Here is a 109,525-nt window from a genome sequence, read left to right on the forward strand (position 1 = left end):
AACCATCGCCGGTCCTCCGGCGGACAAGAAAACTGTCACCCATGCTATCGGTCCATTCTGTTACCTATCTATCCGGTTCGGACACCGGGCACTTCTCCCCGTATAGTGACGGGGAGAAGGACGCTGTCGCCTACTGATTTCGCCAATTGCCAGCGTTGCCAAGAGCGCCGATGTTGCGGCCATCTCCCTTCTCCCCGTCGCTATACGGGGAGAAGGTGCCGGCAGGCGGATGAGGAGCAACGCCAGCCTCTGAAATGATTGCCTTGTTGCCTAAGCCCTTGCGCCCTGTGCAGCGCGGCATACCTATAGAGGATACTGCCCACGCATATCTGCCAGGATGAAAGCATGCCGATCGATCCCGTTTCCCCGCTCTTGCGCTCCGTCGTTGGCGTGCGCGCCATGGTTCCTGACGATGCCTTCACGGCCAATGCCTTGGGCACGCGCCGGGAAGGCAGCGGCGTCGTCATCCGCGGCGACGGGCTGGTGCTCACCATCGGCTATCTCATCACCGAGGCCGAGGAGGTCTGGCTGACCGACCAGGACGGCCGCGTCGTGCCGGCGCATGCGCTGGCCTATGACCAGGAGACAGGCTTCGGCCTAGTGCAGGCGCTGGCGCCGCTCGGCCTGCCGGCGGTGGCGCTGGGTGACGCCTCGAAGGCCAAGATCGGCGACCCCGTGGTGTTTGCCGACGGCACCGGCCGCTCGGTCAAGGCACACATCGTCACCAAGCAGGAATTCGCCGGCTATTGGGAATATCTGCTCGACGAGGCGATCTTCATTGCCCCGGCGCATCCGTCCTGGGGCGGCGCGGCGCTCATCGGCCAGGATGGCAGCCTGCTCGGCATCGGTTCGCTGCTTTTGCAGATGAGCCGCAACGGCGAGGTCGCCGACATCAACATGGTCGTGCCGATCAACCTTCTGACCCCGATCCTCGACGATCTGCTGACGCGCGGCCAGGTGGCGAAGCCGCCGCGCCCATGGCTCGGCGCCTTCTCGGCCGAGTCGAACGGTGCGGTCGTGGTGATGAGCGTCGCCGAAGGCGGCCCCGCCGCCAAGGCCGGCCTGCGCCAGGGCGACATCATCTCCGACGTGCGCGATGGCGAGGTCGACGGTCTCGCCGATTTCTACCGCAAGCTATGGCAGAATCCGGCGGGTTCGGAGATTCCTCTCAGGGTCGTGCGTGACGGTCGTGAGACTTGGCTGCGAGTGAAATCCGCCGACCGAAACAGCTTTTTGAAGAAACCGCATCTGCAGTGAAGCCAATCTCCCCCCAAGTGGGGGAGATGCCCGGCAGGGCAGAGGGGGGGCGCGAAGGATCGCGACCTCTCGATCTATTTTCTGACAAGAATCGCGGGATAAACGTGGCTGACACTGGCCGGTGCGTTGGCGGGACAGCGGCCCCCCTGCCGGCCATCTCCCCCACGAGGGGGGAGATTGGCTGCCCCCTCAATCCCCGCATACCCTAAAAGGCGTCCCCGTGTCCCACTCCGCGAAGGGCACGACCTGGCCTTCGACAGACACGATACTGTTCACCTTGCTGTCATCATCCTGCGTCTGCATACTTTTGCCCTTGCCGGTCAGCACGTCGTAGTCGCAGCTGCTGTAGACGACAACGGACTGGTATTTGTAATGGTCATAGGCAACGCCGGCGACGACGAAGGCCTCGTTGCGCCAGGCGATGGTCAGCGTCATGTCGGTCCGCTCGCCGGGGCCGATCAGCCCCGGCAGATAGATCTTGATCGAGCCGTTGGGCAGCAAGGTCAACTCCGGTTCGATGCCGGAGCCCTCATAATGCGGCTGGTCGTAGTCGTTCCATTCGCCGTAGACCTGCTCATGCACGACGCCGGCGGGTTTCAGAAAATTGTACTTTTTGTCCCTCAGGAAGAAATGCATGTCCATGGTATCGTCTTCGGGCTCGGTCTCGACGATCATCGCCAGATCGGCGGCGCCGTCCCCATTGAAGTCGCCGGTCAGCGCGGTGATGATCTTCTGGGTTTCGATGGGTTCGGCGAGCGCCGAGGCCGGCAGCAGAAGGATGAGGCCGAGTAACATCGATCGCATGGCATTTCCCCCGAATTGCAGTCTGCCTTGCCCGGCTCGACCAGCCGGGAAACTGCCATGAGCGCCGGCTTGGGCGCAAGCCGGCTCGCAATAGGCTAGGGGGTATCGACGCCGCTGACGGAAACTGGCATCGACAGCCGATACAGCCGGCCCGGCAACAACGAGGTGATGATGGCGCCGTTCAAGGTCGATCCCGACAAGGTTCATGAATTCCCCGATCCCGACAGTTTTTACGCCTGGCTGCGCGAAAATCATGCCGGCGAGAGCGAGGTCTGGATCAAGGTCCACAAGGTCGGCTCGGGCCTCGCCTCGATCACGCCGAAGCAGGCCATCGACGTGGCGCTGTGCTTCGGCTGGATCGACGCCATACGCAAGCCGCTCGACGACAAGAGCTTTCTGCAGCGCTACACGCCGCGCGGCAAGAAGAGCATCTGGAGCAAGATCAACATCGACAATGTCGCCCGCCTGGTCGAGGAGGGCCGCATGACCGAACACGGGCTGAAACAGGTCGAGGCGGCCAAGGCCGACGGCCGCTGGGACCGCGCCTATGCCTCAGGCAAGGACATGAAGATCCCTGACGATCTGCAGGCCGCCATCGACGCCGAGCCGAAGGCGAAGGAGATGCTGGCAAAGCTTTCCGCCCAGAACCGGTTCGCGCTGGCGTTTCGAACGCACAACATGAAGACGGAGGCGGGGCGCAGGAAGAAGATCGAGGCTTTTGTCGAGATGCTGAAGCGCGGCGAGACGATCTATCCGCAGAAGCGGTGAGGCGACGGCAAGCGGCTGCCATGGCGCGCGCAGCTAAAAACCCGCGTGTGAGGTTCTGGCCTCCCTTTCTCGGACATAACCTATTGTTTTTACGGTATTTTCCACTCGGCGTGTGGATGATAGCTGCGATAGTGGAAAAACATAGCAACATATTGTTAATTAAGAGTTTTCCACTATGTTAACTTGATCCTGGCTTAAGAGTGGAAAACGATGCTGAGAGAGTTGACCGGCGAGCAGCGGCGCCAACTCATAGATACGCAACAGGTCTACGAGGCCTGGCAGCGTGCTGATGACCAGCGCCAAAGGCGCTTTGCAGGCAGCATGCGCTGGGTTGAGCGCAGCGGTGCTGAATACCTGCTGCGGAAGGTCCGGCAGGTCGAGAATTCACTCGGGCCGAAAAGCAGCCAGACGGAGAAGGCGTTCGCTGCGTTTTCCGAGGGCAGGGTGCAGAACAAGGATCTGCTGGCAGGTCTGGCCGATCGCCTGAACGGCCTGGCGAAAGTCAATGTGGCAATGGGGTTGGGCAGGGTACCGGCCATCGCCGCACGGATATTGCGGCGGTGCGCCGAAACAGACCTGCTGGGCAAGCAGTTGCTGGTCGTCGGCACGAATGCGCTGTTCGCTTACGAGGCTCTGGCGGGCGTCCAGATCACCAGCGGTCTCACGGCAACCGGCGACATCGACCTGCTCTTCGATTCCCGACGTCGCATCAGCTTCGTGACCGGCGAGAGGGTAAGCCAGTCCGGCCTGATAGGCGTGTTGCGTAAAGTGGACAGGTCCTTCAAGCCGCTCCAGCCCCGGGCCTTCAGGGCAGCGAACCGTGATGGCTATCTGGTCGACCTGATCCGTCCGCAGGCAAGACATGTCCTCAAGAACAACGCCACTACCTCGATTACACAGCTTGCCGACGACCTCGACAGCGCACCCATGGAGGGGCTGCAATGGCTCATCAACGCCCCGAAGGTGGAGGCTGTGGCGATCGATGAGCGTGGCTATCCCGTAAGCATACCGACGGTCGACCCTCGAATGTTCGCTCTGCACAAGGCTTGGCTGGCCACGCGGCCTGATCGGTCTGCGGTCAAGGCAGTGAGAGATCGTGAACAGGCGGAAGCGGCTGCACGCATTGCCACGGGCTATCTTGCGCTTCCGCTGGACAGCGAGCATCTCAAAGGGCTTCCGGGGGCACTGCTGGACGCTGCCGCCGCAACGCTCTCTCTGCCTGGCCCGAGCGGCTTTTCCGAAGACTCTCCAATTGAGCCCGACTGGTAGCGGCCGCGCTAGCACGCCATGCTACGAAAATAGCATTCTCGCCTCGCGAAATGTGATGCTACGGTTCCCGGCGCACCCAGGGCGGAGGGGTTGCCAAGAGGAGAAGTGGCGGGCGCTGGCCCGGATTTCAGCGAGAACCGGACGGAGCTGTTGAACCATTGCAAGGCCGCCGCGTTTTCCAGCGTCGGCCACAAGGGAGGAACCACCTGTGAAAGCATCCTATCTCGTCTCAGCCGCGCTGCTTGCGGCGACTGCGATGCCGGCGGCGGCCGGCGAAATTTCCGACGGCAAGGTCAAGATCGGCATCCTCAACGACCAGTCGGGCGTCTATGCCGATTTCGGCGGCAAATGGTCGGTCGAGGCCGCCAGGATGGCGGTCGAGGATTTTGGCGGCAAGGTGCAGGGCGCGCCAATCGAGATCGTCAACGCCGATCACCAGAACAAGCCCGACATTGCCTCCAACATTGCGCGCCAGTGGTACGACACCGAGCAGGTCGACGCGATCATGGAACTGACGACATCCTCGGTGGCGCTCGCCGTCCAGGGGTTGTCCAAGGAAAAGAAGAAGATCGACATCGTTACCGGAGCGGCATCGGCCGACCTGACCGGCAAGCAATGCTCGCCCTACGGTTTCCACTGGGCTTACGATACCCACTCGCAGGCGGTCGGCACCGGCGGCGCGCTTGTGCAGCAGGGCGGCGACAGCTGGTATTTCATCACCGTCGACTATGCCTTCGGCTATTCGCTGAAGGAGCAGACCTCAAAGGTTGTTGAGGCAAGCGGCGGCAAAGTGCTGGGCGAGGTGCGTTACCCCTTGGGATCGACGGATTATTCCTCCTTCCTGCTGCAGGCGCAGTCCTCCGGCGCCAAGGTTATCGGCCTTGCCAATGCCGGCCTCGACACCTCCAATACCATCAAGCAGGCGGCCGAGTTCGGCATCGTCGCCGGCGGCCAGCGGCTGGCAGCACTTCTGTTCACGCTTGCCGAGGTGCACGGCCTCGGACTGCAGGCGGCGCAGGGCGTGGTGCTCACCGAAGGGTTTTACTGGGACCGCGACGACAAGAGCCGCGACTTCGCCGGGCGCTTCTTCAAGCGCACCAACCGCATGCCCAACATGATCCAGGCCGGCACCTATTCGGCGGTGCTGCAATATCTCAAGGCCATCGACAAGGCCGGCACCGACGAGACCGAGGCGGTCGCCAAGCAACTCCATGAAATGCCCGTCGACGACATCATCAACGCCAACGGCAAGGTACAGGCCGACGGCTCGATGGTGCACGACATGTATCTCTACCAGGTCAAGAAGCCCGAGGAGAGCAAGAAGGACTGGGATTACTACACCTACCTTGCGACCATTCCGGGCGACAAGGCCTTCATCAAGGCTGAAGACAGCGGCTGCCCGCTCGTCACCAAGTGACGCTGGCGCAAGCCGTGGCCGTCCAGCCGGACGGTGCCGAAATCAAGCCGCGGGTGGTGCTCTCCGCCCGCGGCCTGCGGCGCGACTTTGCCGGTTTCGTCGCCGTCAACAATGTCGACCTCGACGTCCATCACGGCCAGATCCATGCGCTGATCGGGCCGAACGGCGCCGGCAAGACGACGATCTTCAACCTCTTGACCAAGTTCCTGCAGCCGAGCAGCGGCAGGATCGAACTGTTGGGCAACGACATCACCCGCACCGCGCCGGCCAGGGTGGCGCGCATGGGTCTCGTCCGCTCGTTCCAGATATCGGCGATCTTTCCGCATCTGAGCGTGCTCGACAATGTCCGCGTCGCCTTGCAGCGGCCGAGCGGGCTCGGCTTCCAGTTCTGGCGCTCGCTGGCCGCGCTTGACCAACTGACTCCACGGGCGCGCGAACTGCTTGCCGTCGTCGGTCTCGACGATGTCGCGCATCGTCCGGCCGGCGATCTCTCCTATGGCAGGAAGCGCGTGCTCGAGATCGCCACCACGCTGGCGCTCGACCCGAAAGTGCTGCTGCTTGACGAGCCGATGGCCGGCATGGGGCACGAGGATGTCGGCGTCATTTCCGGCATCATCCGCTCGCTGGCAACGGACCGCGCCGTGCTGATGGTCGAGCACAATCTCACCGTCGTCGCCGACCTTTGCGACTGGATCACCGTCATGCAGCGCGGCCAGGTGCTCGCCGCCGGCGATTACGCAACGGTGAGCAAGGACGAGCGCGTCAGGATCGCTTACATGGGGACCGAGCAGGGGGACCGAGCATGAGTGAGCCGATGCTTGCCGTGCGCGATCTCCACGCCTGGTATGGCGAGGGCCATGCGCTGCATGGCGTCAACCTCGACGTCTTTCGCGGTGAGACGGTAACGCTGCTCGGCCGCAACGGTGTCGGCAAGACCACAACGCTGCGCGCAATCATGGGGCTGGTCCGAAAGCGCAGCGGCAGCGTCGCGTTCGACGGCAGCGACCTGATGCGCTTGCCGCTGCACCGCGTCGCTCATAAGGGCCTGGGCTTCGTGCCGGAGGAACGCGGCATCTTCGCCACGCTGACGGTCGACGAGAACCTGATCCTGCCGCCGGTGGTGGCCAAGGGCGGCATGAGCGTCGAGGAGATTTTCGACCTCTTCCCCAACCTCAAGGAGCGCCGCAACAGCCCCGGCACCAAACTCTCCGGCGGCGAACAGCAGATGCTGGCCATCGCCCGCATCCTGCGGACGGGCGTGCAGATGCTGCTGCTCGACGAGCCGACCGAGGGCCTGGCGCCGGTCATCGTCCAGCGCATCGGCGAACTGCTGGCCACCTTGAAGAAGCGCGGCATGACCATCCTGCTCGTCGAGCAGAATTTCCGCTTCGCCGCCCGCATCGCCGACCGCTTCTACCTGATGGAGCACGGCAAGGTGGTGGAGGGTTTTGCCGTAAGCGAGCTTGCCGCTCACACGCAACAGCTGCACGAGGTGTTGGGGGTATGATGACGACAGCCCACGGCAGTACCCCCACCCCGCTGCTGCGCAGCGACCCTCCCCACAAGGTGGAGGGCCACCGCCCTACCTCCCCCTTGTGGGGAGGTCGGACCGAAGGTCCGGGTGGGGGTACGTGCCGCACAGACGCATCCCGCTTGCAACACCCTCGGTGACGCCATGACCATGATCTTCGGCATCCCCGTCCAGGCCTTGCTCGGCCAGATGCTGGTCGGGCTGATCAACGGCTCCTTCTACGCCATGCTGAGCCTCGGCCTGGCCGTCATCTTCGGCCTGCTGCGGATCATCAATTTCGCCCATGGCGCACTCTATATGCTCGGCGCCTTCATCGGTTACCTGCTGCTCGTCCATCTCGGCATCGGCTACTGGCCGGCGCTGCTCCTGGTTCCGCTCATCGTCGGCGTCTTCGGCATGGCGGTCGAGCGCGTGGCGCTGTCGCGGCTCTATCGCCTGGATCCGCTCTACGGGCTGCTGTTCACCTTCGGCCTGGCGCTGGTCATCGAAGGCGTGTTCCGTTTCTACTACGGCGTGTCGGGCAACCCTTATGCCGTTCCGGCGCAGCTTGCCGGCGGCACCAATCTCGGCTTCATGTTCCTGCCCAACTATCGCGGCTGGGTGGTGGTGGCCTCGCTCATTATCTGCATCGGCACCTGGCTCCTGATCGAAAAGACCAGGCTCGGCTCCTATCTGCGCGCCGCGACCGAGAATCCGGAGCTGGTGCAGGCCTTCGGCGTCAACGTGCCGCTGCTGCTGACGCTCACCTATGGGCTCGGCGCGGCGCTCGCCGGCCTTGCCGGTATTCTCGCCGCGCCCGTCTACCAGGTCAGTCCGCTGATGGGCTCCGATATCATCATCGTCGTCTTTGCCGTCGTCGTGGTCGGCGGCATGGGTTCGATTCTCGGGGCCATCGTCACCGGCTACATGCTCGGCCTCGCCGAGGGCCTGACCAAGGTGTTCTATCCCGAGGCGTCGAACCTCGTCGTCTTCGTTATCATGGCGGTCGTGCTGCTCCTGCGCCCCGCCGGCCTGTTCGGAAGGGACGCCTGAGATGAGCGAGGCAGCCCTTCACGACCAGCGCACCGCCGCCTCCGTGCGGCTGGAGCGGGTGTTGATAGCTTTGGCCATAGTGGCGCTCATCGCCGCGCCCTTCTTCGTCTATCCGATCTTCCTGATGAAGATGCTGTGCTTCGCGCTGTTTGCCTGCGCCTTCAACCTGCTGCTCGGCTACACCGGGCTGCTGTCGTTCGGCCACGCCACCTTCTACGGCGCCGCCGCCTATTTCTGCGCCTACGCCGTCAAGGCATGGGGCTGGCCGCCCGAGGCCGGCATCCTGCTCGGCACCGCCGGCGCGGCCGTGCTCGGCCTGGTCATGGGCTTCCTCGCCATCCGCCGGCAAGGCATCTATTTCTCGATGATCACGCTGGCGCTGGCGCAGATGTTTTATTTCTTCTGCGTCCAGGCGCCGTTCACCGAAGGCGAGGACGGCATACAGGGCGTGCCGCGCGGGCATCTGTTCGGCATCGTCGATCTCAACGTCACGCTCAACATGTATTTCGTCGTGCTTGCCGTCTTCCTCATCGGCGTCTTCGCCGTCTGGCGCATCGTCAACTCGCCCTTCGGCATGATCCTGCGTTCGATCCGCGAGAACGAGAACCGCGCCATCTCGCTGGGCTATTCGGTCGGCCGCTACAAGCTCGCCGCCTTCGTCATGTCGGCAGCCCTTGCCGGGCTTGCCGGCGCGACCAAGGCGATCGTCTTCCAGTTCGCGACGCTGACCGACGTCACCTGGCAGATGTCGGGCGAGGTGATCCTGATGACGCTGCTCGGCGGCATCGGCACCATGGTCGGTCCTGTCGTCGGCGCCGGCCTCGTCGTCGGCCTGGAAAACACCCTCGCCACCTCAGGCTTCCCGGTGACCATCGCCACCGGCCTGATCTTCATGATCTGCGTGCTGGTCTTTCGCCGCGGCATCGTCGGCGAGATTTACGCGCGCTGGCTGGCGCCGGCCAACGGCGAGGCGGGCCGCGATCAATAGGTGATGGTCACCACCACCGTGTCGGTGTAGACGCCGGCCGAGGGCGTCGTCTGCGGCGGCACGCGGCCATAGACGGTGAGCGCCTGGGCCGTACCGGTTCCGGTGCCGGCCACCGTGCTTCCCGGCGTTCCGGCGTCACCCCAGGGCTGCGAGCGCGCCAGATCCTTGTAGAGGCCGTAGGTGACCCTCTCGGCGCCCTTCGACATTTTGCGGGTGGTCGGCGTGCCCCCTGTCGTGCCGCCATTGAGGGAAACCGTGTACGCGGTAGACGGGGTGCAGGTGACCGTAACCTGGCCGGCGGCATCGACATTGGCGTCGAGCACCCCCTTGGGGCCGAAATCGATGTTCTGGGTGGCGACCAGGCAGTTTGCCGCGACCGTGGCGTTGATGGTGAAGGTCGGACTGGTGCCCAAGTTGCCCGCGCCGGTGTCGCAGCTGCTGCTCAACAGGGTTGTCCGGGAGCGGAACTCGAGTTGCCCGCCCGAAAATGTCGACAGATAGGTGCCCGGCGGGACGGTCGCCTGGCCGCCGGGAACCCGCCCATAGAGCGTCAGGGTGTCGGTTGAGTTGCCGAAGAGATTGGGGCTCAGCAGCAGCGGTGGCGGGCGCGAGGCATAGGCCCAGTTATGGGTGCCCCAGACAACGCTCATTGCGGGGTCCGAATAGAGTTGATAGTTGAGGCTGTTGACGCCGCTCGCCATCTGCCGGGCCGCCGCCGAGGTTGCACCGCCGGTGCCGGCGGCAATATGCGGACACACCAGGACCGGCAGCAGCAATGGCAAACTGCCGCTGCAAGTCGCGGTGAAGGTGGCTGTCGATGTCGCCGCGGTGCCCGACAGCGTGTCGATGAGGCCGAAATTCAAACTGGTGACGGTGTAACTGCAGCTTTGCGCGCGGGCGAGCGACGGCAGCAGCATAAGGACAATGATGAACGTTGCGCGCAGCACCTGGCGTCGGATGTTCATTGGCACACCACGTCCCCGATCACCACCTGCCGGCCACGCATCGCCTCGAAGGGAAACTCTGCCCGGCATGAACCGCCGTCCGCGCGCTCGACCTGCACGGAATTCTGCTTGCCGAGGCCCTTGATATAGGCCTGCCCGTCATAGCCGACGACAAAGTCTTCAGTGCCGCCATCGACGCGTCCCGACAGTCCGGCCTCGAGCGGCGTTCCGCTCGAGTCGACCAGCGTCACCAGCGCGGCCTGTGCCGCCTCGGACACGCCGAACTTCAGCACGACGCCGTTGCGGTCGGCTGGGACGACGGTCTCCTTGGTGGCCGGGACATCCGCGTCCACCGGCAGGTTTTTCGGGTCGATCGACACCGTGTTCAGCTCATAGGAGTTGAGCCCGGTGACCAGGATTCGGCCTTTGCTGTCGGTCCTGCCTACCGGCCGGTTCTGATGCAACACCTCGACATCAGGCGTGCCGACATCGACGACGGCAAAGGCATCGTCGATGCGGTTGGTGGCGAACACCCCGCCGCCTGCGACCGCAATGGCGCCGTCCATCTGGCCGGTCACGCGAAAGTCCTTGTCGAATTGCTGGGCGCCGGCCTCGAAACGCGCAAACGGCGCGCGGTAGCTGACCGCTGCCGAACGATTGGGGACCTCGCCCTCCGAGGTGCGCAGCCGCCAGCCGATGCTGCCGTCCTCGGCCCGCTCCGATTTGGCGAGGTCGGCCACGATATTGAGGCCGTCAGGCCCATGCTCGACACCCGTCGACGCCATGACGTCGTCATTGAACGGGATCGAAATCCCCGCAAAGATGCCATAACTGTCGCCGTCGTCGAGATCGGCGAAGGCCGTGGCATAGAGCGTGCTGCGCTTGAAGATCGCCTGACTATAGGAGAGGCCGACGATCTGGCTGGTCTCGCCTTCGGCATCCTTGAGGTGGGTATAGGAGAAGTTGAGGCTGGAGAAATCGATCGGCATCGGCACGCTGAGCGTCACCTGGTCGACCGCCCGCGGCACACCGGCGCTGAAACGGGTGAAATCATCGGGATCGAGTATGACCGGCTGTGCCGTCACCGAAGCGATGTCATCATAGCCGCCAAACGCCCGCTGCATGCGGGCATTGACCGCCCAGCCATCATAACCGAACTCGGCCCTGGCATCGACCAGCGAGCCGGTGCGCCCGTCATGATGGCTGCCGGCGACTGCCAGCGAAGCCGCGCCATATGCCCCGAGCGGGAAGGCAGCACCTATGCCGCCATTGATCAGATCGGCGCCGCCCTCGGCATGGGCTTCCAATGTCAGCCGGTCGGTCACGCCGTAACGCGCGCTGGCGACCCCCATGACGCGGCCGTCATAATCGTCGGAGGAGATGCCGAAATTGCGCCGCGCCATCCCTGCCTCGACGGAAAAGTCGAGCAGTCCCTGGCGCAGCAGCATGCTGGAGGCATAGAACGGCAAGGTGGCCGTGGTCTCGCGGCCCAGGCTGTCGCGCAGCACCACCTGCGCCTGTCCTGCGCCCGTGAACACCGGCAGATTGGTGACCTGGAACGGCCCGGGCTGGATGTCGCCGGAATAGGTGCGCACGTTCTGCGTATAGACCTCGAGCGTCGACGGCACAGCCGCCGTGCCGCCGAAGGAGGGCAGGGGCAGCGTCACCAGGTCCGATCGCAGGTGGAAGTTGCGTTGCGCCTGGATGCCGCCGAGATAGACCGGACGCGTCCACGACAATCCACCGGAGATGAAGTCGCCGGCCCGATAGGTCATCAGCCGGTCGGGGTCGGAATAGCTCCATGTCGTGTTGAGCCGCGTGAAGCCGCCCAGCCTGCCGTCGGAATAGCCGGCGATGAAGGATTGGCTGAGCGTTCCATAGGGGCTGAACACGCGCGCATCGAAGCCGCCGGAAACGCCCTGGAACAGCTCGACGTCCTTGTCGAACAATGTGTTGGAGCTGGCAAACAGCGAATAGTTGAGAACCGCGCCCAAGCCCGATTGCGGCGCCGGCCGGTCCTGCAAGCGCAAGCCGAGATCCACCATGCGCGCCTCGCGGCTGTCATTGGCGGCGGTGACGTAGAGGCGCTGGGCTACCTCATCGATCCGAAACGAAACGTCGGCCAACTGGTCGAGCCTGACCAGGCCGCCGGCGTCGGCTATGTCCTCCGGCGGTTTCAGGCCGACCTCCTTCAGCTCTTGGGGCGCCGCCGCCAGCCCACCATCCGGCATCTCGATAAAATTGCCGACCAGCTTGGTCGAAACGTCGTTGATGAACACCTCGAGATAGAGGCTGCGGCCCGCTGGCAAAACGGAAGCCGGCTGTTCGAGGTTCGTCACGGCCGGAAATTCCTGCGAACGCACCGCCAAGCAAGGTGTGAAAGTCGCAACCGCGACGATGACAGCGACGCTACTTGCCCTTGACGGCAACGTTGGCATCGAAGGGTCCAAGATCGCTCTGTGCCTTCAAAAGCACGGAGCCCGCTGACAGTGATTTGCCGCTGCCGATCGGCCACTGCATGGTCGCGCCGCCCAGGACATAACCGACGAGCCCGTTTCGGTTGCCGAGCTTTTTGCCGTTCTGGGTCAGGGATAGGTTGGACAAGCGGAGACGACTTTCACCGGTATTGCTGGCTGTCAGCACAAGACTGCCGCCCTTGCGCGAAACACTCCAGGCGACTGCCGGCGCGGCCGCATCGGCGTCGCGGAAAAACACCGGCACGGAGTAGCGCAGCGCGAGCGCGACCGTACCGGCCTTCTTGCGCGACGGGTCGGGTAACTCGTCGACGATGACGCGGTAGCTTTCCTCGGCCCGCACCGGCGCCTTGCTGACGCGCACGACGCGAACCACGTATTGGGCATTGGGTCCGAGTTTGGTCGATGGCGGGCTGGCGACGACGTCCGTAGTCGGCGTCAGCGTCTCGATCCCGCCAGACTGGCTCCAGGCGAAGACGCGTATCTGCACATTGATCGGCCGCTTGGGGTCATCGTTGCTGAGGTTGAGAACCGCCGAGGCGTCGGGCGAGATCAGCTCGAGACCTGTCGGCGCCACCCTGAGCGAAGCGGCTTGTGAGAGACCGGCGCACAGCAACAGAACAGCCGTGGCTCCGATGCATGAAAGCATGGATCGCATGATCGTCCTCGTGTTGGTATCGATTGTCAGTACGTTATGGTGATCGCAACGGTGTCGGTGTAGAGGCCCGCCGCCGGTGTCGTCTGCGGTGGAACACGCCCGTAGACCGTCAGCGGCTGAATGGCGCCGTTGCCGGTTCCGCCGACCGTGTCGGTGGGGATCGTGGTGCCCCAAAGCTGCGTCCGGGTGCTTTCCCTGTAGATGGTGTAGTCGATCGTCGCCGACGCCGGCCCGGTCATCTTGCGAACAGCAACCGTTGCGCCCGCGCCCGCGCCGGCGCTCAGACCAACATTGTAGGACTTGCCGGTCGTGCATTGCACGTTGATGGTGCTGGTCTGGTCGACATTCGCATCAATGACACCGTGCGAGCCGAAATCGAGATCGCTCGCCGTCTGCACCTTGCATTCGTCGGTAATCGTGATGCGGACATTCATGCTGCCCGTCGCGGTCGCGGCGATCGCGGGCAGGATGGGAAGCAGCGACGCTCCCGCCAGCAGCGCATATTTCAGCAATCTCATGCGTGTTTCCTCCGTCGGGCAGACCGTTCCTCGCAACACAGTCTTGACCCGGATTTCACTCCTACAGCTCCTCCGTTGCATGCTTCGCAAGACATCAACGATACAGTAATGTCAGAAGCGAACTGTGCAATGATTATTACAACTTAGATTCGGATTACGACAGCGAATAACTTCGGCATGTATCGGATAATTTTGGTTAATATTTGGTTAATAGAGATGAAATGGACATTTTTCCGAAGTGAAAGTTCGTCTGTCGAAAATTTATTTTGCTTCTCGTGCCGAAAAGGCGAAGATATCTGGCAAATCATCTTGATTTTGTAGAGTCTCACCTGTCGTCCTTTATTATCGATATTTCGCGCGTGCACCGGCGCCAAGCAGCCATCGCCATAGCCGCGCCGGTAGCTGTTCGCGCCTGTCCAAGCCTTGCGGTCGTGCTGACAGGGCCGCATTCGCCAAAACCGTGTTCCGCCCGGCCCAAGCATGGCCGTCCCGGCTGAGATAAATCCACCGCCGTCGGATCGCGGCGAAACACATGCGAATCGTTCTTGCCACGCTGGCCCGGATTTCCTTCGGCGGCGCATCGGCCGGACGGGAGATGCGCCTGTTGTCCCTTGGAGCCATGATCCACGGCCGGCAGCCGCGCGGACCGGCTGCCAGACGTCAGAAAAGGAAGAACGATGAAGAAGACCTATGAAAAGCCACAGCTCGAAAAGCGCCAGAAGCTGTCGCGTGTGACCGCTGTCGCCGGCCCATCAGTGACCAGTGAGAGCTGACGCCGTCGACCGGCATCGAACCACCAGCGGACAAGGAGAGCAGTCATGGATCAGCATGCGAACCCGTCACCCGGCTTCAGGCGCAATCCGGGCAAGGTGATCACCGTCGAGCCCTTCAACGGGCGTGTCGTCGTGTTTGCAAACGGCACCATCATCGCTTCCTCGGCAAAAGCCAAAATGGTGACCGAGCCGCCCCATCCCTTCTCCTTCTACATCCCGTTCGAGGACATCGACTTCCGCAAGCTTAGGAAGACGGAGCGGTCGACGCTGTGCCCCTACAAGGGTGACGCCAGCTACTGGAACGTGCTGCCGGCGGGCGAAACCGGCAACGACGCGATGTGGGCCTATGAGCAGCCCTTCGACGAGATGGCCGAGATTCGCGCCCACGGCGCCTTCTATCCCGACCGGGTCACCATCGACGCCACGCCGCGCTAGCGCGTCATGCCTGTCGCCCAAAAGTGCCCAGCGTTTTTGGAGCCGACGACAGGCATGAACAGAGGAATTTTTTCAGATCAGCCAAAGCTGTCCTCACCCGGGGGCGCAGCGGTTTTGCGGCACGGCATGCCGAAACGAAGACAAAATGTCATGGACGAAAAGCAGAGAGCCATTCTCGACGAAATCCCGCGCCTGCGCCGCTATGCGCGCTCGCTGCTGCGCGACCGCGATTCCGCCGACGATCTCGTCCAGGACTGCCTGGAGCGGGCGCTGCTGCGGCTGGACAACTGGCAGACGGGAGAGAGCCCGCGAAAATGGCTGTTCACGATCATGCATCATCTGTTCATTGACCAGATGCGCAAGGTGAACCGGCGTGGCGAGGCCTCGATGCTGCCGCTGGAGGCCGGCGAGGTGCAGGCCTCTCCCGCCGACCAGCTGGAGAACGTCGCCGCGCGCGAGATCATCGACGCGCTGCAGGCGATCAGCCCGGACCGCCGTGCCGCGCTGACCATGGTCGCCATCGAGGGCTTCTCCTATGCCGAGGCCGCCGAGATGCTCGGCGTTCCGGCCGGCACGCTGATGTCGCGCATCGCGCGCGGCCGTGAGGAACTGCGCGGCCTGCTCGAGGACAATGCGCGCCGCCGCGCGATAAGGATCGTCGAGCCAAGGCCGGGCAGGGCGGTTCCAATCAGGGCGCCAATGGCATGACGAGCCCCAATCGCATGATGACGCCTTACGGCATGGTCCGGCACGATTGCAGGCCTTGTCCGCACTGTGGGCGCGGCGCACCCGGTAACGGTTTCTTCTCTGCTTGCGTGCATAGTGGCGGCGACGGAGTGAGCGAAATCAGGGCATGGCTGAAGAGAAAATACGCAACGGCGAATTCTGGGCGCTTGCGCTCGAACGCGCTCATCTCGGCGTATGGGACTGGGATATTTTGAGCGGCGACTGTTTCTATTCGCCGACCTGGTCGCACATGCTGGGTTATGAGGATGGCGAGCTTGCCAACAGCGACGACCTCTGGCTGAAGCTGACGCATCCCGACGACCGCCAGCGGGCGCTGGCCAGCGGCGAGCGGCACATTTCCGGCCTGACCGCCTCGATCGAGACCGAGCTGCGCCTCAAGCACAAGGACGGCCACTGGATCTGGGTGCTGGACCGCGGCGGCATTGTCGAGCGTGACGAGACGGGCAAGCCGGTCAGGCTGATGGGCGTGCAGACCGACATCAGCCGGCAGAAAGAGGCGGAAGCCGAACTGGAGCGGGTCAATGTGCGCTTTCGCCTGGCGCTGGCGGCCAGCGGCACCGGCATCTGGCATCACGACATCGACGCCAACAAGAGCTATTGGGACGCCCGCACCAGGGAGATATTCGGTCTGGTCGCCGACACCGACGAGGTGGCCGCCGACCTCTGGCATTCCTATCTGCACCCCGACGACAAGGATGCCGCAGAGCGCGCCCATCTGGCGCCGCTTTCGACCGACGGCGTCGTCGCCGCGCAATACCGCATCGTCAGGCGCGACGGCGAAATCCGCCATGTCGAATCGCTGGTGCGCTTCATCGCGGCGCCTGAGACAGCGGGCCAGATTCTCGGCACCGTGCGCGATATCACCGAGGACAAGAAACGCGAGCGGGAACTCGCCTACGCCGCTCACCACGATGCGCTGACGGGCCTCTTGAACCGTGCCGCCTTCGACCGGCTGCTGGCCGTGCACATCGCCACCGAGCGGGCTTTGCCGCTGGCGGTGTTTTACGTCGATCTCGACTACTTCAAGGCGCTCAACGACTTCGCCGGCCACGCCGCCGGCGACCTGGCGCTGAAGGGTGTGGCCGCCGGTATTCTGGGCTGCCTGCCGGCATCGGCGCGTGCCGCGCGCCTCGGTGGCGACGAGTTCGCGCTGCTGGTGCCCAATTGCCAATCGGCCAAGGCCGAGGCGCTGGCCGGCGCGATTCTTGCGGCGGTCCGTGACGCCGACCTCGGACTGCCGGCGACCTCGCGAAAACTCGCGGCCAGCATCGGCATCGCCTTCGTCGAGGACACCACCACCACGGTTGCCGATGCGTTGGCCTGCGCCGACGACGCCTGCTATGCGGCCAAGGCGGCCGGGCGCAATCGCTTCGCGGTGTTTTCGGCCGATGCGGCGTCGGGCTCCGGCGGCCTCAACGCTGCGCGTGTCGCCGCCGACACGGTCGACGCCATGGATGAAGGGCGGCTGAAACTGTTCGGCCAGGAAATCCATCTGCTCGGCCAGCCCTGGCAGGAGAGCCGCCATGTCGAGGTGCTGGCGCGGCTTGCCGGGCGCAATGGCAAGCTGATCCCGCCCAACGAATTCATTCCGGTCGCCGAGCGCTTCGGCATTGCCTCGCGGCTGGACCGCTGGATCATCAGGACAGCGCTTTCGCAGCATGGCGAGGCGATGCGCTCAGGCGCCATCATGCTCGGCTTCAACCTGTCGGCGCAGACGCTGAGCGATCCGCTGCTGTGGGATTTCGTCGACGCCGTCATCGCCGAGACCGGGGCGCCGCATTCCGGCATCGGCTTCGAGATCACCGAGACCGCGGCCGTCACCAATTTCGACGCCGCCGAGCAGTTCGTGCGTAAGGCGCGCGAGCGGCAATGCCGCGTCAGCCTCGACGATTTCGGCGCCGGCATGAGCTCGTTCGAATATTTGCGGCGCTTTCCGGTCGATCAGATCAAGATCGACGGCTCGTTCATCGAGAATATCGCGGAAAGCAGTTTCGACCGCGAGATCGTCTCGGCCATAGCGGGCATCGCCAAAAGTCTCGGCTGCGCGGTGGTGGCCGAAAAGATCGAACAGCAGGAAGCGCTCGACATTTTGCGCGGCATGGGCGTGGCCTATGGCCAGGGTTTTCTGCTTCACCGGCCGGAGCCGCTCGAGGCGATCGTCGCGCGGGCCGGCGAACAGTCACCGGCCAGCGGACAGTCGCCGGAAAAGCGCTTCGGCTGAGACTTCTCATCGCCTCGGGCTCGCGCGACTTGTCCGGCTAACCGGCGTCGGCCTTTTCCTGCTTTCGCTGCGCCGCCTCCTTCTTGCGGCGCAACACCTCATCTGTACCGACAAGGTCCTTCGAGGCGCCGGAAATGGCGGTCGAGACGACGGCGGGCGGATCGCTGGCCGGAAAACTGTCTTCGAGCCCTGATTGCAACTGCTCCTCGAGCGTCTGCGGGTTCTCGGAGCGGCCTTCGGCGCGGCGCTCGCCAACGGCTTCGACATCGCTCTTGGTGTCGGGGTGAGCGCGGGCTTCCGATATCGTCGACACCACCAGCTCGATGGCGAACTCTTTCATCGCCTCGGCTTGCGGCCCATCGACATCGGAGTCTTCGATCAGGCGGATGAGCGACTTTTCCAGGGCGCCCAGTTCCTTGACGCCCTGACACCGCGCCAGACGCTTGGTGAGCCAACCGATCAGCGCCGGGGCAAAGGTCGAATAGGCAAGCCTGCGTGTGTCGTCGACCTGCTCGGGATGAAGCTTTTGCAAGGACATAGATGCCTCCAGTCAATCAGCCGGGCAGCTTCTGCCGCTGGCCCCTCCTTAGGAAACAGAGGGGAGGGCAAGAGGTTCCATACAGTCCTCGACAGGGTCGACGAGTTCAACTCCACAGCGACGCCATGGTCAGCGACGCTTCGAATATCTGCTCCCTGTTCTCGTTCAGCATCTTGACGGTGATCCGCCGGTGGTCGCCCTCCGGTATCTCGTCGCGCGCCACATCGTGCAATATGCGCAGCGCTTCGGCTCCCGCGCGCTCCCGGCTGGGAAAAAGCTGCCCCTCTTCGTCAATCTGGGTCTCGGCGTTGTACAAGTCGAAGTAGAACCGTTCCATATGTGCAAGTCCCTGCTGGAGAACGCTAAAGCGCGTCGCGGTTGAAAGGGCGCAGGCGACGCGCTTCAGGTCTGTGTTTTTATGCATGTCGTTGTCTCAAAATCGGGGCCATTTTTGAGCGACATGGACTAAATCCCAACCCGCACCCATGGTTCCATGCGACTGTGTCCTGAGCAGATTTCCTGCCAGGAGCCGTCGCCGTGCCGGCCGATTGCAACCGCACCCGATCTCCGGCGTTTGGCTAGGCCACGAATGTCCACGAAATCTCGAACTGGATCCTCGATGCTAGAACCGCTTTATCTCAACCTTGGCCAGCATGACGCTTTGTCCGAGCAGGAAAAGGGGCTGCTGGCAGCCGCCATGACCATCGAGATGGATTTTGCCACCGGTCAGGACATCGTTTCCGAGGGATCGAGGCCAGGTTACAGCACGCTCATCATCGAGGGTCTGGCGGCGCGCTACAAGGTGCTGGAGGATGGCGGCCGCCAGTTCACCTCGTTGCAGGTGCCCGGCGATTTTGTCGATTTGCACGCCTTCCTGCTCAAGACAATGGACCATGGCATTATAGCTTTGTCGCCATGCCGGGTGATCGCCGCCGACCACAGTCGGCTAAGGACGATCACCGAACAGGCGCCTCATCTCAGCCGCTTGCTGTGGCTGGACACGCTCGTCGATGGCGCCATCCATCGGGAATGGATCGTGGCCATGGGCCGGCGGTCCAAGACGTCGCACCTGGCGCATCTGGTGTGCGAGCTGTTCGTCCGGCTCCAGGTGGTCAAGCAGACCAACGGCATGAGTTTCCGGCTTCCCCTGTCGCAGGCGGAACTGGCCGATGTGCTTGGGCTTTCGGTGGTCCACATGAACCGGGTCATCGGCGCGCTGCGCAAGATCGGTGTGATCGGCTGGGCGAATTACATGGTGACCATTCTGGACTGGCAGCAGCTGGTGGAAATCGCCGAGTTCGACCCGACTTATCTCAGCATGAATCGCGAGCCGAGATAGGCCATCCGGCGTTCGCCATGACATCGCCGGCAATCCGTCAGCCGGTCTTTCAACGATGCCCATCCAGCGACGCCAATTCGTCGAGCATGGCAAGGGCGGCACTTGGCTTGGCCGGCTTCAGCAAGCCCTGTTGGGCGGCGGCATTCTGGAAAGCGGCAAAGGCGATGTCCGGGCGGCAAATGCCGTTCAACGCGTCGTCCACCAGCCTGTCGGCCGCCTTGTAGGCCGCCGTCTGCTTGTTCTTCCATGTTCCGCCTAGCGCCCTCCTGGCGTCGGCGATCGACGACACCGTCATCGCGCTGCCGTCCACGAATCTGATCGTCAGGGGCAGAAAACGGCTCATGCGCTCACCATCCAAACCATTCGCGCCTCGCCCGGATCGATCTCATCACTTGCCTCCTTGAAAACGGGATCGCCATAAACGAGGAAATCACAAACTGGTTGCAGCCCGGCGAGCTACATGTTGCTTGCCGGCCAGATCGGCCGATGCGGACGATAAGGCGGCCGCGGCGCCGGCTTCAACGGGATGTCGGCGAGCGAGTTGCGGATCGGCCTGAACAGTATCGGCGAAGACGCGGCGCGGCGGTGCAATACCGCGGCCGACAGTTTGGCAATCAGATTTCGAACGTCCATGGGACACCTCGAGCGCGTTGAGAGTCCCCCCATCGCGATCACCTACCACCTCACGCCCAGCATCCGCATTTAACTTTGATATAGGCCGGACGAATACGCGCCGCGCGCAATGTCTGCCGCCGAGATTCTGCCGATCCTCGGCGGCGGCTGTTGAGGGCGGCGCCAGGCTGGCCGTCACGCATCCCAGCAGCGGCGTCGCAGACGCTGCTGCAACCGGATGAATTTTCGTGCATTCTTGTGCATGGCCACAATGCTTCGAACCGACACGCCGGCAAAATGCTGCTCCTATTGCGGTTCGCGAGAGCATGACTACGAGGATTGTCCGAAGCGCAAAGCAGACGCCGAGCGGCCTTGGGAAGACCCGGCAAAGCTCGGCGCCGAAGCCCAGGCGACGGCCGAAGCCTAGCTGGGCTCGAACAGCTCGATCACGTTGCCGGACGGGTCTTCACAAAGAATCTGTCGCCCGCCCGGACCTTCGACGATCTGGTTGCGGAACCGCACGCCGGCCTCGCGCATCTCAGTCACGATTGACGGCAATTGCTCGACTTCGAGCACGAACCGGTTCCATCCGCCCGGCTCGGGTGTCCGGCCGTCCGGCATCGGCCTGGCTGCCGACGCCATGGGGCCGGCGAGCCAGAGCGAGAGGTCGCCGCGCGTCAGGATGGCCATCGCCGGACCGAATTGCTGCTTCAGCGCGAAGCCCAGATGGCTCGTATAAAACGCGATGGACAGATCGACATCGCGGACCAGATATCGGACGGACACCATTCGCAGGCTCCCTCACAAACGCCCTCCCGAGAGATAGCTGGCGGGACAAGTCGGGGCAAGCCCGCGCGCACGCTTCGGGCGCCTACGGTGCGATTGCGTGGTCGGCCTGTCTCTCTCTCACGAAGGCCGTCAGCAACTCCATTCCCGCCGGCCAGTCGCCCAGCCCGCTATTGCTGTTGATGTGACCAAGCGGCCCGGCGATGTGCAGTTCGCTGCCCCATTGTGTGGCTTTCTCACGGGCATAGCCGTTCGGATCATAGGGATCGTCGGTGCTGGCCACGATCAGCGAGGGGAAGCGAAGCGGCCCGCGCGGCGTATCGGCGAAGGGAATTCCGTAAGAGGGATAGACCGGCGAGGCCGGGTCGGGAACCGCAACCAGAAACGCCCCGCCGATCCGACGGCTCGACACCGCCTGCCAATGCGCGACCAGCAGGCAGCTGAGACTGTGGGCGACGAGCACCGGCGGGGTCATTGCGTGTGACACCGCGACGTCCAGCGCCGCCACCCAGTCGTCGAAATCCGGCAGCTCCCAGCTTGCCGGGCTGAAGCGGCGCATCGCCGGGTCGGCCTGCTGCCAGCGTGTCTGCCAGTGGGTCTCGCCCGATCCGCCGCTGCCCGGCAGAATGATGAAGTCGGTCATAGAAAATCCTGTTTCTTCGCCGCAGATGATGCCCCAATCCTAGGGCTTCTCCTTGTTCGCGGAATGAGAGATCATCGGAAAGCGACGAAGAATTCCGATGGATTGAAGGTGTTCATGGCAAACGGCGATTACCGGCCACGGCTCGACCCCACCGACATGGCAATCATCGAGATCATGCAGGAGGATGGCCGCATCGGCATTTCCGAACTCGGCCGCCGCGTCGGCCTGTCCCAGCCCGCGACGTCGGAGCGGGTGAAGCGGCTGGAGGAGCGCGGCATCATCGCCGGCTACCGGGCCGCGATCGATCCCACCGCCCTCGGTCTCGGCACCATGGCCATGATCCGCCTGCGCACCACGCATGAGCACATCCAGACCTGCCTGAAGAAATTCGCGGCCATGCCGGAAGTGGTCGAGGTGCTGCGGGTGACCGGCGAGGATTGTTTTCTGGTCAAGGTCGTCGTCCCGTCGCCGCCCGACCTCGAAAGCATCGTCGACGCCATCGGCCGCTACGGCGCGGTGACGACCAATGTGGTGCTTCGGGCCGAGCCGCCGAAGCGGCTGGGGCGGGAGCTGATGGCGAAGCTCTGAGCGGCCACTCGCGGCAAGAGGATTGCAAGCGCCTCCTTTGCGAGGTTCGGCTTTGCCGCGAAAGAATTTCGCGGGCTGGTGTAGGATCGGCGGCGTGGCGCCCGTCCTTGGGGCGAAACCCGTTGCAACCCTTGGAGGACATCATGGAAGCCGTTCAATCGCCATGGCAGACCGCGGCCATTCTCATCGCCCGCCTGACCCTGGCCGCCCTGTTCGCGATGGGCGCCGGCCTCAAGTTCATGGATATGGGCTTGACCGCCGGCTACATCGCCGCCGCCGGCTTTCCGTTCCCGCTGTTTCTGGCCTGGTGCGCCGCGATCCTCGAAACGCTGCTGGTGATCGCCTTGCTGACCGGAGCATTCTTCACGCCGGCTGCCCTGGTCGCCGCCGTCTATGTGGTCTTCCTCGGCTTTGCCTTCCACGGTCCGTCGCACTGGACCGGCAACCAGGCCGAGGTCGGCGCCTTCATATCCCATTTCCCGTTCGCCGCCGGCTTGTTGTTCGCCGCCGTGCATGGACCGGGCAGCGTGCTGGCCTCGAAACTCGGCCGAGGGTGAGGCCCCGCGTCGGCAGACCGCCTCACATCTGGTCGTTGTAGGGTTCCTTCATCTGGCCGACCATGCGGGCCAGTTTCGAGAAGGACGGCATGTCCGCCTCCGGCTGGCATTGATTGGCCAGTTCCAGCAGTCGGATCGGAAAGTTGACGGCGTCGCGGTTGGACTCCGACATGCCGTCGGACCGCTCCTCGCCGGTTTCGATGGCCTCGGCCTTGCGCAGCGCAATGTCGATATCCTCCACCGTGAGCAGGCCCTTGCGCACCAGCACCTGATTGATCGAGGCGACGGCCATCAGCAGGCCTTCGAGTTGCAGATTGGCGACGTTCATGGCTGTTGCTCCCATTTGGCTCAGGCTCAACGCATGAGCCGCTGTTACGATCCGGACGGGGATACAAGCGATAGGCGTCCGTCGATGGCCTGCGCTACTCTTCTATCCAGCGGCGGCCATATTCGGCCCACAGCGCCTTGACCTCCCGGCTGCCGAGGCGCGGGGCGGCGCCGTCGCCATAGGCGATCAAAACGCCGCTGATGTCGTAATGGGGGTGGGCGTCGATGACGAAGCGGATCGCCTCGCCGAGCGGCCTTCTGCCGATGACCGGATCGGCCTGGCCTTGGCCGACGCTGCGAACGCCCGAAACAGTGGCTGGCGCTTGCCGCATCCTGAACACGGATGCCATGGCTGGTTTGTCCATCCCGCTCTCCCCCGAGTTGGAGTTCCATAAGAGCCAGCTAATGACCAGTCGGTCGATGCCTGTAGAAGGCTGCGTCTTGTGATCCGCCGCAAGTGCCGGCGATATGCTGCAGCCGGTTGAAGGACTGTTCAGGCCAGCGGATCCGCCGCCGGCGGCCTGGCGGGAAGGCCGAGCCTTGTCCGCTCGCCGTCGGCAAACTCCTCGGCCGCTTCCTGGGCCATGAACAGATGCTGGGTCACCGTGCCATTCTCGGCAACCAGCACCGCCCATTGGCGGCGGTCGACACGTTCCACGCGAACGTCATTGGGCTCTCCGGCCACCACGATCGTCCTCCAGCAGGCGTACGGCACGGAGGGGGCGTGCCTTTACGCCTTGGTCTTGCTCTTGGCCGGCGCCTTGGCGACCGGGGCCTCGGGTGTTCTGATGCCGAGCCCGAACTCCTTTGCCAACTCCGATCGTTTGGCGGCGTAGCTGGGCGCCGTCATCGGATAGTCGCCGGGCAGGTCCCATTTGGCGCGATAGGCTTCCGGCGTCATGCCATGGGCGGAGCCGAGATGACGCCGCAGCGACCTGAACTTCTTGCCATCCTCGAGGCAGTAAATGAAATTCGGCGTTACCGAGCGCTTGCGGTTGACCGCGGGCTCAGGCGCAGGTTGCGGCGGAGCAACGGGATTGTCCACGGCCGCGAGCGCTGCATTGACGCTCTCGATCAACGCCGGCAGGCTATCCGGAGGCACTGAATTGTTGCGCACGAATGCCGCGACGATGTCGGCGGTCAGATTTATATTTCGGATTTTGTCCTCAGACATGGCTTCTTTTGCCCCCTTGATGCCAAAGGGCAAATTATCAGACAACATCCGCCGACGGCATGGCACTTTAGAACATATGCATATGACTTGACGCCGGATGTGGTAGCGCTAGCATCGCCGAGTCTCCGATCGATGTCGATGTAGGAATTCTTTCCTGACATATCTTGACCGGTGAGGGCAGCTATGCTATGATTTGTTCATGGTGCTGATTTGCGCCAGCAACCCGCCGCCGAGGCGGGTTTTTGTTTCATGCCGGCTTGGAAACAATAACGGCCAGTGAGGCGAGTTTTCCCTCGCTCAGGCTGCTTATGTAGTTTTTTCGCCGATGCACGAACTCGGCGCCGAGGACGATCTCATTGGCCTGCTGCTGGGCGGGCGACGGAACCATGCTGGAATTTGCCCGTTTCAACGCCAGCTCGACGTGATCGCCGGTTTCGTCGATGACGTCGTCGACCTGGAATCCGGCTGAAGCAAACAGAGCCTTCAGGGTTTCGCGGTCGACGAGATGGCTGGCCACAGCCGACACCGCCCAAGGCAAGGGATAGTGAGGCTCGCCGTCCGCCAGCACCGCCTCGGTCCAGACAAGCCTGGCCTTCGGCTTCAGTACGCGCCACGCTTGCCCGATGACCGCCGCCTTGTCGGCGATATTCATGCCGACATAGAAGCAGATTGCCGCGTCGAATGTGTCGTCTGCAAAAGGCAGCCTTGTCGCATCGGCCTCATAGAAACGCACTTTGTCGCCGAGGCCGCAGAGCTCGGTCAATCGGCGGGATGCCTCGACGAACGCCTGCGTCAGGTCGACGCCGTCGACGCTGCACCCATAGGTCTCGGCAAGGAACCGGGCCGGGCCGCCAATGCCGCTGCCGATGTCCAGAACCCGATCGCCAGCGGAGGGCGCAAGACGCGCGGCATGCTCCTGCGTGGCGATCAGCTCGCGGCCATGAAGCTGATCGAACGGATAGAGTTGTTTGGCTGCGAGGCTGCCGGCCCTGGCGTCCGGCACAGCCGACAGGATGCGCTCGACAATGCCGCCGCTGCCATAGTGACTGGTCACATCGCTCATTGTGCGCTCTCCGACGAGGCCCAGCATCCCATCGAAGCGGCCCTCGCGCAATGCTGGCGGCGGAGGACGAGGCTTTGACCAGAGTAGGAATTATTTCCTAATTATATACTTGACGTACCAGCGACCGATTCGATAAAGCAGCCGGGACAGGCCGGCACTGACAACGAGGTAGAGATCACGCCCCAGATGATTGAGGCTGGCGCATCTCGATTTTGTGAACTTCAAGGAGCTTCAACAAGTCACGTGGTGGCGGAGGTATATCGGGCAATGGTGAAGGCAGGGGCACAAAAACAGCGTCCATAAGATCTTCCCCAAAGGTGCACACGCGTTGCATTTCCGAGATCGTCATTTCCCAAAATTCGGTGTCATCAGGAATGTATCGATAGCTCAAGTGGGGGATGGCCTTATACGAGGAGATAAGGATTCCATCCTCCTCCTCGATGTACCTGGAGTGAGCGATTAGGTTTCGATTTCCAAGGCAGATGTCATACTGGGATTGGAAGGCGAGAAGGGCGGAAGTGACCTTGGTAGTAAACGCCAATTCAGCAACAGCGCCCCGAAACAGGTCTCCTCTCTGTCTGTTACCCATCGGGTCAACTACCCTGCTGCCCAAGCGAGAACTGGCGCCGGTCGCTAAACCGAAGCCGAGCATTTCCAGCAAAATACCCACGTGGATATCTTCGATATCGTTCCAAGCGATAACGACCACGCCGACCGCGTGGACTAGCTCACGCGGCAGCGGCTTAGTTTTAACCAGATAGTCTGGTATCGTGCGCGGACCGGGCCAAGAGTAATTTTCCATGCGAGAAACCCCCAAAGACAAAGACCAGGAAAAGGGCGACGAGGTATTGCGCCGCCTTCTGAAAACGCCGCCGAAGCCGCACATTGAGCCGGCCCCATCAAAAGACCAAAAGCCAAAAGTCGCGACCAGACGCAAGAGGTTGCAAAAACCAGCCTCGTAAGCAATGCTCTAAAATTATGAGATTGCAGGCGCTAAGTATTTTTCTGGTCGTCATTATTTTTGCCCTTGTCATTGAGATGCTTCATGACAAGGGCTTTATCGTTTTCAATGGCGGTCTTGAATTATCATCGGTGCTACTATCGGCGGCCAGTTTGGTGGTAACAGGCGTCGGAGTTATGGCCGGCATTCTCGCAATCTTTGGGTACGGACAGATTAAGGATGCCGCCATACATGCCTCCCGGACGGAGGCCCGTACGGTCGCTGAAGATGCGGCTCGAAGAGTAGCGACGGAAGTGGCATCGTCTGTAGCCGCGCGAGTCGCGCGGGAAGTCCCGCCCTCTACAACCACAGACGAGCAGGCCGCCGAGATTGTTCAGGCGCTCGACAATGAGGACCAAGCATGATTCAAGGGCGCAATGGAACCCTTTGAGGTAATAGCGAGGTACCAGAACAAGCCGCCAGTGCCGCTGGATAGGATTTGCGCTGACCTAGGCTTGCGCATCTCCTATGCGAACCTTGGGTCAGATGTCGCTGGCCAGATAATTCGAGATGGTCGAAGCCATTCCGGATACTCGATCTTTATCAACTCCACTCAGCATCCGAACCGACAGAGGTTCACATTGGCGCATGAAATCGCACATTTCGCGCTTCATCGTGATTTGATCGAGAGCGGCATCATAGATGACACAATGTACCGCAGCGAGTTGAGCGACGTTTATGAGGTCCAAGCAAACAAGATGGCGGCAGATATTCTGATGCCAATTCGTTTGGTAAAGAAACAACGGGAATTGCTGGGGGGAGACGTGGGCGCATTGGCCCGCGTCTTCCAAGTCTCACAAGCATCAATGAAAATTCGGCTTGACGGCCTTAGGGCTTAATCTTCTTACGCAGACGCATTAATTTTCGCGCCTTCTGCTTAGGGGTGACTGGCTTCACCAATCCGCCGATAGGTAAGGCGCTTGTCGCGAGCCATGCGAAGCAAATCTTCGGCGCGCTCTGCATCTGAGACTTTCAGAGCAGTGCGACGATTGTAGCGGAAATCGAACTCAGCCAAGTAGCGGTGCAAGTGAGCCTCGCCGCAATGCTGATAAACGCCGACCATGCCGCGCTTGAACACTGAGAACACGCCTTCAATCGTATTGGAGTGGATCGTCTCCGCGCCTTCGTAGCGCACGTATTCGCCAGCGGCGTGATTGGTCGTCTTGTGCGATGCGTATTCCTCGCCAGTGCGCGTGTAGAGGCGCGACGAGTCGGTATAGAGCGTCGTGTCACGCGACACGTTGCGGACCAGCACATCGCGCACGGTTGAGGCCGTAGCGTTGTTCAAATGGAACATGCGGGCTTTGCCGCCGCGCTCGACCAAACCAACCACAATGCGCTTATGCGCGCCGCCACCCTTGCCCTTCTTGGTGAAGGGACGGCCCTTGCGCTGCTCTGAAACGCGAGGCGTCTCACGCTTGCCGATATAGGTCTCGTCGGCTTCAACGGTCTTGCCTTCGCCGCCAAGCGGACCGGCAGACTTAACGTCTTCCTTCATGGCTTCACGAATGCGATGGGCCATAAACCAAGCGGTCTTGTAGGTGACGCCAAGCATACGGTGCAGCTGGTGCGCGCTCATGCCTTTCTTCGATGAGGCATAGAGATGCGAAGCCAGTACCCACTTGTGCAGGCCGATCTTGGAACGCTCGAATACGGTGCCGACAGTGACAGAGAACGGCGCACGGCATTCGTTGCACTTGTAGACACCGGGGCGAGTGGACTTGCCCGCTAATTTGGTAATGCGCTCAGGATTGGCATTGCCGCAACGAGGGCAGAACGGGCCGTGGGGCCAATGGATAGCCTCCAAATGCTCGCGGGCCTTGTCGGCGTCGTGGTAAATGGCGTTGGTCAGATCGAACATTGCGATAACTCCTTGGATTCGTTATCGCAAAATCCGTCTGGTACGTCAAGTATATAACTAGGAATTATTTCTTATCTGCATTGACGGGTGAGGGCAGCTTTGCTATTATTTACCCATGGTGCTGATTTGCGCCAGCGACCCGCCCACAAGGCGGGTTTTGTTTTCCTGATGCCCACAACGTGCGGATATCGGATGTCGGCGGGACAGCACCCCCCTCTGGCCTGCCGGACATTCGTCGTTCGGAAAGCCAAGCAATTGGCTTTCCGTCCGCTGCGCGGACCACTCCTCAACCCCCACACGGGGGGAGATCGGACTGCCGCTTTGCTTTCGCCAATCGTCAGCGCTGCATATTGGTCGCGACCCTGGAGCTGCCAATCTCCCCCCTAGAGGGGGAGATGTCCGGCAGGACAGAGGGGGGAACGCTATCTTCGGTTCATTCTGCCTTATCCGCGAGGCCTCCCTTGTCCAACCGCTATGCCACCATCATCACCGACGATGACGGCCGCGAGGTCGTCAGCGCCATTGGCGTGTTCGAGGGCACCGCCTCGCAAGCGCGCATCGGCCGCGTCGAGCCGGTCGTGCCGGGCGTGCTGATCGGCATGGTTCGCGGTGGCCCTGTCGATGCAGTCGGCGGCTTCGGTTTTCCGCGCGGCACGCACGACGGCCGGGCGATCGCCCTTGCCAGGGCAACCCTGAAAGCCGCGCCCGCCGGAAAACGCCACGCGCCGGCCGCTGATGCGGCCCGCAAGGCCCCTCCAAAACGGTCAAGGGCAAAATCGGCTCGGCGCAAGTCCGGCAAGATCAAGTCCGGCAAGATCAAGCGGGCAAGGCCGGCAAAGCAGGCGAAGCAGGCAGCGACCGCCGAGCCCGCAGGGATCTCGGATCATGGCTGACCGGACGGCGCCGCGTTCTCGTCCTGGCCGCAAGGCGACTGCCGCCGCTGCCAAGCCGAAGCGGACGAAGAAGACGCTTGGCGATGATTTCCTCGACGCGGTGCGCGCCGACTTCCGCGCCCATGGCGCCGGCGTCATTGCCGCGGTCCGGGCCGACAAGCCCGACCAGTATCTGAAGATCGTGCAATCGGTGCTGCCCAAGGATCTGGCCAAGGATTTGCATGTTTCATCTGACCTGGAAGCCCTGAGCGATGACGAGATCCGCCGCCGCATCCGCGGCCTCGAAGCCGTCCTCGGGCCGTTTGGCGACCAGCCTGAAGGCGCGCCGCCACTATCTGGCGCTGCTGCAGGAGCTGGACCGCAGGCGCAGGACTAACCAGCTTGCCGCCTACCGGCCTTATCCCAGGCAGGCGGAGTTTCACGCCGCCGGCGCGCAGAACCGGGAACGTCTGTTCATGGCCGGCAACCAGCTCGGCAAGACCAGGGCCGGCGGCGCCGAATGGGCCATGCATCTCACCGGCCGCTACCCCGCGTGGTGGCAGGGCAAGACCTTCGACACCCCCGTCAGGCTATGGGCTGCCGGCGTGACGGGCGAGGGCACGCGCGACAACCCGCAGCGCGTGCTGGTCGGCCCGCCGCAGCAGCAGGCGGCATGGGGCACCGGCATGATCCCGGCCAACGCCATTTTGCACACGACCATGGGCCGCGGCGCCCCGGGCGCGCTCGACAGCATCGTGGTGCGCTGGGGCGGCGGCGGCGACGTGCAGGCCGATGAATCGGTGCTTTCGTTCAAGAGCTATGAGAAGGGCCGCGAAAAGTGGCAGGGCGAAACCCTGCACGGCGTCTGGTTCGACGAGGAGCCGCCGCTCGATATCTATTCCGAAGGCCTGACCCGCACCAACGCGACGGGTGGCATCACCATGGTGACGTTTACGCCGCTGCTTGGCATGAGCGACGTGGTGCTGCGTTTTTTGTCGGGTGAGGTGCGCGCTCTTCCTCCCCCCCTTGTGGGAGAAGGTGGATCGGCGCGATAGCGCCGAGACGGATGAGGGGTGTTCCAGCGGAGTGACGCGTCGGCGTTCCCTGGAACACCCCTCATCCGTCGCCTTCGGCGACACCTTCTCCCACAAGGGGAGAAGGGAAGACCCGCCGCGTCCGGCCCAAAAATATCGTGCGCAAACAAAGCCATATCACGGCATCCCGAATCAATCCGGCAGGCCCCATGACCCGTCACGTCACCTTCATGACCATCGATGACGCCGAACATTATTCGCCGGACGAGCGAGCCGCGATCATTGCCGCCTATCCCGAGCATGAGCGCGAGGCGCGGGCGCGCGGCGTTCCGGTGCTGGGCTCCGGCCGCATCTTTCCGATTGCCGAGGAGCTGATCGCCTGCGAGCCGTTCCGGCTGCCGCGCTACTGGCCGCGGATAGGCGCGCTCGATTTCGGCTGGGATCATCCGTCGGCCGCCGTCGAGCTTGCCTGGGATACGGAGGCCGATGTCGTCTATATCTCCAAGGCTGCCCGCGCCTCGCAGCAGACGCCGGCCATGCAGGTGCTGGCGCTGAAGCCGTGGGGCAAATGGCTGCCCTGGGCATGGCCGCGCGATGGCCGCCGCGAGACGCTGGAAGGCGCGGGCACCGCGCTTGCCAGACAATACGCCGCGCACGGGCTGAACATGCTGTCGGGCCACGCCCGCTTCGCCGACGGCTCGGTCTCGGTCGAGGCGGGGCTGATGGAAATGCTCGACCGCATGCAATCCGGCCGCTTCAAGGTGTTTTCGACGCTGCTGCCCTGGTTCGAGGAATTCAGGCTTTTTCACCGAAAGGACGGCAAGGTGGTGAAACTGCGCGACGATTTGATGGCCGCGACGCGCTATGGCGTGATGATGCTGCGGGAAGCGGTGGTTGATCCCGCGGAGTTCAAGAGCGCGAGGCGGACGACCGGGCAGAGTGATCCGCTGGGGGCGTTTCGGTGAGGGGCAAGCGCCCTCGATCTTTCCAAGAGTCTTCGATCCGACAAAGCCCGCGAGGCGGGCGGGCGAACGCGTGTGGCCCGGCCCTGCTGTGGTCGCCAGCGCTGCGCGCCTTTGTTCAAAGCCAGGGAGCAGCCAACAATGGTACACATCATCCCACTCTCCGTTGGTCGGCGACGGCTCGATGCGGGGAACGCAGTGCAGTATCCGCAAGGGTCGCCCATCGGCGGCGCCATGCAGGGTTTTGGCGACGAGCTTTCCGCACTGGCCGAGCACTACCGGAAGATGACAGAGCGACAGGAGGCCTTCGACGCCGAGATCGCACGCCGCCAATTCAACGGCCGGATCGCGTTGGCCGAAGACGAGCTGGCGGCGAAGGCGCCGGCCGACGGCGCGGGCATGCACGAGGCCATGTACGGCCAGCTGGACCCGTATGACGGCCGAGCGGTGAAGCCCGGTCTGTTCGACAAGATGTTCGGCGAGGTCTTGCCGAGCATGCCCGAAAGCCAACGCGCCAACTTTGCCAAGCAGAAGGAGGCGATGCGCATGGCAGGCGCGGTGCGCATGGCGCAGCGGCAGCTCCAGCGGGGCAAGGATTATGAACAGAACCAATGGTCCGGGGTCCAGCGCGCCGAGCTTGACGCCATCGCTCAAAGCAATCCCAACGACACTGTGGCTTTTAACGCCGCTCGCCGGCGCGGCCTCGATGTTCCACTACCAGAGGACTACTATTCAGCTTGGCCGTAAAATAGATCCATATCGGTGCCGCTCAGAAAGGGCCACCTCTTTATTAGGCGGTGTCCTTTATTGTGAAAACAATCATCATCCGTTCAGCTACGGCGCGCAGCCAACATCAACAAAATTTAGTAGTGGTTCGACGCCTTCATCGTCCCGAACGGTATAGAATGCATCTGGGTAAGTTTCAGCGGACCTCCAATTGAAGTTCTTGACTGTATCCGGACCTACCGCAAACATATAGGAAGGCATCGGACCACTGATAAATCCGTGGTCGCCCTCTTTCGTCACCAGCTCCGCCGCCGTGGCCGGCTGCAAAAGCTTCTTATCCGCCGTGAAGGCGGCTTTACCGGAACCTTGTCTGATGACGGTCACGACAATCCCCGACTCGAGTTCCTTGAAGAGCACGCCCTTTGGGCAGCTTTGCCACAGAGTGTCCGTCTTATCCACGTCGTCCGACTGAGCCGCGCCAAATGGCAACGCAAACACCGCCATCGCGGCGAGAATGAGCGATCGCAACGATACCTCCTATGGTTGTATTTCGAACGTTATAGCCCTGTTATGGTTGTGGCAAGCGCTGCGAAAGCATCGACGTCATCTTCCGACGCCTTTGATGGCAGGATTCCGAGGGTCTTCGCAACGCTGCCTCGCGCGGGATGGGATATCCATGGCCGTCCGCATCATTCCCGCCACGCTGCGCGATCTCTCCTACATCGCCGCCAATCTGCGTGCCGAGGACCGGGCCGAGATCGACTGCCAGCTTGACCATTGGTCGCCGGCCCTGCTGGCGGTCACCGCGCTGCAGGGCTTTGCCTATGTTGCCGAGCTAGACGGCAATCCGGAGGCCGGCTTCGGCGCTGCCGAACAGCGCGGCGGGCTGTGGATCGCCTGGAGCTGGGGCACGCGCCGCATGAAGCGCTGCGTGCCTGGCATCACCGGCCACTTCCATGCGGTGCTTGGGCCGAAGGTTGCGGCGCGGGGCGCCTGGCGGGTCGAGGCGCGGGCGCTCGCCGCCAACGAACTGGCTCTGCGCTGGCTCGGCCGGCTCGGCGCCACCCAACGCTGCCGGTTGCCTGGATATGGCCGCAACGGCGAAGACTTTTTCCTCTACGACTGGACAAGAGAAGGCTGGAACCATGTGTCTCTTTCAAAAGCCGCCGGCGCTGAAGCCGCTGCCACCGACCCCGACCATTGAAGACAAGGACGTGCAGGCGCGCGAGGCCGCCCTGCGGACTGAACTCGAACAGCGCCAGGGCACGGCGGCGACGGTGAAAACCGACCTCGCGCCCGGCGACCTCACCGGCCAGCGCCGCGTTCTGCTGGGGGTATGACCATGACCGCGATGAAACGCAGTTTCAGCAAGCGCGTGCTGGCGTGGTGGTACTGGCGACGGCATGCCAGGCTGGTGAAGCGGAGGTGACGCATCTTACCCTCCGCCTTGTGGGGAGGGTCGTAGGCTGAGCCGCACGGTACGTGCGGTTCAGCCTGCGGGGTGGGGTCTGCGCTGCACCCGTCTCCCTCGCTTTACTTTGCAAAGCGAACTCGCCGACCCTCCCCACAAGGGAGAGGGTGTAGCAATTCGTCATCTCTCAGCGGCTTGACAATCGCTCCTCAGGCGCCATGCTGCAGTGCAACATGGCTAGCTACGAAACCAGCATCATCAAGTCTTCGCGCATCGAATGCCTGGACGGGCTTCGCGCGCTTGCGGCGATCTGGGTGCTGGTCGGGCACTGCATGCTTTTGACCGGCTGGCAAATTCCGATCGTCGGCGAGCCGGATCTCGGCGTCGACCTGTTCATCATGCTGTCCGGCTTCCTGATGGTGTTCCACTATCAGCTGCGCCAGGAAAAGGAGCCTTGGCAAAGACCGGAAACCTGGCTGAAATTCTGGACGCGCCGCTATTTCAGGATCGCGCCGCTGTTCTATGTCATGCTTTTCCTGGCGCTGGCGCTTGGCCCCTATCTCTACGATTGCAGGATCATCATCGACGAGTTCCTCTCCAGATCGCACCAGGCGCCGGAACGCTACCTCGACGGCAGCCTGAAAAACATCGTTGCCCATCTCACCTTCCTGTTTGGGCTGGTGCCGAACCTCGCCTATCGCACGCCGCTGCCTGACTGGAGCCTGGGGCTGGAGATGCAGTTCTATGCCATGTTCCCGGCCGTCATGCTGCTGGTGCGCAGGCTGGACTGGATCAGGAGCGCCCTTGTGGTCGCGGCGGCCGGCTGCGTCATCGTGTTTGCGATGCGGCTGTTGTCGATCCATTTTCCGATGCCGTCCTTTCTGCCGCTGAAGATGCAGATATTCCTGTGCGGGATGCTGCTGGCCGGAGTCGTGCATCAGAGCCAGCCGCGATCTATCCTGTACTTGGCACTGGCGCTGCTGCTGGCGGCGCTGCCCTTTGGCGGCGACCAGGGGCTGGGCAAGCTTCTGGTGCGCGAAGCGCTGGTGGCGGGCTTCTTTGCCCTGGTTCTCTACCGCATGCTGCCTGGAAGGGCGGGAACGCTGGCGCGAGCGATCGCCGTGACGCTCAGCAACCGGTTCTTCCACCTGATGGGCGAGCTTTCCTTTAGCATCTACCTGATCCATCTGCTGGTGCTGCAGCCCGTCGCGGCGTTCGTCATCAGTGAGTTCGGCCACGAATTGTCGGCGCCGCTGCGCTTCGCCATCGTCGTTGCCGTTGTGCTGCCGACGGTGACGTTGCTGTCCTGGATCACCTACACTCTGATCGAGGTCCCCGGCCAGAAGGCGGGCCGCTTCGTCGTCCAGCGCTTTGGCCGGAAAACTGCGCCGGTGCTCGAGGGCATCAAGCGCAGCGCGTAGTCGGCTGACGCTGCCGATCTCCCCCCTCGAGGGGGAGATGTCGCCGAAGGCGACAGAGGGGGGCGGTGCGACCGGACGCGACCTTCCACCACCGACAGATGACGCTAGCGCTCTACGCGCGGCGACCCCCTCTGGCCTGCCGGCCATCTCCCCCTCAAGTGGGGAGAAGCGCCGCTTCGCCGTCCATCCCTTCCTTACCAGCGAGCCCTTCATGACCGATTCCCGTGCCCGCGATATCCTGTCCCGCCAGTCCGAGCTCGAGACCGAGCGCTGCCAGTATGAGGCGGTGTGGGAGCAGGTGGCGGAATTTTGCGATCCCGATGCGCCCGATGTCTGGAGCGGCCGCAGGAGCGGCGGACCGGATTCGCAGGCCGAGCGGCAGGAGCGGCGCGGTGCCCGCGTCTATGCCAACACCATCAACTCGGCCGCCAATCGCCTCGCCGCCGGGCTCGAAAGCCTGATCATCCCGCAGTCGGAAAAATGGCACGGGCTGACCACCGCAGAAATGAACGACGAGGAGACCGACGAGGAGAAGGAATGGGCGGAAGGCTTGCGCGACTTCCTGTTTGCGCTGCGCTATTCCGACAACTCCAATTTCGTGCCGGCCACGCAGGCCTGCCTGCGCAATGTCGTGCGCTATGGCCCGGCCTATCTCTATGCCGAGGAAGGCTTTGGCGGCACGCTGATCCGCTATGCCTCGATCCCCGTGGTCGAGGGCTATCTCGCCCGCAACCGCTGGGGCCAGGTCGACATTTTCCACCGCCGCTACGAGCGCACGGCAAGACAGGCGGCGCAGCTGCTCGGCTACGAAAAAATGCCGGCGCGGATCAAGATGCTGGTCGACGATCCCGCCAAATGCGAGACGAAAATCTCGCTGATCCAGTGCATCCAGCCGCGCGACGAGCGCAAGATGTACCGGCTTTCCGGCGACTATCAGTATCTCGACACGGCATTCGCCTCCTATCACGTCATCGAGGACGAGGAGGAGATTGTCAGGGAAAGCGGGTTTCGGTCCTTCCCGGTGTCGACCTTCAACTGGCGCCGCTATGAGGGCGACCCCTATGGCATTTCGCCGACCATCGAAGCGCTGACGACGGTGCGCGAGGAGAACGCGGTACGCCGCTCCGGCCTGCGCGCGCTGCAGCAGATCACCGATCCGGCCACCGCCTCGAAAGCCAGGCTCGATTATGTCCCGGTGCTCAACCCCGGTGAGAATTATCCCGGCCTCATCGACGACAATGGAAGGCCGCTGATCCAGCCGATCGCGACCGGGCAGAACCCGACCTATGCCTTCAACTACGCGGCGAGCCGGGCAGAAGAAATCCGCGACATGATGTTCGTCAATTTGTTCCAGACGCTGGTGCAGAACCCGCAGATGACGGCGACCGAAGCGCTCATTCGCCAGGAAGAGAAGGGCGCGCTGCTCGGCCCCTCGGGCTCGATCATCCAGGCCGGCTTTGCCAGCAATCTCGACCGTGAACTAGGCATTCTCGAGGACAAGGGCCTTTATGACGAGGACAGCCGCTTCGCGCCGCCGGAAAGCCTCGCCGGCAAGTCGGTGCGGCCGACCTTCACCGGCCCGCTCGATGTGCTCAGGCGCTCGGCCGAAGCGCGCGACACCATCCAGGTGGTGACGACGGCCATGCAGATGGCGCAGTTCGATCCCGGCATCATGGACAATATCGACGGCGACGAGGCGCTGAAGATCGTGCAGAGCGCCGGCCGCAGCCCGCAGCGCATCTTTCGGCGCAAGGAGGAGGTGGAGGGTCTGCGTGGAGCAAGAGCACAGGCCCAACAGGCACAGGCCGGCATGGCGGCGATCGCCTCCGCCGGCAAGGTCGCCAAGGACGCGGTGCCGGCAGCGGTGCAGGCGCGCGACAGCGGGTTACTCGATGCATTGATGCTGCAGGCGGGCGCCGGCGGGCAAGCGACGGCCGTGCCGGCCGCGCCGGGCGCTGGCGGGAAGGCGACGGCCGTTCCGGCCGCGCCGGGGCAGGGCGCATGAGCGCCAAACGCTTCGCCCGCGCCAGTCAGGCCGGCGGCCCCGCCAAGGCGCGCGACGCGCTGACCAAGGCCTATCTCAGGGTGTTCTCCGGCGAGGACGGCGAAATGGTGCTGGCCGACCTCGCGGCAACCGTCGGCTACTACCGCCGCCCGTCCTATGGCGAGTGGATGGCCAGGACGAGGACGCCCAACGGCTTCGAACTGCACAGCGCGCTCAGCAACGCGCGGGCAGAAGTCGTGCAGCACATAATGGGGTTTCTGACGCTGGACGAGACGCAGCTGGCTGCGCTGGAGAAGGCGGCACGGGCGGAAGGGTAGGCGGCATCCGCAAAGCTGCCAATCTCCCCCCGTGTGGGGGAGATGTCCGGCAGGACAGAGGGGGGGCGCTGTCCCGCTAGCGTTTGCCGTGATTGCAGCTGCTCCAGGCAATATTTCGGGATATGCCTCCGGACCTGGCCACAAATGCACATGTCGCAGACGGCATGCCGATCCCCTCGGCTGGCCGTTTCTGGCCTTTAGATCCGGCCGGGATCATTCTTTTTCATCCCTTCCTCGACCATTGCTCGTTTCGCACCGCTACCTCAACCAATCACGCCGCATGGCTGGAAGATCACCGTCGCCAGTCGAATGGCGGCAATGCCTTCGCATTGCTTGGTGGTGCGCTCAATCATTCTGTTAGCCGCGTATGGGCTGGGTACTGGCAAAGAGCGGAATAGTATTGCAGAAGAGGCGATTGTTGAGATTCTACTGAATGTGCCCGCGTGAATAGCAAAATTGGCCGGCATCCCCGTCTACCTTGGCAGGCAGATGACCCACAGCTCATTCTTTCGCACTGTCGATGGAGCGAGTTGAAGGGAACCTATAAAAAATCGGCAAAGGAGGCGGCTAGAGGGACAGAGATATACGAGCGCGCCAAGAAGCAGTTTGACGAAAGCGCCGCCGCTGATTTGGTCGACCAATGCGTGCGTCAGACTGTGGTTGAGCAGATAATTGATCTTGTTCTCGCCAAGAAGAAACCCGCTCGGATAGTGATTCCTCACCCGGAATATGATCCTCACGATATGGACGAAGGAGGAAATGCCCTTCGCCCGACAAATGCGCTTCCATTTGCCTACGCCGCATATCTCGCCCAAGAAATGGACTGCCCCATCGATGACCAGATCATCGAAACGGCGCGTCCGGGTCGCACGAAATTGAAGCGGTTCCCACGGTTTTTGTGGCAACCAGCCTTCGCGGGAGAGGTGCGACAAGATTGCACCTATGTCTTGGCCGACGACAATTGTACCCTTGGCGGCACGTTGGCGACGCTGCGGAACTACATCCTTTCGAAGGGTGGAACCATCGCGGCAGTTACAGCTTTATCAACCAATGACGGCCTACACTGTCGTTTTCCCATTGCTGGGAATACGGTTGATGTGCTTAAGTCGACTTATTCTGTGGACATTTCGTCCCTCTGGATAGAGGAAATTGGCCATGACATTCGGTGTCTTACAGAGAGTGAAGGAACATTTCTGGCCGACTGGCCAAAAAGAAACCCAAGCTCCGATGGGGCCAGCCCATTTCAACGACTCAGAGATCGCCTCGCTGCGGCAGCAGCTAAAGGCGAATAGCGATTCTGCGCTTAAAATCCGCGCCGCGCGTGGCCACAAGGTTAACCCCCGAATCTTAGCGGCACGCAAAGCGGGCGCTAACGTCTAAACTCGTCTCTCGACGCGCTCTGTCTCCTTGGCCTTCCGCCTTCGCCGCACCTTCGCGGTATTGACGCACTGCCTGATCCGCTCGACTAGCGACGGCCCCCAGCCCCTCAGTTGAACAATGCGCTGGGCCGTCTCCTTGCTGCCTTCCGCCTCGCACTTCAGGATTATCCGTAAAGCTCGCCTTTCCGGAAGCGGCAGGGCTGCCGCCGCAATGGCGCGACCTCCGCGCGATTCGCCACAAGCGTGTTTATCGCGTGTTCGTATCGGGTCGAGCGAACGATGGGAGCAGCTCTTGGCATTCCCGGATTTTATGTGAAGCCACCAGGTAGCGGCAGTCGGAATGTTGGTGCGTTTGCTACATAAGACCGCAATTTCGCGGATTGAGCTTCGGCAACGCCAGCTTTTCAGATGGTGGCGCCGCCCCTCATCCGCCCTTCGGGCACCTTCTCCCCGTGAACGGGGAGAAGGTGGAGCCATTCCTCAATAATCGTTATTGTAATACCGGTCGTCGCAAGGCGCCGTGTAGATCCGGCCGTAGCGGTCCTGGTAGCGGCACAGCTGTTCGCCGCGGCGCTGCGGCGTGGTGGCCTGGCCGATGACGGCGCCGAGCAGGGCGCCGCCGGCGGCGCCGATCACGGTGCTCTTGGTGTTGCCGCCCAGCGCCTGGCCGGCGAGCGCGCCGACGCCGCCGCCGATAAGCGCGCCGTTGGTTGCCCTCTGCTGCTGTTCGGTCTGGGTCGCGCAGCCTGCCAGAGCGGCAGTCATGAGCACGGCGGCAATGGCTTGTCTGATGATCATCTTGGAACTCCTTTGAAGCCCCAAACGCGGATTGGAGCGAATGGTTGCCAGTAGCTGTCGCATTGCGGCCAAACGGCGGCGCGCCCGCTCACGAAATGAGACGTGGTTTCTCGGGCCTTGAAGACAATGGTCGCCAAAGCGGAAACGCCTTGCGCGAACAGGGCGATAGCGCCTCGGTTTGAATCGATACGCCAGCGCTGATCCGGCGCTTTCTGAATAACGTCCTTTCCAGAATTCCGAACAGAAATGGAGATACCAATGACCCGAGGTCTTCCCCGGACGCTGTCGCGCGCCGCCGCCCGCGAGGCCGGATCTGCCCCGCCCAAATTCGGCCTCAAGGCCGTCACCACGGGGCAGGGCGGCTCGTACCGCACCGTCTTCACCCTTGCCGGCATGCAGGTGCCGGTCGCCGACGCGCTGGCCTATGCCAGCCAGAAACTGCTCGATTTCGCCGACGGCAAGGTGCGCATCAAGGGCGGCACGGCCAGACTGCAATTTGCGGTACTGACCACCCGCGCGGCGACCATCAACGACAATGCGGCGCTGACCTGGTCGCTGGGCTCTGTGGCGGCATCGAGTGCGACGCTGGCCGGCGCCATGGTCAATGTGCTGGCTTCGACGGCCCGCACACTGGATGGCCTGGGCGCCGCGCTGTCGACGGCCTCGACCGCGGATGTCGCGGCAGCCGCCACGCTGGACGGCACGGTGACGCCGGTCGACCTCTATCTCAACCTGGCGTTTGCGACCGGCACGGATATCGACGCCGATGGCACGCTGGCGGTGACGGGCACGATCACGCTGCTGTGGGAGAACTGGGGCGATAACGCGTAGCCGCTAATCTCCCCCCTTGAGGGGGAGATGTCGCCGAAGGCGACAGAGGGGGTCGGTGCGACCGGATGCGACCCCCCTTTTGCGACGGAGGAGGTCGGCGCTCCACGCGAGGCGACCCCCTCTGGCCTGCCGGCCATCTCCCCTCGAGGGGGGAGATCAGCAGCTCACCCACGCCTCATTTCTTCCAGCACCCCTCAACCGTCTCGGCGCTGCGCGCCGATCCACCTTCTCCCACAGGGGGAGAAGGAGAAAAGAAGGAATCCACTCATGACAGATCTGGCAGATTCCGGGTCCGTGGCGGCGCGTGCGCAGCCTGCGGGCAACCCAGTACGGCCACCGGCAGGTGCGGATAACGGGTCCGCCGCGCCTGGCGCCAAAAGTTGGTTTGACGGTCTTTCCGAAGGCAACCGCAAGCTCGCTGAAGCCAAGGGCTGGACCAAGGCCGAAAACCTCGATCGGGTTTTCAATTCCTATGCGGAACTGGAGCGACAGCAGGGTGAGAGCCTGCGCGTTCCAGCACCCGACGCATCCCCGGAAGACTGGCAGAAATTTCATGCCCGGCTGCCCGAGACCATGCGCCCGCTGACATCGCCCGACAAGGTCGAGTACAGGCGGCCCGACGGCCTGCCGGAAAACTTCGCCTATTCGGACGAGCTTGCCCAGGCGTCCAAGGCCTGGGCGGTCGAGGCCGGCGCCACGCCGAAGGTGGCGCAGGCCTATCACGACCGCTTCGTCGGCTACATGGCCGAGCAGGCCGCGCGCCAGGACGTCGCGCTCGCCCGCTCGGTCGAAGCCACGCATGACGATCTCGTGCGCGACTGGGGACCGACCGACAGCGACGGCTTTCGCCAGAAGCTCGAGGTCGCCAACCGGGCGATGAAGAAGCTCGGACTGGTCGACGCCTATAAGGCCAAGGGCATCCTTCTCCCGGACGGCGCATTGACCGATCCGCAGATCGCCAAGGCGTTCCATGCCGTCGGCGAGGCGATGTTCAGGGAAGACACGATCGACGGCGGCGCGGCTTTGAGCGGCGGCAATCCGTTCAAGCGCAACGCCGCCGGTGACCGCAACATTTCGGCCATTTCAGCCCTTGTCAAAAGCGACCCCGCCCGCGCCCGGCGGCTGGCACGCGAGGCCGGTGAAAACCCGAACCTCTGGATGCCCAACAATCCCCTTTAGTCCTCCAAAGCTTGCCGCCACATCAACCTCAAAGGAAGTGAAAAATGGCAGACGCCTATACCCGTATCGCGGACGCGATCGTTCCGTCCGTTTATGCCCAGTACTCGTTCGAGGAGCATGTCCAGTCGCTGGAAATCTTCCAGGCCGGCATCCTGTTCAACGACCCGGCCATCACCGCCAAGCTGTCCATGGGCGGCCGCTCGGTCGACATGCCCGGCTGGAAGGATCTCGGCAATGATCCGTCCGAACCGGTCAATGACGATCCGGCCGATTCCATCGAGATGAAGAAGATCGGCGCCCGCCGCGAGGTCGCCGCCCGCAATGTTCGCGCCCAGGCCTGGGGCGTTCCGGACCTGACCTCGATCCTGGCCGGCGACGATCCGCAGAAGCTGATCGTCAAGCGGCAGACCGAGTACTGGCAGCGCGCCAACAAGCTGACCCTGCTCGGCATCCTGAAAGGGGTCGTCGCCGACAACATCGCCAATGACGGCGGCGACCTGGTGCGTGTCACCGGCGCCTCCATCGTCGACACCGACATCATCGAGGCCGCCTATCTGATGGGCGACCGCGCGGACAAGTTCAAGACGATCTGGATGCACTCCAAGCAGATGAAGGCGCTGAAGCTCGCCGACCTCATCGACTATGTGCCGTCCTCCGAGCAGGGCGGCCCGCTCATCCCCTATTATATGGGGCTGCGCTGCGTGGTCGATGACGACATTCCGGTGGCGGCCGGCGTCTACACCGCCTTCATGTTCAAGGACAAGGCGATCCTGTGGAACGAGTTGCCGGTCAACACGGAGGGCGGGCCGCTCGAGTTCGATCGCAAGCCGCGCCAGGGCCATGGCGGCGGCGTCACCGAAATGGTCGGCCGAAGGCACTTCGTGCCGCATGTGCCCGGCACCCGCTTCCTCGACGCGTCTTCGGCCGGCGAGTTCGCCACCGACGCCGAGCTCGCGCTGGCGGCAAACTGGGACCGTACGGCCTCCAGCGTCAAGAGCATGACGTTCATCGCGCTGAAAACGACCGAGGCATAGTACCTTTCGTCCGGCCAGCGGGTCGCCGAAACTGCTGATCTCCCCCCTTGCGGGGGAGATGTCCGGCAGGACAGAGGGGGTGTGAAGGATCGCCAACTTCCGGTCCCTTCAACCCCCTTCAACCCACAACCGCTTCTCCAAATTAGGTCAGGTCGGCGGGACAGCACCCCCCTCTGGCCTGCCGGCCATCTCCCCCGCAAGGGGGGAGATTGGCGCTCCGCCATATACCCTTGCCCAATCAACCACCATCCACGAGGCGCTGATCCATGGCCATCACCCCGCTCGACATCGCCAATATGGCGCTCGCCGTCCTCGACGAGGCGCCGATCGACAGTCTCGACCAGGACGTCAAGGCGGCGCGCCTGCTCAACCTGCATTTCGACCTGACGCGGGAAGCCGAACTCGCCAGGCACGCCTGGGTGTTCGCCATCCTTGCCGCCAGCGTCGCCGGCGCCGACACCGGCAGCGGCAATTGCACCTTGAACTTCGCCTATGAACTGCCCGCCGATTGCCTGCGGCCGCTGCCGCTGACCGCAAATGGCGAGCCGGACGGCGTACCGATCTCCTGGCGCCAGGAAGCCGGGCTGATCTATTGCGGCCGGTCCGGTCCATTGATCATCCGTTACATCGCCAACCTTACCGACCCGAACGACTGGGACGCGCTGTTCACCGAAGTGCTGGTCTCCGCCCTTGCCATCAAGATCGCGCATCCCTTGACGCACAAGGCGGGCATGATCGACATCGCCCGCTCCGCCTATGACCGGGCGCTGGACGCGGCCTTCGCCGCCAACGCCATCCAGCGCGGCGGCCGGCTCTACACCTCATCCTGGGCGCAGCAGCGCGGCGACTTCAGGGTGTCTGCCCGATGACCGCGCTCTACCCTATCCAGGACGTTTTCACCCGTGGCGAAATCAGCCCGCGCCTGCACGCGCGCGCCTCACTCGATCTCTATCGTGCGGCGCTGTCCAAATGTGAGAACTTCGTCACGTTGCCGCATGGCGGTATCCGCGCCCGCGGCGGCAGCTATTTCGTCAACGAGGTGAAGAATTCGGCCAGGAAGACGCGCGCCATCCCCTTCATCTTCTCCTCCGAGCAGGCCTACTGCCTGGAGTTCGGCGACCTCTATATCCGCGTCTATGCCTATGGCGCCCGCGTCGGCACGGTCGAGGTGGCCTCGCCCTATCTGGAGGCCGATTTGTTCGACCTCGCCTATGTCCAGTCAGCCGACCAGATGTGGATCACCCACAAGAACTATGCGCCCAAAGTGCTGACCCGCACCGCCCACACGACATGGACGCTGGCAGGTTACGAGTTCCTCGACGGCCCTTACGATCCAATCAACACGACCGGCACCACGATGACGCCGGCCAGTTACGGCTCGTACGTGCCGAAGATGACAGGCTTGACGGCTCCGGCCGGAACGGCTTTGGCCAGCAACGGTTCCGCGTCAGCGTGGGCGATTTTCGACAAGGACAGCAGAACAGGTGCGGAGATCGGTGCCGGCACCAATGGCTGGGTCCAATATCGGCAGGCGAGCGGAGCGCAGAAGGTTTGCAACGCCTACTGGGTGCAAGCCATGAACAGCGCGTCGGAAGCAGAAAATATGCCGACGCAATGGGAAATCCAGGGCTCGAACGACGGATCGACATGGACAACCATCGACTCGCGGATTGGCCAGATAGGCTGGGGTAACTCCGAGCGTCGGTTCTTCGAGTTCTTCAACAAGGCCGCCTTTGAATATCTGCGCATGGACATGGACGGTGGCGGCGGCTCTGACAGTACCAGAACCGACTTCGCCGAATGGGCGCCGAACGAGGACGGCGACCTGATGACGCCGTTCAATCTGACGGCGTCATCGGTCATCGGCATCAACGATGATACCGGGTTCCAAATATCGGACATTGGCCGCGCCATCCGGCTGCTCGGTTCGGATGGGCGGTGGCGCTGGGCCAAGATTGCAGCGCGCACGAGCGCGACAGTCGTTACCGTTCGTCTGTATGGCCATGCCTTGCCCGATCTCAGTCCGATCAGTCGCTGGCGGCTTGGTACCTTCGTGCCCGGAAAATATGTCGAGGCGGGCTCTCTCTACGAAGAGCGATTGGCCTTCAGTCGAAAATTCTCCGTCTATGCATCGGCGACCGGCGACTTCGACAATTTCGCGCTCGGCGAGGAAGATGACGACGCGCTGGAATTCGTCCAGGCCGGCGGCGGCCAGGCCAACGACATCGTCTGGATCGCCGATTCCGATGGTGCGCTGCTGATCGGCACGTCGGGCGGTATCAGGGCACTGTCCGGCTCCGGCATCGACGAGGCACTCACCCCGTCCTCGTTCAAGAACCGCCGTTCGCGCACCTTTGGCTGCGCCCGCATCCGCCCGGTCGATGCCGGGCAGTCCTTCCTCTATGTCACCCGCTCGCGCAAATCGATCGCCGAGCTGACGCAGAGTTCTACAGCCAAATTCACCTCCGATGACATCGGCCAGATCTCGGAACATATCCCCAAGCAAGGCGTGGTCGAACTCGCCTTCCAGACCGACCCCGACCCGATGCTGTGGTTCCCGCTCGAAAATGGCGAACTTGGCGGCTACACCCACCAGCCGAGCCAGGAGGTGCGCGGCATGCACCGCCATCGCTTCGGCGGCAGCTTCGCTGGATCCGCCCCCGGTCAACCCACTTGGGCGGTCGTTGAAAGCGCCGTGGTGACGCCTGGCCAGAACGGCGTCGACGACATCTGGCTGATCGTCAAGCGCACCATTGGCGGGGTGACCAGGCGCTACATCGAAATCATGACCACGCCATTCGAATACGGCATGCTGGAGGATGCCTTTCAGGTCGATTGCGGACTGACCTATTCGGGTGCACCCGTCAACGTCGTCTCCGGGCTCGGCCATCTCAACGGCCAGCTGGTCGACGTGCTGGCCGGCGGCAAGGTCTATCGCGGCCTGCCGGTTGCCTCCGGCCAGGTGGCGCTGCCCGCCGGCGCCACAGCTGGGAAGTGGCAGGTCGGGCTGCCCTTCCAGTCCGAGGCCAACACGCTGGAACTCGACGTCGGCGGCCAGGACGGTTCCGTCATCGGCCGCCGCAAGAAGGTGGCGAAAGTCATCCTGTCGCTGCTCGAGACCGACACCACCGGGCTGCAGGTGCAGTCCTTCCTCCGCGGCCGCTGGGAGAGCGTGCGCATGCCGAGCATCGTCGCACCCGACGGCAATGCGAAACTCTACACCGGCAATGTCGATGTACCGGTCGACGACAGCTGGGAAGGGCAGGGCAGGGTCCGCATCCGCCACCTCAACCCGACGCCCTGCACGATCCGGGCGTTTACGCCGGTATTCGACGCCGAGCCGTAGGGCCTGCTGATCTCCCCCCTTGAGGGGGAGATGTCGCCGAAGGCGACAGAGAGGGTCGGTGCGACCGGACGCGACCCAATTGCCCACCTCGCAGAGAAAGAAGCCAGCGCTCCACGCGAGACGACCCCCTCTGGCCTGCCGGCCATCTCCCCCTCAAGGGGGGAGATGACGCTCCTCTCAAAAAGGAACCCACCCCAATGACCCCCCATGCCGAGACCCTCGGCAAGGCGCGGACGGCTGCCGATTTCGCGGCCGTCATCGCCTTGCTCGACACCGACATTAACGACGCCGTCGTCCGCAGGCGCGCGCTGGAGCAGGCCGAGGACCGGGCCGTCTTTGGCGACGGCGACCTGGCCGCGGCGCGCGCCGCGCTCGATGCCTGCAACGACGTCATCACCTTGCTGGAAAAAACCATCTGCGTCGCCGACACGCGCCGCATCGACGCCGCCGAGAGCGAAGCCCGCGCCGACATTGCCGCTCTTGGCGACGAGATTGCGGCCAAAGCCGCCACCCTGACCGAGCGCTGGCGCAACGCTGCCCGGCTGGTCGAGCTGCTGCGCCAGGAGCTGTTCGAGGCCGATGCGCTCGTCCGTGCCATCGCCACCGCCAATGGCCTGTTCGACGCCGCCAGCGTCGCCGAGCTGAAGATAAACCTCACCGCTGCCCGCCGCGCCGCCATGGCCGGCGCACGGGCAGCCGCACCCGCTCGCCTCAGCCGCGCCGGGCTGCAGGTCGACCGGCTGCTTTTGTCCCTGCTCGCTGCCGGCGGTCCACTCGACCCGCGCCCGCAGCTTGGCGCGCCGGTCGCCGGCGTCAAAAGCAAGTTCATTCCCGCAATCAAACCCATTCCCGCGAGAAAACCCATTCCTGCAATCAAACCCCTGGGCGAACGAGGCTGACCATGTGCACACTTGCCCTTCTCGGCACCGTTCTTTCCGTCGGCGGCGCGCTGGCCGAGGGCCAGCAGTCGAAGCAGATGGCCGACTATCAGGCCAAGGCCTATGAGCAGCAGGCGCAGGCGGATGCTCAAGCCGCCGCCTTCGAGCAAGGCCAGGAGCGCCACAAGCAGGACCTGCTGCAGGCGCAGGCGCGCGCCCAGGCCGGCGCGTCCGGCGTCGGCATAGCCGGCTCGCCGACCGAGGTGCTGGCGGCGAATGCCAGGCAGGGCCAGGCGGATCTCGGCGCGCTGCTGTACGGCTCGAAGCTGCGCCAGAACAATCTCAACAGCCAAGCCGCCATCTCGCGCTTCCAGGGCAAGCAGGCGGTGACGGCGTCAATCTTCAACGCCGGCAGCGCGCTCGTTGGCGGCCTCTCCAAAATCAACGACCCGACGAAAGCGGCAGCGTCAAGCGCTGCGGCCGCCGCTGTGCCGGGCCGCTCCGTGATCTTCGGCAGTGCGGCCCTCAGGGCTCCGTGGGCGGGGAACACCTAGATGGTACACATCATCCCCCTTTCCGTCGGCCAGCGCCGGCTCGATACCGGCAACGCCGTGCAATATCCCCAGGGGTCGCCGATCGGCGGCGCCATGCAAGGTTTCGGCGACCACCTTTCCGCTCTTGCCGAACGCTACCAGCAGATGAAGGACCAGCAGGACGCGTTCGACGCCGAGCTGGCGCGTCGCGGCTTCGACGCGCGGATCGCGCAGGCCGAAGATGAAGTGGCGGCGAACGCGCCGGCGGATGGCGCAGGCATGCATGAAGCCATGTATGGCGAGGTCGACCTGCGCGCCGGCCGGGTGGTGAAACCAGGCCTGTACGATACGCTGTTCGACGATGCGAAACGGACGATGCCCGAAAGCCAGCGCGCCGCTTTCGCAGGTCAGAAGGAAAACAAGCGCGTCGTTGGCGCATACCGCATGGCGCTGCGGCAAAGGACCAAACGCGACGACTACGAGAAGGCCACCGTCGACACGACGCTGACAACCAATGCCATCGCCATCGCAAAAGGCGACCCGAACGACACCGCGACCTTCGAAGCGATCCGGCAGAGCGGGCTCGACCTGATCGCCAAGATCGGCAACCCGCTTGCCAGGCAAGCGGCGGAAGCCGCCTGGCGCACCAACTCGGCCAAGGCGCTGGTTCAGGCGATGATCGCCACGGACCCGAAGCGCGCTGCTGAAATGCTGGGGGCGGTGCCGGTCGCGAGATCTCCGGTCGACGCGGTCGTGGGCAAAATCATCGGCGTTGAAAGCGGTGGCAATGCCGCGGCAAAGAATCCCAATTCATCCGCTTCAGGCGTCGGGCAGTTCCTCGACTCAACATGGGTTCAGACTGTCCGGTCGCACCGCCCCGACCTGGCTGCTGGCAAAAGTGCGTCCGAGATCATCGCGCTCAAAGGCGATGCCGCACTCGGCAGGCAGATGACGGCAGCGCTGACCCGCGACAATGCCGAATACCTGACCAATCGTGGCGTGCCGACCACACCGGGCAACCTCTATCTCGCGCATTTCCTCGGCTCGGCCGGCGCCGTAAATGTGCTGAAGGCCGATCCGAACGCCCCGATCGCCAGCGTCGTCGGCCAGGACGTAGTGCGCGCCAATCCGTTCCTCGCCGGCAAGTCCGTCGCCGACACCCGCGCATGGGCCGACGGCAAGATGGGTACCCTGGCACAGGGTGACACCGTCGGCAAACCGACGTCGGACGTAAAAACGACGCCGGCCCCCAGGCAGGCCAGCGGCGAGTTCGTCTGGGCGGCGGCTCCATGGATTGCTGACCTGCCACCGTATGATCTGCAGCAACTTGGCCAGAAGGCCAACGTCGCGATGACGGAGCAGCTCTTCGAGGCGCGCACCAATGTCCAACTTGCTTACCAGAATGCGCCGACCGTCCTCATGTACACCGGCACCTATTCAGGAAATAAGCCGGACGATGAAGACCTCACTGCGGTCTATGGCGTCGAGGAGGGTGGAAAGCAGTCTCTTGGACTCGATCGCACGTTCAAGGTCGGCGGCCAGGCATTCGACATGGTCAGGATGCCGAAGGATGCGATCGAGGCGAAGGTGCTCGCGGCCAGGCCCAAACCAGGCAGTGCGACCCTTGAGCAGGACCAGGCACAGTTCGACATAACCACGTCCGCAGCGAGGCAGGTTTTGCAGGCTCGCGCCGCCGATCCCGCCGATTTTGTTCGCAAGATCGACCAGACAGCAGATGCGTACTGGCCCGCGGTATCGAGCAAGGACAGTTACGATCCGGCCGCTTATCAGAAAGCGGTGGCCCGCTCTGTCGCGGTGCAGTTGCAGCTTGGGATCAAAAAGATTCAGCCCCTGCCGGCGTCTGTCGTCAAAGACCTTGTCGACACCTTGAGCGATGAAAGGGTGCCACAACGTGAGCGAGACGTGGTCTTGCGCGATCTGTTCGCGGGTACCTCGGATCCGGGTGTTCAGGCAGCCATGGCGCTGCAACTGACCGGCGAGAACCAGTCGCGAATAGGGCGAAGCATCGCGAACAGTGCAATTCCGGTATCGGCAGAGGAGCGCGTGAGCCGAAATCTGGCGGCTTTTGATGCCCTGCCGGTGCCTCTCAAAGCACTGGTAGCGCTTGATGACATCGTTCGCCTTACGGCGGACGGGATGACGTTTGGATACGCGGACAAATTTGCCGCTACCATGAATTCGCTGATCTCGGGCGGCAGCTACGAGGAACAACTCGCGGCTGGGCGTGTCGCGACACAAGATGCGCGAGATCGAGCTGGGTCGGCGGGTACCGTGGCTGAGTTGCTTGGCGCCTATTTGACCGGCCGAGGCCTCGGAGAGGCGGGGATCACACTCAGCGGTAGATTCGGCACAGCCGCAATGGAGGGGTTGTCCGGTCTCCTTGCTCGCACGGGCCTCATGGGAGCTGAAGGCGCTGGCTACGGGGCCGTGGAAGCCACCGGCCGCGACGAATCCATCGACGGCGGAGCCGCGTCCGGCTTCTTTGGTGGCGCTGGTAGCAATATTGTCGGAGAAGGCCTTGGTGTTGTCTATCGCCAAGCCGCCGAGTGGCTAAAGCGACGTTCATCCTCTCGCCAACCAATTGCTGAGCCGGCAGCGGCAGAGCTTACTACAGATCAGCCAGACCTAGAGGCTGGTTCAAGTTCACCAGCAGGGACCCCAACTGGTCCGGCGCCGGACCCTGCTATAGCCAGCGGGGCCTCCGCTGGCCACGACCTGCATCTTACCTATATGCCTCATTGGAACGCGGCACAGCGGGCAGCGGCAGATCTGAAAGTCAAGATGTTGACGGAAGCTGCCACTGTGGTTAGCCGTGCGGTTCGCATAGGGAAGTCCGCCAGAAAAATCTTTAAGAAGGCAGGTTCATTAATTCCATTCGGCAACGACATTGACCATGTCATTGATCTGCAATTGGGAGGTGCTCATGTCTTATCCAATTTCGCCATATTGGATTCGAGCGTCAATCGAAGTCTGGGTGCGCAGATATGGAAGCAAATAAAAGACTTACCTATTGGCACTGCCATAAATAAGGTCACGATAGGAGCGCGCTGATGTTCGAGACATTCCGACAAAATTACCCCGTCGAAAGTAGGGTGCCGACGGACGGGAATCCTCTTCGGGACTCGGGGATATCGGGGCTGAATGAATTGCTCACCAGCTTGGGCGGTGCTTCATTCAAGCAAGGTTTGTATCGCATCATCAGGGCACAGGATCTCCCAGCCTGGAACGCGAGGGTCAACCTCGGTTTTCCCGAGGCTGCCGGGCGAATCACCTGCTTTGGTTACGACTGGCAGGGCACTGCGTTTGCGCTCGACACGCAGCGGCTGGAGGAAGGGCAACCCGGTGTCCTCATGTTTGAGCCCGGAACAGCTGAGATACTTGAGGTCCCGGCGAATATCGAATCGTTCCACGATGCGCTCCTCATTGAAAATCCCGATGCGGCGCTGACGGCCAATATATACGTGGAGGACTGGCTTTCGGCTGGGGGCGCGCAGCCTGCCTTTGATGAGTGCATCGGCTACAAGAAACCGCTGTTCCTTGGGGGAGAGGATGACATCTCAAACCAGGAACTGACAGATCTGGAAGTCTACTGGCACATTATGGGCCAGGTCATAGCCAAGGTGAAAGGGCTTCCGCCGGGGACGCCGGTAAATCTCAGGGGCGGCTGAGAAGCGCCGGGGAATCTGCTTACGATGGAAGTCACTAGTTAACGCAGGGTGCTGCTTGGGGGTTACATGGGTGCAGGTTATGCTGCGGCTGTTTTCGGTGCACTGGTTCCGACTTTTCTTTTGAGCCGCTTGCTGCTGTGGATCACAAAGCTTTGGGACGACGGTCTTTGGCGCCTCTTGCTGGCGCACGTCATTTCCGCAGGGCTCAGCTGTACCGCCGCCGCTTACGGCCACGCGGATACTGGGGCACCGAATTGGTCCTATAGCTCACTCTACATCTGTGCCCAATTGATCTGGCTCATTGTGGATTTTGTTCGCGCTCGTCGCCAGCGGAGCCAGCCTGCGAATTGACGGTGCGCTTGTGTTGACCCTCCCGCGTTGCGTCACGGCAACGCGCGACGTTCAGTCAATTCCGCCCCGAGTTGCCGTCATGCAGTGACGGTGGCATCGCATTCTTCGATGATTCCTCAAGCCTCGCTATCGCGGGGCTTTTTTCATGGAGCAAGCCTTATGGCCCGACCTGCAACTGCCGCCGTTCGCCTGTTGACCGGCGAACGCGAACCCGTGCGCCTGGCGACGACGGGCAACATCACCCTTTACGGCCTGCAGACCATCGACGGCGTGCCGGCCGAGGTCGGCGACCGCGTGCTGGTCAAGAACCAGACCGATGCCCGCGACAACGGCATTTATACCGCCAGCGAAGGCCAATGGTTCCGTGCCGCCGATGCCCGCACCAGCCGCACCATGCAGAAGGGCACGACGGTGCATGTTCAGCAGGGCGCGGTCTCGGCCGACTTCGTCTATGTTTTCGAAACGCTCGATCCGGTGATCGGCACCGACGCGGTCACCATCGCCTTTTACCTGTCGGAGGACACGCTGGGCGATGCGGTGGGCGCGGCCAGCGCTGCTGCCGCCAGTGCCGCTGCGGCGCTCACCTCGAAGAACGCTGCCGCCACCAGCGCCACCAATGCCGGCACCTCGGCCGGCGCCGCCGCGGGTTCGGCCACGGCCGCCGCCGGCTCCGCCACAACAGCCGCGACCAGCGCCACCAATGCCGGCAATTCGGCAACGGCGGCTTCCGGCTCGGCATCGGGCGCGGCGACCAGCGCCACCAACGCAGGCAACTCGGCTACAGCTGCAGCCGGTTCGGCGAGCGCTGCCTCGGGCTCGGCAACCGCGGCTTCCACCTCAGCCACCAATGCTGCGACCTCCGCTTCCAATGCGGCGGCCAGCGCTGCGGCGGCATCAACCTCGGTGGCGGCGCTCGGCTACACCTTTTCCACGACCACAGCCGACGCCGATCCGGGCAACGGCACCTTGCGGCTGAACAATGCGAGCGCCGCGTTGGTGACCGCGGCCTATATCGATAATCTCGATGCCGGCGGCGCCACCGTGAGTGGCATCCTCGATGGCTTTGATGACAGCACGAACCCCATCAAGGGCCAGTTGACCCTGCGCTCGAAAGCCTCCACCGCTATCTACTATGTTTATAACGTCAGTGGCGCAGTTGTGGATGGTAGCGGCTACCGCAAACTGACGCTCGCCTATGTCAGCGGCGCCGGCACTTTGCCGACGGTGGCCAACGGCATCTGGCTGATGTTCGACCGTGCCGGCGACAGAGGCGCCGACGGGACGGGAGTAGGAGATTTTTTGGGGCCTGCGTCTTCGGCAACCGACAATATTGTCACTTTCGCGGGCACCACGGGCAAGGTGGGGAAGGATAGTGGGATCGCGGTGTCCAGCCTGGCGCCGAAGGCCAGCCCGACATTTACCGGGACGCCAACGGGGCCGACCGCAGCGCCTGGAACGAATACCACGCAATTGGCTACAACGGGGTTCGTCAAGGCTGGGTTTGATCTGAAACTTGATAGCCGACCCAACCTTGGTGTCGTCGCGCAGACGATCACCGATTGGAACAACGCCCTGGACAACGGCTGGTATGTGGCCTCGGCGGCGGCTAATGCGCCAGACGGCGTAAACTGGTTCCTGGGGTTTGTGGAAGCGCACGGAAGCACTGGCTACCGGACGCAGACGGTGCATGATTTCGTCAACGACACTACGGCGGCAGACCAAAAGCTATGGCGGCGCAGGCAGGCTGGCGGTGCCTGGGGAGGATGGATCAAGCTGCAATGGTCGCAGGCCGAACAGGATGCACGCTATGTCCAGTCGTCCACGGCGTTGCTTCAGAAGTTTTATGAAAGCCCGCAACAGACCATCACGAATGCCGGATCACTGACGCTAGCGCATGGACTCGGCGTCAAGCCAAAAAACTACTTTGCCGTGCTGCAATGCACTACGGCAGATGCCGGGTATTCCATTGGAGACGAAGTACTGGCTAATCCGGGCGGCGGTACAGGCAACAAAGGTCTATCGCTGGTCCCGGACGCCACCAACATCAATGTGCGGTTTTCGTCCACCGCTGTTGATATCACCGCCAAAGGCACCGGCGCAGGCACCACAATTACCAACAGTAGCTGGAGGCTCGTCGTGAGAGCGTGGGCCTAGTTATTAGCGGCTTCTCTCCTGGCCTGCAGCAGATCCTGCTGAGCGCAGTATTTCTCGTAAGGCGGCCCCGTATACCGCGAAATGTATATGTCTACGCTTACCGATACGGGCAAACAGCCAAAAAGAAGCCGCCTGTCGATAGCAGCCATCCGGCACCGCAACATAGGCGCCAAGAGCGACAAGGGTCGTGTCCCATCAGGTGGTGTAGCTCGGCGGTAGCGAAGTCGCTCACGAGCGCGCCGTTAGTAGCGCTGTAGCGAGCGAGCGGCGTGTGGGTGGTCATCGGCGCTTTCCGGTAGGGTTTGGTTGTTGGAGAAGACCCCGGATGCCGATCTGCTGCGGGAGATGATCGGCTTTGCCGCCGAGCGACTGATGCAAATGGAGGTGGGCGCGGCCACCGGCGCCAGCTATGGCGAGAAGAACCCGCAGCGGCTCGCCCAGCGCAATGGCTACCGCGACCGGGACTGGGATACGCGGGCCGGCACGGTCGAGCTGCGCATCCCGAAGCTCAGGAAGGGTAGCTACTTCCCAGGTTTCCTCGAACCGCGCCGCATGGCCGAGAAGGCGCTAACCGCCGTCATCCAGGAAGCTTATGTGCAAGGCATCTCGACCCGGTCGGTTGACGACCTGGTCAAGGCCATGGGTATGAGCGGCATATCCAAGAGCCAAGTCTCGCGGCTGTGCAAGGAGATCGACGGGGAGGTGAAGGCCTTCCTCGATCGGCCGATCGAGGGCGATTGGCCATACCTGTGGATCGACGCCACTTACCTGAAGGTCCGCCGCGGTGGGCGGATCGTCTCGGTCGCCGTTATCATCGCCGTCGGCGTCAACGCGGACGGCCGGCGCGAGGTACTGGGCATGGAGATTGGCACCTCGGAGGCCGAGCCGATCTGGACAGAGTTCCTGCGCAAGCTGACACGTCGCGGCATGCGCGGCGTCAATCTCGTCGTCTCCGATGCTCACGAAGGCCTCAAGGCGGCCGTCACCAAGGTGCTGTGCGCGCACATGACAGAGGTGCCGCGTCCACTTCATGAGGAACGTGCTGGCCCATGCCGGCAAGAGCGGCCGCAGGGTCGTCTCAGCCTTCATCCCCACCGCTTTCGCCCAGGAAACGCCCGAGGCCGCGTCCGTACAATGGCGCGCCGTCGCCGACCAGATCCGGCCGAAGGTGCCGAAGCTGGCGACAATCATGGACGACGCCGAGCCCGACGTGCTGGCCTACATGACCTTCCCCAAGGAACATCGCGCCAAGCTCCACTCGACGAATCCGATCGAACGTCTCAACGGCGAGATCAAGCGGCGCACCGAGGTCGTCGGTATCTTACCGAACGACGATGCGATCGTGCGCCTCGTCGGCGCAATCCTGCTCGAACAGAACGATGAATGGGCAGTGCAGCGGGCCAGATATATGACTCTGGAAACGATCAGCCAGATGAGCGATGATCCCCTGATCAGCCTTGCCAGCCGTGGCGCGCTGATCAGCCCGGCCCCATGCCGGAGAGCACGGCGACTAATGCCGCCAGCTACACCACGCCGCGGGACACGATCGCGACAAGTGCCGCCAGTCCAATTTGCAGGGACTGATACCGGTACAAAAGCCACATCTAAAAAGCCCTTTCCAATTTTGAGGCGACACCATGACAAAATACTTCGTTGATGGCAATGGCGCCTATCTCGGCGGCTTTGATGGTGAAGACCTCGAGCTTCCTGAAAATGGCATCGAAGTGCCTGAAGCCCCAGAAGATGCGCGTCAAATATGGGATGGCTAGGCTTGGAGTGCTGCCCCGGCAGTCCGCCGCATTGTGCTGAAATTCGTAGTGCAAGCGCATCATCGACGGCGGCAAGACGCCGCAGGCCTATGGCATGTTCACCGGCAACCCGATCTATTTCGCCCGCTGGTTCGCTCCGGACCATCCCTCTCTCTACAGCGACGATCCTGATGCTGTGAACTTGGTCCGAGCGCTCGGGATCGATCCGGCGGTAATCCTCGCCCCCTAACCCACAACCCCAAAAGAGGCAAAATGAACCGCAACTTCGCGCGGGCGCTTGCGCTCGTCCTCAAATCGGAAGGCGGCTGGTCCGACAATCCGGCCGATCCGGGCGGCGCTACCATGAAGGGCGTGACGCTGGCCAATTTCCGCCGCTACGTGAAGGCGGATGCGACGAAGGACGACCTTCGCCATATCACGGATGCTCAGGTGGCGACGGTCTATCGCCGCTTCTATTGGGATGCCGCTGCGGGCGCCGAGCTTCCCGGCGGTGTCGACTATGCCGTCTTCGACTTCGCCGTGAACAGTGGGCCGGGCAGGGCGGCTAAATATCTGCAGGCGGCAGTTGGCACCGCACAGGACGGCAGGATCGGCCCGGCCACGCTCAAAGCTGTCGGCGCCAGGCCACCGGGCGCAGTCATCGACGATCTTTGCGATGCCCGCCTGGCATTCCTGCGGCGGCTGCCGACCTGGCCGGTTTTCGGCAAGGGTTGGAGCGATCGCATCCGGTCGGTCCGTTCCCAGGCGCTGTTGATGTCGGCACTACAGCCCGCTCCGGCACCTTTGCCGGGCTCCCCGACCCAGCCATCAGCGCTCTCACCGAAGCCCGGCAGTGCGATGCCGCCGGTGTCTACCGGCGGGCGCGTCAGCCCCGTCGAACGCCTGCCGTTCTGGCGTGCGCTGCTTCAAATCCTGAAATCGATTTTCGCAAGGAGTTCGACATGATCGCCGTCTTCATCCGCATCGGCTTGCGTTACGGCGCCGGTGTTCTGGTCGCGCGTGGCCTGCTCGGCGCCGACGACGCGGCGGCATTTTCTTCCGACCCCGACATTCAAGCTGGTCTGGAGATCGCCGCCGGTCTCGCCATCGCCTCGGTCACCGAGACCTGGCACTGGCTGGCCCGCAAATCCGGCTGGGAGCACTGACATGGAAGGGTTTCAACAACTGCTCATCGCCTATCTCGAAGCCGCGAAACCCTATGCTATCGGCTTTGCCGCCGGGCTTGTCGCCGGGTGGCTGCTGTGAGCGCGCTCCTCGCCGTCCTGCTTGGCAACAAAGCGCTGCTGGGCTTCCTGGCATCGGTCATCGCCGCCCTTTGCTGGGGCGCTCACCAGCGGCTGGCCGGCGCCAGGGCCGAGCGCGGCAAACTGGCGGCCGCTGAGGCCGCGGCGCGCGCGGTCGCTGAGCAGGTGCAGAACGACGTCGGCGCATTGCCGGCGGACGCTGTTCGAAAGGAGCTGAAATCATGGGCAAGGGACTGATGCTTGCGCTGCTTGTGGCGCTTGCCGGGTGCACGACTGCTTCGGGCGGCTTCTGCGCGATTTCGAGCCCGCTGCGCCTGTCGGCCGAAGCCGTCGACGTCCTGTCGGACGCCGAGGCGAGAGCGCTCCTGGCGCACAACCGCAAGGGACAAAAGCTCTGCGGATGGAGGCCTTAGCCGATGCACGACCTCTTCGACATGCTCGGCATCAAGGGGCCGGTCGTCGCCGCCGGGCTAGCCGGCGGCGTGCTTCGAGCACTGTCGCGCCATCGCTACAAGCTGCGCGAGATGATTGCCTCGCCGATCTGCGGGGCGCTGGCGGCTGCGTATCTGACGCTGCCTGCCGTCGCCTGGTTCAGGGCAACCGGCATGCCTATCCCCGATCCGGCCGACGACACCACGACGCTCGCCGCCGCCTTTTTGATCGGCGTCTCGGCCATGTGGATTTCCGACATCGTCTTCGAGGTCATCGTGCGGCGGTTCGGCTCGGCCGGCAACGAGTGATGCACTTGAGATGCTGGAAGAAGCCAACGACAATGCCTACCTAAGGAGCAATCCAATGGAGGTATGATATGGCGACGTCCACCGAACGTGCAGTCCTTGCCGGCGGCTGTTTCTGGGGCATGCAGGATTTGATCCGGCGCTATCCCGGCGTGATCTCTACCCGCGTCGGCTATAGCGGTGGCGATGTGCCCAACGCCACGTATCGCAACCACGGCAGCCATGCCGAAGCCATCGAGATCGTTTTCGATCCGGCCAGGATCAGCTTTCGCACATTGCTCGAATCCTTTTTCCAGATCCACGATCCGACCACCAGGAACCGCCAGGGCAACGATGTCGGAATGAGCTATCGCTCGGCGATCTTCTACACCAGCGACGATCAGAAGCGCGTCGCCGAAGACACCATCGCCGATGTCGATGCCTCTGGACTGTGGCCGGGCAAGGTCGTCACCGAGCTTGCGCCGGTGGGCGATTTCTGGGAGGCGGAGCCAGAGCATCAGGACTATCTCGAGAAATACCCCAACGGCTATACCTGCCACTTTGTCAGGCCGGGCTGGAAGCTTCCGGTCCGCGAAAAGGCTGTTTCGTAACGCAGCCGCTATCGTCTGCTTATCTGGCGGTCGAACTATTCTTCCGCGCGATCGGTATGCCGGCCGCCTTGTTGAGGTGGCCGTGCTCGGGCTGCCCATAGACGAACGCGCCGTGGACGGGTTTGCCGTCGACCTCAGAGCCTGAGAACGCGACGGCCTCGATCTTCTTTGTTCCGGTCAGGCTCTGGTTTCGAAGATAGGCGAAGGTTCGCACCGCTTCTCCGACAATTCGATCGAGAAACGGCTTTGGCCGCCTCCCGGGCCGTCGCACGAGGCTTGGAAAGCGCTCTCGTCCCGAGATGGTGCTGTGCGCAAAGCGCCGGCATGATCTGATAGATTCGGTTGAGCGAGCAGGTCATGAATCCTGGGTGAAAGAGAACGAAGTCGACCTCTCCTCTCAGATGCATGGTCCTGCGCAGCAATCTTTGCGCTGCCGATCTGGAGATGACTTAGCCTGGGGCGCCCGCGTGCAGGCCATAAAGTCTGGCAAGCGAAAACCCATCATCGAGAGCGACTTCCTTGCGTCCGACCCTCACTTTGGCAAAATGCGCTTCCAGCTTGATCACATCGGCATCGCGCGGCACCCATCGATCAGAAGCAAGCAGCGAGCCGGCGCCCGCGCCGAAAACGACGTCGTCCTCGAAAACCGCGCCATATTGATCCGCGCCGTTCGCAACGATCTCCCAACACGAGCGGTGGCTCAGGAAACAGCAAACCTCAGCAGCGCTCAGCGGGCTTTTGGCGACAGAGCAGCAATCGGGGCAATCAATGGCGGAGACACGCTCAAATGGTACTCCGATCCTGCCGAACTCGGACGCGACATGCGCCAGCCGATCGCGAGAACGATCAAGATTGATCACCAGACACCTCATCAGCGCCCCCTTTGTCCGGTGACCAGTGAATATCACGTTCCCGTGATTGCACAAAATTTGCTTACGTGCGGGGCAGTGGGTAGCGGCGTACGGTGCGCCGGTTGAGTTTGGAGGTTGGGTGGACATTGACGGCATCCCCCGCGTGGCGCGAGCCTTTACCGTGCGCGCCTAGACGAGTCGCCCTAGAAGCCGAAGAATTGCCGACCGATCACGTATCCGAGCGCGACGACCACAAGGGGAAACAGGGCGGGCGTCAGCCGACCAAGAGCGGAGGTCTTTGGCTGTTGTCTGGAGATGGTCCTGGGTGCATTGCCGAGATTCTTGGTCATCCGGTATAGTAGCAAGCGCTGATTAACGATTCCGTAACCCGATCGAGGCCGCCGCGGCTTTTCGCGTTTCTGGCGCGACCTTGACAATGCCCAGCCCGTGACGCAACTGGGCCGTCTTTGAGAGCATTGTGAGGCAAGGTCAATGCGGGTGACGCTCGTTTTGAAGGGCGTAATACCCTGCCGAGGTTACGGTGGGATTCAGCGTCAGGTCGAATGGCTGGCCACGGAGATGGTTCGTCTCGGACACGAAGTCGTGGTGATCGCTGGCCCTGGCTCCAGCCACCCGCTCTTCGAAGTCCGGCACGCTTCGACCGATGCCGAATGCCGGGCAGCCATTCCGCGCGACACGCAAATCGTCCACACCCATAGTTGGCCCGTCGAGGTGCCATTTCCAACGCTGAATACGCAGCGCGGCTTTATGCCGGACCAGCCCATGCCAGTTGCGAACTGGAGCTTTATCAGCGCCAATCATGCCCGCCAGCATGGGCGCGAGACATTCGTCTACAATGGCTTTCCGGTGGACGCCTATCGTTTGTCGGCTGCAAAGGGCGACCGCCTGCTATTTCTCGCCGGCATTGCACGATCAAGCAAAGGCCTCAACCGCGCCGTCGATCTCGCCAAAAAATTCGATTTCGGTCTCGATATCGCCGGTGGCTCGCGTTGGAAACTGCTGGGCCGAAGTCAGACCCGCCGCGAAGGGTTGTTTTTCAAGAGCCTTGGCAGGCGATACCGTTTCCACGGAATCGTTGACGGCGAGCCGAAGCTTCGCCTTCTCGGCGAAGCGCGAGCCTTCCTCAACCCCATCGCCTGGGAGGAGCCGTTCGGCAACGCACCGGTCGAAGCCATGTTGTGCGGCACTCCGGTGCTGACGACGACGCGAGGCGCATTGCCCGAGACGGTCGATGCCGACAGCGGGCGCTTCTTTGAGACCGATGAAGAATTTGCGGCCGCTTTCGAGGCCGTCGCCGACCTTACGCCTCAGCAATGCCGCGAATCGGCCGCGACGAGATTTCCCATCCAAAAAGCGGCGCGCGGCTATCTGGATCTCTATGCCCGCATCCTTGACGGCGAAGCGCTTCCTTGACGACCGGCGATCCAATCCTCTTCGTCGGCTTCCCCGCGGTCGGCGACTTCGTCCGTTGCCATTCCGCCATCCAGATCATTGCCGCGCGATTTCCTGATCGCCCCATAGATGTCGTCACCTCGCCCGTTGCAGCGCCGCTGGCGCGCCTGATGCCGCATGTCAGGAAGGGCTGGGCGCTTGCCAAGCGTCATCAGCGCCCCGGTTTTGGCGAGCGCAGCCGCCTGGTTGGCGAGTTGCGCAAGGAAAATTACCGTACGGCCTATCTGATGACCAGCAGCACCAAGGCGGCGCTGGTGGCGTTCATGGCCGGAATAGAGGAGCGCATCGGCTATCCGCAGGAGTTGCAATTCGGCCTCCTCAATCGATTCCCCGCCGGCTGGTTGGCCCATCTATGGGCCTTCGGACCCCGCAAGACGCGGCTGTTCGAGGAGGTCTGCTCGATTGCCTCGCTTGGCGAAAAGCCGGCTGCGGGCGCAGAGTGGCCGGCGCCCCGGCTTGTGGTCGATCCGGCCGAACTGGACGAATGGCGCCAGCACAAGAAGATCGATGCCGACCGACCGGCACTGGCGCTCTATACTGCCGACATTGAGAATTTCCGCTCATGGCCCGTCGAGCGCTTCATTTCGATCGCCAGAGACCATCATGATCGCGGCTGGGCAATCTGGATTGTGGGCGGACCGCGTGAGCACGCCGGTGCCGCAAAAATCCGCGCCGCCATTCCTGAGGCAATCGACTTCACCTCGACCCCGTCGATTGCTGACGCGATGTGCCAGATCGCTGCGTCAACCATGTTCCTCGGGGTTGATGGCGGGATTTCCCACGCCGCCGCTGCCCTGAACGTCCCATGCGCGCTCATCTACGGGCTGAATCGCCCCTATGTGCATGGGCCCGTAAACAACCATGTTCGCTTTATCGAACCGCCGCTTTCGACGCCCAGCTGGGTCAAGGACACGCGCGGCGTCAGCGAAACTCGGGTGAGGGAGGTTCTGGCTGACCTCTCAGCCGGTATTGCCAACTGACCGGTGGCCTCGCCGGCCCCAAGCGTCTGATCAAACGCTCCGTGGGGCAACCATAGCCCCGTTTCGGGTTTACCCCTTGACACTACCCCTTGGCCCTGCGGTTTTCGGGCTCGTGATTGCCGACCCAATGTGCACGGATGCGGTCGCTGGCTTCAAGGTAGGCCATGTCGATGAGGTAGGTCAGAAGCTTCTGGCCGTCGGCTTCGGCTTTCTGCCGAAGCTCCCGCAGCATCCCTTGCGCGAACTGCAGGTTCTCCATTTTGCTCGGCTGGTCCATTGGTGCCCCCCAATGTCTGCGCATGAACTTTGCGCTGACTATGCTTGCATGAAGATTGCCGTGAAGTGGATATTGCACGTGCGGACCGCGATCCTGCGAAGGCGCTGGCTGCATGAAAGCCGCCCCATCCGGCTTCGAGATTCGCTACACTATGTGACGGAAAGAAAATAAACAAAGCGTTCTTTTGTACAAGACAGGAAGATTCCTTCAGTTCACGCCACGAGATACTTGGACAGCATAGTTGACGTAACGATATTGCGTGGTCTTAAGCTCTCGTTTCCAAACAAAACGTAGCATCGTTGCAACCACAAGACGAATTCCAGCTGACCGGGGACGCTCCGTAGTCAATCGCCGGTTACAAACGGCATGGGTCTCAGCCCAGGGCTTTGGCCAACCCATCGTTCCACGGCAGCGCAGGCCGGATGATCTACCGCCCGCCTTGGATTGACGCCAAGGCGGGCTTTTTGCGTTTGGCTTCTGCCGGGTGAAATGTTGTCGGACCCGGTCCTGTCGGCATCGGGCGGTTTCGAGAACGATTTCCTGCCCGCCGGCTGTCTGCGCCGCTCGCGCTAGGCCGACTTGCGTTGCGGCAAGCTAGACGGCGTCTCGACACCGTCAGAAATCGGTTCGGCTGTCCGGTTTGTCGGCTCCTCATCGACCCGGTCGTGCTCGAATTGCCGGGCAGCAGGCAAGGGTTGCAACCAGTGCTCACGGCGATTGACCCAGAGTTCATAGCTGGGCTCCAGCCCTTCGGTGGGCACCTCATCGAGGCTGCCAATTGTCACTTCAACCTCATTCTCCCGAACCAAAGGCACCCGGCCGCCGCAGGTGGGACAAAAACTTCTGTCGCCGTAGCTGTTGACGATACCCGTCGTTTCGAACGCCTCGAGCGGCCACACTCCAAACGTCGAAAAAGCCGACCCGCTAGCCTTGCGGCAGTCCTTGCAATGGCAAAGGCCAATCCGAAAGGGATCTCCCGTCACCGAAAACTGGATGCCGCCGCACAGGCAGCTGCCGCTCCGCCTTGTATCATTGGGCATGACCGCTCCTCCATCTGGTTGGGCATCACACCGCTACATCTTGCAGCGCCATGCGCACAATCAATTCACGCGCGGCGCAACGGTTCCATGTCGCCTCGCGCAATGCATTGTCTGGACCCGGCAGCGCCATGGCGACGACCGCCGCAAGGCTGCTGGATATGTCAGTTCGGGAAATCGAATACCGGTTCCCGGCACGAATAGACACGGCACTGGCCATCACGTGTCGGAACGGAGGCAGCGACCGGCACCTCCGGCCAGTCGCACTCGTTGCCGTATTGGCGGACATAGCGATCATAAGTATTCCGGCCGGTCGTCAACACCGCCGAGTGATGGCTCTGGATGAGGCGCTGCGTCTCCTCGCAGGTCATCGAACGCGTGTCGGGTCGGGCGTAGGCCGTGCTTGTTGCGGCAAACAACGCCGTTCCGATGATCCATGCGATTGTTTGGGATGTCATGGCGACCCTTATCCTAAAATACGGCCAGGTATTTCAACAGCGAAATGATGCCGATAATGATGACAACGATCTGCGCGATCTGCCTCGTGCGGCCATCGAGCGGCAGACGCTGGACGAGATAGAGCACCAGGATGATCACCAGGAAAGTGATCAGAATGCCGATAAGTACCGATGAAGCCATGTCCCTCACTCCGTCTGGCTACGTCTGAGAAGAGTACGCAGCGGCAAACGCTCTGGCCCTTGATTGGTTCCTGTCGATGCGAAGCCATCGGCGCAGCGTAAAGGCCGCGAAACAACGTTCCGCGGCCTTTGAAGCTGGATGCCGATCAGGGCCTGTTTGCCGCAATGTTGTCGTTTGCCGTCGGCGACACGGTTTCCAGGCGACTTGTTGCTGGCGTCAGGCTGGGCTAACGGGAGAACCGCCTCGGGTTGACGAGCTTCCGACAAAGACGGCCTGAGTTGCGCTTCGTTGTCGACATTTGCGCGAGCCCTGAGATCCGGCGCCGCCCGGCGGGTGATCGCCTTTTCTGAGGAGAACAATTGCCGTCCCAAGGGGACGACGGGAACCGAAACCTCGCACGTGCATCTCAGCTACCGCGGAACGGGCAAATCGAGCAGCTGGGGAATTTGGGGTAGGGGAATACGTCATCCAACATGCGGGGATTGGAATCCCAGGTGTCGGGCCCGCCAGTTTGTTGGGAGCGTTGCCCGTTGCAGCCTACACCATCGACACACGGGCCGCATCACGTTCTACAACGAGGCCGCCGAACTTGAGTGGGACGACGCGCCGCGGTTTTGGCTCCGTCGTGCTCAAGCGGGTTGCACCACAAGCGCTTAGCGGCACCGGACAACTGGAATTTGGGGAACAAGGCGTTGTCTGGACGCTCAAGGCGCCGCTGCGCTCGGTCCAAATCTCGCGGATTTTTGTCGATTGAAAGAGCGGGTCGCGCCTTAGGACAATCCCAGCAGGGGAGCGGTCTGGCCGCCTGTGGTGTCGGAATTGCCGATGCCAGGCAGTTCGTGCTTATCGTCGGCAAGCGAAGTCAATCTCCCCGCCTCGACGGAGGTCAGTCCGTCCAACTCCATCACCGCGCCGTAGAGTTGGGCCGTCTGCATCACAAGCCGCTCGACGTCTTCAAGGGCGACGTTCTCGTCCAGGTTACGCAATCGTATGTCCTCGGCAACCACCGCAATATTGACCATTCCGCGCGAGCGCAGCGCGCCCAGGACCCGTGAATTGAGATCCTCTCGTAGCCGAGCCGAATATCCGTAGCGCATGGAAACCTTCCTTTCAGGAGCCGGTTGTCCCGTCGTGATCAGGATGCGCCAACGACCTTCAGATGGCAAGAAGAATATTAAATATTCTCAAGTAAATCAACTAGTTAGCAGACTGCGCGGGTTGTGCTATCGGCGTGTCTTCCTCATCGTTGGTCTTGTATGTGAGTCACCCATCAGCCTCTCTTGACGCGCTGCACGGGGACCCCTAGCTATACTGCAATTGAGACACATACTAACTCACCATATTTTTGGTCTTGACGGTTGGAGGCGCGAATGGCCGAGCTGGAACGACCCGAGCGACTGCAGATCATGCTGACAGCCGAGGAATTGGCTGCCTTGGAAAACTGGCGCTTCGAAAAGCGCATGCCAAGCCGGTCCGCGGCGGTGCGGGAACTGCTGCGGCGCGGCCTGGATGCGGATGGATTCCTGACTGCGGGACAAGGAACTAAGTCTCAGGACTTTGGAATTCTGGGCAGCAGTGTGACTGGCGACGGCCAGTCGGGCGAGTAATTCGACGGCGGTTAGCCTACAATCGCTTTTTCTGGAAGTGCCGCTACCAACTTATTGCGGTGGCGGAAACGCAAAGCGGGTCGGCTCTCGGCAGGGTACTGGTCTCAGCAGGGTACTCTTGGCGTATGGTTGCAAAGCCCGCTCCGGTTCGCCGGAGCGGGCTTTTTGCGTTTTCCGAACAGGAAATGGTCGCGATCGCTTTCAGATACGCTCAAGGTTCTCTTCGCACTCCATGCACGTGACGCTGTGACCGGGGCACCTGAGCCGGTGTGTTCCTCCAGGGCAGCAATGGCCGTTCGAGCTCGCCCACCGGGCACAGACAAACACCTTGCGGGTTCCGTGGCATTGTGGACATTCCATCGGACGCGCCAGCAGAGCCTCGTTCTCAGAGACACGGCATCCCCTCTCAAGAACCTGGACCATCTGAAACTCCAAGGCCGAAATACGGCTAAGCTATCCATACCCGGAAAGCCTAAATTAGAATTTAATTACATAGGCCACGAGCCTTCCGAGGGGGAAGTTTCGCGGATGGCGATCTCAGTCCGCCGCAGTCCGCCGCGCGTGTCTCATTCCCAATTTCGGCCGTCTCAAGATCAAGCTCCGGTTGCTCCCGGCATCGGTCGACCCGCGATTTTGCCCACCGATTTTCGCATTCGGATCGTTATAGGCTTTCGCTTTGCTGGAGCGGCGTTAAAGCTGCCCGGCAAATGCCTGAGCGGGAACAGTCCGTTCCTGCGTCGGTTCGTTTGGACAAGGATGTCTGCCAATGACATTGATGGGCGCAGCGGCACTTTTGATCCTTGTCCTGACTTATGCCGGCGTCGCAGTCGGGCGTATTCCAGGCCTCCGTCTCGACCGGGCAGGGATCGCCTTGCTGGGGGGGGCGGCGATGATCGCCATCGGCGCACTCAGTATGGAAGATGCCTATCGCGCCATCAATTTCGACACCATTACGCTGCTGCTCGGCATGATGATCGTGGTGGCGCATCTGAAGGTGTCCGGCGCCTTCCGGGCGCTTGGCGCCTACGCTATCGAGCATGCGCACGCGCCTTTCGTGCTGCTGGTGATGGTGACGCTGTTGACCGGCGTGTTGTCGGCGTTCCTGGTCAACGACGCCATCTGCCTGGTCATGGCGCCGATCGTCGTCCACGTCACCCGTCTCATCAATCGCAATCCCATTCCCTATCTGATCGCCACCGCCACCGCGTCCAACTGCGGCAGCGTCGCCACCATCACCGGCAACCCGCAGAACATGGTCATCGGCGCGCTGTCGGGAATTTCCTACCCCGCCTTTTCGGCCGCCTTGGCGCCGGTTGCCCTCTTCGGCCTCGTCGCGGTCGTCGTCATCGTGCGCATCGTCTACCGCGCCGAATTCGCCCGCACCGCCGATCTCAACCCGGAAGTCTATCGCGGCCGCATGCTGCCGGGACAGGTGCTGAAGGCGGTGGTTGTCTGCATTGGCCTGGCCATCGCCTTCTTCGCCGGCGTTCCGGTTGCCAAGGCAGCGCTCATCGGCGGGGCCATCCTGCTGCTCACCCGCGCCATCAAGCCGGCACGCATTTACCGCGAGATCGACGGCCCGCTGCTGTTCATGTTCGCCGGCCTGTTCATCGTTGTCGCCGGCGCCGAAAAGACGCTGCTGACGCCCGACATCATCGCCTCGGCCAAGAACCTCGGGCTGGACGACGTCTGGCGTCTATCGGGCTTCACCGCGGTGCTCTCCAACATCATGAGCAATGTTCCGGCCGTGCTGGCGCTGCGGCCATTCATACCCGGCCTTGAAAACCCCGGGCGTGCCTGGCTGGTGGTGGCGATGAGCTCGACGCTGGCGGGCAACTTCACCTTGCTCGGCTCAGTCGCCAACCTGATCGTCGCCGAACAGGCGAGGGCGGCCGGCACGCAGCTGTCCTTCTCAGCCTTCTTCAAGGTCGGCCTGCCACTGACGCTGCTGACCCTTGCCGTCGGGACGGCATGGCTGGCGGCTGGATTCTAGAGCAATTCCAGGAAAAAGTGTGAAGCGGTTTTTCGGTCCGGAATTGCGTCAAAACAAAGAGATAGCGTGTTTCGCCGTCTTCATTAAACGGTGAACGCTCTAGCGGATAGTCGCCGATCCTGACCTTGCCCGAACCAGCGTTGCAGCGGCATGTCCGGCCGCCTCGACATAGTCGGGGTTGCGGTGGATCAGCATGATCGAGAACGCGCCGTCCATCAAAAGCACGATTTCGCGCGCCAGGGTCTGCGGCTCGTCGACGCCGTGTCCTGTGAGTTCGCCGGCCAGCCAGGTCTCGAAATTCTGCTTATGCCGCGCCCCCGCTTTAACGGCCGGGTGTCCGGGCATGGAAGCGAGTTCGGCTGCCGTGCGCAGAAAGCCGCAGCCTCTCCATTTCGGGTGCTTCGCCACGCGCGCCAGATTGGTGAAAATCGCCTCGACCTTGCGCTCGACATCGCCTTCGGCCGTCTCGAACCAGCCGGCCATCTGCTTGAGGTTCGGCTGGTCGCGACCGTCGAGATAGGCCGCGATCAAATCGTCCTTGCTCTTGAAATGATAGTAGAGCGTGCGCTTGGTCAGCCCGGCTTTTTCCGCCACTGCATCGACGCTGACGCGGCAGATCCCCTCGGCATAGAACAGCTTCGTTGCGGCATCGACAATGCGTTTGCGGGTAGGGCTTGGTGCTTCGCTCATACGCAAGTATACCGACTAGTGAATATACATACAACCGAAAGCCTGATCCTCTCCGTCGACAAACACAGGGAAGGAAAAGACATGACCGAGCTTGTGCTCACCGAGGCCCGCAACGGGATCGCCATCCTCACACTTAATCGGCCGGAAAAGCTCAACGCCTTGAACTATGCGCTGATTGATCGCCTGCTTGCGCTCCTCGATGCCGCCGAGACCGACGATGCCATCCGCGCCGTCATCCTCACTGGAGCAGGAGAGCGCGCCTTCTCCGCCGGCGGCGACATCCATGAATTCTCAGGCAGCGTGGACATCGGCGTCGACGTTGCCCTGCGCGACTTCGTCATGCGCGGACAGCGCCTGACCGCAAGGCTGGAGGCGTTCCGCAAGCCCGTCATCGCCGCCGTCAACGGCATCGCCTTCGGCGGCGGCTGCGAGATCACCGAAGCCGTGCCGCTCGCTATCGCCAGCGACCGCGCCTTGTTCGCCAAGCCTGAGATCAACCTTGCAATGCCGCCTGCTTTCGGCGGCACGCAGCGGCTTCCGAGGCTGGCAGGGCGCAAGCGGGCGCTCGAGCTGCTGTTGACCGGCGAATGGTTCCCGCCGCCGCGCGCCGTCGAACTCGGCCTCGTCAACCATGTGGTGCCGCATGAGGAGCTGATGCCCGCCGCAATTGATCTCGCCCGGCGCATGACCAGACATTCTCCTGCAGCAATTGCCTCAATCCTCACAGCAGTGGCGCGGGGCCTGAACCAGAGCATCGCGGAAGGCTTGGCTGTCGAGGCCGAGCAGTTCGCCCGCATGGCTCCGACCGCTGATCTGCGCGAAGGGCTGGATGCCTGGATCGCACGCCGCCAGCCGGGCTGTCACGGCTCGTGGACGCACATCACCCGGCCGGATGAAGCCAGGCGAGCCTCAACGCAGCAGGACGGGCTTGCGGACCGCGATCAAGGCGCCGTCACGGCCAGATGACCTTTCATGTTGGGGTGGAAGCGGCAGAAATAGTCGACCGCTTCCGCCTTCTGCAGGGTCAGGCTCGCTGTTGACTTCGGCGGGATCATCACTTCCCAGCCGCCCTTGACGGTAGCCGTGTGGGCGAACACGTCATTGTTCACCCACTTGATCGTGTCGCCGACCTTCGCCTCGACGGTTGCCGGCGAAAAGACAAGCTTGTCGATGGTGACCTGGATGGTTTCGGCCTGCACGGGTGAGGTCCCGAAGACCAGCGCCAGTGCAATCCACAGCAGCCGTTTCGACATGGCCTGGTCCTTACTTCAGCATACCTGCAACATGCTCGGCGTGCTGTTCATGGCCCTGAAAAATCTTCAGGCCGGTCTGCAGCAGGCTCTTCAACTCGGCATTGCTGGCCGATGGGATCAAAAGGGTTTCAAGCGCGCCGTCGACCTGTTTGTGGTAGGCGATCTCGTTGTCGACATAGGCTTTGTCAAAGGCTGCGCCGTCGAGTTTGGCGAGCTTCGCCCGCTCCTCGGCCGCAGCCTTGGTCAGCACCTGGCTGGTTGCGTTGTCTTCCGGCGTCACCTTCAGCTTCTTTACCAGTTCCAGTGCCTGCGCGTTGACCGCTTCGTGGTCGCGCACCATGTCGTTGGCGAAATCCACGACCTCCTTGGTCTTCGATTTCTTGATCGCCTGCTTGGCGGCTTCCACATCGATGACGCCTGCGGTGTAGGCGATGTGGGCGATCTGCGGGTCCGTCGGCTTGTCGGCGGCTTGTGCAAGCGGGGCGGCGCCAAGCAGCAGCAAGGCTGCGAGGGTGGCGGTGTGTCGGGTAAGCATGGCATCTCCTTCGCCCGGACGCGGGATCGCGCCGGGCCTTTTTCAGTTGACGGTCATTGGATGCGCAGCGGCGGCAAACGTTCCCGGGGAAATCGGCCAAATCAGCCGATGATCAGCTCTCCAGGCCGAGCCGCTGCATGACGGCGCTGGTCAGCCTGTCGCAGCGCCGGCCGGCAAACGGGAAGGCGTCGAGCAGCACCGGCCCGATCTGGTCGTCGAGTGCCTTGCGTACCAGGGCGCGGGCGCGGTGTAGCCTTGTCTTGACGGTTTCCGGCCGCACGCCAAGCAGCTCGGCGGTCTCCTCGATACTGAGCCCCTCGATAACCCGCGCCACGAACACCGTCCGATAAACATCGGGTAGGCTGTCGGTCGCCCGTTCCACCAACTCGAGGATCTGCCGCTGCGCCATCGTCCGCTCCGGATCGTCGCTGGGATTGAGGGGGAACTGGATGATTTCGGCTTGCGGGTTTTTCGCCACCGTCCGCCGCCTTTTGCGCAGACGGCCAAGCGCCTCGTTGATGACGATGCGCGACAGCCAGGTGGCCAATGAGGACTCCCCGCGAAAGGCATCGAGATGGGCAAAGGCTCTGACATAGGCCTCCTGGACGATGTCCTCGGCTTCAGCATCGTTGCGCACCACCCCGCGAGCGATGCGATAGAGCCGCTGATTATGGGTCTTCATGATGATGCGGAAGGCGTTGCCTTCGCGTGCCAGCGCGCGGCGCACGAGAAGCATCTCGCTTGAAGCAGCAGTGGGCATTGGTAGAGACATAGCAGGCATGGCCAGTTCCTCGATCCAATCCCCGTCCGAAACCTCGATCAAGACATTGGATGACATCGCCGGCAAAAGGTTCCCGGCCATTTTCGCCCGGCTCCGACGCGCCTAGAATACTGCTTCCGCTAGCGGCTTGTCAGCAGCCTGCGCTCGCGCCGTTGCCGCAAGCAGATCGGTCTGCGTGATCAGGCCAAGGATGCGGCTGTCCCCGTCCACGATGATGACTGCATGGGTGCGGCCGTCGGTGAGCACCGGTAGCAGGGCCATGGCGGGCGTACCGGCGGCGGCGGTCGACGCTGTCGACGTAACGCTTCCGACGGCTTCGTCGGCTCGCGCCAATTCCCTCAATCCAACGGTGCCGACCAGCCTGGCGTCCTTGTCTACAACCGGCAGCGTGCGGATATTGTGGTCGAGCAGCAGATGACGCGCCCGATCGGCAGACGCGTGTTCATCGACCGAAATCACGTCGCGCGACATGATGTCCTCGCACAACATGGTTCGGTGTGCGCGCATCGTCGCTTGCAGTTCGACCTGTCGCAGCAGTTGTTCGAGATCGTTGCGGTCGATGTCGAAGGTCTCGTCGAGCGCAGCCAGCGCGGCATCGATGTCCTCGGCCCGGAAGCCGATGCGCTCCTGAGCCGGCGGATCGATGGTTCCGTGCGTGCTTTTCGGGGCAGGGGCCGGCACATGCGGGTAGCTGCGTCGCGACAGCCTGTGGAAAGCATAGCCGAGCGCGACCAGAATCATGGAGTTCAGCGCCACCGGCACGAACGGAAACAGGAAGCCGGCACCGATCACGGCCGGCCCGCCGAGCACGGCGGTCAGTGCGGCGGCTCCGCCCGGCGGATGCAGGCAGCGTGAGAACGACATGGCGGCGATCGCCATCGCCACGGCAATGCCCGTGGCGAGAACGGGCTGATGGACGAAATGGGCCACGATCACGCCGACCAGCGCCGATATTGTATTGCCGCCGATGATCGACCATGGCTGCGCCAGCGGACTTGCAGGCACCGCAAACAACAGCACTGCAGATGCCCCCATCGGCGCCACCAGCAGCGGCACATGCGGGCCGTTGCCAGGCACCAGCGCGCCGATCGCGCCGGTCAGCGCAATGCCGATCATCGCCCCGATGCAGGCGATGAGGCGCTCGCGCAGCGTCGCGCCGGCGAGAATGGGGACAAAGAGACGAAAGGCCATGGCAAGCTCAGTCCGGTTGGAATTGTGCGCGCAGCGCCTGCAATGGCGTTGGACCGACGATTTTGAAAGTCAAACCGATCCGAAAAAGCGCGCGTTGGGGAAATAACATTGCGCTTGGTCGACCCATGAGCGGGTTGCGAGGTCGATCGTCCTACGAAAGTCGCTCGCCAATCCTTTCAACGGGTTAAGCCGGCTAGCGGAATCAGCTTGGCAAGTTTGCTGGTGTCATGCCGCAGCGGCCGCTTCCAGCCCGCGCAGGATATCGGCCTTGAGGTCCTCGACATCCTCAAGCCCGATCTGCAGCCGGATCAGCGGGCCGTCATAGGGGCCCTTGGCGACGGTACGGTCGCCGAGGAAGACCGGCACGGCAAGGCTCTCATAGCCGCCCCAGGAATAGCCGAGACCGAAGATTTTCAACGCATCGAGGAAGGCATGCTGCTGTCTCTGGCCGCCGCCTTTGAGCACGATGGAAAAGATGCCGCTCGAGCCGGAAAAATCACGCTTCCACACCGCGTGGTCGGGGTGGCTGGGAAGCGCCGGGTGCAGCACGCGGGCCACGCCGGGCTGGCCTTCAAGCCAGGTGGCAATCGAAAGCGCGCTCTTTTGATGGTGATCCAGCCGAACGCCCATCGTGCGCAGGCCGCGCAGGACTTGGTAGACGTCGTCGGGGCCGGCGCAGCAGCCCATCGTGTAGAACGTCTCGCAAAGCTGCTTCCAGCAGTTGGCATTGGCAGACACTGTGCCCAGCAGCACGTCCGAATGCCCGGCCGGATATTTCGTCGCCGCATGGATCGAGATATCGACGCCGTGGTCGAGCGGACGGAAATAGAGCGGCGTTGCCCAGGTGTTGTCCATCATGACGATGGCGCCCGTTTCATGCGCCGCCTTGGCGATCGCCGGAACGTCCTGCACCTCGAAGGTGTTGGAGGCCGGTGATTCCGTAAACACGACTTTGGTGTTCGGCTTGATCAAGCTGGCGATGCCGGCGCCGGCATGCGGATCGTAATACTCGACCTCGACACCCAGCCGCTTCAGCATCGTGTCGGCGAAATTGCGGGTCGGATGGTAGACGGAATCGACAATCAGGATGTGATCGCCTGCCGAGAGAAACGCCAGCAACGGGACGGTCACCGCCGCCAGGCCCGACGGCACGATTATTGTGCCGGCGGAGCCTTCCAGCGCGTCGATCGCATGCGCCAACGCATCGGTGGTCGGCGTGCCGCGTGTGCCATAGGTGTATTTCTGGCTGCGCGCCGCCATCACCGACGCATTGGGATAGAGCACGGTCGAGGCATGCACGATCGGCGGATTGACGAAGCCGAAATAGTCGTGCGGATTGTTGCCCGAATGGGCAAGCCGCGTGTTGATACCCATTTCGTTGCCGTCAGTCGCCATTGCTCTTCGCCTTGTGGTGAAAGCGCTAGCCATAGAGCGGCGGCATTGGCCGTGCAACAGCGGGCGCCCGCCACGCGGTGCCCTTTGCATAGGCCAATTCCCCTATGAATAGTCTGGAACGCGTGGCAATCCAGAGCCGCGGATTTCATGAGTGGATGTGGATTAGCGTCGACGGACTTTGCCGTTTTTGTTTGCGGGGCTTGCTGCTTTCCTGAGGGTGTTGTCCGCAATTCAGGCATTTGCGGCAATTGGTTTTCAAAGCTGTCGTGAAACGGTCATTTCCCTTGACCTCACAGAGATAATCGCCTTCGATGCAGTTCGTGGATGGGAGGGGCCGGGCGTCGGTTACGACGCGAGGTTCCGGAATGAGCCGGATGGGAGCCGGGTTCACGCGGGAAAAGATCAGGATTTGCCTGAGGATCAGGGTTTACCTGAAAACAGAAAAGGGTCTGTGGGTTATGAAACATATTGCAATTGGCATTCTCGGTGCCGCTGCGCTTGGATGGATGGCTTCGGCCGCGTCGGCGACAACGCTCGATACCGTCAAGGCGAAGGGCTTCATCCAGTGCGGTGTCTCGACGGGCCTGGCCGGCTTCTCGGCGCCTGACGACAAAGGCGATTGGAAAGGCATCGACGCGGATTTCTGCCGCGCTGTCGCTGGTGCAGTCTTCGGCGATGCCTCCAAGGTCAAGTTCACGCCGCTCAGCGCCAAGGAGCGCTTCACCGCGTTGCAGTCGGGCGAGATCGATCTCCTGTCGCGCAACACCACATGGACCATCAATCGCGATACCGCGCTTGGCCTGAACTTCATCGGCGTCACCTATTATGACGGCCAGGGTTTCATGATCAACGCCAAGAAACTGCCTGGCGTCAATTCGGCTCTGCAGCTTTCAGGTGCGGCAGTCTGCGTGCAGAGCGGCACCACCACCGAGCTCAACCTCGCCGATTACTTCAAGGCGAACAAGATGGAGTACAACCCGGTCGTCTTCGAAAAGCTGGAAGAGGTCAACGCTGCCTATGACGCCGGCCGCTGCGACGTCTACACCACCGACCAATCCGGCCTCTATGGCATCCGCCTGACGCTGAGTGCGCCGGCCGACCATGTCGTGCTGCCCGAGATCATCTCCAAAGAGCCGCTCGGCCCTGCCGTACGCCAGGGGGACGACCAGTGGTACCACATCGTCAAGTGGACCTACTTCGCCCTGTTGCAGGCAGAGGAACTGGGCATCACCCAGGCCAATGTCGAAGAGATGAAGACCTCGGATAATCCGGAGATCAAGCGCGTGCTCGGTCAGGAAGCCGAAACCAAGATCGGAACCGACCTTGGCGTGAGCAATGACTGGGTCGTCAACATCGTCAAGGCAGTCGGCAATTACGGTGAGATGTTCGAGCGCAATGTCGGCACCGGCAGCCCGCTGAAGATCGCGCGCGGCATCAATGCGCTGTGGACCAAGGGCGGCCTGCAATACGCACCGCCGATCCGCTGATCGAAATGTGATCCGGAAGGCAGATCATCTGCCTTCCGGTTTCTCTTTCCAGGGGATGAGCAATGGCATCGCAGGAAGTTCTTCGCGAGGAGCCGAGCCGCGGTTCCTTCATCAACGATCCGAAAGTCCGCGGGTTTTTCTTCCAGGCGGTGGTTGTCATCTTGCTGGTGGCGGGCGTCTGGTGGATCGTCCACAACGTCATCGTCAACCTGCAGCGCCTGCATATTACTTCCGGTTTTGGCTTCCTGAACAACCGAGCAGGCTTTGACATTCCAGTCAGGCCCATCGCTTATGATTCTGATTCGACCTATGGCCAGGCCATTGTCGTCGGGCTTATCAACACCATTATCGTCGCCGTTGCCGGCATTATTACCGCGACCATCATTGGCTTCATTGTCGGCGTCGGCCGGTTGTCGCGCAACTGGCTGGTCCGCAAGATCTGCACGGTCTATGTCGAAGTGTTCCGCAACATTCCGCCGCTGCTGGTGATCTTCTTCTGGTATTCAGGCGTGCTTGCGGTACTGCCGGCGCCTCGCGACAGTTTCAATTTGCCGTTCGGCTCTTTCCTCAACCAACGCGGTTTCTATTTTCCGCGCGCTATCTGGGGCGACGGCTCCTGGCTGATGTTTGTCGCCTTGCTTGTCGGCATCGCCATGGCGTTTTTTGTCGCGCGCACGGCACGCCAGCGGCAAATGGCAACCGGCCAGCAGTTTCCCGTATTCTGGACTTCGGCGGCGCTGATCGTCGGCCTGCCGCTCCTGGCCTATGCGCTGAGCGGCTTTCCCTTGAGCTTCGACTTTCCAAAACAATCGACCTTCAACCTGACCGGAGGCTTTCAGATCGGGCCGGAGTTCCTGTCTCTCTATTTGGCGCTGTCCTGTTACACGGCCTCCTTCATCGCCGAGATCGTGCGCGCCGGCATTCTCGGCGTCAGCAAGGGTCAGACCGAAGCGGCTGGCGCCCTGGGGCTGCGGCCGGGATCTATCCTGCGGCTTGTCGTCGTTCCCCAAGCCATGCGGATCGTCATCCCGCCGCTGACCAGCCAGTATCTCAACCTGACCAAGAACTCGTCGCTGGCCATTGCCATCGGTTACCCGGACCTGACGGCGATCGCCGGCACAGTGCTGAATCAGACCGGTCAAGCGGTCGAGGGTGTGCTGATCATGATGGTCGTCTATCTCATCATCAGCCTGGTGACGTCGGCGGTGATGAATGTGGTCAACGCCAGGATGGCGCTGGTGGAGAGGTAAGACCATGCAGGAACATGATACCTCCTGGGTGCGGACCGAAATGGCACTCGCTCAACAAGCCCCGGCCGGCGTGCGAGGGCCTTTGGCCTGGGTTCGCAAGAACCTGATCGGTTCGGTGGGCGACGTCATCCTGACTGTAGTGGCTATTGCGCTGGTGGTGATGATCGTGCCGCCCATCGTCAACTGGGCCTTCATCAACGCCCAGTGGACGGGGCCGGACCGGACTGTATGCGCCACGGTGGCGCAAGGCGGCATCCAGCCGGACGGTTGGTCAGGCGCCTGCTGGGCCTTCGTCAACGCGAAGTTCGGCCAGTTGATGCTTGGCCGCTATCCCCTGGAAGAGCGCTGGCGGCCGATGCTGGTCGCCGTCCTGTTCGTGGCGCTGCTGGTCCCGTTGCTGATGCCACGCGTGCCGCGCAAGGGGTTGAACGCCATTCTTCTATTCCTGGCACTGCCGATCATCGCGTTCGTGCTCCTGGTCGGCGGCATCTTCGGCCTGCCGCATGTGGAGACCCAGCTATGGGGCGGGCTGCTGGTGACGCTGAGCCTGTCCTTTGTCGGCATTGCCGTGTCGCTGCCGATGGGCATCGTGCTGGCGCTTGGCCGGCGCTCTAAGATGCCGATCGTCAAGACACTGTGCGTGGTCTTCATCGAGTTCGTTCGCGGCATCCCGCTGATCACCGTTTTGTTCTTTGCCAGCGTCATGCTGCCGCTGTTTCTGCCCGCCGGGGTTTCGTTCGACAAATATCTCAGGGCGCTGATCGGCGTCTCGCTGTTTGCCGCCGCCTATATGGCCGAAGTGGTGCGCGGCGGCCTGCAGGCGATCCCCAAGGGCCAGTATGAGGGTGCGGATTCGCTTGGCCTGGGCTACTGGCAGAAGATGGTGCTGATCGTGCTGCCGCAGGCACTGAAGCTGGTCATCCCCGGCATCGTCAATACCTTCATCGGTATGTTCAAGGACACAAGCCTCGTCATCATCATCTCGATGTTTGACCTGCTTGGCGTCGTCAAGCAGAACTTCTCGGACGCCAATTGGGCGACGCCACAGACCGCGAGATCCGGTCTCATCTTTGCAGCCTTCGTCTTCTGGCTGTTCTGCTTCGGCATGTCGCGCTATTCGATGTACACGGAACGCCGGCTCGACACCGGCCACAAACGTTGATGCATGTCGCCCAAAAGTGTTTAGCGGTTTTGGGACAACGACATGCATCATAGCTAAAAGACAGAACAAAAAGGGGAACCTGCCATGGTCATAGAAAACGCCGTCAGCGCCGAAGAGATCAAGGTCGATGCCAAGAAGATGCACATCTCGACCACCGATGTCGCAATCGACATCATCGGCATGCACAAATGGTATGGCGAGTTCCATGTGCTGAAGGACATCAACCTCAAGGTGATGCGCGGCGAGCGCATTGTCATCTGCGGTCCTTCGGGCTCGGGCAAATCGACCATGATCCGCTGCATCAACCGGCTGGAAGAGCACCAGAAGGGCAAGATCATCGTCGACGGCAAGGAACTCACCAACGATCTCAAGAAGATCGACGAGGTGCGCCGCGAGGTCGGCATGGTGTTCCAGCACTTCAACCTGTTCCCGCATCTGACCATCCTGGAGAACTGCACATTGGCACCGATCTGGGTGCGCAAGACGCCGAAGAAGCAGGCCGAGGAAATCGCGATGCACTTCCTCAAGCGCGTCAAGATCCCCGAACAGGCCAACAAATATCCGGGCCAGCTGTCGGGCGGCCAGCAGCAGCGCGTGGCGATCGCGCGTTCGCTGTGCATGAACCCGCGCATCATGCTGTTCGATGAGCCGACCTCGGCGCTCGATCCAGAAATGATCAAGGAAGTGCTGGAGACGATGGTGGGCCTGGCCGAGGAAGGCATGACCATGCTGTGCGTCACCCACGAAATGGGCTTTGCCCGCAAAGTCGCCAACCGGGTGATCTTCATGGATCAGGGCCAGATCGTCGAGCAGAACACGCCGGCCGAGTTCTTCGACCATCCGCGCCACGAGCGCACCAAGCTGTTTCTGTCGCAGATCCTGCACTGAGCATTTTCATGCGAAGCAAAAGAGCCCGGCCGTAATGCGGCCGGGCTCTTTTGCTATCTGGGGTCGGGATTGATCTTCTCCATTGAAACACAAAGCCGCCGCCGCATGAGAAAAGCCCTGCGTTTCGTGGCCATGCTGATTATCGTGGTCGCGCTCGCTGCCACGCTCGGCACGCTGGTGCCGCGTCCGCTGTGGCCGGCGTCAGCGGCGGGTGAGGGCACGCGCCATATTCTGGTGCTGGAGAATCCGATCCACACCGACATCGCCATTCCCGTCGATGACGAGGTGCGCCGGCGCTTCCATTTCCTGGTCGCTGCCGGCATCCCTGTCGACGCCCCGGAAGTGCGCTACATCGTCTTTGGCTGGGGCGGCCGGGCCTTCTATCTGGAGACGCCGAGCTGGTCGCAGCTGAAGACAGTGCCCGTCCTCAAGGCGCTGACACTGGACGCCTCGGTCATGCATGTCGATATCGCCGGGGCCATCGCCGAGCCGCACCCTGCTGTCACCGGTTTCGACATCGATGAGGAACGTTTTGCAGCGCTGCTCGACTATATCGACGCGAGTTTCCAGCAAGGGCCGCATGGTCCGGTCGTCATCGAGAACGCCGCCTATTCCAGCTTCGACCGCTTCTTCGAGGCGAACGGCCATTTCAACGCGCTTGTCGGCTGTAACACCTGGACAGCCGCCGGCCTGCGCACCGCCGGCCTGCGCACCGGCTGGTGGAACCCGCTGCCGGCCTCGCTGGGCTTGTCGATGCGGTTTTATAACTAGCAGTCCTTCATCGCACCGCGACAGTGTTGGATCTTTTGAAGTCAGCGGGACAGCACCCCCCTCTGGCCTGCCGGCCATCGCCCCCGCAAGGGGGGAGATCAGCCGTTTTGCCCGCGGCGCTCCTGCTGCAACGCCGGCGATTTTGGCGAAGGCGACGGCGACATCCAATCTCCCCCCTTGCGGGGGAGATGTCCGGCAGGACAGAGGGGGGTGGGAAGGATCGCTAAGTCGACGATCTAGACTGCCGAGCGTCCGCTCGCCATCCATAGAGCCAGTCGAGGTCGGCGGCGAGCTTGTCGGGCGAGCGCATGGCCAGGAACAGATTGCGGGCGATCGCCACCGGGCCGGCAGCATGCCAGGCGAGGCGGTTTACGGCCCCACGACGCGCGGCCTTGGCGACACGCGGCCGCCGAAGATTTTCCCAGATTTGAAAACTTCTGGGCAGATCGCCAGGGAAATCGGCGATAGCGTCGGCAAGCGTGATGGCATCCTCGATCGCCATCGCGGCACCTTGCGCCGCAAACGGCGTCATCGCGTGCGCGGCGTCGCCGATCAGCGCGATGCCCTGCGGGCTTGTCCACCGCTGTTGTTCGACGGTGTGGATCGGAAAGGCCGTCCATGGGCCGGCCAGTGCCACAAGCTTCGTCAGGCCCGGCGCGGTGCCGCGCAGGGCAGCCGTGAGGATCGCGGGATCGGCATGGCCCGACCAACCTTCGGCCATGCGCTCACCCTTGGTGAAGGCCGCGAGATTGAAGGCCCGGCCTTTGCTGACGGGATAGGCGACCATGTGGAAGCCTGGATGCAGGAACGTGGTGACGCAGTCGGCGGCGCCGATCGCGGCAAAGGCTTCGCCGGCGGCGCTCTCGGCCGCGATCGTGACTCGCCAGGCGAGTTCGCCCGAAAAACGGCTTTTGACGAAGTCCTCGCCTGCGAGTTGCGCCCTGACCGCCGACCATACGCCGTCGGCGCCGATCAGGAGTTTGGCGCCTGCCTCGATCTCGCGGCCGTCCACTTCGGCGACCACGGCAACATCCTGCGCATTGAGGGCGATGCGGGTCACGCGGGCGCCGGTGACGAGCTCAATCTGCGGCCGTTCGGCCATTTGCGCCAGCAGCGCTGCCTGCAGATCTGCGCGGTGGGCGACGACATAAGGCGCCTGCCAGCGCTCTTCGGCGGCTTGCCCAAGCGGCACCCGCCCCAGTTCACGCAGCGTCGCTGCATCCTTCAGCACCACCGCTTCGGGCCGCGAGGCTGCCGGCAGCAGCCGGTCGAGAACGCCGAGCTTTCCAAGGATGCACGTCGCATTGGGCGAAAGCTGGATGCCGGCGCCGGCCGCTTCTAGGTGCTGTGCCTGTTCGATAAGCTTTACCGAATAACCCCGTCCGGCGAAGGCAAGGGCAGCGGTCAGCCCGGCGATGCCGGCCCCGGCGATTATGACCTGCCGGGACCTGATGTCTTCCATCGGGCTTGTCGCGGAAGGATCAGGCGGCCTGGTCGATATAAAGGCAACCAGCCGGCAGCGTTTCAGTCGCCCTCAGCTTCGCCGAATAGCGGTAGAGCGTCGAGCAATAGGGGCAGACCTTTTCATCGTCGTCGCCCATGTCGAGAAACACATGTGGGTGGTCGAAGGGCGGGTTGGCGCCGGTGCACATGAATTCCTTGACGCCGATGTCGATTGCCGGATGGCCCGCATCGTTCTGGAAGTGGGGAATGGAACCGCCTGCCATCGTCGTCTCCTTGATCTCGTCGAAAAGCATCTGGAACATAACAGGCCTGTTTGCAAGATCGATGAAATGAAACTGTCGCAAAAGCCTGTCAGAGGATACGGTGAGCCGGTTAGTGCATGTCCCTGAAATCGGAATGGTTTTCGCCGAAGGGTCATGCGTCACAAAAGCGTGTTAGAGGCATGGCACGTCCAGCGGCGCTCCAAGGGACGGTTGGCGGGGAAGAGCAGGAACCATGAACGAACTGAAGCCGGTGCAGAGCGAATTCATCAATGTCGAGGTGGCGAGCCCCGAGGGCGGCAACCCCGATAGGTTCGTCAACCGTGAGTTCTCCTGGCTGCAGTTCAACCGGCGTGTGCTCGAGGAATCGCAGAACGAGCACCATCCGCTGCTCGAACGCGTCCGTTTCCTGTCGATTTCGGCCGCCAATCTCGATGAATTCTTCATGGTCCGCGTCGCCGGCCTTGCCGGCCAGGTGCGCGAAGGCATTGCGCTCAAGAGCCCCGACGGCCGCACGCCGGAGCAGCAGCTGGAACAATTGCTGCGCGAGGTCGAGCGGCTGCAGGAGGACCAGCAGAATAGCCTTTCGGCGCTGATGTTGCTGCTCAACAAGGAAGGCATTGAGAGCATCACCCGCGATGCACTGACCAAGGATGAAAAAGTCTGGCTGGAAGACCATTTCCAGGACCAGGTTTTCCCGGTGCTGACTCCACTGTCGATCGACCCGGCGCATCCGTTTCCGTTCATTCCCAATCTCGGCTTCTCGATGGCGCTGCAATTGCGCCATCGCAAGAATGGCGAGGAGATGAGCGCGCTTCTGCGCCTGCCGGTGGCGCTGAAGCGCTTCATCCGTCTGCCCGACCGCAAGCAGCACGTTCGCTTCATTCCGTTGGAGGAGGCTGTCGGCCTCTATATCGGCAAGCTGTTCCCCGGCTATGAGGTCAAGGGTTCCGGCACCTTCCGCATCATCCGGGACAGCGATATCGAGGTCGAGGAAGAGTCGGAAGATCTCGTGCGCCTGTTCGAGACGGCGCTGAAGCGGCGCCGCCGCGGTTCGGTCATCCGCATCGAATTCGACAAGTCGATGCCCGGCGAATTGCGCGAGTTCGTCGCCGGCGAGCTTGGCGTCTCTTCGAGCCGCATCAGCGTTCTGACCGGCCCGCTGGCGCTCAGCCAGATTTCCGAGATCGTCGCCGTGCCACGCGACGACCTGAAGTTCACCCCCTACAATCCACGCTTTCCCGAGCGCATCCGCGAGCATGGCGGCGACTGTTTCGCGGCCATCCGCGAGAAGGACATCGTCGTCCACCACCCCTATGAATCCTTCGACGTGGTGGTCCAATTCCTGCGCCAGGCGATGGCCGACCCCGAGGTGGTGGCGATCAAGCAGACGCTCTACCGCACCTCCAACGACAGCCCGATCGTGCGCGCCTTGGTCGACGCGGCCGAGGCCGGCAAGTCGGTAACCGCCCTGGTCGAGCTCAAGGCGCGCTTCGACGAGGAAGCCAACATCCGCTGGGCGCGCGACCTCGAACGCGCCGGCGTTCAGGTCGTGTTCGGCTTCCTCGAACTCAAAACCCATGCGAAAATGTCGCTAGTAGTGCGGCGCGAGGACGGCAAGCTGCGCAACTATGTGCATCTCGGCACCGGCAACTACCATCCGGTGACCGCTCGCATCTACACCGACCTGTCCTTCTTCACCACCGATCCGACGATCGCGCGCGATGTCGCCCAGCTGTTCAACTTCATCACCGGCTATGCCGAGCCGACCGATGAGATGCGGATCGCCATCTCGCCGTTTACGCTGCGCAGCCGTATCCTCAAGCACATTGCCGACGAGGTCGCCTACGCGCTGGCTGGCCGTCCGGCGCGCATCTGGATGAAGATGAACGCGCTCGTCGATCCCAACATCATCGACGCGCTCTATGACGCCAGCCATGCCGGCGTCGAGATCGATCTCGTCGTGCGCGGCATCTGCTGCCTGCGGCCGCAGGTGCCCGGCCTGTCGGAAAACATCAGGGTCAAGTCGATCGTCGGCCGCTTCCTCGAACACAGCCGCATCTACTGCTTCGGCAACGGCCATGGGCTGCCGTCGGACGAGGCGATCGTCTACATCGCCTCGGCCGACTTGATGCCACGCAATCTCGACCGCCGCGTCGAGACCATGGTGCCGATCACCAATCCGACGGTGCATGAACAGATCCTTGGCCAGATCATGCTGGGCAACATCATGGACAACCAGCAAAGTTTCGACGTATTGGCTGACGGAACCTCCCGGCGCGTCGTGCTGGATGAGGGTGAGGAACCGTTCAACGCGCAGGAATATTTCATGACCAATCCGAGCCTGTCGGGACGGGGTGACGCGCTGAAGTCGCATGCGCCCAAGCGCATCGCGCAGTTCAAGCGTCGCAAGAAGAACAGCGGCTCATGATTTCAACGTCCCAAGGCCGGCTGCAGGATCGCCGGCCGCTGTCCATCATCGACATCGGCTCGAACTCGATCCGCCTTGTCGTCTATGAAGGGTTGGCGCGCTCGCCGACCTTGCTGTTCAACGAAAAGATGCTGGCCGGCCTCGGCCGCGGCATCGTTTCGACCGGCAAGCTCGACCCCGAGGCGGTGACGCGCTCGATGGAGGAGTTCCGCCGTTTCCGCGCGCTCTCCGACCAGGCGGGTGCGGAGCACATGTTTGTGCTGGCAACGGCCGCGGCCCGCGAAGCGATCAACGGCCCCGATTTCATCCACCGCGCCCAGGATGTGCTCAAGACAGAGATCCGCGTGCTCACTGGCCGGCAGGAGGCGCATTATTCGGCGCTTGGCGTCATTTCGGGCTTCCACCCCGCCAATGGCATTGCCGGCGATCTTGGCGGCGGCAGCCTGGAGCTTATCGACATCAATGGCGAGGCGATCGGCGACGGCATCACGCTGCCGCTGGGTGGCCTGCGGCTGCAGGACATGGCCAGGAATTCGCTCGCCCAGGCGGCAAAGATCACCCGCGACGAACTGGCGCGCGCCAAATTGTTGAAGGGCGGGCAGGGACGGCCCTTCTACGCCGTTGGCGGCACCTGGCGAAACCTTGCCCGGCTGCACATGGAAATGACCAACTACCCGCTTGGCGTCATGCACCACTATGAGATCGGTGTCGACAGCGCCGCCAATTTCCTGAAGCAGGTGGCGAAAGGCGAGATCGAGAAGGTCAAGGGCATCGAAGGCGTGTCGAAGAACCGCCGTTCGCTGCTGCCCTATGGCGCGGTCGTGCTGCAGGAGATCATGGCGGCGATGCAGCCGTCGAAGATCATCGTCTCGGCATTGGGCGTGCGCGAAGGGTTTCTCTATTCGCTGCTCGACCCTGCCGAGCAGAAGGCCGATCCGCTGGTCTCCGCTTCGGAGGAACTGGCGCGGCTGCGGTCGCGCTCGGTCACCCATGCGCATGAGCTTGTCGAATGGACGGACAAGACCTTTGCCGCCTTCGGCATCGACGAGACGGAGGATGAGGCGCGCTATCGCCACGCTGCCTGTCTGCTGGCCGATATAGGCTGGCGCGCACACCCGGAATATCGCGGCAAGCAGTCGCTCAACATCATTGCCCACGCCTCCTTCATTGGCGTCGATCACCCCGGCCGTGCCTTCCTGGCGCTGGTCGGCCTGTTCCGCCACGAAGGCGTGTTCAACGATGCGGCGCCGGAAATCCGCGGCCTGGCGACGCCGCGCTATCTCGAGCGCGCCCGCATCCTGGCGGCGGTGCTGCGCGTCGTCTATCTGCTGACGGCGGCCATGCCCGGCGTCATGCCGCGGCTGAAATGGGAAAACCGCGGCAATGGCACGTTGGCGCTGGTGCTGCCGGCCTCACTTTCCGATCTTTACGGCGAACGCCCGGCCGGACGGCTGGCGCAACTGGCGCGGATCACCAACCGCCGGCTGGTGCTGGCGGTCGAGGGTGGGCAGAGCGTGTCGGTGAAGTAGGCGCGGCCTGACAGCAAAACCATGTCGTCGTCGGCCTCGCGTTCGAGGACCGGCTTCCTCAATCCGTCGCTGCTTCGCACCGCCACCTTCCCCCTCCGGAGGGAAAGGAAGGGAGCCTCGTTGGAAAGCGTTGGCGGCAATAGGCTCGAGCCCTTCCTCTACTCCGTCGATCGGGGGAGAGGTGGCTCGGCGGAGCCGAGACGGAGTGGGGGTCGACCTGCCTCGGCGAGGGATCAACCTGGGACGATATTTGACGATATCAGACCGCGGCGCGGCGCCCGTCGATCGACCAGGCCCCGGCGCCGGCCATGGCTAGCGCCAGGAATCCACCGGCGATGGCAATATCCTTCATCAGCATCTGCTGGTGCAGGAAGGTGAGCATCGGGTCATCGCCGCCCTGGCCGTAGTGGCCGATGGAGCCTGCAACGATGCAGAAAGCGGCAAGAAGTATCGCAACGACCGGCGTCTGAAAGCCGACCAGTATCAAGAGACCGGCAATCAACTCGAACAGCCCGGTGCCCCAGGCAGCAAGCGTCGGCAATGGCATGCCGAGGCCGGCGAAATAGCCGGTCGTCCCGGCAATGTCGGCGAGCGCGTGGTAGCCGGAGGGAACGAGCAGGGCGGCGAGCAGCAGCCGGGAAATCAGAAGCAATGCATCGCGGGGCATGGTCATCTCCGTTGTCTGTCCGCCGGCTGTTTCGAGACCGATCCTAGCAGGGATGGGACGGGCGCGCGCTTGGGCAGACAACGAAAAAGCGGCGTGGAAAATTCCACGCCGCTTTTTTCAGGCTTGGGAGGGAAAGCTCAGCCGCGCTTGGCGTCGATCGAGTAGGCGCCAGGGCCCGAGGAAGCCAGCAGCAGGAAACCGCCGGTGATGGCGACGTTCTTCAGGAAATGGATCATCTGGTTCTGGTCGGCCCAGCCGGTATGGGCGACAAAGGCCGAGGCGATGGTGAAGACCGCGAGCACCCAGGCGGCGATGCGGGTCTGAAAGCCAACGAGCACGGCAAGGCCGCCGAGCAATTCGATCAGGCCGACGACAATGGCCGTTATGGTCGGCACCGGCAGGCCCATGGCGCCGAAATAGCCGGCGGTGCCGGAAATGGCGGTGAGCTTGCCGAAGCCGGAAAGCAGGAAGATGGCGGCGAGCAGGATGCGGCCGAGCAGGATGGTGGTGGAGCTGTTGGACGCGATGCCGGCGCCGGCAGCGGAAGTGTTGATGGACATGGTGGCTCTCCGAAAAGGGTTGATGTCCCGGTCAGATAGACCAAGCCGACTGTTCACCAAAGCCGCCAGTCCGGCGACACATTGTTCACAGGACGTACATTTCGGGATCGTTCGACCGACGCAAAATTCTTGTCGCGGCCAGCAGCGGCGGGAGCAAATTGTCCCGCCACACAATTCGGATTTCTAGTTGACGCAATTCCAAAGAGGAAGGGCTGCTCGCTTCGAGGAAGGCACTTCCCCTGGAATCGCTTAACCCGGATGCGTCATGTCCTCCGGCCGCACCAGCCGGTCGTAGTCTGCCTCGCTGACCAGCCCGGTGGCCAGTGCTTCCTCGCGCAAGGTGGTGCCCTTCTTGTGCGCGGTCTTGGCGATCTTGGCGGCATTGTCGTACCCGATCGTCGGCGCCAGCGCTGTCACCAGCATCAGCGAGCGGTCGAGCGCGGCTTTGATGTTGTCTTCGCGAGCCTCGATGCCGACCACGCAATTGTCGGTGAAGGAGATCGAGGCGTCGGCCAACAACTGCACCGACTGCAGGAAGTTGTAGGCCATCAGCGGGTTGTAGACGTTGAGCTCGAAATGGCCCTGGCTGCCGGCGAAGGTCAGCGAGGCGTTGTTGCCGAACACCTGCACGCAGACCTGCGTCAGAGCCTCGCATTGGGTCGGGTTGACCTTGCCCGGCATGATCGAGGAACCCGGCTCGTTTTCCGGCAGCGACAGTTCGCCGAGGCCCGAGCGCGGGCCGGAGCCGAGGAAGCGGATGTCGTTGGCGATCTTGAAGAGGGCGGCGGCCGCCGCGTTGATGGCGCCATGCGAGAACACCATGGAATCATGCGCGGCGAGCGCCTCGAACTTGTTCGGAGCGGTGACGAAGGTGATGCCGGTGATTTCGGCGATGCGCGCCGCCACCTTTTCCGCAAAGCCGACCGGCGCGTTGAGGCCGGTGCCGACGGCGGTGCCGCCCTGCGCCAGTTCCTGCAGGCCGGGCAGCGTCATCTCGATGCGCTTGATCGAAGAGGCCACCTGCGCGGCGTAGCCGGAAAATTCCTGGCCCAGCGTGAGGGGTGTCGCGTCCTGCGTATGGGTGCGGCCGATCTTGATGATGTGGGCGAAGGCCTTCGTCTTGACCTCGAGCGCAGCGTGGAGATGCTTCAGCGCCGGCAGCAGATCGTGCACGATGCGCTCGGCGCACGCGATGTGCATGGCTGTCGGGTAGGTGTCGTTCGACGACTGGCTCATATTGACGTGGTCGTTAGGGTGCACCGGCTTCTTCGAGCCCATGACGCCGCCCAGAAGTTCGATCGCCCGGTTGGAGATCACCTCGTTGGCGTTCATGTTGGACTGCGTGCCCGAGCCGGTCTGCCAGACGACCAGCGGGAAATGATCGTTCAGCTTGCCGTCGATCACCTCTTGCGCCGCCTCGATGATCGCCTTGCCGACTGCCGGATCGAGCCGCTTCAACTCCATATTGGCTTCCGCCGCCGCTCGCTTGACGATGCCGAGCGCACGCACGATCGAGGCCGGCTGCTTTTCCCAGCCTATCCTGAAATTGCCGAGGGAACGCTGCGCCTGCGCGCCCCAGTAACGGTCGGCGGCAACCTCGATGGGGCCGAACGTGTCGGTTTCGGTTCTGGTCCTGGCAGCGGTCACTTGTCTCTCCGACGATCGAATTCGGCAACGGCGTATCGCGTTGCACAATGGCCTTCAAGCAGAGATTGCGGCCGGCAGGCAGTAAATCGGTTGAAGCGGTAGCGCCGGCCTTCGGGATCCTGCACCCTCCACTTTCTTGTGAAGGAAATTGCTCCTCAGTGCGGCTTGATCCCATGAAGTGGACGGAAACTTGCGGATTTAGCTCGATGAGATCATGTCGAGCTGGCGGATTGCTCTACGCAAACTTCCCCCAGGATCAGCAATGCGCAATTCATGTCTACCTACTCTACCTACGAGCGACGCTGCCACACAAACTACCATCCGTGCCGGCGTCTCACTGGCAACAGCAGCGATGAGGTAGCTTATGCACTTGTCCTTCTGTTCAGTTTCCGACCAAAATCCGACATCGCATCCGGATCGAGCTTCGGATCGCGAAGCCGAGAATTTCAAGTCCACCCTGGGAGCGCCTCCACATAGCCTCGGAGTTTTCCAAGATGCATGGCGGCAAGGTCGAAGCCGTCTCGACGTCGCAAGAGACACTCTTTGTCCTCCGAATTTTGCTGAAAGCGCGCCTGATCGCGGACCGTCAGCTCGGAACCTTTTTCCTCCAACGGCGCAGCTTTGTCCTGAGATAGGATCTATAGCCGAACGGAAGTGTTCGCCGTCCGGAAGGCGTGCTTGTCCGCGCCTCCAGACGCTGGCGCACGACGCTCATCAGTCTGCAGAACGCGGGTGTTTCCAATGATTGCACCCGTTTGACGAGATTGTCGGGCAATGGCTTTGAGCGCCAGTCGAAATAAGCCTCGTAGTCTTGCGGCGTTGCGATCAGGTGCTGGAGATAGGCTGCAAGATCGCTGGCGCTGGCGAAGGCACTGGCGTCAACAAAGGAGTGCTCCGGAACGAACTCGTCCACATTGGGAGCGCCAAGGTAGATCGGCACCGTGCCCGCCATGAACGCGTCATAGATTTTCTCGGTGACATAGTCGGCCTCGATCGAGTTCTCCATGGCCAGGCAGAATTTGTGCCGCGCAATGGTTTCGATCTTGGTCTTCGAGCCCAGATCGGGGCCAGAGACCGATCGGTTGTTGCGATATCGGCCATAAGAATCGATCTTCATGTGGCGCGCCAGTTCGTTCGCCAGATCGACACGGCCGCTATAATTCAGGCCGGCCGACTGGAAGAGTGCGACCGGCGCTTCTTCCGTTTTCGGCACGATTGGTCTGGCCAGCGCATCTTTCCACCACACCGCACGCGGAAGGTAGGGTACCCAGACATCGGACCGGGATTCATGCGTCATGATGATATCGAAGTGCCGCATGATTTTGGGGTCGGCAAGTCGCTTGTAGTTTTGGCCGCATTCCATCGACCAGGCGACCCAATATTGACCAGGGTATTTGTAGGCATCGCCAACTTCGCGAAAGTTCGGAATATGGAAGACGACTGCCGCGGCCTCGGAAATCCGTCGTTTGTCCAGTGTCCACCGCCCGGGCATTTCGCACTGTATCGACGCGATATCGACGGGTTTGCTGAAGAACGTTGTGTAGAAGAGGATCAGTGGATCGATAGACGGCATGGCACCACGAATGTCTGAAGCATTGCTCAATCTGCAGACAGACGCGGTATCGGAAGTTTGGTCAAGTGCTCCGCTTGTTCGAGGCCGAGGGCCGTCCAAACGGTCACCCCGCCGTATACCCGCCATCGATCGCGAAAATGCCGCCGCTGGTCCACGCCGCCTCGTCGCTGGCGAGATAGACGGCGATGCCGGCAAGATCGCTGGTCTGGCCGATGCGGCCGAGCGGGTAGCTGCGCTCGACATAGGTTTCCAGCTCGGCTTGCGCTGCCGCCGGCAGGTTGTCGATCGACTTGCGCCGCATGGCGGTGTCGACCGTGCCGGGCGCAATCGCATTGACCCTGATGCCGCGCGGACCAAGCTCGAAGGCCAGCGACTTGGTCAGCGAATTCAGCGCGCCCTTGGACAAGGAATACAGGCTCGACGGCCGCTTCGGGATCATCTTGTCGGCGAAGTAGGACGAGATGTTGATGACGGAGGCGTTGGCGCCGAGATGCAGCAGCAGCCGCTGGGTAAGGAAGAACGCCGCCGCCACATTGAGCGCGAAGGATTGCTGGAATTGGTGCTCGGTGACGGTCTCGAAAGGCACCAGATAAGCGACGCCGGCATTGTTGACGAGGATGTCGAGTGGGCCGGTTGCTTTCGCGCGATCGACCACGGCATCGATGCCGGACGAGGTCGAGAGATCGGCCGACTGGGTGCCGACGTTGCCCGCCGCCGCAAGTGTCTCGCGGGTGGTCTCGAGCTTGCTGGTGTCGCGACCGACGATCAGCACGTCGGCGCCCTCGCGCAAGAAAGCTTCCGATATCGCCAGGCCGATGCCGTCCGAGCCGCCGGTCACCAGTGCTCGTTTGCCAGAAAGTCTCATTGAAGGCCAAGTCGCATCGAATGCTCTCGCTGTTGCCCGCGTCACGAAGGCAATGCCGATCGGCGAGGGCGGTCAAGCCGCCGGCCTATCGCTCAGTATGAACTTCGGTTGGCCGCGTGCCGATCCGGTTACCGCAGCAGCGACTGCGACGTCGGCGTCAGGCGCAAGGTTTCGGTCCGCCAGGTCACATCGGCCGCTTGCCATTGGGGCGAAGCCGCAACTGCGGCTTCGTAACTGGCATGCGCCTCGGGACTGTTGAAACCCGTCACCGCGATAAAGACGTTTTCGCTCAAGCGCACCGGCAGGCGGGGAAAGCTGTTTTCGGCGTGCTCGGTGATGAAGGCGCCAAGCAACCGTCCGCCGGCGCCGATAAGGGCCGGAACGGCGTCCGTTTCGAAATTGCCGGCGAAATCGGCTTCGGCGCCAGACCGCAGATGATGAATCTGGATGACAACAACACCGGTCAAGCGGTTGTCTGCGCTCAACTTTCCATCCGCCGGCATGGCGCCTCGCTGCGAGCCTGACAGATCGAAGCCGGCGCCTGGCCATGCCGGCTTCAAGAGCAGTACATCGTCGGAATCGATCATCGTCGCATTGGCGGCGTCGCGGTGCGCCGTCCACACCGGCCCGTCATAGAAGGCGGTGAGCGCCTGCTTCCGCGCTTCCATGCCATCGAAGCCGCGCAGCCAGACGAACATGTCGGGGCGGTCGAGGTCGCGGAACTGTCCGATGATGGTCATGCCGGCGTGTTCCTGGCCTTCGATGAACCGACTGTCGAAGATGTCGATCAGCGTCTCGCGCCGGCCCGGCTTCAGCGTGTACTGCCGCAACTCGACGACAGGCGAAGCGAGCAGGCTTGCCGTCGCAGGCGCATTCAGGGGTACGGTCATTGTGTCGTCTCCAAAAACAGGATGATCATCCGGTTTATAAAACAGACCGGTTGTCCTGTTTTGTCAATCTGCTATCGTTGGCAAATGTCAGCAGAGATTGCTCGGGCTCCGAAAGGGCCGCCGCGAAAACGCACCAACGATCCCGAAGGGCTGCGCAACAAGGTGCTCGATATCGCCGAAGCGTCGTTCCAGGCGCGTGGCTATCATGCATCCGCTCTTGGCGAGTTGATGACGACCGCAGGCGTCAGCGGCGGCGCGCTGCATCATCATTTCCCGACCAAGAAGGCGCTCGCTCTGGCGGTGATCGAGGAGCGCGTGGCAGCGGCCCTCGATGAAACCTGGATCAACCCTGTACGGGCGGCAGGCTCGGCGCGCGAAGGCGTGCGCGCGGTGTTCGAGGCGGTGGCGACCGAGCTTGAGCAGCAAGGCTTCGTGCGCGGCTGTCCGCTCAACAATCTGGCGCATGAACTGTCGCTCGCTGACCCGGATTTCCGCGCCGCTCTGGACGATATCTTTGCCGGATGGCGTCAGGCGGTTGCCGACAAGGTGCGAGCCGACCAGCAGTCGGGGAGGGAGCAGGGCACCGACCCCGAGCGCTTTGCGGCACTCGCCATCGCCGCCTATTCCGGCGCCATGTCGATGGCCAAGGCGGCACAGGATGCCAGCGTGCTGCGCGATTGCCTGGCCGAACTTCAGGGCAGCTCAACGCCGCCATTCCCGAGCAGAGCGAAGCGGCGTCGCAGGATCCTGCTGCGGCCGGGAAAACCTTGAGGCCGGAACTGCGCTGTTCTAGTTGGAAAGCGGCTTGATCGTCTCGTAACCGTTCACCGATTCCGCGCTGGTCCCTTCGTCGTAACGCCGGGCGAGAGACGCTTGCAGATCGGGAGCATAAAGCGCGGTGAATGTGTCCAGCGTTTCGCCGGCGCCGTTCTTGAAGGTCTCCGTGACCGCCAGCACGTTGTATTTGCAGCCGCCGACGCTGAACGTCTCCTTGCCCTTGACGACCAGGCTCAGTGTCTTGGTGCTCTTCGGCTGCTTGTTCGGCGACAACTCGACGAATTCGATCGTGCTCTTGGCTCCCGTCTTCAGCGGAAACAGTTTTCGCAGATCGGAAAACGGAATCGTCGCCACCCGTCCGGTATCGCTGTCGCGAAACACTTCGACCAGGCCGGCAAACAGGAACTGTGTCTGCGGCGATTGCGATTCGTAGTTGTTGGCGACGGACACCATGCCGCCGGCCACCGGCCGAAACTCGCTGCGGACGCCAGGCATTTCCAGAACGAAGCCGGCCTTGGCCGATTTTGCGTCGACACAATCGGCGGCATGCACCGCAGCCGCCGGCAGCAACCCAGCCAGCACCACGCCTATCGAAACGGCTCTCATGAAATCCTCCCCCTCTGCTTGTATTTGCTACGCGCCAGCATGACCCAAGAAATGCCAGAGCCACAGTGCCGTGTCGACCTGCCATTCCTGGCAACTGGACGGTGGGGCGCCGGCTGTGCTGAATTTCAGGTCATGAATCGCAAGCTCGTCCTCTCCCGTCGCAATTTCCTCGCACAGGCAGCCGGCCTTACCATGGCTGGCATGCTGCCGCGCGCCGCGCTTGGCCAGACCGGCAAGCGCATCCAGCCCATCGACGCCACCTTTCTGTTCATCGCCGACGTCCATGCCTGCCGCATGTCGAGCGGCCTCAGCCCCAACTGCCTGGAGGAAGGCAAGACCGACGCCGCCTTGCTGCGCAATGTCGCTGTCCTCAATGGCTTGGCCGGCCGGCAATGGCCAGTCGAGATCGATGGCGTTGCAACCCGCCTGCGTTCGGCCGGCGGCCGCATCGATGCGCCGCTCGGCCTCGTTGTCGGCGGCGACATCACCGACGATGGCGGCGGCCAGATCACCGAGCCCAGCGAAGGCACGCAACTGTTGCAGTTCAGCCAGCGCTATCAACAGGGCGTCGGTCCCGATCGCGTGCACATGCCGGTCTATGTCGGCCTCGGCAATCACGATCTCGACCAGAACGGCTCGCCGCCCCATGTCGACTGGTACCGGCGTGAATTGCGCGACTATGTCGAGATCAACCACCGCCCCGGCGTGTTCTTCAAGCCGCCGGTGCCGGCCACCGAATACGATGTCGACACCGACTGCTATTCCTGGGACTGGGGCGGCCTGCATCTCGTCCAGACCCACCGCTTTGCCGGCGACACCGGCCATGGCGCGGTGAGCAGCCTGCCGTGGCTGAAGCAGGATCTGGCGACCTACGCGGCGGATGGCCGTCCCGTCATCCTGTTCCAGCACTATGGCTGGGACACTTTCTCGGTCGAGCGCTGGGACCCGGCCAAGCGCACCTATGACGATGACGGCGCAGGCGCGCCGCATTGGTGGAGCGAGGCCGACCGCCAGGCGCTGCTGGCGGCGCTGAAGGGCTACAATGTCATCGCCATCTTCCATGGCCATCAGCACGAAGTGCCGATGATCTACAAGAGCGATGGCCTCGACCTGTTCAAGCCGAAGGCCGCCTATATGGGCGGCTTCGCGCTGGTGAGGGTAACCGGGGACAGCATGGACGTAGTGCTGGGCGAGGCGGCCGGCGACCACGGCGAGGTCAAGTTCACCAGCGCCTTCAGCAAGAGTCTCAGCCTCTGACAAGAAAAAGGCGGCCTTGAGCCGCCTTCCTCATTGCCTGCGAGATCGGGTCAGAGCGCCTTTTTGATCTTGTCCTTCACGTCGCCATAGACCTTCTGCACCTTGCCGGCGGTCTTGTCTGCAGTGCCTTCGGCCTGGGTCTGCCTGTTGCCGGTCGCCTTGCCGCCGGCCTCCTTGACCGAGCCCTTGACCTGCTTGGCCACGCCGGCAACCTGATCCTTGTTCACCATCTTTGCATCTCCTGGGATTCCGGGGATTCATTCGCAGGAGGCAAACGGGCCGGCTTGGCTTAGGTTCCCTGGGCGGCGATCATCGTCGCATCTGGTCGCTTATATGGTCGCCGAAACGCTTTGCCGCGTCGTATCGTGTGACTAGTGTGACGAAATTTTGGGGAGACCGCCTTGGCTGAATTTACGCTCATCATCGCCAACAAGTGCTTTTCGTCCTGGTCGCTGAGGCCATGGGTGGCGATGAAGCATCTGGAGATCCCGTTCGAGGAAGGTTTCGTGCGCCTGCGCACGCCCGAGACTTTTGCCGCTCTGGCGAAAGTCTCGCCCACCGGCCTTGTGCCAGTGTTGAATCACAATGGCAGGATTGTCTGGGAAACCCTTGCCATCCTTGAATATCTGGCCGACCTGTTTCCGGAGAAAAAACTTTGGCCGCAGGATATCGGCGCCCGCGCCTTGGCTCGCTCGGTGGCGACCGAGATGCATTCCGGCTTTCGCGAGGTGCGCTATGGCTGGCCGATGAATTTGCGCCGGCCGAAGGGCCACAAGCCGCTCGACGCCGAAGGCGAAATGCAGCGCGCGCGCATCGAAACGATCTGGCGCCAGTGCCGGGAACAATACGGCAAAGGCGGCCCCTTCCTGTTCGGTCATTTCACCGCGGCCGATGCCATGTATGCACCTGTCGTCACCCGCTTCGACACCTATGGCGGCAAGCTCGCGCCCGACACGCGCGCCTACGTCGACGCCGTGTTGGCAACGCCGGCGATGCGGCACTGGTATGCGGAAGCAGCGAAGGAGACTTGGCCGGAACCCGGCCCGGACGAATAGGACCACTAATGACATCACGGTGAGTGACCGATGGCCAGCAATGATGGACCGCGTGAGACTACCGCGCCAACAATCTTCCACTGCCGGCTGATCCCGCCTCGGCCGGACTTCGCCTTCACCCTGACGGAGGAGGAGAGGGAGTTGATGGGCCGGCATGCCGACTATCTGCGCGGCAAGCTTGCCGAGGGCACCATGATCCTGGCCGGGCCGGTCGCCGACCCGGCCGGTCCTTGGGGTCTGCTGATCCTGCGTGTCGGCAGCGAAGCCGAGGCAAGAGCGGTCACCGACGGCGATCCGGTGTCGAGCTCCGGCCGCGGTTTCCACTACGAGATCCTGCCGCTGATCAGCGCGATCCTGTAGGCCGCCAGCGTGAGTTTAAGGAAAGTGTGAAACGGTTTTCCCCTGGGAATTGCGTCAGACAAGGGCACTTACAAGAACGCCTCTCGCACCGCTTAATGTGCGGGAGGCGTTCTTTTGCCAGCATTACCGAGATTGCTCTCTGAATTGCTGACACCACGGAAATGCGCCGGCTTGCGATTGGTTCCGGGGCGTGGAATATTTTTTGGAACGCCTTGAGCTCCGCCACCTCGTCAGTTGAGGCTTATGCCTCAGGCACCCTCAGGTTGAATTTGGGTTCCGGCCAAACCAGAAATTGACTCGGCGCTAAAAGAAGTCTATAAGAAACATGTCGATATTTGTTTGACCGACTTTTGTTATCCGCGCATGATGCGCGCCTTTGACGAACTTCCCCATCAAAAATCGAGACAAAACGCTGTTGTGCAGTCGCACGATGGTGAACGAATATTTGCCAGGGAAAGGGTTCTTCATGGCCACCGGCACAGTGAAATGGTTCAACGCCACCAAAGGTTTTGGTTTTATTCAGCCTGACGACGGCTCCGCCGACGTTTTTGTCCACATCTCGGCCGTAGAGCGCGCCGGCATGCGTGACATCGTCGAGGGCCAGAAGCTCGGCTACGAGATGACCCGCGACAACAAGTCGGGCAAGATGTCCGCCGACCAGTTGAAGGCGGCCTGATAAGGAATTCGGCCTTCCGGTGACCACGGATGTACTGGCACCGATGAAAGGCTGAAAGGAGCGCCTTGCGCATCCAACTGGATGCGCGGCGCTTTCATGGAAGGTCAGGCGGTGCCTGGCCTTTTTCATTTTGTGCGTCATGCCGCTAAAAGTGCGCCGCACGCCGGCCGGAACGTGCTAAGGGACGATCCAGCAATCTGAACCGCCCATACTGCCCCGCTGCCGTATTGCTTTGGTCGTAATCGAAGACCGCTCTCGCTCTATCGGCACCAGGCTCCCGACAGGAGAAAGTTTTGACCACTCAATCCAAGACTGCCGACCAGGCCGGCTCGCTGTTCAGCAAGACGCAAACCCAGTCGATGTCACTCAACCGCATCCTGTCCGAGCGTGATGCCGTCAGCGAGGCGCGCGAAGCCAAGACCGCGCGCTTGCGCGAACTGCGCAAGGAAAAGGAAGCCGACGACATGGCAGCGGCCGCAGTCCTTGCGGCGCTGCCGAAGCGGGCAGGCAAACGCTGATGGCCACCAAGCGCGTACCGCCGACGCCGATCGATGCCGATGCGACCATCGCGTCCATGGTCCCGGGCCTGGACAAGCCGGTCGAATATGTCCGCCGTGTGCTGGAAAAGCTCGAGCGCTGCAAGCGCGCGCATGGCGATGCCCAGGTGCGCGTCGGCGTGCGCGGCCGTGCCGAAGCCCCGAACTATCTGGTCGAATATGTCCGCGAGGACAAAAAGACCCAGGAGCGCGTGACCTACCAGGATGCCGCCTATAGCGGCAGCACGCATCGCGAACTGGCGGCGCACCACATTGCCGAGGCGAGGAACTGGTCGCCCGAGGAAATGAACATCACAGCGGTCTCGGCGCTGATCGGCCGCTTGCGCAATCCGCGCGCACCATCATCCCGCTTTTCCGACGAGGACTGACATGGCCATAAAGTTTTCCACCAAGGACCAGCCGGCAGCGCCGGCTGCTGCCACTGCAAAGCAGGCCAAGCCCGCTGCCGCGCCGAAGGCCGCCGAACCGTCGGCGACCGATCTGTTCGAGGCGCCAGCCGCCACGCCCAAGGGCAAGGCAGGCAAGAAGAAATAGCGCCTTGCCGCACCAAGCCGATCGCAATCTCGCAGCGCCTGGGCTGGTCGCGTTGGCCGCCAGGGATATCCGGTCGTCAAAACAGGACGACCAGCCGGTTTTCGATTGCCAGAGCTGCGGCGCCTGCTGCTCCTACTCGGCCGAATGGCCGCGCTTCTCGACCGAGGACGATGCGCAACTTGACCGGATTCCGGAAAAGTTCGTGTCCGCCGACCTGTCCGGCATGCGCTGCGAGGGCGTGCGCTGTTCGGCGCTTACGGGCGAGATCGGCAAGCACACGGCCTGCGGCATCTACGAGATCCGCCCGGACGTCTGCCACGCCTGCATGCCTGGCGGCGACGATTGCCTGATGGCGCGCAAGGCGCACGGGATGCCAACGATCTAGCCGACGCCCACCTTGCCTCATCCCACATCCCCCGATAGCTTCCACCACGGGCAGGGCGTTGGAGGAACCATGAGCATCGAATTCCTGTTGACGTCGCTGATCGTCGTGGCTTCGCCCGGCACCGGCGTTCTCTACACGCTGAGCGCCGGGCTTTCGCGAGGCGCGCGCGCCTCGATCACTGCTGCATTCGGCTGCACGCTTGGCATCATCCCGCATATGGCCGCCGCCATCACCGGCTTGGCGGCGCTGCTGCACACAAGTGCTGTCGCCTTCGAGACGCTGAAATATCTCGGCGTCGCCTATCTCCTCTACATGGCCTGGAACACGCTGAACGAGAAGGGCGGCCTGAGCGTCGATGAAAACGCGGCACCCCGCTCGGCGGCCAAGGTCATCACCTCCGGTATCCTGATCAACATCCTGAACCCGAAGCTGTCGATCTTCTTCTTTGCCTTCCTGCCGCAATTCGTCAGCACGACCGAACCGAACGCATTTGCCAAGATGCTCGAACTCTCGAGCGTCTTCATGCTGCTGACCTTCGTCGTCTTCGTCGCTTACGGCATCTTTGCGGCCTCGATCCGCAGCCATGTCGTGTCGCGGCCGATGGTGCTGACCTGGATGCGCCGCACCTTCGCCGGCGCCTTTGTCATGCTTGGCGCCAAGCTGGCGCTGGCTGATCGATAGAACAGGAGCTGCCAGGCCTCGGCCTACTCTTCGTCGGTTCCGGATCCGGTCCGGATGCCTAGACGCCAGGCCGAGGGCGGAAGGCCGATCATCTTCTTGAAGGCGCGGCTGAACGCTGCCTCGGATTCGTAGCCGATTTCAGCGGCGATGCTGGCCATGTTGCTGGAGCCGGCGCTGAGCAGCTCCGAGGCGATCTGCATGCGCCATTTGGCGAGATAATGCATTGGCGGCATGCCGACCAGCCTGGTGAAGCGTTCGGCGAGCACGCTGCGCGACAGCGCGGAGTCCTTCGCCAGCGCCTCCACCGTCCAGTTATGCGCCGGCCGGTCGTGGATCAGCGCCAGTGCCCTCGCCAGGTGCGGATCGCGCAGGCCAGCCAGCCATCCCGTGGTTTGTGGCGGCAGCGATTCCAAGTAACGGCGCAACACGTCGACAAACATCAGTTCGCTCAGTTTGGTGAGCACCGTTTCACTGCCTGCGCGCTTTTGCGCCACCTCCGTGACAGCCAGGTTGATGAACTGGCTGAGCCAGCCGCCATCGCCTTTGGCATCTCCGGCCTTGATCACCGGCGGCAAAGCCTCGAGCAGTGGATTGAAAGGCTGTGCATCACAGGCGAGATAGCCGCAAACCAGCCTGGCCGAGGTCGCGCCGTCGCCGGCGCAGTTGATGTAAAACGGCATCCGGCCGGCTGTTGCGATGTCGAGAACGTCGGCTGTCGGCGGATCGGCGCGCAACGCCGGATTGCTGGACATAATGTGCGGGTCGCTCCTGGTGAAGACGACGACTTCGCCGGCCTCCAGCGCGATCGCTTCCTGGCCGACGATGCGCGCGAAGCAGCGGCCGGCCGTTACCACATGGTAGGAGATCAGATGGTCCGCACCGGGCAGGATCTTCGGCAGGATGGACGATGGCGCCGGCGAGCAGACGGCCCACGGCTCGTGGCCCTCAATGTCAAAAAACGTCGCGCCGGTAAGGCGTACCGTCCTCAACAGGTCAGACAGAGCATCCCCGGCCATTCCGTTTCGTCCCGCACCCGGCTAGCCGGTGAGCCATCCCTTTCGAGTTCCGGACGCGCTGTCAAGCGAGGCGGACGCCGTATCATTCAGTTCGCGGCCAGAACTCCTAAACCTGCACCGGTGCTCAAGCGCTGCCGAGAGTGGGCGCTGAGTGCTGTCGAAACCAACCAGGGACAAAAGTCATGACGGTACATAAGGGCGGGTGTTTTTGCGGCGCCGTGGAAATCGAAGTGCACGGAGCCGCCGAGGCAATGGGCTATTGCCATTGCGGTTCTTGTCGATCGTGGTCGGCGTCTCCCGTGAACGCATTCACGCTGTGGAAGCCTCAGAACGTCAAGGTCACCGGGGGCGCGGAGTTCCTGTCCGGGTTCGAGAAGACCGAAATGAGCGATCGCCAGTTCTGCACGAAATGCGGTGGTCATCTGATGACCGTTCATCCGCCGCTCGGCCTGGTCGATGTCTATGCGGCAACGATAGCAGGCGTGAAATTCACGCCTGGGGTTCACGTCAACTACGCTGAGACCGTGCTGCCGATGAAAGACGGGCTGCCCAAGCTCAGGGACTTTCCGGCTGAGCTCGGCGGCTCCGGCATCGCGGTGCCGGAATAAGGGCCCGGCCACTGCTCGCCATTTTTGACAACGACAATTCAAGACAGGAGATTGTTCATGGAAATCGCAACATTTCGCGCCACGCAGGAGCCGATCAAGGATCTCTATCGCAGGGATGCGAAGGCCGCGTTCCTCACCTTGAAGGCCAAAGGCGTCGCCGACGCGTCCACCGTCACCTGCCAGGTCGAGACCGGACGCGGGCTGGCGCTTGCCGGCATCCATCCGATGGCCGGGGGCAGCGGCCAGGAACTGTGCTCCGGCGACATGCTGCTGGAGGCGCTGATCGCATGCGCCGGTGTCTCGATGCGCGCGGCGGCGGCCGTGCTCGAAATTCCGATCAGGTCCGCCGAAGTTTCCGCGGAAGGTGACGTCGATCTTCGCGGCACGCTCGGCGTGACTGCGGGTGTTCCAGTCGGCTTCAAGGAAATCCGCTTGCGGTTCGACATCGACACCGACGCTCCCCAAAGTCAGCTCGACCAACTGCTCGAACTCACGGATCGCTATTGCGTGATCTTCCAGACCATCCAGAATAGTCCCAGCACCACGGTGAAGCTGCACCGCGTCATCCAGTGACCAGAAAACCGGCCCGGAAACTCGACTTGAGCGAGATTCCGGGCTGGGAACGGGAGTGCCGGGCAACGCTTCTATCCTTTGACGTAACCCATCGCCTCGACGATCAGCTCGTCCGCGACACGCATCAGGTTGACGCCGCGGATGGAGTTGCCGTCGGCCATGAAGTAGCGCCAGCGGATCGTCGCCCGTTCACCGGCGACGAAGGTTTCCTCGAGGTCGAAGCGCGTGCCGGGCTGGGTGGCGATCGCCGACCATAGGTCAATGCATGCCTCTTTGCCGGCATGGCGGGCGCCGTCCGGCGCCGGCACGGTGTTTTCGATAACGCAATCCTGCGCCACCAACTCGGCAAGCGCGGACGGATCGTGCAACTGGAACACATCGTTGAAGCGACGCATGATCTCGGCCGTCTGCCGGGACAAATCATTCCCGACTGCGTCCATGATAAGCTCCTGTTTCATCATATTCTCCCGGTTTCATCGATCTTTGACGGCTTTGACCAGCACGGCCTTTAGGGTGATCTGAGGCACGCCGGCCAAGGCGCGCGAGACGAGGCAAGTCGCCTTGGCCGACTGCGCCAGGCGTTCGAACTCGTCTTCGGCGAGATCCGTGACCTCCGCCTCCGTTTCGAGCTCGATGCGGGTGATCGTCGGCCCGGCGGCGGTCGCGCCGAGATGCACCTTGGCGACGGTGCGGATGGTGCGGGCGACGTGGCCTTCCTGGCCGAGGATGAAGGTCAGCGCCATCGAGAAGCAGCCGGCATGTGCTGCCCCGATCAGCTCTTCGGGATTGGTGCCCGGACCGTTCTCGAACCGCGACGGAAAGGAATAGGCGCCTTCGAAGACGCCGCTGCCAAGCCGCAGACGGCCGCCGCCTTCCTTCAGCGTGCCTTGCCATTCTGCGGAAGCTTCACGGATGGTCATGGTCGTTCTCCTGGTTCGGGGTTGAAAAGCGGGCAATTGGGTCAGGCGCAGTCGATGACAACCTTCCCGAACACGTCGCCCTGCCGGAAGTGGCGGTACGCTTCGGGGGCTTCGGCAAAGGGGAAGACCCTGTCGATAACGGGCTTGAGGCGATGCTGCGACACGGCGCGCAGCATGGCCTCGAGATTGCTGCGGCTGCCGACGAACAGGCGGCTGATGGTGGCGAGGCTGCGCTGATAAAGCGCTGCCGGCATCTCGATCGATCTGCCACTGGCGTCCTGCAGCGTCAGCAGCACGATGTGTCCATAAAGCGTGCTGGCAATCAGCGACTGCGCGAAGGTGGCCGGGCCGCCGGTTTCGACGACGAGGTCGATGCCGCCTGTCTGCTCGCGCGCCCAGCCGCCCCATTCCGGTATGTCGGTGCTGGAGACAACGAGGTCGGCGCCCAGCGCCCGCAGCCTGTCGGCCTTCTCCGCGCGCGATGTGATGGCGACAACCCGGCAGCCGAGCAACTTGGCGAACTGCAGAGCAAACAGCGAAACGCCACCCGAACCGATGGTGAGAACCCATTGACCAGGCTTCGGAATCCGGGTCCCGGTCACCGCGTTCCAGGCCGTCACGCCGGCGCAGGTCAGCGTCGCCGCTTCGTGCCAGCTCAGATGATCGGGCAGTCGCGCCGCCCATTGTTCGTCGAGCACGGCAAACTCAGTCAGCATGCCGTCCAGCGTACAGCCGAGCTGGTCGATCAGACCGGCATTGATGCGGCCATCGATCCAGCGGGCGAAGTAGCTGCCGGTGACGCGGTCGCCGACGGCAAAACGGGTGACGGCATCGCCGATTGCGACGACGTCACCGGCGCCGTCGCTCAGCGGCACGATGCCTTGCCGCGCCGGCAACGGATAGGTGCCGCCAAGGATCATCGTGTCGCGCCGATTGAGCGAGGCGGCGCGGACTCGCACCACGATCTCATGCGGTTTCGGTTCCGTCCGCGCCTCGTCGCGCATCGCCAGGGATTCGGTTCCACCAAACCCTTCGAGCCGGTAGCTGCGCATGTCACTCTCCTTAATAGTATATAGACTGATCCACATATTATATAGACCGATTGTCATATTCTTGGCGAGGCCTATAATGCGTCACTGCTGACAGAGGTTGACATGGCCAACGACACCCGCACCCGCATACTCGAGACCACAGGCCTGTTGCTCAGGCAGCGCGGCTATCACGGCACCTCGCTCAACGACATTCTGGGCGCCAGCGGGGCGCCGCGCGGCTCGCTCTATTTTCATTTCCCGGGCGGCAAGGACCAACTGGTCATCGAGGTGACGCGCAACAGCGTTGCCGACGTCACGAAAAGGCTGGGCGAAGCACTGGCAGCCGAAAGCGATCCTGCAGTGGCCGTCCATCACATCTACCAGTCGGTCGGGCGCATGCTGGAGGACAATGATTTTTCGCTGGGTTGCCCCATCGCGCCGGTGGTGCTGGATTCACCCACCGATGTGCCGGAACTGGCGGAACTCTGCCGATCGGCTTTCGAGCAATGGATCGGCTTGCTGCGACAGGCCTTCGTCAGGGCAGGGGTGCCCGAACGCCGCGCGCACGCTTTGGCGCTGCTGATCGAATCGTCGCTGGAAGGGCTTATGGTGATTGCGCGGGCCACCCGCGACCGTGCACCGGTGCTGGTGGTGGCCGACGAGGTGGCGGCACTTGTCGAGCAGGCGGTGCTTGCAGGCAAGGTTGCGCGGCAGGCGGACAGCGCCGCCTAACCATCCGCTTTCCAAAACAAAAAAGGGCGCCTCTCGGCGCCCTTTCCGTATGCATAAGCCAGATAGCTTGGATTAGAAATCCATGCCGCCCATGCCGCCCATGCCGCCGCCGCCCATGCCGCCAGGCATGCCGCCGCCGGCCGACTCCTTCTTGGGAGCCTCCGCGATCATGGCTTCGGTGGTGACGAGCAGGCCGGCGACCGAAGCCGCGTCCTGGAGAGCGGTGCGAACGACCTTGACCGGGTCGACGATGCCCATGGCGATCATGTCGCCATACTCTCCGGTCTGGGCGTTGTAGCCGTAGGTCGCGCCCTTGTTGTCGAGGATCTTGCCGGCGACGATCGAAGCTTCAGCACCTGCGTTCGAAGCGATCTGACGGGCCGGAGCCTGCAGTGCACGACGAACGATGTTGATGCCGGCAGCCTGGTCGGCATTGACGCCGGTGACCTTGATGTTGGCCGAAGCGCGCAGGAGAGCGACGCCGCCGCCTGCAACGATGCCTTCTTCCACGGCCGCACGGGTCGCGTTGAGGGCGTCATCGACGCGGTCCTTCTTTTCCTTGACTTCGACTTCCGTCGCGCCGCCGACACGGATCACCGCAACGCCGCCGGCGAGCTTCGCCAGACGTTCCTGCAGCTTCTCCTTGTCGTAGTCCGACGTGGTCTCTTCGATCTGCTGCTTGATCTGGGCAACGCGGCCCTGGATCTCGGCCTTCTTGCCGGCGCCGTCGACGATGGTGGTGTTCTCCTTGGAGATCGACACCTTCTTGGCGCGGCCGAGCATGTTGAGGCCGACATTCTCGAGCTTGATGCCGAGGTCTTCCGAGATGACCTGGCCACCGGTGAGGATGGCGATGTCTTCCAACATGGCCTTGCGGCGATCACCGAAGCCCGGCGCCTTGACGGCGGCGATCTTCAGGCCGCCGCGCAGCTTGTTGACGACCAGCGTGGCCAGAGCCTCGCCTTCGACGTCTTCCGAGATGATAAGAAGCGGCTTGGAGGTCTGCACGACGGCTTCGAGAACCGGCAGCATGGCCTGGAGGTTGGACAGCTTCTTCTCGTGCAGGAGGATGTAGACGTCCTCGAGCTCGGCAACCATCTTGTCGGCGTTGGTGACGAAGTAGGGCGAGAGATAGCCGCGGTCGAACTGCATGCCTTCGACGACTTCCAGCTCGGTCTCGGCGGTCTTGGCTTCTTCAACCGTGATGACGCCTTCATTGCCGACCTTCTGCATCGCTTCGGCGATCATGGCGCCGACCGACTCGTCGCCATTGGCCGAGATCGTGCCGACCTGGGCAACTTCCTCGGAGGTCTTGATCTTCTTGGCAGCTTTGCCGAGAGCCGCGACGACTTCGGTGACGGCCAGATCGATGCCGCGCTTCAGATCCATCGGGTTCATGCCGGCGGCAACGGCCTTGTGGCCTTCCTGGACGATCGACTGCGCCAGAACGGTCGCGGTCGTGGTGCCGTCGCCGGCAATGTCGTTGGTCTTCGAAGCAACTTCGCGGACCATCTGCGCGCCCATGTTTTCGAACTTGTCTTCAAGCTCGATTTCCTTGGCGACGGTGACGCCGTCCTTGGTGATGCGCGGTGCGCCGAACGACTTGTCGATGACGACATTGCGGCCCTTGGGGCCGAGCGTGACCTTCACTGCGTCGGCGAGGATGTTGACGCCGCGCAGCATGCGCTCGCGGGCGTCGCGGGAGAATTTTACGTCTTTAGCAGCCATTTTTTAGCTCCTGGCAGGGGGCTTGCGATCAAGCCCGAAATTAGTTGACGGTGAGGCCGATGATCAGCCGATGATGCCCATAATGTCGGATTCCTTCATGATCAGAAGGTCTTCGCCATTGAGCTTGACTTCGGTGCCCGACCACTTGCCGAACAGGATGCGGTCGCCGGCCTTGACGTCCAGCGGGACCAGCTTGCCGGCTTCGTCGCGAGCGCCGGAGCCGACGGCGATGATCTCGCCTTCCTGCGGCTTTTCCTTTGCCGTATCCGGGATGATGATCCCGCCGGCGGTCTTGGATTCGGATTCGACCCGGCGTACGACCACGCGGTCATGAAGCGGGCGGAACTTCGACTTTGCCATTTTTTCTTCCTCGAATGAGAACGGTGAGAGCTGTTCCTCGATCCGGCGGTGCCGGATGTGCGTTAGCACTCACCTGGGGAGAGTGCTAACGTGCGCTGAAATAAGCGCGTGGCTTTCGAGAGTCAAGGCGAACGGTGAGCACAATTGTGCCAATTGGAGCCGTGCCGCGATCCGACGGCAGACCCTACCGGCGCCGCGGCGATATAAGCACCAGAAGCGGACAGCGTTCAGCCAGCCCATAGGTCCCTGTCGGCGCGAGGCGGACACTGTCAAAAAACCGGCTCGCCTCTTCGACCAGCGTCGCCGCCGGGGCGAAACTGTAGACAGTCTGCGAATTCGCATAGACATCGATGGTGCCGATGACCGGCATCTCCCATCCGGTCGTCGCGGCAAGGGCCTCCCGGTCGGCAAACAGCGCATCGAAGGCGTCGAGGATCGCCCGCACCGGAATGGCGCGGTCGGGATCGCCGCCGGCACAAGCCATGGCAATGCGCCATTTGAGTTCGTGGAAGGTCGCGACACCACCGGACAGCGTCAGCGCCCGGACCTCCTGCAGATCGTCCGGCACCTGAGGGCTTGCATAGGCGCGCAATGCAGCCCGCCCATCGGACTTCAGCACACGCGCGATCTCGGCAAGCAGCGCCTGCCGTGCAACCGAGGAGTCCAGCGCCGACAGACAGCCGTCGCCGATCACCGCCCCGGCGCTTTCGTCGCCCAGCGGCAACTCCAGCCAGTTGCCGATCACCGCCTTGCGTGAGGCGGTATCGCCCGGCCAGATGCCCGATATCATGGCAGTGGACTCGTCGATCGCGAGCATGGTCCTTCCGAGGCCGGCAAGCTCCGGCGTGACCCCGAGCAGCACCACATCGACTGATTGCAGGCTAAGTTCGCGCTCATAGGCGGCGACAGCTTCCGGGGGCGGACACAGCGGCGACCCGAGAAGCCGCCAATGACGGCGAATTGCGTCCCAATGCTCAGTCATGCGGAACGGTTTGGGGAAAGGCTGGACATATTTCCTTCCAGGCTGTTGGTTGCCTTGCGAGTTACCTCATGCAGGAAAGGCCATGGCCCGCATTGCCGTCATAACGCATGAATTTGACCGCTTCCAGAGCCGGCGGGGCCTCCTGCTGCGCCAGGACAGCCCCTACATGCTGTTCGACGTCCTGGCGGAGCTGAAACGGCGCGGTCACTCCGTGCAGATCATGCGTGGACCCTCGGCAAGTCATAACGCCGATATTGCCGTCCTGCATGTCGACGCGACAGTGACGCCATCGGACTATGTCGACTACGCGCGCGGATTTCCGATTTGTCTCAATCTTGGTGCAACCGACATTTCCAAGCGCCGCATCAGTGGTGCGATCCTCGAGGAGGGTGCCAACTGGAGCGGCCAGGTCATCGTCAAGAGCAACCTCAATCATTGGGGGACGCCCGAGGAGCAGCTCAACCGAAAATCCGTTCGCGCCGGCAAGGCAGTGCCTTTCCCGGGCGCGCAGACCTTCGGCCGTTATCAGGTGCATGCCTCGCTGGCCGATGTGGCGCCGGAGATTTTCAGGCGTGCCGACCTGATCGTGGAAAAATTCATTCCCGAAATCGAGCCCGACGGGTTTGCGGCGCGGTTCTGGATATTCTGCGGCGATCGGGAGCGCTGCACCCGCTATGTCTCGCCGCAGCGCCTGGTCAAGGGCGACGACACCGTCCGCCGGGAGCCGGTTGCGGTTCCCGACGAACTGCGCGCCTTGCGTCGGAAGCTGGGCTTCGACTATGGCAAATTCGACTTTGTCGTGCATGAGGGCAGGGCCGTGCTGCTCGATGCCAACAAGACCCCAGGTCGCGCCAGGAACCTGTCGAAGATTGTTGCCGCCGGCACAGCCAACCTGGCCGACGGCTTCGAAAACCTCATCCACCAGACCGGACGGGGTCGAATCGGGCGCTAGAGAAACAGTCCCAACTGCGTATGGATGATCGACCGGTAGTCCTCGATGGTGTGGCGGCTTTCCTCCTGGTCCTGGGTCAGCGCCATGCGCACGACGCCGCCGGCCAGCTGGAAGATCAGGAAAACCATACGGCCGAACTCATTGCGTCGCTCTGGCGCGAGAAAGGGGCCGACATGGTCGCAGAACATCGTCGCCTGGCGCCGGGTTTCGGCGATGTCGAGATTCTTCAGCGCCTTGTCAGCCTGGATGGCGTTTTGCAGGTCCTGAATGGCGGGGTCGCCGGCGACGCGCTCATAGTAGTCGTCGAGCAGCCGGTCGGCCGCAGCGATAACGTCGCTCAGCCCGCCGACGTCGGCAACGATCGCGGCAAGCCGGGCGCGGCTCACTTCGGAGAATCGCTCGTAGAGCATCGCCAGGATCGCCGACTTGTTGGGGAAGTAATGATAGACGGTGGCGATCGGCCCGCCGGCCTGTGCGCCGACTTCCTTCATGGTGACGGCGTCGATGCCTTTCTCGCCGATCAGCCGCATGGTCGTCGACAGGATGGCGTCGATGCGCTCGCGGCTGCGCTCCTGTTTGGGCCTGCGCCTCGGTTCGGTCGTCATCTGCACTGCTTCGTTCATGCCGCCATCCTCTCGATCGCCCAGACCATTCGATCGCCAAGACCATCCCCAGCCTTGTTGGTGCCAAGTCCCGCTACTGATTGACAAACGAATATGATCGAGTATCAGTTTCTAAATGCTGACAGACTGTCAGTTTTTTTGCCGTCAGGCAAGGACGTTGGGAGGCGACCGTGACTTCTGCTGGTAACGCGGATGCCGGGAACGGCGACTGGCTGGTCGGCAACCCCACTGGGGCGCAACTCGCCTCGGCATTGTGGATCGGCTCGGTCGGCCTGCTCATTCTCGGGCTGCAGCCGGTGCTTCTCGGCGCGCTCTACACCGAAGGGCATGTCAGCGGTGACGAACTCGCGCTGGTCGCCACGGCGGAGATGATCGCCATCGGCATCGGATCGGCGGCCATCGCCATGATGCTGTCCGCCCACAATATGCGCTTGAAAAGTGCCGTCCTTCTGCTCTTGCTGGCGCTGGCGAACGGGGCGACCGCCTATGCGCTGACCTCGACCTCGCTGATTGCCGCCCGCGCGGTGGCAGGCCTCGCCGAGGGTGGGCTGGTGGCGGTCGCCACGGAACTGATCGCCCGTTCACGCCGGGCCGAGCGCATCGGCGGCTTCTTCGTCACCCTTCAGACCCTGGCGCAATGCGCCCTTGCCCTGCTGCTGGCGCTTTACGTCATCCCGGCCGCCGGATCGGCGGGCGGCTTCATCGTTCTTGCCGTCGTCTGCATCGCCTCGGTGGCCGTCGCCTTCATCGTCCCGGATAGCTATGCCGACCTGCCCAAGGAGGAACAGTTCAGCAATGTGCTGACCGTTCCTTCGCTTGCCGCTTTGCTGAGCGTCTTCTGCTACTTCATGTTCTTCGGCTCGGTCTGGGCGTTTCTCGAGCCACTTGGCGCACAATACGGCATCGATGGCCGCACCGTCGGCCTGATCGTCTCGGCCAGCCTGGCATTGCAGGTGCTGGGCGCAATGACGGCTACCGTCTTCGAGGCGCGCATCGATTACCGCTTCGCCATCGTGGCGATCGGCGTGGTCGCCGTCGCCAGTTCCGTGATGCTCGCCGGCAGCCCCGGCCTGACGGTTTTCTGGGTCGCGGCCTTGATCATGGGCTTCATCCTTCTGTTCATCGTGCCCTATCAGATCCGGCTGGCGATCACCGCCGACGAGACGCGCACGGCCGTGCTTCTGGTGCCGGCGGCCCAGCTTTTCGGTCTGGCGATCGGCCCGGTCGCGGCATCGCTGCTGATCGACGGCAAGGATTTTCGGCCGGTGCCGGAATTTGCCGCCGCCAGTGCTGCGGCCAGCGTCGTGCTGCTCGGCCTGTTCGTCCTGATCGCACGGCGCCGCCGCGCCGTCGCCTGAGACACGACCGGGGGAGCATCTCCTCGATACTTGACTAAGTCAAATAAATGACCGATCGTTGATGGGCAGGAGGCTTCCCATGACGATCCATCATCAACCCGGCAAGGAACGCATCGACGCGGTGCGGGCTTTCAACCGCTTCTACACCCGCCAGATAGGTCTGCTCGACGAAGGCCTGCTGAAAAGCGCCTTCTCGCTGACCGAGGCGCGGGTGCTCTACGAACTGGCGCATCGCGATGGCCTGACCGCCAGCGATCTCATCCGCGATCTCGGCCTCGACGCCGGTTATGTCAGTCGGCTCCTGAAGAAGTTCGAGCACCTGCAGCTGATTGCGCGCGCGCCGCTGGCGTCGGATGCGCGGCAGTCGTCGATCACGCTGACGCCGGTGGGGCGGCAGGCCTTCGCGCCGCTGAACCGCGGTTCGCAAGACCAGGTCGCGGCCTTGCTGGCGCGGCTTCCCGCTGCCGAACAGGACCGGCTGGTCAAGGCCATGCAGACGGTGCAGCAACTCCTTGCCGACAGCCCGGAGCCCAAAGTCCCCTACATGCTGCGGCCTTTGCAGGTCGGCGACATCGGCTGGGTCGTGCGCCGCCAAGGACAGATCTACGCACAGGACTATGGCTGGGACGAAACCTATGAGGCGCTGGTCGCCGAAATCCTCGGCGCCTTCGTAAAATCCTTCGATCCAGAATGGGAACGCAGCTGGATTGCCGAACGGCAAGGGGAGGTGGTCGGCTCGGTCTTCGTCGTGCGCAAATCCGACGCGGTGGCGAAGCTGCGCCTGCTCTATGTCGAACCATCGGCGCGCGGCCTCGGCATCGGCAAGCGGCTGGTTCAGGAGTGCATCGGCTTTGCTCGTGCCAAGGGCTACAAGACGCTGACCCTATGGACCAACGACATCCTGACCGCCGCCCGCCACATCTACGAGAGTGCCGGCTTCAGGCTGGTGGACGAAGAGCGCCATCACGCCTTCGGCAAGGATCTGGTCGGCCAGAATTGGAACCTGGAGCTGTAGCGGCGTTCAGGCCACCGGGACCCATATCTCCAGCCCGCCATTGCCGCTGCGCGGATCGAACTCCGGGCCGTAGCGCTCGAATTCGGGGCCGTCGGCTATATCGTGCCCCGACGCCGGCAGCCATTTGTTCCAGATCGTGTTGACGGTGCGGCGGATGGTGGAGATGTGCTCGGCATGGGTGAACACGGCGTATTTCTGCGCCGGCACCCGCACCCGCGAAAGCTCCTTCGGCAGGTCCGAGAAATCCGAAACTTCGACCCCGGCGATATAGTCGAAATTGCCGGCATCGTCGCCATTGACGCAGACGCCATAGGCGACGTCAGCGGTCTCGCCCGGAATGTTGCCGATATAGGGACCGAAGCGCTGCCACTGCATCGGAATGGCCGCGCTGGTTTCGCAGCTGTAGCGCTCGCCGAGGCCGGCAATGAGGAAGGGACGGCCGGTCTCGAAGCGCGGCGGCGGCAGTGAGGCGAGGAAGGACTGGTCCATCAGGATCGGCTCCACGAGATCGAGATTGCTGAGGCTGCCCTGCGCGCGCACCAGTTCCGGCGTCGTGCCGAACTGATCGCGGAAGGCGCGGGTGAAGGCTTCGTGCGAGGCGTAGCCAGCATCGAGCGCGACCGCGAGGATGTCGGGCGCGCCGGAAGCCAGCTTGCGCGCCGCTTCGGTCAGCCGGCGCGCGCGCATATAGCCCATCACCGAACGGCCGGTGGCGGCGCTAAAGGCGCGCGTCACATGAAAGCGCGAGACGCCGCTGCTTTGCGCGACATCTTCAAGCGAGATCGCTTCCGGCAGATGGCTCTCGACAAACCACAGCGCTTTCTCGGTCGGGTTCATAGGTCTCCTCGCATTTGGCGGCACATTTTGTCGGCTTTTTGCGAGGCCAGTTTGATCGAAATTGCGCCTGTCGTAAAATCGAGGGGCGCTGGTCGACTGTGGCAGGTCACCATCGTGGAAAGCCGTTGCTGGGCGGCCTCGGCCTGGCTCGCTGGGACAATATCTGGGCGCG

Annotated in this window: 124 protein-coding genes and 5 pseudogenes (1 of these 129 cut by a window edge); 77 read left to right on the forward strand and 52 right to left on the reverse strand. The window is 62.7% G+C overall.

The window, feature by feature from the left end; genetic code table 11:
- Positions 1–345: 345 nt before the first annotated feature.
- Positions 346–1,257 carry a S1C family serine protease gene (locus NKI10_RS13280; protein ID WP_023671416.1) on the forward strand — a complete coding sequence of 304 codons (912 nt, stop codon included), beginning with the start codon at positions 346–348 and terminating at the stop codon, positions 1,255–1,257.
- 189 nt (positions 1,258–1,446) lie between these two features.
- On the opposite strand, the gene NKI10_RS13285 is transcribed toward NKI10_RS13280, so the two are convergent.
- On the reverse strand, positions 1,447–2,061 hold the full coding sequence (locus NKI10_RS13285) for a hypothetical protein (protein WP_023715162.1): 615 nt from the start codon (positions 2,059–2,061) through the stop codon (positions 1,447–1,449).
- Positions 2,062–2,232: 171 nt separating this feature from the next.
- On the opposite strand from NKI10_RS13285, the gene NKI10_RS13290 reads away from it, so the two are divergent.
- The 7 genes from NKI10_RS13290 to NKI10_RS13320 all read left to right on the forward strand — a co-directional run bounded on the left by NKI10_RS13290 (position 2,233) and on the right by NKI10_RS13320 (position 9,066).
- Positions 2,233–2,829: a YdeI/OmpD-associated family protein gene (locus NKI10_RS13290; RefSeq protein WP_023693762.1), complete on the forward strand. Its 597-nt coding sequence runs from the start codon at positions 2,233–2,235 to the stop codon at positions 2,827–2,829.
- A gap of 210 nt (positions 2,830–3,039) precedes the next feature.
- On the forward strand, positions 3,040–4,098 hold the full coding sequence (locus NKI10_RS13295) for a GSU2403 family nucleotidyltransferase fold protein (protein ID WP_023735411.1): 1,059 nt from the start codon (positions 3,040–3,042) through the stop codon (positions 4,096–4,098).
- A 208-nt stretch (positions 4,099–4,306) separates the two neighbouring features.
- Positions 4,307–5,515 (forward strand): ABC transporter substrate-binding protein, encoded by a 1,209-nt coding sequence (locus NKI10_RS13300; RefSeq protein ID WP_023689847.1) that lies wholly within the window; start codon positions 4,307–4,309, stop codon positions 5,513–5,515.
- A gap of 14 nt (positions 5,516–5,529) precedes the next feature.
- Positions 5,530–6,321 (forward strand): ABC transporter ATP-binding protein, encoded by a 792-nt coding sequence (locus NKI10_RS13305; RefSeq protein ID WP_286456597.1) that lies wholly within the window; start codon positions 5,530–5,532, stop codon positions 6,319–6,321.
- Complete coding sequence (locus NKI10_RS13310; RefSeq protein ID WP_352860339.1) at positions 6,318–7,022, forward strand: ABC transporter ATP-binding protein; 705 nt, start codon at positions 6,318–6,320, stop codon at positions 7,020–7,022. Before NKI10_RS13305 ends, NKI10_RS13310 begins: the two co-directional genes overlap by 4 nt.
- Positions 7,023–7,190: 168 nt before the next feature.
- Positions 7,191–8,078 (forward strand): branched-chain amino acid ABC transporter permease, encoded by an 888-nt coding sequence (locus NKI10_RS13315; protein WP_023671423.1) that lies wholly within the window; start codon positions 7,191–7,193, stop codon positions 8,076–8,078.
- A gap of 1 nt (position 8,079) precedes the next feature.
- Positions 8,080–9,066 carry a branched-chain amino acid ABC transporter permease gene (locus tag NKI10_RS13320; RefSeq protein ID WP_352860341.1) on the forward strand — a complete coding sequence of 329 codons (987 nt, stop codon included), beginning with the start codon at positions 8,080–8,082 and terminating at the stop codon, positions 9,064–9,066.
- Here the strand turns inward: NKI10_RS13320 and NKI10_RS13325 are convergent.
- The 4 genes from NKI10_RS13325 to NKI10_RS13340 are packed head-to-tail and all read right to left on the reverse strand — an operon-like array spanning position 9,060 to position 13,660.
- Positions 9,060–10,013 carry a Csu type fimbrial protein gene (locus NKI10_RS13325; protein ID WP_502897542.1) on the reverse strand — a complete coding sequence of 318 codons (954 nt, stop codon included), beginning with the start codon at positions 10,011–10,013 and terminating at the stop codon, positions 9,060–9,062. The two genes, NKI10_RS13320 and NKI10_RS13325, sit on opposite strands and share 7 nt — an antisense overlap.
- Positions 10,014–10,027: 14 nt before the next feature.
- On the reverse strand, positions 10,028–12,448 hold the full coding sequence (locus NKI10_RS13330) for a fimbria/pilus outer membrane usher protein (protein ID WP_352860344.1): 2,421 nt from the start codon (positions 12,446–12,448) through the stop codon (positions 10,028–10,030).
- Positions 12,420–13,142 (reverse strand): fimbrial biogenesis chaperone, encoded by a 723-nt coding sequence (locus NKI10_RS13335; RefSeq protein WP_352625861.1) that lies wholly within the window; start codon positions 13,140–13,142, stop codon positions 12,420–12,422. The genes NKI10_RS13330 and NKI10_RS13335 overlap by 29 nt, the downstream gene beginning before the upstream one ends.
- A gap of 26 nt (positions 13,143–13,168) precedes the next feature.
- Positions 13,169–13,660 carry a Csu type fimbrial protein gene (locus NKI10_RS13340; protein WP_023685937.1) on the reverse strand — a complete coding sequence of 164 codons (492 nt, stop codon included), beginning with the start codon at positions 13,658–13,660 and terminating at the stop codon, positions 13,169–13,171.
- 818 nt (positions 13,661–14,478) lie between these two features.
- Between NKI10_RS13340 and NKI10_RS13345 the strand changes: the two genes are divergently transcribed.
- From NKI10_RS13345 to NKI10_RS13355, 3 genes are all read left to right on the forward strand, one after another.
- Positions 14,479–14,868 carry a DUF427 domain-containing protein gene (locus NKI10_RS13345; protein WP_352860346.1) on the forward strand — a complete coding sequence of 130 codons (390 nt, stop codon included), beginning with the start codon at positions 14,479–14,481 and terminating at the stop codon, positions 14,866–14,868.
- A 150-nt stretch (positions 14,869–15,018) separates the two neighbouring features.
- Entirely contained in the window at positions 15,019–15,576 is a 558-nt protein-coding gene (locus tag NKI10_RS13350) for an RNA polymerase sigma factor (RefSeq protein ID WP_352655927.1), read from the forward strand.
- 145 nt (positions 15,577–15,721) lie between these two features.
- Positions 15,722–17,836 (forward strand): EAL domain-containing protein, encoded by a 2,115-nt coding sequence (locus tag NKI10_RS13355; protein WP_352860349.1) that lies wholly within the window; start codon positions 15,722–15,724, stop codon positions 17,834–17,836.
- A 37-nt stretch (positions 17,837–17,873) separates the two neighbouring features.
- Here NKI10_RS13355 and NKI10_RS13360 read toward each other — a convergent pair whose 3' ends face one another.
- Together NKI10_RS13360 and NKI10_RS13365 are read right to left on the reverse strand one after the other, a co-directional pair.
- Positions 17,874–18,374 (reverse strand): hypothetical protein, encoded by a 501-nt coding sequence (locus NKI10_RS13360; protein WP_502897541.1) that lies wholly within the window; start codon positions 18,372–18,374, stop codon positions 17,874–17,876.
- Between the two features lie 106 nt (positions 18,375–18,480).
- Entirely contained in the window at positions 18,481–18,798 is a 318-nt protein-coding gene (locus NKI10_RS13365; protein ID WP_023753170.1) for a DUF6894 family protein, read from the reverse strand.
- A 195-nt stretch (positions 18,799–18,993) separates the two neighbouring features.
- On the opposite strand from NKI10_RS13365, the gene NKI10_RS13370 reads away from it, so the two are divergent.
- Positions 18,994–19,713: a Crp/Fnr family transcriptional regulator gene (locus NKI10_RS13370; RefSeq protein WP_023671436.1), complete on the forward strand. Its 720-nt coding sequence runs from the start codon at positions 18,994–18,996 to the stop codon at positions 19,711–19,713.
- A 49-nt stretch (positions 19,714–19,762) separates the two neighbouring features.
- Here NKI10_RS13370 and NKI10_RS13375 read toward each other — a convergent pair whose 3' ends face one another.
- Positions 19,763–20,056: a DUF982 domain-containing protein gene (locus NKI10_RS13375; protein ID WP_023685943.1), complete on the reverse strand. Its 294-nt coding sequence runs from the start codon at positions 20,054–20,056 to the stop codon at positions 19,763–19,765.
- 113 nt (positions 20,057–20,169) lie between these two features.
- Positions 20,170–20,346 carry a hypothetical protein gene (locus NKI10_RS13380; RefSeq protein WP_023671438.1) on the reverse strand — a complete coding sequence of 59 codons (177 nt, stop codon included), beginning with the start codon at positions 20,344–20,346 and terminating at the stop codon, positions 20,170–20,172.
- Positions 20,347–20,587: 241 nt separating this feature from the next.
- On the opposite strand from NKI10_RS13380, the gene NKI10_RS13385 reads away from it, so the two are divergent.
- Complete coding sequence (locus NKI10_RS13385; RefSeq protein WP_023804965.1) at positions 20,588–20,752, forward strand: hypothetical protein; 165 nt, start codon at positions 20,588–20,590, stop codon at positions 20,750–20,752.
- On the opposite strand, the gene NKI10_RS13390 is transcribed toward NKI10_RS13385, so the two are convergent.
- Positions 20,749–21,114, reverse strand: a complete 366-nt coding sequence (locus NKI10_RS13390) for a VOC family protein (protein ID WP_023804966.1) — start codon at positions 21,112–21,114, stop codon at positions 20,749–20,751. The two genes, NKI10_RS13385 and NKI10_RS13390, sit on opposite strands and share 4 nt — an antisense overlap.
- Before the next feature lie 82 nt (positions 21,115–21,196).
- The gene (locus NKI10_RS13395) at positions 21,197–21,754 is read right to left on the reverse strand and encodes an RBBP9/YdeN family alpha/beta hydrolase (RefSeq protein WP_352860352.1); all 558 of its coding nucleotides are present in this window, start codon (positions 21,752–21,754) and stop codon (positions 21,197–21,199) included.
- A gap of 114 nt (positions 21,755–21,868) precedes the next feature.
- Here NKI10_RS13395 and NKI10_RS13400 point away from each other — a divergent pair, with 114 nt between their 5' ends.
- Entirely contained in the window at positions 21,869–22,342 is a 474-nt protein-coding gene (locus NKI10_RS13400) for an Lrp/AsnC family transcriptional regulator (RefSeq protein ID WP_023693744.1), read from the forward strand.
- Positions 22,343–22,485: 143 nt separating this feature from the next.
- Positions 22,486–22,899 (forward strand): DoxX family protein, encoded by a 414-nt coding sequence (locus NKI10_RS13405; RefSeq protein WP_023804968.1) that lies wholly within the window; start codon positions 22,486–22,488, stop codon positions 22,897–22,899.
- A 22-nt stretch (positions 22,900–22,921) separates the two neighbouring features.
- Here NKI10_RS13405 and NKI10_RS13410 read toward each other — a convergent pair whose 3' ends face one another.
- The 6 genes from NKI10_RS13410 to NKI10_RS13435 form a co-directional block, all read right to left on the reverse strand.
- A complete protein-coding gene (locus NKI10_RS13410; RefSeq protein WP_023671444.1) occupies positions 22,922–23,227 on the reverse strand; it encodes a hypothetical protein in 306 nt (101 codons plus the stop codon).
- Between the two features lie 94 nt (positions 23,228–23,321).
- The gene (locus NKI10_RS13415) at positions 23,322–23,591 is read right to left on the reverse strand and encodes a hypothetical protein (protein WP_352860355.1); all 270 of its coding nucleotides are present in this window, start codon (positions 23,589–23,591) and stop codon (positions 23,322–23,324) included.
- A 128-nt stretch (positions 23,592–23,719) separates the two neighbouring features.
- Positions 23,720–23,914 carry a hypothetical protein gene (locus NKI10_RS13420; protein WP_023689866.1) on the reverse strand — a complete coding sequence of 65 codons (195 nt, stop codon included), beginning with the start codon at positions 23,912–23,914 and terminating at the stop codon, positions 23,720–23,722.
- A gap of 42 nt (positions 23,915–23,956) precedes the next feature.
- Entirely contained in the window at positions 23,957–24,400 is a 444-nt protein-coding gene (locus tag NKI10_RS13425; RefSeq protein WP_023727104.1) for a Ros/MucR family transcriptional regulator, read from the reverse strand.
- A 247-nt stretch (positions 24,401–24,647) separates the two neighbouring features.
- The gene (locus NKI10_RS13430) at positions 24,648–25,463 is read right to left on the reverse strand and encodes a class I SAM-dependent methyltransferase (RefSeq protein ID WP_352860358.1); all 816 of its coding nucleotides are present in this window, start codon (positions 25,461–25,463) and stop codon (positions 24,648–24,650) included.
- Positions 25,464–25,638: 175 nt separating this feature from the next.
- Positions 25,639–26,349 (reverse strand): hypothetical protein, encoded by a 711-nt coding sequence (locus NKI10_RS13435; protein ID WP_352860360.1) that lies wholly within the window; start codon positions 26,347–26,349, stop codon positions 25,639–25,641.
- A gap of 92 nt (positions 26,350–26,441) precedes the next feature.
- Between NKI10_RS13435 and NKI10_RS13440 the strand changes: the two genes are divergently transcribed.
- On the forward strand, positions 26,442–26,828 hold the full coding sequence (locus NKI10_RS13440; RefSeq protein ID WP_352860362.1) for a hypothetical protein: 387 nt from the start codon (positions 26,442–26,444) through the stop codon (positions 26,826–26,828).
- A 12-nt stretch (positions 26,829–26,840) separates the two neighbouring features.
- Entirely contained in the window at positions 26,841–27,302 is a 462-nt protein-coding gene (locus NKI10_RS13445) for an ImmA/IrrE family metallo-endopeptidase (RefSeq protein ID WP_352860364.1), read from the forward strand.
- A gap of 38 nt (positions 27,303–27,340) precedes the next feature.
- On the opposite strand, the gene NKI10_RS13450 is transcribed toward NKI10_RS13445, so the two are convergent.
- Positions 27,341–28,324 carry an IS1595 family transposase gene (locus tag NKI10_RS13450; RefSeq protein ID WP_352860366.1) on the reverse strand — a complete coding sequence of 328 codons (984 nt, stop codon included), beginning with the start codon at positions 28,322–28,324 and terminating at the stop codon, positions 27,341–27,343.
- Positions 28,325–28,785: 461 nt separating this feature from the next.
- On the opposite strand from NKI10_RS13450, the gene NKI10_RS13455 reads away from it, so the two are divergent.
- From NKI10_RS13455 to NKI10_RS13475, 5 genes and pseudogenes are all read left to right on the forward strand, one after another.
- Positions 28,786–29,217: a hypothetical protein gene (locus NKI10_RS13455; RefSeq protein WP_352537564.1), complete on the forward strand. Its 432-nt coding sequence runs from the start codon at positions 28,786–28,788 to the stop codon at positions 29,215–29,217.
- Positions 29,210–29,593 carry a hypothetical protein gene (locus NKI10_RS13460; protein ID WP_023747786.1) on the forward strand — a complete coding sequence of 128 codons (384 nt, stop codon included), beginning with the start codon at positions 29,210–29,212 and terminating at the stop codon, positions 29,591–29,593. The genes NKI10_RS13455 and NKI10_RS13460 overlap by 8 nt, the downstream gene beginning before the upstream one ends.
- Positions 29,520–30,195: pseudogene (locus NKI10_RS13465) on the forward strand (terminase large subunit domain-containing protein); the annotation flags it as partial. The gene NKI10_RS13460 and the pseudogene NKI10_RS13465, both read left to right, overlap by 74 nt.
- 250 nt (positions 30,196–30,445) lie before the next feature.
- Positions 30,446–31,195: pseudogene (locus NKI10_RS13470) on the forward strand (phage terminase large subunit family protein); the annotation flags it as partial.
- Positions 31,196–31,333: 138 nt separating this feature from the next.
- Positions 31,334–31,939 (forward strand): hypothetical protein, encoded by a 606-nt coding sequence (locus NKI10_RS13475; RefSeq protein WP_352860369.1) that lies wholly within the window; start codon positions 31,334–31,336, stop codon positions 31,937–31,939.
- Positions 31,940–32,026: 87 nt separating this feature from the next.
- Here NKI10_RS13475 and NKI10_RS13480 read toward each other — a convergent pair whose 3' ends face one another.
- Entirely contained in the window at positions 32,027–32,446 is a 420-nt protein-coding gene (locus tag NKI10_RS13480) for a hypothetical protein (protein ID WP_156929835.1), read from the reverse strand.
- 148 nt (positions 32,447–32,594) lie between these two features.
- On the opposite strand from NKI10_RS13480, the gene NKI10_RS13485 reads away from it, so the two are divergent.
- The 7 genes and pseudogenes from NKI10_RS13485 to NKI10_RS13515 all read left to right on the forward strand — a co-directional run bounded on the left by NKI10_RS13485 (position 32,595) and on the right by NKI10_RS13515 (position 38,364).
- Positions 32,595–33,122: a hypothetical protein gene (locus NKI10_RS13485; protein WP_023743942.1), complete on the forward strand. Its 528-nt coding sequence runs from the start codon at positions 32,595–32,597 to the stop codon at positions 33,120–33,122.
- Between the two features lie 10 nt (positions 33,123–33,132).
- Positions 33,133–33,258 carry a hypothetical protein gene (locus tag NKI10_RS13490; protein WP_023740006.1) on the forward strand — a complete coding sequence of 42 codons (126 nt, stop codon included), beginning with the start codon at positions 33,133–33,135 and terminating at the stop codon, positions 33,256–33,258.
- A 304-nt stretch (positions 33,259–33,562) separates the two neighbouring features.
- On the forward strand, positions 33,563–34,750 hold the full coding sequence (locus NKI10_RS13495; protein WP_352860372.1) for an acyltransferase family protein: 1,188 nt from the start codon (positions 33,563–33,565) through the stop codon (positions 34,748–34,750).
- 211 nt (positions 34,751–34,961) lie between these two features.
- Positions 34,962–36,755, forward strand: a complete 1,794-nt coding sequence (locus NKI10_RS13500; protein WP_352860374.1) for a portal protein — start codon at positions 34,962–34,964, stop codon at positions 36,753–36,755.
- Positions 36,752–37,072 (forward strand): Bbp19 family protein, encoded by a 321-nt coding sequence (locus NKI10_RS13505; RefSeq protein ID WP_031194382.1) that lies wholly within the window; start codon positions 36,752–36,754, stop codon positions 37,070–37,072. Before NKI10_RS13500 ends, NKI10_RS13505 begins: the two co-directional genes overlap by 4 nt.
- A gap of 269 nt (positions 37,073–37,341) precedes the next feature.
- Positions 37,342–37,470 (forward strand): annotated as a pseudogene (locus NKI10_RS13510) (IS1595 family transposase); the annotation flags it as partial.
- A gap of 132 nt (positions 37,471–37,602) precedes the next feature.
- Positions 37,603–38,364 (forward strand): phosphoribosyltransferase, encoded by a 762-nt coding sequence (locus NKI10_RS13515; protein ID WP_023739166.1) that lies wholly within the window; start codon positions 37,603–37,605, stop codon positions 38,362–38,364.
- A 567-nt stretch (positions 38,365–38,931) separates the two neighbouring features.
- Here NKI10_RS13515 and NKI10_RS13520 read toward each other — a convergent pair.
- Complete coding sequence (locus tag NKI10_RS13520; RefSeq protein ID WP_023739167.1) at positions 38,932–39,249, reverse strand: YMGG-like glycine zipper-containing protein; 318 nt, start codon at positions 39,247–39,249, stop codon at positions 38,932–38,934.
- A 258-nt stretch (positions 39,250–39,507) separates the two neighbouring features.
- Between NKI10_RS13520 and NKI10_RS13525 the strand changes: the two genes are divergently transcribed.
- The 19 genes and pseudogenes from NKI10_RS13525 (at position 39,508) to msrA (ending at position 57,584) form a co-directional block, all read left to right on the forward strand.
- Complete coding sequence (locus NKI10_RS13525) at positions 39,508–40,080, forward strand: hypothetical protein (RefSeq protein ID WP_023743949.1); 573 nt, start codon at positions 39,508–39,510, stop codon at positions 40,078–40,080.
- A 267-nt stretch (positions 40,081–40,347) separates the two neighbouring features.
- On the forward strand, positions 40,348–41,259 hold the full coding sequence (locus tag NKI10_RS13530) for a hypothetical protein (protein ID WP_027049704.1): 912 nt from the start codon (positions 40,348–40,350) through the stop codon (positions 41,257–41,259).
- 44 nt (positions 41,260–41,303) lie between these two features.
- Positions 41,304–42,293, forward strand: a complete 990-nt coding sequence (locus NKI10_RS13535) for a hypothetical protein (RefSeq protein ID WP_023751142.1) — start codon at positions 41,304–41,306, stop codon at positions 42,291–42,293.
- Between the two features lie 266 nt (positions 42,294–42,559).
- Complete coding sequence (locus tag NKI10_RS13540) at positions 42,560–43,162, forward strand: phage connector family protein (protein ID WP_352860378.1); 603 nt, start codon at positions 42,560–42,562, stop codon at positions 43,160–43,162.
- Positions 43,159–45,639: a phage tail protein gene (locus NKI10_RS13545; RefSeq protein ID WP_352655899.1), complete on the forward strand. Its 2,481-nt coding sequence runs from the start codon at positions 43,159–43,161 to the stop codon at positions 45,637–45,639. The genes NKI10_RS13540 and NKI10_RS13545 overlap by 4 nt, the downstream gene beginning before the upstream one ends.
- 197 nt (positions 45,640–45,836) lie before the next feature.
- Positions 45,837–46,538 carry a hypothetical protein gene (locus NKI10_RS13550; protein WP_023739173.1) on the forward strand — a complete coding sequence of 234 codons (702 nt, stop codon included), beginning with the start codon at positions 45,837–45,839 and terminating at the stop codon, positions 46,536–46,538.
- A 2-nt stretch (positions 46,539–46,540) separates the two neighbouring features.
- Positions 46,541–47,071 carry a hypothetical protein gene (locus NKI10_RS13555; protein WP_023734795.1) on the forward strand — a complete coding sequence of 177 codons (531 nt, stop codon included), beginning with the start codon at positions 46,541–46,543 and terminating at the stop codon, positions 47,069–47,071.
- Positions 47,072–50,122, forward strand: a complete 3,051-nt coding sequence (locus NKI10_RS13560; protein ID WP_352860381.1) for a lytic transglycosylase domain-containing protein — start codon at positions 47,072–47,074, stop codon at positions 50,120–50,122.
- Entirely contained in the window at positions 50,122–50,739 is a 618-nt protein-coding gene (locus tag NKI10_RS13565; RefSeq protein ID WP_352807196.1) for a T6SS immunity protein Tdi1 domain-containing protein, read from the forward strand. The genes NKI10_RS13560 and NKI10_RS13565 overlap by 1 nt, the downstream gene beginning before the upstream one ends.
- 543 nt (positions 50,740–51,282) lie before the next feature.
- Positions 51,283–53,244, forward strand: coding sequence for a pyocin knob domain-containing protein (locus NKI10_RS13570; protein ID WP_352860383.1), 1,962 nt, complete (start codon positions 51,283–51,285; stop codon positions 53,242–53,244).
- Positions 53,245–53,589: 345 nt separating this feature from the next.
- A pseudogene (locus tag NKI10_RS13575) lies at positions 53,590–54,709 on the forward strand (IS256 family transposase); the annotation flags it as partial.
- Between the two features lie 172 nt (positions 54,710–54,881).
- Positions 54,882–55,013 (forward strand): hypothetical protein, encoded by a 132-nt coding sequence (locus NKI10_RS13580; RefSeq protein ID WP_280790706.1) that lies wholly within the window; start codon positions 54,882–54,884, stop codon positions 55,011–55,013.
- Positions 55,014–55,107: 94 nt separating this feature from the next.
- The gene (locus NKI10_RS13585) at positions 55,108–55,242 is read left to right on the forward strand and encodes a hypothetical protein (RefSeq protein ID WP_023705676.1); all 135 of its coding nucleotides are present in this window, start codon (positions 55,108–55,110) and stop codon (positions 55,240–55,242) included.
- Between the two features lie 23 nt (positions 55,243–55,265).
- Positions 55,266–55,958 carry a glycoside hydrolase family 108 protein gene (locus NKI10_RS13590; RefSeq protein WP_023705677.1) on the forward strand — a complete coding sequence of 231 codons (693 nt, stop codon included), beginning with the start codon at positions 55,266–55,268 and terminating at the stop codon, positions 55,956–55,958.
- A complete protein-coding gene (locus NKI10_RS13595; RefSeq protein ID WP_023689878.1) occupies positions 55,955–56,158 on the forward strand; it encodes a Pam3-gp28 family putative phage holin in 204 nt (67 codons plus the stop codon). The genes NKI10_RS13590 and NKI10_RS13595 overlap by 4 nt, the downstream gene beginning before the upstream one ends.
- 96 nt (positions 56,159–56,254) lie before the next feature.
- Entirely contained in the window at positions 56,255–56,494 is a 240-nt protein-coding gene (locus NKI10_RS13600) for a hypothetical protein (RefSeq protein WP_023684348.1), read from the forward strand.
- Positions 56,479–56,670: a hypothetical protein gene (locus tag NKI10_RS13605; protein WP_023671459.1), complete on the forward strand. Its 192-nt coding sequence runs from the start codon at positions 56,479–56,481 to the stop codon at positions 56,668–56,670. The genes NKI10_RS13600 and NKI10_RS13605 overlap by 16 nt, the downstream gene beginning before the upstream one ends.
- Positions 56,671–56,673: 3 nt before the next feature.
- The gene (locus tag NKI10_RS13610) at positions 56,674–56,997 is read left to right on the forward strand and encodes a hypothetical protein (RefSeq protein ID WP_023689880.1); all 324 of its coding nucleotides are present in this window, start codon (positions 56,674–56,676) and stop codon (positions 56,995–56,997) included.
- 68 nt (positions 56,998–57,065) lie between these two features.
- Positions 57,066–57,584, forward strand: coding sequence for a peptide-methionine (S)-S-oxide reductase MsrA (gene msrA, locus NKI10_RS13615; RefSeq protein ID WP_352860385.1), 519 nt, complete (start codon positions 57,066–57,068; stop codon positions 57,582–57,584).
- 19 nt (positions 57,585–57,603) lie between these two features.
- On the opposite strand, the gene NKI10_RS13620 is transcribed toward msrA, so the two are convergent.
- Positions 57,604–57,798: a hypothetical protein gene (locus NKI10_RS13620; RefSeq protein ID WP_352860387.1), complete on the reverse strand. Its 195-nt coding sequence runs from the start codon at positions 57,796–57,798 to the stop codon at positions 57,604–57,606.
- A 235-nt stretch (positions 57,799–58,033) separates the two neighbouring features.
- Positions 58,034–58,444 carry a glycosyltransferase family 25 protein gene (locus tag NKI10_RS13625; RefSeq protein ID WP_352860389.1) on the reverse strand — a complete coding sequence of 137 codons (411 nt, stop codon included), beginning with the start codon at positions 58,442–58,444 and terminating at the stop codon, positions 58,034–58,036.
- Between the two features lie 483 nt (positions 58,445–58,927).
- Between NKI10_RS13625 and NKI10_RS13630 the strand changes: the two genes are divergently transcribed.
- On the forward strand, positions 58,928–59,869 hold the full coding sequence (locus tag NKI10_RS13630) for a glycosyltransferase (RefSeq protein WP_023808296.1): 942 nt from the start codon (positions 58,928–58,930) through the stop codon (positions 59,867–59,869).
- Positions 59,866–60,888 carry a lipopolysaccharide heptosyltransferase II gene (gene waaF / locus NKI10_RS13635; protein ID WP_352860392.1) on the forward strand — a complete coding sequence of 341 codons (1,023 nt, stop codon included), beginning with the start codon at positions 59,866–59,868 and terminating at the stop codon, positions 60,886–60,888. The genes NKI10_RS13630 and waaF overlap by 4 nt, the downstream gene beginning before the upstream one ends.
- A gap of 82 nt (positions 60,889–60,970) precedes the next feature.
- Here waaF and NKI10_RS13640 read toward each other — a convergent pair whose 3' ends face one another.
- The 5 genes from NKI10_RS13640 to NKI10_RS13660 form a co-directional block, all read right to left on the reverse strand.
- Entirely contained in the window at positions 60,971–61,165 is a 195-nt protein-coding gene (locus NKI10_RS13640) for a hypothetical protein (RefSeq protein ID WP_023689885.1), read from the reverse strand.
- Between the two features lie 569 nt (positions 61,166–61,734).
- The gene (locus tag NKI10_RS13645) at positions 61,735–62,205 is read right to left on the reverse strand and encodes a GFA family protein (protein ID WP_023739187.1); all 471 of its coding nucleotides are present in this window, start codon (positions 62,203–62,205) and stop codon (positions 61,735–61,737) included.
- Positions 62,206–62,366: 161 nt separating this feature from the next.
- A complete protein-coding gene (locus tag NKI10_RS13650; RefSeq protein ID WP_023739188.1) occupies positions 62,367–62,660 on the reverse strand; it encodes a hypothetical protein in 294 nt (97 codons plus the stop codon).
- 13 nt (positions 62,661–62,673) lie between these two features.
- Complete coding sequence (locus tag NKI10_RS13655; protein ID WP_023694668.1) at positions 62,674–62,841, reverse strand: Thivi_2564 family membrane protein; 168 nt, start codon at positions 62,839–62,841, stop codon at positions 62,674–62,676.
- Positions 62,842–63,611: 770 nt separating this feature from the next.
- Positions 63,612–63,938: a hypothetical protein gene (locus NKI10_RS13660; RefSeq protein ID WP_023712723.1), complete on the reverse strand. Its 327-nt coding sequence runs from the start codon at positions 63,936–63,938 to the stop codon at positions 63,612–63,614.
- Positions 63,939–64,211: 273 nt separating this feature from the next.
- Between NKI10_RS13660 and NKI10_RS13665 the strand changes: the two genes are divergently transcribed.
- Positions 64,212–64,448 (forward strand): hypothetical protein, encoded by a 237-nt coding sequence (locus NKI10_RS13665; RefSeq protein ID WP_023671471.1) that lies wholly within the window; start codon positions 64,212–64,214, stop codon positions 64,446–64,448.
- Positions 64,449–65,214: 766 nt separating this feature from the next.
- Entirely contained in the window at positions 65,215–66,441 is a 1,227-nt protein-coding gene (locus NKI10_RS13670) for an anion transporter (protein ID WP_352860395.1), read from the forward strand.
- A gap of 99 nt (positions 66,442–66,540) precedes the next feature.
- Here the strand turns inward: NKI10_RS13670 and NKI10_RS13675 are convergent, their stop codons facing one another.
- A complete protein-coding gene (locus tag NKI10_RS13675) occupies positions 66,541–67,131 on the reverse strand; it encodes a TetR/AcrR family transcriptional regulator (protein WP_352860397.1) in 591 nt (196 codons plus the stop codon).
- 81 nt (positions 67,132–67,212) lie between these two features.
- Between NKI10_RS13675 and NKI10_RS13680 the strand changes: the two genes are divergently transcribed.
- Positions 67,213–68,097, forward strand: coding sequence for a crotonase/enoyl-CoA hydratase family protein (locus NKI10_RS13680; RefSeq protein ID WP_352860399.1), 885 nt, complete (start codon positions 67,213–67,215; stop codon positions 68,095–68,097).
- On the opposite strand, the gene NKI10_RS13685 is transcribed toward NKI10_RS13680, so the two are convergent.
- The 5 genes from NKI10_RS13685 to NKI10_RS13705 form a co-directional block, all read right to left on the reverse strand.
- Positions 68,073–68,384 (reverse strand): cupredoxin domain-containing protein, encoded by a 312-nt coding sequence (locus NKI10_RS13685; protein WP_023814796.1) that lies wholly within the window; start codon positions 68,382–68,384, stop codon positions 68,073–68,075. The two genes, NKI10_RS13680 and NKI10_RS13685, sit on opposite strands and share 25 nt — an antisense overlap.
- Positions 68,385–68,394: 10 nt before the next feature.
- Positions 68,395–68,919 carry a DUF4142 domain-containing protein gene (locus NKI10_RS13690; protein ID WP_352860401.1) on the reverse strand — a complete coding sequence of 175 codons (525 nt, stop codon included), beginning with the start codon at positions 68,917–68,919 and terminating at the stop codon, positions 68,395–68,397.
- A gap of 112 nt (positions 68,920–69,031) precedes the next feature.
- Complete coding sequence (locus NKI10_RS13695; protein WP_023705692.1) at positions 69,032–69,700, reverse strand: RNA polymerase sigma factor; 669 nt, start codon at positions 69,698–69,700, stop codon at positions 69,032–69,034.
- Positions 69,701–69,802: 102 nt separating this feature from the next.
- Positions 69,803–70,891: an HPP family protein gene (locus tag NKI10_RS13700; RefSeq protein ID WP_352860403.1), complete on the reverse strand. Its 1,089-nt coding sequence runs from the start codon at positions 70,889–70,891 to the stop codon at positions 69,803–69,805.
- A 225-nt stretch (positions 70,892–71,116) separates the two neighbouring features.
- Positions 71,117–72,286 carry a cystathionine beta-lyase gene (locus NKI10_RS13705; protein WP_023700668.1) on the reverse strand — a complete coding sequence of 390 codons (1,170 nt, stop codon included), beginning with the start codon at positions 72,284–72,286 and terminating at the stop codon, positions 71,117–71,119.
- A 458-nt stretch (positions 72,287–72,744) separates the two neighbouring features.
- On the opposite strand from NKI10_RS13705, the gene NKI10_RS13710 reads away from it, so the two are divergent.
- From NKI10_RS13710 to NKI10_RS13730, 5 genes are all read left to right on the forward strand, one after another.
- Positions 72,745–73,773, forward strand: a complete 1,029-nt coding sequence (locus tag NKI10_RS13710; RefSeq protein ID WP_023671480.1) for an amino acid ABC transporter substrate-binding protein — start codon at positions 72,745–72,747, stop codon at positions 73,771–73,773.
- A gap of 62 nt (positions 73,774–73,835) precedes the next feature.
- Positions 73,836–75,023, forward strand: coding sequence for an amino acid ABC transporter permease (locus NKI10_RS13715; RefSeq protein ID WP_023671481.1), 1,188 nt, complete (start codon positions 73,836–73,838; stop codon positions 75,021–75,023).
- A 4-nt stretch (positions 75,024–75,027) separates the two neighbouring features.
- Positions 75,028–76,185 (forward strand): amino acid ABC transporter permease, encoded by a 1,158-nt coding sequence (locus NKI10_RS13720; protein WP_352860405.1) that lies wholly within the window; start codon positions 75,028–75,030, stop codon positions 76,183–76,185.
- An 84-nt stretch (positions 76,186–76,269) separates the two neighbouring features.
- Complete coding sequence (locus NKI10_RS13725) at positions 76,270–77,073, forward strand: amino acid ABC transporter ATP-binding protein (protein ID WP_023671483.1); 804 nt, start codon at positions 76,270–76,272, stop codon at positions 77,071–77,073.
- 105 nt (positions 77,074–77,178) lie between these two features.
- The gene (locus tag NKI10_RS13730; RefSeq protein WP_352497266.1) at positions 77,179–77,844 is read left to right on the forward strand and encodes a TIGR02117 family protein; all 666 of its coding nucleotides are present in this window, start codon (positions 77,179–77,181) and stop codon (positions 77,842–77,844) included.
- 223 nt (positions 77,845–78,067) lie between these two features.
- On the opposite strand, the gene NKI10_RS13735 is transcribed toward NKI10_RS13730, so the two are convergent.
- Positions 78,068–79,306 carry an FAD-dependent monooxygenase gene (locus NKI10_RS13735; RefSeq protein ID WP_352860408.1) on the reverse strand — a complete coding sequence of 413 codons (1,239 nt, stop codon included), beginning with the start codon at positions 79,304–79,306 and terminating at the stop codon, positions 78,068–78,070.
- Between the two features lie 19 nt (positions 79,307–79,325).
- Entirely contained in the window at positions 79,326–79,571 is a 246-nt protein-coding gene (locus NKI10_RS13740) for a zinc-finger domain-containing protein (RefSeq protein ID WP_031195957.1), read from the reverse strand.
- A 232-nt stretch (positions 79,572–79,803) separates the two neighbouring features.
- On the opposite strand from NKI10_RS13740, the gene NKI10_RS13745 reads away from it, so the two are divergent.
- Positions 79,804–81,999 (forward strand): RNA degradosome polyphosphate kinase, encoded by a 2,196-nt coding sequence (locus NKI10_RS13745; protein WP_352740310.1) that lies wholly within the window; start codon positions 79,804–79,806, stop codon positions 81,997–81,999.
- Positions 81,996–83,528 carry an exopolyphosphatase gene (ppx, locus tag NKI10_RS13750; RefSeq protein ID WP_023705699.1) on the forward strand — a complete coding sequence of 511 codons (1,533 nt, stop codon included), beginning with the start codon at positions 81,996–81,998 and terminating at the stop codon, positions 83,526–83,528. Before NKI10_RS13745 ends, ppx begins: the two co-directional genes overlap by 4 nt.
- A gap of 259 nt (positions 83,529–83,787) precedes the next feature.
- Here ppx and NKI10_RS13755 read toward each other — a convergent pair whose 3' ends face one another.
- The 6 genes from NKI10_RS13755 to NKI10_RS13780 form a co-directional block, all read right to left on the reverse strand.
- Positions 83,788–84,195 (reverse strand): DoxX family protein, encoded by a 408-nt coding sequence (locus tag NKI10_RS13755; protein WP_023712732.1) that lies wholly within the window; start codon positions 84,193–84,195, stop codon positions 83,788–83,790.
- Positions 84,196–84,332: 137 nt separating this feature from the next.
- Positions 84,333–84,755, reverse strand: a complete 423-nt coding sequence (locus NKI10_RS13760; RefSeq protein ID WP_023671490.1) for a DoxX family protein — start codon at positions 84,753–84,755, stop codon at positions 84,333–84,335.
- A gap of 249 nt (positions 84,756–85,004) precedes the next feature.
- A complete protein-coding gene (gene fumC, locus NKI10_RS13765; protein ID WP_023743009.1) occupies positions 85,005–86,402 on the reverse strand; it encodes a class II fumarate hydratase in 1,398 nt (465 codons plus the stop codon).
- A 586-nt stretch (positions 86,403–86,988) separates the two neighbouring features.
- Positions 86,989–88,074, reverse strand: coding sequence for a glycosyltransferase family 10 domain-containing protein (locus NKI10_RS13770; protein ID WP_352860410.1), 1,086 nt, complete (start codon positions 88,072–88,074; stop codon positions 86,989–86,991).
- A 4-nt stretch (positions 88,075–88,078) separates the two neighbouring features.
- On the reverse strand, positions 88,079–88,840 hold the full coding sequence (locus NKI10_RS13775) for an SDR family NAD(P)-dependent oxidoreductase (RefSeq protein WP_352860412.1): 762 nt from the start codon (positions 88,838–88,840) through the stop codon (positions 88,079–88,081).
- A gap of 128 nt (positions 88,841–88,968) precedes the next feature.
- The gene (locus NKI10_RS13780) at positions 88,969–89,730 is read right to left on the reverse strand and encodes an NIPSNAP family protein (protein WP_352860414.1); all 762 of its coding nucleotides are present in this window, start codon (positions 89,728–89,730) and stop codon (positions 88,969–88,971) included.
- Between the two features lie 84 nt (positions 89,731–89,814).
- Here NKI10_RS13780 and NKI10_RS13785 point away from each other — a divergent pair, with 84 nt between their 5' ends.
- Positions 89,815–90,501, forward strand: a complete 687-nt coding sequence (locus tag NKI10_RS13785) for a TetR/AcrR family transcriptional regulator (protein WP_023689911.1) — start codon at positions 89,815–89,817, stop codon at positions 90,499–90,501.
- Between the two features lie 18 nt (positions 90,502–90,519).
- On the opposite strand, the gene NKI10_RS13790 is transcribed toward NKI10_RS13785, so the two are convergent.
- A complete protein-coding gene (locus tag NKI10_RS13790) occupies positions 90,520–91,113 on the reverse strand; it encodes a hypothetical protein (protein ID WP_023689912.1) in 594 nt (197 codons plus the stop codon).
- Between the two features lie 132 nt (positions 91,114–91,245).
- On the opposite strand from NKI10_RS13790, the gene NKI10_RS13795 reads away from it, so the two are divergent.
- Positions 91,246–92,370 carry a metallophosphoesterase gene (locus NKI10_RS13795; protein ID WP_023689913.1) on the forward strand — a complete coding sequence of 375 codons (1,125 nt, stop codon included), beginning with the start codon at positions 91,246–91,248 and terminating at the stop codon, positions 92,368–92,370.
- 50 nt (positions 92,371–92,420) lie between these two features.
- Here NKI10_RS13795 and NKI10_RS13800 read toward each other — a convergent pair whose 3' ends face one another.
- On the reverse strand, positions 92,421–92,600 hold the full coding sequence (locus NKI10_RS13800) for a CsbD family protein (protein WP_023671498.1): 180 nt from the start codon (positions 92,598–92,600) through the stop codon (positions 92,421–92,423).
- Between the two features lie 171 nt (positions 92,601–92,771).
- Between NKI10_RS13800 and NKI10_RS13805 the strand changes: the two genes are divergently transcribed.
- From NKI10_RS13805 to NKI10_RS13840, 8 genes are all read left to right on the forward strand, one after another.
- Entirely contained in the window at positions 92,772–93,425 is a 654-nt protein-coding gene (locus tag NKI10_RS13805) for a glutathione S-transferase family protein (protein ID WP_023684314.1), read from the forward strand.
- Positions 93,426–93,455: 30 nt separating this feature from the next.
- Positions 93,456–93,785: a YciI family protein gene (locus NKI10_RS13810; RefSeq protein ID WP_023824496.1), complete on the forward strand. Its 330-nt coding sequence runs from the start codon at positions 93,456–93,458 to the stop codon at positions 93,783–93,785.
- A 466-nt stretch (positions 93,786–94,251) separates the two neighbouring features.
- Complete coding sequence (locus NKI10_RS13815) at positions 94,252–94,461, forward strand: cold-shock protein (RefSeq protein WP_023671502.1); 210 nt, start codon at positions 94,252–94,254, stop codon at positions 94,459–94,461.
- Between the two features lie 293 nt (positions 94,462–94,754).
- On the forward strand, positions 94,755–94,979 hold the full coding sequence (locus tag NKI10_RS13820) for a hypothetical protein (RefSeq protein WP_023689917.1): 225 nt from the start codon (positions 94,755–94,757) through the stop codon (positions 94,977–94,979).
- Positions 94,979–95,386: a hypothetical protein gene (locus tag NKI10_RS13825; RefSeq protein ID WP_023671504.1), complete on the forward strand. Its 408-nt coding sequence runs from the start codon at positions 94,979–94,981 to the stop codon at positions 95,384–95,386. Before NKI10_RS13820 ends, NKI10_RS13825 begins: the two co-directional genes overlap by 1 nt.
- Position 95,387: 1 nt before the next feature.
- The gene (locus tag NKI10_RS13830) at positions 95,388–95,552 is read left to right on the forward strand and encodes a hypothetical protein (protein WP_023671505.1); all 165 of its coding nucleotides are present in this window, start codon (positions 95,388–95,390) and stop codon (positions 95,550–95,552) included.
- Between the two features lie 4 nt (positions 95,553–95,556).
- A complete protein-coding gene (locus tag NKI10_RS13835) occupies positions 95,557–95,937 on the forward strand; it encodes a YkgJ family cysteine cluster protein (protein ID WP_023715196.1) in 381 nt (126 codons plus the stop codon).
- 69 nt (positions 95,938–96,006) lie between these two features.
- Complete coding sequence (locus tag NKI10_RS13840; protein WP_023671507.1) at positions 96,007–96,618, forward strand: LysE family translocator; 612 nt, start codon at positions 96,007–96,009, stop codon at positions 96,616–96,618.
- 23 nt (positions 96,619–96,641) lie between these two features.
- On the opposite strand, the gene NKI10_RS13845 is transcribed toward NKI10_RS13840, so the two are convergent.
- On the reverse strand, positions 96,642–97,634 hold the full coding sequence (locus tag NKI10_RS13845; protein WP_023694696.1) for an AraC family transcriptional regulator: 993 nt from the start codon (positions 97,632–97,634) through the stop codon (positions 96,642–96,644).
- A 182-nt stretch (positions 97,635–97,816) separates the two neighbouring features.
- On the opposite strand from NKI10_RS13845, the gene NKI10_RS13850 reads away from it, so the two are divergent.
- Both NKI10_RS13850 and NKI10_RS13855 read left to right on the forward strand, forming a co-directional pair.
- Positions 97,817–98,242, forward strand: coding sequence for a GFA family protein (locus tag NKI10_RS13850; protein WP_352860418.1), 426 nt, complete (start codon positions 97,817–97,819; stop codon positions 98,240–98,242).
- A gap of 57 nt (positions 98,243–98,299) precedes the next feature.
- Positions 98,300–98,815 (forward strand): OsmC family protein, encoded by a 516-nt coding sequence (locus NKI10_RS13855; RefSeq protein WP_023684308.1) that lies wholly within the window; start codon positions 98,300–98,302, stop codon positions 98,813–98,815.
- A gap of 71 nt (positions 98,816–98,886) precedes the next feature.
- On the opposite strand, the gene NKI10_RS13860 is transcribed toward NKI10_RS13855, so the two are convergent.
- Genes NKI10_RS13860 through NKI10_RS13870 form a run of 3 tightly spaced genes read right to left on the reverse strand, consistent with a single transcriptional unit; the run spans position 98,887 to position 100,787 of the window.
- The gene (locus NKI10_RS13860) at positions 98,887–99,273 is read right to left on the reverse strand and encodes a nuclear transport factor 2 family protein (RefSeq protein WP_023712744.1); all 387 of its coding nucleotides are present in this window, start codon (positions 99,271–99,273) and stop codon (positions 98,887–98,889) included.
- Positions 99,274–99,288: 15 nt separating this feature from the next.
- Positions 99,289–99,735 (reverse strand): OsmC family peroxiredoxin, encoded by a 447-nt coding sequence (locus tag NKI10_RS13865; RefSeq protein WP_023684306.1) that lies wholly within the window; start codon positions 99,733–99,735, stop codon positions 99,289–99,291.
- A 41-nt stretch (positions 99,736–99,776) separates the two neighbouring features.
- On the reverse strand, positions 99,777–100,787 hold the full coding sequence (locus NKI10_RS13870) for a zinc-dependent alcohol dehydrogenase family protein (RefSeq protein WP_023743977.1): 1,011 nt from the start codon (positions 100,785–100,787) through the stop codon (positions 99,777–99,779).
- Between the two features lie 102 nt (positions 100,788–100,889).
- On the opposite strand from NKI10_RS13870, the gene NKI10_RS13875 reads away from it, so the two are divergent.
- Positions 100,890–101,498 (forward strand): TetR/AcrR family transcriptional regulator, encoded by a 609-nt coding sequence (locus NKI10_RS13875; protein WP_023684303.1) that lies wholly within the window; start codon positions 100,890–100,892, stop codon positions 101,496–101,498.
- Between the two features lie 72 nt (positions 101,499–101,570).
- On the opposite strand, the gene groL is transcribed toward NKI10_RS13875, so the two are convergent.
- From groL to NKI10_RS13890, 3 genes are all read right to left on the reverse strand, one after another.
- On the reverse strand, positions 101,571–103,226 hold the full coding sequence (gene groL / locus NKI10_RS13880; protein WP_023709705.1) for a chaperonin GroEL: 1,656 nt from the start codon (positions 103,224–103,226) through the stop codon (positions 101,571–101,573).
- Between the two features lie 63 nt (positions 103,227–103,289).
- Positions 103,290–103,586: a co-chaperone GroES gene (gene groES, locus NKI10_RS13885; protein ID WP_006203049.1), complete on the reverse strand. Its 297-nt coding sequence runs from the start codon at positions 103,584–103,586 to the stop codon at positions 103,290–103,292.
- Positions 103,587–103,770: 184 nt separating this feature from the next.
- Positions 103,771–104,568, reverse strand: coding sequence for a class I SAM-dependent methyltransferase (locus NKI10_RS13890; protein WP_023682988.1), 798 nt, complete (start codon positions 104,566–104,568; stop codon positions 103,771–103,773).
- 82 nt (positions 104,569–104,650) lie between these two features.
- Between NKI10_RS13890 and NKI10_RS13895 the strand changes: the two genes are divergently transcribed.
- Positions 104,651–105,520 carry a hypothetical protein gene (locus NKI10_RS13895; RefSeq protein ID WP_023682987.1) on the forward strand — a complete coding sequence of 290 codons (870 nt, stop codon included), beginning with the start codon at positions 104,651–104,653 and terminating at the stop codon, positions 105,518–105,520.
- On the opposite strand, the gene NKI10_RS13900 is transcribed toward NKI10_RS13895, so the two are convergent.
- A complete protein-coding gene (locus tag NKI10_RS13900; protein ID WP_352460578.1) occupies positions 105,517–106,143 on the reverse strand; it encodes a TetR/AcrR family transcriptional regulator in 627 nt (208 codons plus the stop codon). The genes NKI10_RS13895 and NKI10_RS13900 overlap by 4 nt on opposite strands.
- 170 nt (positions 106,144–106,313) lie before the next feature.
- Between NKI10_RS13900 and NKI10_RS13905 the strand changes: the two genes are divergently transcribed.
- Together NKI10_RS13905 and NKI10_RS13910 are read left to right on the forward strand one after the other, a co-directional pair.
- Complete coding sequence (locus NKI10_RS13905; RefSeq protein WP_352860457.1) at positions 106,314–107,501, forward strand: MFS transporter; 1,188 nt, start codon at positions 106,314–106,316, stop codon at positions 107,499–107,501.
- Between the two features lie 79 nt (positions 107,502–107,580).
- On the forward strand, positions 107,581–108,516 hold the full coding sequence (locus NKI10_RS13910; RefSeq protein WP_352860459.1) for a bifunctional helix-turn-helix transcriptional regulator/GNAT family N-acetyltransferase: 936 nt from the start codon (positions 107,581–107,583) through the stop codon (positions 108,514–108,516).
- Positions 108,517–108,522: 6 nt separating this feature from the next.
- Here the strand turns inward: NKI10_RS13910 and NKI10_RS13915 are convergent, their stop codons facing one another.
- On the reverse strand, positions 108,523–109,353 hold the full coding sequence (locus NKI10_RS13915) for an AraC family transcriptional regulator (RefSeq protein ID WP_352860461.1): 831 nt from the start codon (positions 109,351–109,353) through the stop codon (positions 108,523–108,525).
- 128 nt (positions 109,354–109,481) lie between these two features.
- Between NKI10_RS13915 and NKI10_RS13920 the strand changes: the two are divergent.
- A pseudogene (locus tag NKI10_RS13920) lies at positions 109,482–109,525 on the forward strand (iron chelate uptake ABC transporter family permease subunit); its annotated part runs 165 nt beyond the window's last position; the annotation flags it as partial.

The organism is Mesorhizobium sp. M0802 (genome assembly GCF_040320115.1).
Taxonomy (GTDB): domain Bacteria; phylum Pseudomonadota; class Alphaproteobacteria; order Rhizobiales; family Rhizobiaceae; genus Mesorhizobium.

Coding starts and splice junctions, on each gene's coding strand:
- NKI10_RS13280 (WP_023671416.1), top strand. CDS start 346: ATGCCGATCGATCCCGTTTCCCCGCTCTTGCGCTCCGTCGTTGGCGTG.
- NKI10_RS13285 (WP_023715162.1), bottom strand. CDS start 2,061: ATGCGATCGATGTTACTCGGCCTCATCCTTCTGCTGCCGGCCTCGGCG.
- NKI10_RS13290 (WP_023693762.1), top strand. CDS start 2,233: ATGGCGCCGTTCAAGGTCGATCCCGACAAGGTTCATGAATTCCCCGAT.
- NKI10_RS13295 (WP_023735411.1), top strand. CDS start 3,040: ATGCTGAGAGAGTTGACCGGCGAGCAGCGGCGCCAACTCATAGATACG.
- NKI10_RS13310 (WP_352860339.1), top strand. CDS start 6,318: ATGAGTGAGCCGATGCTTGCCGTGCGCGATCTCCACGCCTGGTATGGC.
- NKI10_RS13315 (WP_023671423.1), top strand. CDS start 7,191: ATGACCATGATCTTCGGCATCCCCGTCCAGGCCTTGCTCGGCCAGATG.
- NKI10_RS13320 (WP_352860341.1), top strand. CDS start 8,080: ATGAGCGAGGCAGCCCTTCACGACCAGCGCACCGCCGCCTCCGTGCGG.
- NKI10_RS13330 (WP_352860344.1), bottom strand. CDS start 12,448: ATGCCAACGTTGCCGTCAAGGGCAAGTAGCGTCGCTGTCATCGTCGCG.
- NKI10_RS13335 (WP_352625861.1), bottom strand. CDS start 13,142: ATGCGATCCATGCTTTCATGCATCGGAGCCACGGCTGTTCTGTTGCTG.
- NKI10_RS13340 (WP_023685937.1), bottom strand. CDS start 13,660: ATGAGATTGCTGAAATATGCGCTGCTGGCGGGAGCGTCGCTGCTTCCC.
- NKI10_RS13345 (WP_352860346.1), top strand. CDS start 14,479: ATGGATCAGCATGCGAACCCGTCACCCGGCTTCAGGCGCAATCCGGGC.
- NKI10_RS13350 (WP_352655927.1), top strand. CDS start 15,019: ATGGACGAAAAGCAGAGAGCCATTCTCGACGAAATCCCGCGCCTGCGC.
- NKI10_RS13355 (WP_352860349.1), top strand. CDS start 15,722: ATGGCTGAAGAGAAAATACGCAACGGCGAATTCTGGGCGCTTGCGCTC.
- NKI10_RS13360 (WP_502897541.1), bottom strand. CDS start 18,374: ATGTCCTTGCAAAAGCTTCATCCCGAGCAGGTCGACGACACACGCAGG.
- NKI10_RS13365 (WP_023753170.1), bottom strand. CDS start 18,798: ATGCATAAAAACACAGACCTGAAGCGCGTCGCCTGCGCCCTTTCAACC.
- NKI10_RS13370 (WP_023671436.1), top strand. CDS start 18,994: ATGCTAGAACCGCTTTATCTCAACCTTGGCCAGCATGACGCTTTGTCC.
- NKI10_RS13375 (WP_023685943.1), bottom strand. CDS start 20,056: ATGAGCCGTTTTCTGCCCCTGACGATCAGATTCGTGGACGGCAGCGCG.
- NKI10_RS13380 (WP_023671438.1), bottom strand. CDS start 20,346: ATGGACGTTCGAAATCTGATTGCCAAACTGTCGGCCGCGGTATTGCAC.
- NKI10_RS13385 (WP_023804965.1), top strand. CDS start 20,588: ATGGCCACAATGCTTCGAACCGACACGCCGGCAAAATGCTGCTCCTAT.
- NKI10_RS13390 (WP_023804966.1), bottom strand. CDS start 21,114: ATGGTGTCCGTCCGATATCTGGTCCGCGATGTCGATCTGTCCATCGCG.
- NKI10_RS13395 (WP_352860352.1), bottom strand. CDS start 21,754: ATGACCGACTTCATCATTCTGCCGGGCAGCGGCGGATCGGGCGAGACC.
- NKI10_RS13400 (WP_023693744.1), top strand. CDS start 21,869: ATGGCAAACGGCGATTACCGGCCACGGCTCGACCCCACCGACATGGCA.
- NKI10_RS13405 (WP_023804968.1), top strand. CDS start 22,486: ATGGAAGCCGTTCAATCGCCATGGCAGACCGCGGCCATTCTCATCGCC.
- NKI10_RS13410 (WP_023671444.1), bottom strand. CDS start 23,227: ATGAACGTCGCCAATCTGCAACTCGAAGGCCTGCTGATGGCCGTCGCC.
- NKI10_RS13415 (WP_352860355.1), bottom strand. CDS start 23,591: ATGGACAAACCAGCCATGGCATCCGTGTTCAGGATGCGGCAAGCGCCA.
- NKI10_RS13425 (WP_023727104.1), bottom strand. CDS start 24,400: ATGTCTGAGGACAAAATCCGAAATATAAATCTGACCGCCGACATCGTC.
- NKI10_RS13430 (WP_352860358.1), bottom strand. CDS start 25,463: ATGAGCGATGTGACCAGTCACTATGGCAGCGGCGGCATTGTCGAGCGC.
- NKI10_RS13435 (WP_352860360.1), bottom strand. CDS start 26,349: ATGTGCGGCTTCGGCGGCGTTTTCAGAAGGCGGCGCAATACCTCGTCG.
- NKI10_RS13440 (WP_352860362.1), top strand. CDS start 26,442: ATGAGATTGCAGGCGCTAAGTATTTTTCTGGTCGTCATTATTTTTGCC.
- NKI10_RS13445 (WP_352860364.1), top strand. CDS start 26,841: ATGGAACCCTTTGAGGTAATAGCGAGGTACCAGAACAAGCCGCCAGTG.
- NKI10_RS13450 (WP_352860366.1), bottom strand. CDS start 28,324: ATGTTCGATCTGACCAACGCCATTTACCACGACGCCGACAAGGCCCGC.
- NKI10_RS13460 (WP_023747786.1), top strand. CDS start 29,210: ATGGCTGACCGGACGGCGCCGCGTTCTCGTCCTGGCCGCAAGGCGACT.
- NKI10_RS13475 (WP_352860369.1), top strand. CDS start 31,334: ATGGTACACATCATCCCACTCTCCGTTGGTCGGCGACGGCTCGATGCG.
- NKI10_RS13485 (WP_023743942.1), top strand. CDS start 32,595: ATGGCCGTCCGCATCATTCCCGCCACGCTGCGCGATCTCTCCTACATC.
- NKI10_RS13495 (WP_352860372.1), top strand. CDS start 33,563: ATGGCTAGCTACGAAACCAGCATCATCAAGTCTTCGCGCATCGAATGC.
- NKI10_RS13500 (WP_352860374.1), top strand. CDS start 34,962: ATGACCGATTCCCGTGCCCGCGATATCCTGTCCCGCCAGTCCGAGCTC.
- NKI10_RS13505 (WP_031194382.1), top strand. CDS start 36,752: ATGAGCGCCAAACGCTTCGCCCGCGCCAGTCAGGCCGGCGGCCCCGCC.
- NKI10_RS13520 (WP_023739167.1), bottom strand. CDS start 39,249: ATGATCATCAGACAAGCCATTGCCGCCGTGCTCATGACTGCCGCTCTG.
- NKI10_RS13525 (WP_023743949.1), top strand. CDS start 39,508: ATGACCCGAGGTCTTCCCCGGACGCTGTCGCGCGCCGCCGCCCGCGAG.
- NKI10_RS13530 (WP_027049704.1), top strand. CDS start 40,348: ATGACAGATCTGGCAGATTCCGGGTCCGTGGCGGCGCGTGCGCAGCCT.
- NKI10_RS13535 (WP_023751142.1), top strand. CDS start 41,304: ATGGCAGACGCCTATACCCGTATCGCGGACGCGATCGTTCCGTCCGTT.
- NKI10_RS13540 (WP_352860378.1), top strand. CDS start 42,560: ATGGCCATCACCCCGCTCGACATCGCCAATATGGCGCTCGCCGTCCTC.
- NKI10_RS13545 (WP_352655899.1), top strand. CDS start 43,159: ATGACCGCGCTCTACCCTATCCAGGACGTTTTCACCCGTGGCGAAATC.
- NKI10_RS13550 (WP_023739173.1), top strand. CDS start 45,837: ATGACCCCCCATGCCGAGACCCTCGGCAAGGCGCGGACGGCTGCCGAT.
- NKI10_RS13555 (WP_023734795.1), top strand. CDS start 46,541: ATGTGCACACTTGCCCTTCTCGGCACCGTTCTTTCCGTCGGCGGCGCG.
- NKI10_RS13560 (WP_352860381.1), top strand. CDS start 47,072: ATGGTACACATCATCCCCCTTTCCGTCGGCCAGCGCCGGCTCGATACC.
- NKI10_RS13565 (WP_352807196.1), top strand. CDS start 50,122: ATGTTCGAGACATTCCGACAAAATTACCCCGTCGAAAGTAGGGTGCCG.
- NKI10_RS13580 (WP_280790706.1), top strand. CDS start 54,882: ATGACAAAATACTTCGTTGATGGCAATGGCGCCTATCTCGGCGGCTTT.
- NKI10_RS13585 (WP_023705676.1), top strand. CDS start 55,108: ATGTTCACCGGCAACCCGATCTATTTCGCCCGCTGGTTCGCTCCGGAC.
- NKI10_RS13590 (WP_023705677.1), top strand. CDS start 55,266: ATGAACCGCAACTTCGCGCGGGCGCTTGCGCTCGTCCTCAAATCGGAA.
- NKI10_RS13595 (WP_023689878.1), top strand. CDS start 55,955: ATGATCGCCGTCTTCATCCGCATCGGCTTGCGTTACGGCGCCGGTGTT.
- NKI10_RS13605 (WP_023671459.1), top strand. CDS start 56,479: ATGGGCAAGGGACTGATGCTTGCGCTGCTTGTGGCGCTTGCCGGGTGC.
- NKI10_RS13610 (WP_023689880.1), top strand. CDS start 56,674: ATGCACGACCTCTTCGACATGCTCGGCATCAAGGGGCCGGTCGTCGCC.
- msrA (WP_352860385.1), top strand. CDS start 57,066: ATGGCGACGTCCACCGAACGTGCAGTCCTTGCCGGCGGCTGTTTCTGG.
- NKI10_RS13630 (WP_023808296.1), top strand. CDS start 58,928: ATGCGGGTGACGCTCGTTTTGAAGGGCGTAATACCCTGCCGAGGTTAC.
- NKI10_RS13640 (WP_023689885.1), bottom strand. CDS start 61,165: ATGGACCAGCCGAGCAAAATGGAGAACCTGCAGTTCGCGCAAGGGATG.
- NKI10_RS13645 (WP_023739187.1), bottom strand. CDS start 62,205: ATGCCCAATGATACAAGGCGGAGCGGCAGCTGCCTGTGCGGCGGCATC.
- NKI10_RS13650 (WP_023739188.1), bottom strand. CDS start 62,660: ATGACATCCCAAACAATCGCATGGATCATCGGAACGGCGTTGTTTGCC.
- NKI10_RS13655 (WP_023694668.1), bottom strand. CDS start 62,841: ATGGCTTCATCGGTACTTATCGGCATTCTGATCACTTTCCTGGTGATC.
- NKI10_RS13660 (WP_023712723.1), bottom strand. CDS start 63,938: ATGCGCTACGGATATTCGGCTCGGCTACGAGAGGATCTCAATTCACGG.
- NKI10_RS13665 (WP_023671471.1), top strand. CDS start 64,212: ATGGCCGAGCTGGAACGACCCGAGCGACTGCAGATCATGCTGACAGCC.
- NKI10_RS13670 (WP_352860395.1), top strand. CDS start 65,215: ATGACATTGATGGGCGCAGCGGCACTTTTGATCCTTGTCCTGACTTAT.
- NKI10_RS13675 (WP_352860397.1), bottom strand. CDS start 67,131: ATGAGCGAAGCACCAAGCCCTACCCGCAAACGCATTGTCGATGCCGCA.
- NKI10_RS13680 (WP_352860399.1), top strand. CDS start 67,213: ATGACCGAGCTTGTGCTCACCGAGGCCCGCAACGGGATCGCCATCCTC.
- NKI10_RS13685 (WP_023814796.1), bottom strand. CDS start 68,384: ATGTCGAAACGGCTGCTGTGGATTGCACTGGCGCTGGTCTTCGGGACC.
- NKI10_RS13690 (WP_352860401.1), bottom strand. CDS start 68,919: ATGCTTACCCGACACACCGCCACCCTCGCAGCCTTGCTGCTGCTTGGC.
- NKI10_RS13695 (WP_023705692.1), bottom strand. CDS start 69,700: ATGCCTGCTATGTCTCTACCAATGCCCACTGCTGCTTCAAGCGAGATG.
- NKI10_RS13700 (WP_352860403.1), bottom strand. CDS start 70,891: ATGGCCTTTCGTCTCTTTGTCCCCATTCTCGCCGGCGCGACGCTGCGC.
- NKI10_RS13705 (WP_023700668.1), bottom strand. CDS start 72,286: ATGGCGACTGACGGCAACGAAATGGGTATCAACACGCGGCTTGCCCAT.
- NKI10_RS13710 (WP_023671480.1), top strand. CDS start 72,745: ATGAAACATATTGCAATTGGCATTCTCGGTGCCGCTGCGCTTGGATGG.
- NKI10_RS13715 (WP_023671481.1), top strand. CDS start 73,836: ATGGCATCGCAGGAAGTTCTTCGCGAGGAGCCGAGCCGCGGTTCCTTC.
- NKI10_RS13720 (WP_352860405.1), top strand. CDS start 75,028: ATGCAGGAACATGATACCTCCTGGGTGCGGACCGAAATGGCACTCGCT.
- NKI10_RS13725 (WP_023671483.1), top strand. CDS start 76,270: ATGGTCATAGAAAACGCCGTCAGCGCCGAAGAGATCAAGGTCGATGCC.
- NKI10_RS13730 (WP_352497266.1), top strand. CDS start 77,179: ATGAGAAAAGCCCTGCGTTTCGTGGCCATGCTGATTATCGTGGTCGCG.
- NKI10_RS13735 (WP_352860408.1), bottom strand. CDS start 79,306: ATGGAAGACATCAGGTCCCGGCAGGTCATAATCGCCGGGGCCGGCATC.
- NKI10_RS13740 (WP_031195957.1), bottom strand. CDS start 79,571: ATGGCAGGCGGTTCCATTCCCCACTTCCAGAACGATGCGGGCCATCCG.
- NKI10_RS13745 (WP_352740310.1), top strand. CDS start 79,804: ATGAACGAACTGAAGCCGGTGCAGAGCGAATTCATCAATGTCGAGGTG.
- ppx (WP_023705699.1), top strand. CDS start 81,996: ATGATTTCAACGTCCCAAGGCCGGCTGCAGGATCGCCGGCCGCTGTCC.
- NKI10_RS13755 (WP_023712732.1), bottom strand. CDS start 84,195: ATGCCCCGCGATGCATTGCTTCTGATTTCCCGGCTGCTGCTCGCCGCC.
- NKI10_RS13760 (WP_023671490.1), bottom strand. CDS start 84,755: ATGTCCATCAACACTTCCGCTGCCGGCGCCGGCATCGCGTCCAACAGC.
- NKI10_RS13775 (WP_352860412.1), bottom strand. CDS start 88,840: ATGAGACTTTCTGGCAAACGAGCACTGGTGACCGGCGGCTCGGACGGC.
- NKI10_RS13780 (WP_352860414.1), bottom strand. CDS start 89,730: ATGACCGTACCCCTGAATGCGCCTGCGACGGCAAGCCTGCTCGCTTCG.
- NKI10_RS13785 (WP_023689911.1), top strand. CDS start 89,815: ATGTCAGCAGAGATTGCTCGGGCTCCGAAAGGGCCGCCGCGAAAACGC.
- NKI10_RS13790 (WP_023689912.1), bottom strand. CDS start 91,113: ATGAGAGCCGTTTCGATAGGCGTGGTGCTGGCTGGGTTGCTGCCGGCG.
- NKI10_RS13795 (WP_023689913.1), top strand. CDS start 91,246: ATGAATCGCAAGCTCGTCCTCTCCCGTCGCAATTTCCTCGCACAGGCA.
- NKI10_RS13800 (WP_023671498.1), bottom strand. CDS start 92,600: ATGGTGAACAAGGATCAGGTTGCCGGCGTGGCCAAGCAGGTCAAGGGC.
- NKI10_RS13810 (WP_023824496.1), top strand. CDS start 93,456: ATGGCCAGCAATGATGGACCGCGTGAGACTACCGCGCCAACAATCTTC.
- NKI10_RS13815 (WP_023671502.1), top strand. CDS start 94,252: ATGGCCACCGGCACAGTGAAATGGTTCAACGCCACCAAAGGTTTTGGT.
- NKI10_RS13825 (WP_023671504.1), top strand. CDS start 94,979: ATGGCCACCAAGCGCGTACCGCCGACGCCGATCGATGCCGATGCGACC.
- NKI10_RS13830 (WP_023671505.1), top strand. CDS start 95,388: ATGGCCATAAAGTTTTCCACCAAGGACCAGCCGGCAGCGCCGGCTGCT.
- NKI10_RS13840 (WP_023671507.1), top strand. CDS start 96,007: ATGAGCATCGAATTCCTGTTGACGTCGCTGATCGTCGTGGCTTCGCCC.
- NKI10_RS13845 (WP_023694696.1), bottom strand. CDS start 97,634: ATGGCCGGGGATGCTCTGTCTGACCTGTTGAGGACGGTACGCCTTACC.
- NKI10_RS13850 (WP_352860418.1), top strand. CDS start 97,817: ATGACGGTACATAAGGGCGGGTGTTTTTGCGGCGCCGTGGAAATCGAA.
- NKI10_RS13855 (WP_023684308.1), top strand. CDS start 98,300: ATGGAAATCGCAACATTTCGCGCCACGCAGGAGCCGATCAAGGATCTC.
- NKI10_RS13860 (WP_023712744.1), bottom strand. CDS start 99,273: ATGAAACAGGAGCTTATCATGGACGCAGTCGGGAATGATTTGTCCCGG.
- NKI10_RS13865 (WP_023684306.1), bottom strand. CDS start 99,735: ATGACCATCCGTGAAGCTTCCGCAGAATGGCAAGGCACGCTGAAGGAA.
- NKI10_RS13870 (WP_023743977.1), bottom strand. CDS start 100,787: ATGCGCAGCTACCGGCTCGAAGGGTTTGGTGGAACCGAATCCCTGGCG.
- NKI10_RS13875 (WP_023684303.1), top strand. CDS start 100,890: ATGGCCAACGACACCCGCACCCGCATACTCGAGACCACAGGCCTGTTG.
- groL (WP_023709705.1), bottom strand. CDS start 103,226: ATGGCTGCTAAAGACGTAAAATTCTCCCGCGACGCCCGCGAGCGCATG.
- groES (WP_006203049.1), bottom strand. CDS start 103,586: ATGGCAAAGTCGAAGTTCCGCCCGCTTCATGACCGCGTGGTCGTACGC.
- NKI10_RS13890 (WP_023682988.1), bottom strand. CDS start 104,568: ATGACTGAGCATTGGGACGCAATTCGCCGTCATTGGCGGCTTCTCGGG.
- NKI10_RS13895 (WP_023682987.1), top strand. CDS start 104,651: ATGGCCCGCATTGCCGTCATAACGCATGAATTTGACCGCTTCCAGAGC.
- NKI10_RS13900 (WP_352460578.1), bottom strand. CDS start 106,143: ATGAACGAAGCAGTGCAGATGACGACCGAACCGAGGCGCAGGCCCAAA.
- NKI10_RS13910 (WP_352860459.1), top strand. CDS start 107,581: ATGACGATCCATCATCAACCCGGCAAGGAACGCATCGACGCGGTGCGG.
- NKI10_RS13915 (WP_352860461.1), bottom strand. CDS start 109,353: ATGAACCCGACCGAGAAAGCGCTGTGGTTTGTCGAGAGCCATCTGCCG.